General features: G+C 49.8%; 109 protein-coding genes, 2 pseudogenes and 1 riboswitch (2 of these 112 only partly in view). Of the genes and pseudogenes, 75 read left to right on the forward strand and 36 right to left on the reverse strand.

Annotated elements, in window-relative coordinates:
- Window positions 1-1,332 carry the 3' portion of an ABC transporter ATP-binding protein gene (locus tag NYE29_RS11070; protein ID WP_076113566.1) on the forward strand. 375 nt of this gene lie to the left of the window's left edge, so 1,332 of the gene's 1,707 nt are visible here — the last part of the coding sequence; its start codon lies beyond the left edge, outside the window; its stop codon occupies window positions 1,330-1,332.
- Window positions 1,333-1,427: 95 nt separating this feature from the next.
- On the opposite strand, the gene NYE29_RS11075 is transcribed toward NYE29_RS11070, so the two are convergent.
- Both NYE29_RS11075 and NYE29_RS11080 read right to left on the reverse strand, forming a co-directional pair.
- Window positions 1,428-1,784: a DUF5823 family protein gene (locus NYE29_RS11075; protein WP_340895977.1), complete on the reverse strand. Its 357-nt coding sequence runs from the start codon at window positions 1,782-1,784 to the stop codon at window positions 1,428-1,430.
- Window positions 1,774-2,661: a helix-turn-helix transcriptional regulator gene (locus NYE29_RS11080; protein WP_256718234.1), complete on the reverse strand. Its 888-nt coding sequence runs from the start codon at window positions 2,659-2,661 to the stop codon at window positions 1,774-1,776. The genes NYE29_RS11075 and NYE29_RS11080 overlap by 11 nt, the downstream gene beginning before the upstream one ends.
- Window positions 2,662-2,851: 190 nt before the next feature.
- Here NYE29_RS11080 and NYE29_RS11085 point away from each other — a divergent pair, with 190 nt between their 5' ends.
- Window positions 2,852-3,721 carry an SMI1/KNR4 family protein gene (locus NYE29_RS11085; protein ID WP_340895980.1) on the forward strand — a complete coding sequence of 290 codons (870 nt, stop codon included), beginning with the start codon at window positions 2,852-2,854 and terminating at the stop codon, window positions 3,719-3,721.
- A gap of 435 nt (window positions 3,722-4,156) precedes the next feature.
- Window positions 4,157-5,284, forward strand: a complete 1,128-nt coding sequence (locus tag NYE29_RS11090) for a nucleotidyltransferase domain-containing protein (RefSeq protein WP_340895982.1) — start codon at window positions 4,157-4,159, stop codon at window positions 5,282-5,284.
- Between the two features lie 127 nt (window positions 5,285-5,411).
- Here NYE29_RS11090 and NYE29_RS11095 read toward each other — a convergent pair whose 3' ends face one another.
- Both NYE29_RS11095 and NYE29_RS11100 read right to left on the reverse strand, forming a co-directional pair.
- Entirely contained in the window at window positions 5,412-6,275 is an 864-nt protein-coding gene (locus NYE29_RS11095) for a type II CAAX endopeptidase family protein (protein WP_340895983.1), read from the reverse strand.
- Window positions 6,276-6,477: 202 nt separating this feature from the next.
- On the reverse strand, window positions 6,478-7,668 hold the full coding sequence (locus tag NYE29_RS11100) for an MFS transporter (protein WP_340899685.1): 1,191 nt from the start codon (window positions 7,666-7,668) through the stop codon (window positions 6,478-6,480).
- A gap of 274 nt (window positions 7,669-7,942) precedes the next feature.
- On the opposite strand from NYE29_RS11100, the gene NYE29_RS11105 reads away from it, so the two are divergent.
- Both NYE29_RS11105 and NYE29_RS11110 read left to right on the forward strand, forming a co-directional pair.
- Complete coding sequence (locus tag NYE29_RS11105; protein ID WP_076113560.1) at window positions 7,943-8,524, forward strand: TetR/AcrR family transcriptional regulator; 582 nt, start codon at window positions 7,943-7,945, stop codon at window positions 8,522-8,524.
- An 83-nt stretch (window positions 8,525-8,607) separates the two neighbouring features.
- Window positions 8,608-9,318: a DUF421 domain-containing protein gene (locus NYE29_RS11110; RefSeq protein ID WP_076113559.1), complete on the forward strand. Its 711-nt coding sequence runs from the start codon at window positions 8,608-8,610 to the stop codon at window positions 9,316-9,318.
- 153 nt (window positions 9,319-9,471) lie between these two features.
- Here the strand turns inward: NYE29_RS11110 and NYE29_RS11115 are convergent, their stop codons facing one another.
- A complete protein-coding gene (locus NYE29_RS11115) occupies window positions 9,472-9,822 on the reverse strand; it encodes a helix-turn-helix domain-containing protein (protein ID WP_076113558.1) in 351 nt (116 codons plus the stop codon).
- A gap of 153 nt (window positions 9,823-9,975) precedes the next feature.
- Between NYE29_RS11115 and NYE29_RS11120 the strand changes: the two genes are divergently transcribed.
- The 3 genes from NYE29_RS11120 (at window position 9,976) to NYE29_RS11130 (ending at window position 12,443) form a co-directional block, all read left to right on the forward strand.
- Entirely contained in the window at window positions 9,976-10,797 is an 822-nt protein-coding gene (locus NYE29_RS11120) for a DNA-binding protein (protein WP_340895987.1), read from the forward strand.
- Window positions 10,798-11,102: 305 nt separating this feature from the next.
- Complete coding sequence (locus tag NYE29_RS11125; protein WP_340895989.1) at window positions 11,103-11,600, forward strand: hypothetical protein; 498 nt, start codon at window positions 11,103-11,105, stop codon at window positions 11,598-11,600.
- An 87-nt stretch (window positions 11,601-11,687) separates the two neighbouring features.
- A complete protein-coding gene (locus NYE29_RS11130) occupies window positions 11,688-12,443 on the forward strand; it encodes a sugar phosphate nucleotidyltransferase (RefSeq protein ID WP_340895990.1) in 756 nt (251 codons plus the stop codon).
- Window positions 12,444-12,548: 105 nt separating this feature from the next.
- Here NYE29_RS11130 and infC read toward each other — a convergent pair whose 3' ends face one another.
- Window positions 12,549-13,064, reverse strand: coding sequence for a translation initiation factor IF-3 (gene infC, locus NYE29_RS11135; protein WP_340895991.1), 516 nt, complete (start codon window positions 13,062-13,064; stop codon window positions 12,549-12,551).
- A gap of 139 nt (window positions 13,065-13,203) precedes the next feature.
- Here infC and NYE29_RS11140 point away from each other — a divergent pair, with 139 nt between their 5' ends.
- From NYE29_RS11140 to NYE29_RS11200, 13 genes are all read left to right on the forward strand, one after another.
- Entirely contained in the window at window positions 13,204-13,662 is a 459-nt protein-coding gene (locus NYE29_RS11140; RefSeq protein ID WP_340895992.1) for a RidA family protein, read from the forward strand.
- Window positions 13,663-13,678: 16 nt separating this feature from the next.
- A complete protein-coding gene (locus NYE29_RS11145; protein WP_340895994.1) occupies window positions 13,679-15,004 on the forward strand; it encodes an Imm51 family immunity protein in 1,326 nt (441 codons plus the stop codon).
- Between the two features lie 231 nt (window positions 15,005-15,235).
- The gene (tnpA, locus tag NYE29_RS11150) at window positions 15,236-15,670 is read left to right on the forward strand and encodes an IS200/IS605 family transposase (RefSeq protein WP_340899572.1); all 435 of its coding nucleotides are present in this window, start codon (window positions 15,236-15,238) and stop codon (window positions 15,668-15,670) included.
- A 1,096-nt stretch (window positions 15,671-16,766) separates the two neighbouring features.
- Window positions 16,767-19,223, forward strand: a complete 2,457-nt coding sequence (locus tag NYE29_RS11155; RefSeq protein WP_340895995.1) for a hypothetical protein — start codon at window positions 16,767-16,769, stop codon at window positions 19,221-19,223.
- 182 nt (window positions 19,224-19,405) lie between these two features.
- The gene (locus NYE29_RS11160) at window positions 19,406-20,302 is read left to right on the forward strand and encodes an ABC transporter ATP-binding protein (RefSeq protein ID WP_076113550.1); all 897 of its coding nucleotides are present in this window, start codon (window positions 19,406-19,408) and stop codon (window positions 20,300-20,302) included.
- The gene (locus NYE29_RS11165; protein ID WP_340895997.1) at window positions 20,299-21,534 is read left to right on the forward strand and encodes an ABC transporter permease; all 1,236 of its coding nucleotides are present in this window, start codon (window positions 20,299-20,301) and stop codon (window positions 21,532-21,534) included. The genes NYE29_RS11160 and NYE29_RS11165 overlap by 4 nt, the downstream gene beginning before the upstream one ends.
- Window positions 21,535-21,547: 13 nt before the next feature.
- Window positions 21,548-22,390, forward strand: a complete 843-nt coding sequence (locus NYE29_RS11170) for an SDR family NAD(P)-dependent oxidoreductase (protein ID WP_083675879.1) — start codon at window positions 21,548-21,550, stop codon at window positions 22,388-22,390.
- Window positions 22,391-22,486: 96 nt separating this feature from the next.
- On the forward strand, window positions 22,487-23,224 hold the full coding sequence (locus NYE29_RS11175) for a hypothetical protein (RefSeq protein ID WP_340895998.1): 738 nt from the start codon (window positions 22,487-22,489) through the stop codon (window positions 23,222-23,224).
- Window positions 23,225-23,425 carry a DUF4177 domain-containing protein gene (locus NYE29_RS11180; RefSeq protein WP_038597970.1) on the forward strand — a complete coding sequence of 67 codons (201 nt, stop codon included), beginning with the start codon at window positions 23,225-23,227 and terminating at the stop codon, window positions 23,423-23,425.
- A gap of 248 nt (window positions 23,426-23,673) precedes the next feature.
- Window positions 23,674-24,591: a polyprenyl synthetase family protein gene (locus NYE29_RS11185; RefSeq protein WP_340896000.1), complete on the forward strand. Its 918-nt coding sequence runs from the start codon at window positions 23,674-23,676 to the stop codon at window positions 24,589-24,591.
- Window positions 24,592-24,769: 178 nt separating this feature from the next.
- The gene (gene comX / locus NYE29_RS11190; protein WP_340896002.1) at window positions 24,770-24,943 is read left to right on the forward strand and encodes a competence pheromone ComX; all 174 of its coding nucleotides are present in this window, start codon (window positions 24,770-24,772) and stop codon (window positions 24,941-24,943) included.
- A gap of 26 nt (window positions 24,944-24,969) precedes the next feature.
- The gene (locus tag NYE29_RS11195) at window positions 24,970-27,345 is read left to right on the forward strand and encodes a sensor histidine kinase (RefSeq protein WP_340896003.1); all 2,376 of its coding nucleotides are present in this window, start codon (window positions 24,970-24,972) and stop codon (window positions 27,343-27,345) included.
- Complete coding sequence (locus tag NYE29_RS11200) at window positions 27,323-27,982, forward strand: response regulator transcription factor (protein WP_076113545.1); 660 nt, start codon at window positions 27,323-27,325, stop codon at window positions 27,980-27,982. The genes NYE29_RS11195 and NYE29_RS11200 overlap by 23 nt, the downstream gene beginning before the upstream one ends.
- A 5-nt stretch (window positions 27,983-27,987) precedes the next feature.
- On the opposite strand, the gene NYE29_RS11205 is transcribed toward NYE29_RS11200, so the two are convergent.
- A complete protein-coding gene (locus NYE29_RS11205) occupies window positions 27,988-28,443 on the reverse strand; it encodes a VOC family protein (protein WP_076113544.1) in 456 nt (151 codons plus the stop codon).
- Window positions 28,444-28,716: 273 nt separating this feature from the next.
- Here NYE29_RS11205 and NYE29_RS11210 point away from each other — a divergent pair, with 273 nt between their 5' ends.
- The 3 genes from NYE29_RS11210 to NYE29_RS11220 all read left to right on the forward strand — a co-directional run bounded on the left by NYE29_RS11210 (window position 28,717) and on the right by NYE29_RS11220 (window position 30,866).
- Window positions 28,717-29,229: a GrpB family protein gene (locus NYE29_RS11210; protein WP_340896004.1), complete on the forward strand. Its 513-nt coding sequence runs from the start codon at window positions 28,717-28,719 to the stop codon at window positions 29,227-29,229.
- Window positions 29,230-29,335: 106 nt separating this feature from the next.
- On the forward strand, window positions 29,336-29,770 hold the full coding sequence (locus tag NYE29_RS11215) for an Lrp/AsnC family transcriptional regulator (protein WP_076113542.1): 435 nt from the start codon (window positions 29,336-29,338) through the stop codon (window positions 29,768-29,770).
- Between the two features lie 724 nt (window positions 29,771-30,494).
- A complete protein-coding gene (locus NYE29_RS11220; protein ID WP_340896005.1) occupies window positions 30,495-30,866 on the forward strand; it encodes a RidA family protein in 372 nt (123 codons plus the stop codon).
- A 66-nt stretch (window positions 30,867-30,932) separates the two neighbouring features.
- Here the strand turns inward: NYE29_RS11220 and tlp are convergent, their stop codons facing one another.
- From tlp to NYE29_RS11235, 3 genes are all read right to left on the reverse strand, one after another.
- Entirely contained in the window at window positions 30,933-31,157 is a 225-nt protein-coding gene (gene tlp / locus NYE29_RS11225; RefSeq protein ID WP_038597959.1) for a small acid-soluble spore protein Tlp, read from the reverse strand.
- 138 nt (window positions 31,158-31,295) lie between these two features.
- The gene (locus NYE29_RS11230; RefSeq protein WP_340896006.1) at window positions 31,296-32,588 is read right to left on the reverse strand and encodes a sensor histidine kinase; all 1,293 of its coding nucleotides are present in this window, start codon (window positions 32,586-32,588) and stop codon (window positions 31,296-31,298) included.
- Window positions 32,588-33,265 carry a response regulator transcription factor gene (locus tag NYE29_RS11235; protein ID WP_076113538.1) on the reverse strand — a complete coding sequence of 226 codons (678 nt, stop codon included), beginning with the start codon at window positions 33,263-33,265 and terminating at the stop codon, window positions 32,588-32,590. The genes NYE29_RS11230 and NYE29_RS11235 overlap by 1 nt, the downstream gene beginning before the upstream one ends.
- Before the next feature lie 254 nt (window positions 33,266-33,519).
- Here NYE29_RS11235 and NYE29_RS11240 point away from each other — a divergent pair, with 254 nt between their 5' ends.
- The 3 genes from NYE29_RS11240 to NYE29_RS11250 are packed head-to-tail and all read left to right on the forward strand — an operon-like array spanning window position 33,520 to window position 37,127.
- The gene (locus NYE29_RS11240; RefSeq protein WP_076113537.1) at window positions 33,520-34,263 is read left to right on the forward strand and encodes a polyphosphate polymerase domain-containing protein; all 744 of its coding nucleotides are present in this window, start codon (window positions 33,520-33,522) and stop codon (window positions 34,261-34,263) included.
- Window positions 34,256-34,939 carry a DUF4956 domain-containing protein gene (locus tag NYE29_RS11245; protein WP_076113536.1) on the forward strand — a complete coding sequence of 228 codons (684 nt, stop codon included), beginning with the start codon at window positions 34,256-34,258 and terminating at the stop codon, window positions 34,937-34,939. Before NYE29_RS11240 ends, NYE29_RS11245 begins: the two co-directional genes overlap by 8 nt.
- Before the next feature lie 4 nt (window positions 34,940-34,943).
- The gene (locus tag NYE29_RS11250; protein WP_340896009.1) at window positions 34,944-37,127 is read left to right on the forward strand and encodes a carbohydrate-binding domain-containing protein; all 2,184 of its coding nucleotides are present in this window, start codon (window positions 34,944-34,946) and stop codon (window positions 37,125-37,127) included.
- Window positions 37,128-37,195: 68 nt separating this feature from the next.
- On the opposite strand, the gene NYE29_RS11255 is transcribed toward NYE29_RS11250, so the two are convergent.
- Window positions 37,196-38,110 carry a phosphatidate cytidylyltransferase gene (locus tag NYE29_RS11255; protein WP_038601130.1) on the reverse strand — a complete coding sequence of 305 codons (915 nt, stop codon included), beginning with the start codon at window positions 38,108-38,110 and terminating at the stop codon, window positions 37,196-37,198.
- A gap of 96 nt (window positions 38,111-38,206) precedes the next feature.
- Between NYE29_RS11255 and NYE29_RS11260 the strand changes: the two genes are divergently transcribed.
- The gene (locus tag NYE29_RS11260) at window positions 38,207-38,749 is read left to right on the forward strand and encodes a hypothetical protein (RefSeq protein WP_076113534.1); all 543 of its coding nucleotides are present in this window, start codon (window positions 38,207-38,209) and stop codon (window positions 38,747-38,749) included.
- 35 nt (window positions 38,750-38,784) lie between these two features.
- Here the strand turns inward: NYE29_RS11260 and NYE29_RS11265 are convergent, their stop codons facing one another.
- Window positions 38,785-39,681: a diacylglycerol/lipid kinase family protein gene (locus tag NYE29_RS11265; protein ID WP_076113533.1), complete on the reverse strand. Its 897-nt coding sequence runs from the start codon at window positions 39,679-39,681 to the stop codon at window positions 38,785-38,787.
- A 101-nt stretch (window positions 39,682-39,782) separates the two neighbouring features.
- Entirely contained in the window at window positions 39,783-40,643 is an 861-nt protein-coding gene (locus NYE29_RS11270; RefSeq protein WP_076113532.1) for an alpha/beta fold hydrolase, read from the reverse strand.
- Between the two features lie 225 nt (window positions 40,644-40,868).
- On the opposite strand from NYE29_RS11270, the gene NYE29_RS11275 reads away from it, so the two are divergent.
- Window positions 40,869-41,627, forward strand: a complete 759-nt coding sequence (locus tag NYE29_RS11275; protein WP_076113531.1) for a MerR family transcriptional regulator — start codon at window positions 40,869-40,871, stop codon at window positions 41,625-41,627.
- A gap of 75 nt (window positions 41,628-41,702) precedes the next feature.
- Here NYE29_RS11275 and NYE29_RS11280 read toward each other — a convergent pair whose 3' ends face one another.
- Complete coding sequence (locus NYE29_RS11280; RefSeq protein WP_179091845.1) at window positions 41,703-41,867, reverse strand: hypothetical protein; 165 nt, start codon at window positions 41,865-41,867, stop codon at window positions 41,703-41,705.
- 254 nt (window positions 41,868-42,121) lie between these two features.
- On the opposite strand from NYE29_RS11280, the gene NYE29_RS11285 reads away from it, so the two are divergent.
- Complete coding sequence (locus tag NYE29_RS11285) at window positions 42,122-42,940, forward strand: methyl-accepting chemotaxis protein (RefSeq protein ID WP_340896011.1); 819 nt, start codon at window positions 42,122-42,124, stop codon at window positions 42,938-42,940.
- A 19-nt stretch (window positions 42,941-42,959) separates the two neighbouring features.
- Here the strand turns inward: NYE29_RS11285 and nudK are convergent, their stop codons facing one another.
- The 4 genes from nudK to NYE29_RS11305 all read right to left on the reverse strand — a co-directional run bounded on the left by nudK (window position 42,960) and on the right by NYE29_RS11305 (window position 47,337).
- Window positions 42,960-43,922 (reverse strand): GDP-mannose pyrophosphatase NudK, encoded by a 963-nt coding sequence (gene nudK, locus NYE29_RS11290; protein ID WP_340896012.1) that lies wholly within the window; start codon window positions 43,920-43,922, stop codon window positions 42,960-42,962.
- A gap of 39 nt (window positions 43,923-43,961) precedes the next feature.
- Window positions 43,962-45,170: a MerR family transcriptional regulator gene (locus NYE29_RS11295; RefSeq protein ID WP_340896013.1), complete on the reverse strand. Its 1,209-nt coding sequence runs from the start codon at window positions 45,168-45,170 to the stop codon at window positions 43,962-43,964.
- A gap of 596 nt (window positions 45,171-45,766) precedes the next feature.
- Window positions 45,767-46,813 (reverse strand): stalk domain-containing protein, encoded by a 1,047-nt coding sequence (locus NYE29_RS11300; protein WP_340896015.1) that lies wholly within the window; start codon window positions 46,811-46,813, stop codon window positions 45,767-45,769.
- A 95-nt stretch (window positions 46,814-46,908) separates the two neighbouring features.
- Window positions 46,909-47,337, reverse strand: coding sequence for a MarR family winged helix-turn-helix transcriptional regulator (locus NYE29_RS11305; RefSeq protein WP_076113526.1), 429 nt, complete (start codon window positions 47,335-47,337; stop codon window positions 46,909-46,911).
- A gap of 120 nt (window positions 47,338-47,457) precedes the next feature.
- Between NYE29_RS11305 and NYE29_RS11310 the strand changes: the two genes are divergently transcribed.
- Entirely contained in the window at window positions 47,458-48,045 is a 588-nt protein-coding gene (locus tag NYE29_RS11310; RefSeq protein WP_340896016.1) for an NAD(P)H-dependent oxidoreductase, read from the forward strand.
- 69 nt (window positions 48,046-48,114) lie between these two features.
- On the opposite strand, the gene NYE29_RS11315 is transcribed toward NYE29_RS11310, so the two are convergent.
- Window positions 48,115-48,663 carry a hypothetical protein gene (locus tag NYE29_RS11315; protein ID WP_340896017.1) on the reverse strand — a complete coding sequence of 183 codons (549 nt, stop codon included), beginning with the start codon at window positions 48,661-48,663 and terminating at the stop codon, window positions 48,115-48,117.
- A gap of 271 nt (window positions 48,664-48,934) precedes the next feature.
- Between NYE29_RS11315 and NYE29_RS11320 the strand changes: the two genes are divergently transcribed.
- Window positions 48,935-49,801, forward strand: a complete 867-nt coding sequence (locus tag NYE29_RS11320; protein WP_340896018.1) for an SDR family oxidoreductase — start codon at window positions 48,935-48,937, stop codon at window positions 49,799-49,801.
- A 160-nt stretch (window positions 49,802-49,961) separates the two neighbouring features.
- Here NYE29_RS11320 and NYE29_RS11325 read toward each other — a convergent pair whose 3' ends face one another.
- From NYE29_RS11325 to NYE29_RS11335, 3 genes are all read right to left on the reverse strand, one after another.
- Window positions 49,962-50,633, reverse strand: a complete 672-nt coding sequence (locus NYE29_RS11325) for a hypothetical protein (protein WP_340896019.1) — start codon at window positions 50,631-50,633, stop codon at window positions 49,962-49,964.
- Window positions 50,634-50,724: 91 nt separating this feature from the next.
- Complete coding sequence (locus tag NYE29_RS11330; RefSeq protein WP_340896020.1) at window positions 50,725-51,315, reverse strand: hypothetical protein; 591 nt, start codon at window positions 51,313-51,315, stop codon at window positions 50,725-50,727.
- A 112-nt stretch (window positions 51,316-51,427) separates the two neighbouring features.
- Window positions 51,428-52,516: a UvrB/UvrC motif-containing protein gene (locus NYE29_RS11335; RefSeq protein ID WP_340896021.1), complete on the reverse strand. Its 1,089-nt coding sequence runs from the start codon at window positions 52,514-52,516 to the stop codon at window positions 51,428-51,430.
- Between the two features lie 204 nt (window positions 52,517-52,720).
- Between NYE29_RS11335 and NYE29_RS11340 the strand changes: the two genes are divergently transcribed.
- From NYE29_RS11340 to NYE29_RS11365, 6 genes are all read left to right on the forward strand, one after another.
- Window positions 52,721-53,527: a MerR family transcriptional regulator gene (locus NYE29_RS11340; protein WP_340896022.1), complete on the forward strand. Its 807-nt coding sequence runs from the start codon at window positions 52,721-52,723 to the stop codon at window positions 53,525-53,527.
- 202 nt (window positions 53,528-53,729) lie between these two features.
- Window positions 53,730-55,718 (forward strand): FAD-binding protein, encoded by a 1,989-nt coding sequence (locus tag NYE29_RS11345; protein ID WP_340896023.1) that lies wholly within the window; start codon window positions 53,730-53,732, stop codon window positions 55,716-55,718.
- Between the two features lie 199 nt (window positions 55,719-55,917).
- On the forward strand, window positions 55,918-56,610 hold the full coding sequence (locus NYE29_RS11350) for a DUF6033 family protein (protein ID WP_340896025.1): 693 nt from the start codon (window positions 55,918-55,920) through the stop codon (window positions 56,608-56,610).
- A 74-nt stretch (window positions 56,611-56,684) separates the two neighbouring features.
- Window positions 56,685-58,097, forward strand: a complete 1,413-nt coding sequence (locus NYE29_RS11355) for a hypothetical protein (protein WP_340899687.1) — start codon at window positions 56,685-56,687, stop codon at window positions 58,095-58,097.
- A 79-nt stretch (window positions 58,098-58,176) separates the two neighbouring features.
- Complete coding sequence (locus NYE29_RS11360) at window positions 58,177-58,458, forward strand: hypothetical protein (RefSeq protein ID WP_340896026.1); 282 nt, start codon at window positions 58,177-58,179, stop codon at window positions 58,456-58,458.
- Window positions 58,459-58,832: 374 nt separating this feature from the next.
- Window positions 58,833-59,669 (forward strand): EcsC family protein, encoded by an 837-nt coding sequence (locus NYE29_RS11365; protein ID WP_340896027.1) that lies wholly within the window; start codon window positions 58,833-58,835, stop codon window positions 59,667-59,669.
- A gap of 122 nt (window positions 59,670-59,791) precedes the next feature.
- On the opposite strand, the gene NYE29_RS11370 is transcribed toward NYE29_RS11365, so the two are convergent.
- Window positions 59,792-60,103: a putative quinol monooxygenase gene (locus NYE29_RS11370; RefSeq protein ID WP_340896028.1), complete on the reverse strand. Its 312-nt coding sequence runs from the start codon at window positions 60,101-60,103 to the stop codon at window positions 59,792-59,794.
- A 30-nt stretch (window positions 60,104-60,133) separates the two neighbouring features.
- A complete protein-coding gene (locus NYE29_RS11375) occupies window positions 60,134-60,403 on the reverse strand; it encodes a SunI/YnzG family protein (RefSeq protein WP_340896030.1) in 270 nt (89 codons plus the stop codon).
- 301 nt (window positions 60,404-60,704) lie between these two features.
- Here NYE29_RS11375 and NYE29_RS11380 point away from each other — a divergent pair.
- Window positions 60,705-61,817 (forward strand): annotated as a pseudogene (locus tag NYE29_RS11380) (nitric oxide synthase oxygenase); the annotation flags it as partial.
- 421 nt (window positions 61,818-62,238) lie between these two features.
- Here the strand turns inward: NYE29_RS11380 and NYE29_RS11385 are convergent.
- Window positions 62,239-62,391 (reverse strand): hypothetical protein, encoded by a 153-nt coding sequence (locus NYE29_RS11385; RefSeq protein ID WP_340896034.1) that lies wholly within the window; start codon window positions 62,389-62,391, stop codon window positions 62,239-62,241.
- Between the two features lie 320 nt (window positions 62,392-62,711).
- Between NYE29_RS11385 and NYE29_RS11390 the strand changes: the two genes are divergently transcribed.
- The 7 genes from NYE29_RS11390 to NYE29_RS11420 all read left to right on the forward strand — a co-directional run bounded on the left by NYE29_RS11390 (window position 62,712) and on the right by NYE29_RS11420 (window position 70,110).
- Window positions 62,712-63,260, forward strand: a complete 549-nt coding sequence (locus tag NYE29_RS11390; protein ID WP_076110922.1) for a TetR/AcrR family transcriptional regulator — start codon at window positions 62,712-62,714, stop codon at window positions 63,258-63,260.
- 1,305 nt (window positions 63,261-64,565) lie between these two features.
- The gene (locus NYE29_RS11395; RefSeq protein ID WP_340896037.1) at window positions 64,566-65,540 is read left to right on the forward strand and encodes an NAD-dependent epimerase/dehydratase family protein; all 975 of its coding nucleotides are present in this window, start codon (window positions 64,566-64,568) and stop codon (window positions 65,538-65,540) included.
- Between the two features lie 102 nt (window positions 65,541-65,642).
- The gene (locus NYE29_RS11400; RefSeq protein ID WP_038597878.1) at window positions 65,643-65,999 is read left to right on the forward strand and encodes a nucleotide excision repair endonuclease; all 357 of its coding nucleotides are present in this window, start codon (window positions 65,643-65,645) and stop codon (window positions 65,997-65,999) included.
- Between the two features lie 237 nt (window positions 66,000-66,236).
- On the forward strand, window positions 66,237-66,959 hold the full coding sequence (locus NYE29_RS11405; RefSeq protein WP_038597876.1) for a hypothetical protein: 723 nt from the start codon (window positions 66,237-66,239) through the stop codon (window positions 66,957-66,959).
- 5 nt (window positions 66,960-66,964) lie between these two features.
- Window positions 66,965-68,266 carry a polysaccharide deacetylase family protein gene (locus NYE29_RS11410; RefSeq protein WP_340896039.1) on the forward strand — a complete coding sequence of 434 codons (1,302 nt, stop codon included), beginning with the start codon at window positions 66,965-66,967 and terminating at the stop codon, window positions 68,264-68,266.
- 335 nt (window positions 68,267-68,601) lie between these two features.
- Complete coding sequence (gene rlmN, locus NYE29_RS11415) at window positions 68,602-69,699, forward strand: 23S rRNA (adenine(2503)-C(2))-methyltransferase RlmN (RefSeq protein ID WP_076110928.1); 1,098 nt, start codon at window positions 68,602-68,604, stop codon at window positions 69,697-69,699.
- A gap of 123 nt (window positions 69,700-69,822) precedes the next feature.
- Window positions 69,823-70,110, forward strand: coding sequence for a DUF6509 family protein (locus NYE29_RS11420; RefSeq protein ID WP_038597869.1), 288 nt, complete (start codon window positions 69,823-69,825; stop codon window positions 70,108-70,110).
- A 110-nt stretch (window positions 70,111-70,220) separates the two neighbouring features.
- On the opposite strand, the gene NYE29_RS11425 is transcribed toward NYE29_RS11420, so the two are convergent.
- Both NYE29_RS11425 and NYE29_RS11430 read right to left on the reverse strand, forming a co-directional pair.
- Window positions 70,221-70,970, reverse strand: a complete 750-nt coding sequence (locus NYE29_RS11425; protein WP_340896040.1) for an esterase family protein — start codon at window positions 70,968-70,970, stop codon at window positions 70,221-70,223.
- A 13-nt stretch (window positions 70,971-70,983) separates the two neighbouring features.
- Window positions 70,984-72,153, reverse strand: a complete 1,170-nt coding sequence (locus NYE29_RS11430) for an ATP-grasp domain-containing protein (protein WP_340896041.1) — start codon at window positions 72,151-72,153, stop codon at window positions 70,984-70,986.
- Between the two features lie 250 nt (window positions 72,154-72,403).
- On the opposite strand from NYE29_RS11430, the gene greA reads away from it, so the two are divergent.
- Entirely contained in the window at window positions 72,404-72,889 is a 486-nt protein-coding gene (greA, locus tag NYE29_RS11435; RefSeq protein WP_038597863.1) for a transcription elongation factor GreA, read from the forward strand.
- A 146-nt stretch (window positions 72,890-73,035) separates the two neighbouring features.
- On the opposite strand, the gene NYE29_RS11440 is transcribed toward greA, so the two are convergent.
- Together NYE29_RS11440 and NYE29_RS11445 are read right to left on the reverse strand one after the other, a co-directional pair.
- Window positions 73,036-73,755 carry an SDR family oxidoreductase gene (locus tag NYE29_RS11440; protein WP_076110931.1) on the reverse strand — a complete coding sequence of 240 codons (720 nt, stop codon included), beginning with the start codon at window positions 73,753-73,755 and terminating at the stop codon, window positions 73,036-73,038.
- Window positions 73,756-73,961: 206 nt separating this feature from the next.
- On the reverse strand, window positions 73,962-74,300 hold the full coding sequence (locus NYE29_RS11445) for a winged helix-turn-helix transcriptional regulator (RefSeq protein ID WP_340896042.1): 339 nt from the start codon (window positions 74,298-74,300) through the stop codon (window positions 73,962-73,964).
- Between the two features lie 179 nt (window positions 74,301-74,479).
- Between NYE29_RS11445 and NYE29_RS11450 the strand changes: the two genes are divergently transcribed.
- The 7 genes from NYE29_RS11450 to NYE29_RS11480 all read left to right on the forward strand — a co-directional run bounded on the left by NYE29_RS11450 (window position 74,480) and on the right by NYE29_RS11480 (window position 81,540).
- Entirely contained in the window at window positions 74,480-75,409 is a 930-nt protein-coding gene (locus NYE29_RS11450; protein ID WP_340896043.1) for an AEC family transporter, read from the forward strand.
- Between the two features lie 213 nt (window positions 75,410-75,622).
- Window positions 75,623-76,459, forward strand: coding sequence for a hypothetical protein (locus NYE29_RS11455; RefSeq protein WP_340896044.1), 837 nt, complete (start codon window positions 75,623-75,625; stop codon window positions 76,457-76,459).
- Between the two features lie 129 nt (window positions 76,460-76,588).
- On the forward strand, window positions 76,589-77,470 hold the full coding sequence (locus NYE29_RS11460; RefSeq protein ID WP_076110935.1) for an AraC family transcriptional regulator: 882 nt from the start codon (window positions 76,589-76,591) through the stop codon (window positions 77,468-77,470).
- Between the two features lie 292 nt (window positions 77,471-77,762).
- The gene (locus NYE29_RS11465) at window positions 77,763-77,903 is read left to right on the forward strand and encodes a hypothetical protein (RefSeq protein WP_340896045.1); all 141 of its coding nucleotides are present in this window, start codon (window positions 77,763-77,765) and stop codon (window positions 77,901-77,903) included.
- A 238-nt stretch (window positions 77,904-78,141) separates the two neighbouring features.
- Window positions 78,142-79,476 (forward strand): SMI1/KNR4 family protein, encoded by a 1,335-nt coding sequence (locus tag NYE29_RS11470; protein ID WP_340896046.1) that lies wholly within the window; start codon window positions 78,142-78,144, stop codon window positions 79,474-79,476.
- A gap of 556 nt (window positions 79,477-80,032) precedes the next feature.
- A complete protein-coding gene (locus tag NYE29_RS11475; protein ID WP_340896047.1) occupies window positions 80,033-80,590 on the forward strand; it encodes an RNA polymerase sigma factor in 558 nt (185 codons plus the stop codon).
- A complete protein-coding gene (locus tag NYE29_RS11480; RefSeq protein WP_340896048.1) occupies window positions 80,587-81,540 on the forward strand; it encodes a hypothetical protein in 954 nt (317 codons plus the stop codon). The genes NYE29_RS11475 and NYE29_RS11480 overlap by 4 nt, the downstream gene beginning before the upstream one ends.
- A 74-nt stretch (window positions 81,541-81,614) precedes the next feature.
- On the opposite strand, the gene NYE29_RS11485 is transcribed toward NYE29_RS11480, so the two are convergent.
- The gene (locus tag NYE29_RS11485; RefSeq protein WP_340896049.1) at window positions 81,615-82,496 is read right to left on the reverse strand and encodes a GNAT family N-acetyltransferase; all 882 of its coding nucleotides are present in this window, start codon (window positions 82,494-82,496) and stop codon (window positions 81,615-81,617) included.
- 109 nt (window positions 82,497-82,605) lie between these two features.
- On the opposite strand from NYE29_RS11485, the gene NYE29_RS11490 reads away from it, so the two are divergent.
- The gene (locus NYE29_RS11490) at window positions 82,606-83,361 is read left to right on the forward strand and encodes a YwqG family protein (protein ID WP_340896050.1); all 756 of its coding nucleotides are present in this window, start codon (window positions 82,606-82,608) and stop codon (window positions 83,359-83,361) included.
- 65 nt (window positions 83,362-83,426) lie between these two features.
- On the opposite strand, the gene NYE29_RS11495 is transcribed toward NYE29_RS11490, so the two are convergent.
- The 3 genes from NYE29_RS11495 to NYE29_RS11505 form a co-directional block, all read right to left on the reverse strand.
- Window positions 83,427-83,795: a DUF1304 domain-containing protein gene (locus NYE29_RS11495; protein WP_340896051.1), complete on the reverse strand. Its 369-nt coding sequence runs from the start codon at window positions 83,793-83,795 to the stop codon at window positions 83,427-83,429.
- Between the two features lie 354 nt (window positions 83,796-84,149).
- On the reverse strand, window positions 84,150-84,992 hold the full coding sequence (locus NYE29_RS11500; RefSeq protein ID WP_340896052.1) for an aldo/keto reductase: 843 nt from the start codon (window positions 84,990-84,992) through the stop codon (window positions 84,150-84,152).
- A 97-nt stretch (window positions 84,993-85,089) separates the two neighbouring features.
- The gene (locus NYE29_RS11505) at window positions 85,090-86,295 is read right to left on the reverse strand and encodes an MFS transporter (protein ID WP_076110945.1); all 1,206 of its coding nucleotides are present in this window, start codon (window positions 86,293-86,295) and stop codon (window positions 85,090-85,092) included.
- Between the two features lie 162 nt (window positions 86,296-86,457).
- Here NYE29_RS11505 and NYE29_RS11510 point away from each other — a divergent pair, with 162 nt between their 5' ends.
- Window positions 86,458-86,829 (forward strand): winged helix-turn-helix transcriptional regulator, encoded by a 372-nt coding sequence (locus NYE29_RS11510; protein ID WP_038597842.1) that lies wholly within the window; start codon window positions 86,458-86,460, stop codon window positions 86,827-86,829.
- 151 nt (window positions 86,830-86,980) lie between these two features.
- Window positions 86,981-87,661, forward strand: a complete 681-nt coding sequence (locus NYE29_RS11515) for an S-layer homology domain-containing protein (protein WP_340896054.1) — start codon at window positions 86,981-86,983, stop codon at window positions 87,659-87,661.
- 126 nt (window positions 87,662-87,787) lie between these two features.
- On the opposite strand, the gene NYE29_RS11520 is transcribed toward NYE29_RS11515, so the two are convergent.
- From NYE29_RS11520 to NYE29_RS11530, 3 genes are all read right to left on the reverse strand, one after another.
- Window positions 87,788-88,963 carry an ATP-binding response regulator gene (locus tag NYE29_RS11520; protein WP_340896055.1) on the reverse strand — a complete coding sequence of 392 codons (1,176 nt, stop codon included), beginning with the start codon at window positions 88,961-88,963 and terminating at the stop codon, window positions 87,788-87,790.
- A 51-nt stretch (window positions 88,964-89,014) separates the two neighbouring features.
- Window positions 89,015-92,452: a response regulator gene (locus NYE29_RS11525; protein WP_340896056.1), complete on the reverse strand. Its 3,438-nt coding sequence runs from the start codon at window positions 92,450-92,452 to the stop codon at window positions 89,015-89,017.
- A 163-nt stretch (window positions 92,453-92,615) separates the two neighbouring features.
- Window positions 92,616-93,158: a hypothetical protein gene (locus NYE29_RS11530; protein WP_340896057.1), complete on the reverse strand. Its 543-nt coding sequence runs from the start codon at window positions 93,156-93,158 to the stop codon at window positions 92,616-92,618.
- A 219-nt stretch (window positions 93,159-93,377) separates the two neighbouring features.
- Window positions 93,378-93,481, forward strand: a riboswitch (purine riboswitch).
- A 224-nt stretch (window positions 93,482-93,705) separates the two neighbouring features.
- On the opposite strand from NYE29_RS11530, the gene NYE29_RS11535 reads away from it, so the two are divergent.
- The 18 genes and pseudogenes from NYE29_RS11535 to NYE29_RS11620 form a co-directional block, all read left to right on the forward strand.
- The gene (locus NYE29_RS11535; RefSeq protein WP_340896058.1) at window positions 93,706-94,323 is read left to right on the forward strand and encodes a xanthine phosphoribosyltransferase; all 618 of its coding nucleotides are present in this window, start codon (window positions 93,706-93,708) and stop codon (window positions 94,321-94,323) included.
- Window positions 94,317-95,612, forward strand: coding sequence for a nucleobase:cation symporter-2 family protein (locus tag NYE29_RS11540; protein WP_076110951.1), 1,296 nt, complete (start codon window positions 94,317-94,319; stop codon window positions 95,610-95,612). The genes NYE29_RS11535 and NYE29_RS11540 overlap by 7 nt, the downstream gene beginning before the upstream one ends.
- Before the next feature lie 81 nt (window positions 95,613-95,693).
- Window positions 95,694-98,792, forward strand: a complete 3,099-nt coding sequence (locus NYE29_RS11545; protein WP_340896059.1) for an ATP-binding protein — start codon at window positions 95,694-95,696, stop codon at window positions 98,790-98,792.
- Between the two features lie 230 nt (window positions 98,793-99,022).
- Entirely contained in the window at window positions 99,023-99,229 is a 207-nt protein-coding gene (locus NYE29_RS11550; RefSeq protein ID WP_038601107.1) for a hypothetical protein, read from the forward strand.
- Window positions 99,230-99,251: 22 nt separating this feature from the next.
- Window positions 99,252-99,944 carry a hypothetical protein gene (locus tag NYE29_RS11555; RefSeq protein WP_076110953.1) on the forward strand — a complete coding sequence of 231 codons (693 nt, stop codon included), beginning with the start codon at window positions 99,252-99,254 and terminating at the stop codon, window positions 99,942-99,944.
- Window positions 99,941-101,158 carry a glutathionylspermidine synthase family protein gene (locus NYE29_RS11560; protein ID WP_340896060.1) on the forward strand — a complete coding sequence of 406 codons (1,218 nt, stop codon included), beginning with the start codon at window positions 99,941-99,943 and terminating at the stop codon, window positions 101,156-101,158. The genes NYE29_RS11555 and NYE29_RS11560 overlap by 4 nt, the downstream gene beginning before the upstream one ends.
- Window positions 101,151-101,813: a signal peptide protein gene (locus tag NYE29_RS11565; RefSeq protein ID WP_340896061.1), complete on the forward strand. Its 663-nt coding sequence runs from the start codon at window positions 101,151-101,153 to the stop codon at window positions 101,811-101,813. Before NYE29_RS11560 ends, NYE29_RS11565 begins: the two co-directional genes overlap by 8 nt.
- Window positions 101,810-102,202: a DUF350 domain-containing protein gene (locus NYE29_RS11570; protein ID WP_038597825.1), complete on the forward strand. Its 393-nt coding sequence runs from the start codon at window positions 101,810-101,812 to the stop codon at window positions 102,200-102,202. Before NYE29_RS11565 ends, NYE29_RS11570 begins: the two co-directional genes overlap by 4 nt.
- 128 nt (window positions 102,203-102,330) lie before the next feature.
- Entirely contained in the window at window positions 102,331-103,311 is a 981-nt protein-coding gene (locus tag NYE29_RS11575) for an ion channel (RefSeq protein ID WP_340896062.1), read from the forward strand.
- 387 nt (window positions 103,312-103,698) lie between these two features.
- Complete coding sequence (locus NYE29_RS11580) at window positions 103,699-104,667, forward strand: hypothetical protein (protein WP_256718117.1); 969 nt, start codon at window positions 103,699-103,701, stop codon at window positions 104,665-104,667.
- A 46-nt stretch (window positions 104,668-104,713) separates the two neighbouring features.
- Window positions 104,714-106,255, forward strand: coding sequence for a glycan biosynthesis hexose transferase WsfD (gene wsfD, locus NYE29_RS11585; protein ID WP_256718118.1), 1,542 nt, complete (start codon window positions 104,714-104,716; stop codon window positions 106,253-106,255).
- Window positions 106,252-107,793 (forward strand): hypothetical protein, encoded by a 1,542-nt coding sequence (locus NYE29_RS11590; protein WP_076110959.1) that lies wholly within the window; start codon window positions 106,252-106,254, stop codon window positions 107,791-107,793. Before wsfD ends, NYE29_RS11590 begins: the two co-directional genes overlap by 4 nt.
- Before the next feature lie 29 nt (window positions 107,794-107,822).
- Window positions 107,823-109,073, forward strand: coding sequence for a glycosyltransferase family 2 protein (locus NYE29_RS11595; protein ID WP_076110961.1), 1,251 nt, complete (start codon window positions 107,823-107,825; stop codon window positions 109,071-109,073).
- Window positions 109,074-109,116: 43 nt separating this feature from the next.
- Window positions 109,117-111,213 (forward strand): cellulose biosynthesis cyclic di-GMP-binding regulatory protein BcsB, encoded by a 2,097-nt coding sequence (locus tag NYE29_RS11600; protein WP_340896064.1) that lies wholly within the window; start codon window positions 109,117-109,119, stop codon window positions 111,211-111,213.
- Window positions 111,203-112,057, forward strand: coding sequence for a diguanylate cyclase domain-containing protein (locus NYE29_RS11605; protein WP_076110964.1), 855 nt, complete (start codon window positions 111,203-111,205; stop codon window positions 112,055-112,057). Before NYE29_RS11600 ends, NYE29_RS11605 begins: the two co-directional genes overlap by 11 nt.
- Window positions 112,058-112,170: 113 nt before the next feature.
- A pseudogene (locus NYE29_RS11610) lies at window positions 112,171-112,958 on the forward strand (SDR family oxidoreductase).
- A 225-nt stretch (window positions 112,959-113,183) separates the two neighbouring features.
- Entirely contained in the window at window positions 113,184-113,432 is a 249-nt protein-coding gene (locus NYE29_RS11615) for a type B 50S ribosomal protein L31 (RefSeq protein ID WP_038597814.1), read from the forward strand.
- Window positions 113,433-113,923: 491 nt separating this feature from the next.
- A protein-coding gene (locus NYE29_RS11620) for a sensor domain-containing diguanylate cyclase (protein ID WP_340896065.1) crosses the window boundary here: on the forward strand, window positions 113,924-115,343 show its 5' portion. It continues 155 nt past the right edge of the window; 1,420 of the gene's 1,575 nt are visible here — the first part of the coding sequence; the start codon lies at window positions 113,924-113,926; its stop codon lies off the right edge, out of view.

A 115,343-nucleotide genomic window follows, 5' to 3' on the forward strand; every position in this document is an offset into this window, starting at 1 on the left:
TACTCCTTTTTCCTCAAAACCCTGCATGAGCTGCTGCCCACGATTATCTTCAGCCTGATCTTCATCAGCTTCTACGATATGCGGATCATGCTGGTGATTGCTGCCGGCTATGTCGTGATCTTCCTGATCACAAACGTATTGCTCAAAGTTTTGTACCGGATCAAGTCGACCATACTTCAAGAGCAAGAAGCGATGTCCAGATATTCCATTCGTGGATTTATGGAGCTGGTCGTCTTCCGGACGAACAGAAAGTATGAGCAGGAAATCCGCAAAATAAGTGATACCGCAAGAAATATCATTCATAAAAGCGCTCAGCTGCAGATGATTCATGAGTCCTTTTTTGCAATCTTCGAACTGTTTATTACCGTCATCAAAGTGATTGTACTGATCTACGGGGTGAGGAACGTGGTATCAGGTCAGGCTTCCCTTGGGGTGATGGTCGCATTGTTTATGTTTATTGATAAAATTTATACGCCGATTGCCATTTTCAATGTGCTGTTCGTGAATTATCGGCTGAATAAGGTAACCTACCAGCGGTTTGAGCAGTTCATCAACGCGCCGGAGGACCGGAATCTGGAGGCCGGAACAGCAATTACGGAGCTGCGGGGTGCTTTTGAATTCAGAGATGTGTCTTTTGGATATGGAGAGGTTCCGGTTCTGCGGCAATTATCCTTTTCGATTGCGCCCGGAACATCGGTTGCTCTGGTGGGACTGAGCGGAAGCGGGAAATCGACGATCATCAAATTAATGGCCGGACTGTTGAAAAAGAGCGGAGGCCAGCTGCTGCTCGACGGCATGGAGTTGGATCAAGTTTGCCTGAACAGCTATTACGAACATATCTCCTATCTCTCCCAGGACAGTCCGATTTTTGACGATTCGATCCGGGGGAATATGGTGTTCGAGCAGAGCCTTCCGGATGAAGAGCTGTATGCTGTACTGGACAAAGTTCATTTGAAGGAGAAGGTGCTGCAGCTGCCGGAGAAGCTGGACACCCTGGTAGGGGAGAAAGGCCTCAAATTGTCGGGAGGCGAAAGACAGCGGTTAGCCTTTGCCCGGGCTATTTTGCAGAAGAGAAATGTTGTCATTCTGGATGAACCGGTATCAGCCCTCGATAATATTACGGAGAAAAGCATCATGGAAACGGTCTTCCGCGAATTTCAGCACAAAACGGTGATCATTATAGCCCATAGGCTGAATTTTATTAAAGAGGTCGACAAGATTCTTGTGATGGAGAACGGCTGTCTTGCGGGCGAAGGAGATTTCGAGTCCTTAATGGAACAGTGCGCTCCCTTCAGGGCCTTGTGGAATAATGGCAGGGGAATTGTGGAGTAAAAGGATCGAAGAAACGGCTACCGTTCTTATTAGAACAGTAGCCGTTTCTCTCTAATAACACTGGATTCTTCCGCCAGCATGATGCTGCCGGGTATCTAACCAAACTCTTCCCTTTGCGAGATCTTGAACAGTGCAGCAAAAATGGCGGTGGCAATGGATAAGGTGATCAGATAGGGCTGTGACATCGTCAACTCCGCAAACCAATACTCTCTTTTGATGTTCAATTTCCGGGTAATCAGTGACAAAACTACGGACAGATCATACGCGATCACCATAAGCATACCGGCAGTATAGTAGGTGCGGTCCTCCATCGGAGCAACCCCTTGGTCAATAATACCTGCAAAAAACTTTGCGATAAGCATGGCCACGATCCAGGCGATCAGATGGGAAGCTGTCTCTATAAGAACATTTTTTGAATAACTTCCTGCAGTGACTAAAAAACTATTGGTCAAATTTCAGATTTTGCGGTTCCGGCGGAAAGACTTCTGCATCCACCAGACCATCCGTTACCGGGATATCCTTGCCTACTTCTTCAAATTCACAATCTCCCAGCCATACCTTCCCGGGGCCTGTCAACAGGATTCCGATATTGATACATACGGCTTCGGGAGGTACATCCAGCACACAAGCGTAATGGTTCCATTCCGTGGTCCCCCGAATGCTTCTGTGCTGCATGTTGTCGAAGGCTAACAGGTTCTGCAGCTTATCATCAATCCGCATCCATAAACCGCACCAGTCGGTGACACTCTCCGTACTGACAAAGCCGGAAAACCGCATCCGCTTTCCCGCATACGGCTGGGCTTGGAATTGCTGCATCACCGTACCGAAATCATTGAACTCAAATGTTTCTCCGGCCGTAGACTGCAGACAGACAGAGGGGGTGGTCTTATAGTGGATTCGGGTATCCAGCGTCACCTTATACTTCTCCGGAGTCGTTCCGGTAACTTTCCAGCCTTTAATTTCTGACATTGTGTAGACCTCTCTTTCCTGAATCAGCAGTTTCATCTGCGCTCTATATTGGGCAGGCGGTAAAGCATAGATTTCTTTAAAAGCTCTGGTAAAGGCTTCCTGGCTCTCAAATCCATATTGCAGTGCGATGTCAAGAATGCGTTCCTCCGAATAAAGCAGGAGATTTGCCGCACAGCTTAGCCTGCGGGTGCGGATATGATCATACACACTTTTGCCGACATATTTACGAAAAATCCGGTGGAAGTGATACTTGGAGAACCCCGCTTCTTGTGCAATCCGTTCCAGGCTGAGCTCCTCTTCGAGATGCTGTTCAATATACTCAATGCTCGTATGGATCAAATGGTAGTACAGTGTGTTCACCCCTTCCGGCAAGTAATACTATATAACATACATCTGAACCGATTTTGATAAATCTTGCTATGATTTAAACATCATCTTGTGCGTCTTCCGGTGCAGCATAAAGTTCCACTTCGTCCTTGGTTGGCTGGAATCAGGCTGGAAATGGTATAATTCCTATAGGTAGTAGTTATCGAACTGGGAGGCATAAATAATGAGTGAAAATCTGTTGGAACAACTGGAATTGTGGCATGAAGAAGATGAGATTCAGGAGATCGTCGATGCGATTGAAGAGATTGATCCGGAGGAACGGGATTATGTGCTGAATAGCCACTTGGGCAGAGCGCTGAATAATCTCGGACGTTATGAAGAGGCACTGGAGCTTTTTGAGGAAATCGCCGAAGAGGGTGAAGAGGATCCGCTGTGGCATTTCCGCGTAGGCTTCTGCCATTACTATCTGAAGCAATATGATGAAGCCATCAGAGAGTTTGAAATCGCTGACAAGCTGGACCCTGAAGATGAAGATACCCTGGAGTTTCTGACACTCAGCCGCCGTAAAGCCGCTAAGAAGAAGTCCACTGTCAAGAAGCCTGTACAGAAATTCGACTTCTCGAACTTTTGGGATGACAGCGAGTATGCACTCGATACCTACGTATCAGAGCCGCCTTCGGATGAGCTGATTGCTTCCGTAGAGGAAGAATTGGTCTTCAAACTGCCGGCGTTTTATACTTCCATGATGAAATTACATAACGGAGGAATTCCACACAACACTCGTGTTCCTTTAGGACAAGAGGATCTCGAAATTTCCGGGTTTCTGGGCATTGGACGGGATAAGAGTCAATCGCTGTGCGGAGCTGCGGGCAGCCGGGCTAGGATTGAAGAGGGCGGATACCCTGAGATTGGCGTAGTCATTTGCGACACCCCTGCCGCAGAGCATGAAGTAGTAATGCTGGATTACCGCTCATCCGGCAATGACGGCGAACCGGAGGTTGTTCATGTGGACAAGGACAATAACTACAAGATCACGAAGCTGGCCAATAACTTTGAGGTCTTTATTCGCGGACTGGTGAGTGCGGAGAACTGAGTTACCGCGGATAGAATCGTGCAGTTCAGTGTAATGACGTCATGCTGAATAGTTGTAGTGCAAAGGCTCTCTATAAGGAGGGCCTTTTTGCAACTGATAAGAAGGGACATATATAGATTGAACTTGGAAAATAAAAAAAGGTGGAAGTGACGGAGGGGAAGTTTGGAACTGTAGGAGCGATAGCGTCCGCCTTTGTCTGTGGATTTCAACCGCTTAGAGCGGAATAAAACCAAGAAATCTGCAGACAACAGCGGCCGGAAGTCCAAACATTCACCGCAGTTACGATAATAACCCAAAATAAAAGATCTAAAGTTCAAACTATATAGCCGGTTCTTCTGGACAGTAGACAAAAATTATAGCTGAACTCTGCCTAAACGGGTGGATTAAACTTTGATATGATGACGGGGCAAGGCTTACACAACGGGAGGAAATAAAATGTTGAATGTGTTTGATGTTGCCAAGACGCTTGTACATCAAATTGAAAAAGTTTATTCCGAAGATATCGCGCTGGTTGCTTATTACGGGTCATATGCTCAAGGGACGGCTACTAAACGCTCGGACCTGGACTTCTTTTTCATTCCGGCTACGCCTGAAGGTTACGGGGCAAGCATTCAGTTTATTATTGATGACATCAGTTTCGACTTTTGGCCAATCAGTTGGGAACGTGCGGCAAGCATGGCCTCATTTGAGGAATTCAAAACTTCGATTATCGCTGACTGCAAGCTGCTGTACGTGCGCTCAGAGGAAGACCGGGAAAGATTCATGAAGCTGCGTGAACCTATTTCCAGCATGCAATCCCCGGAAAATAGACGCAACAGGGTCGGAAAAGCAGAAGCCGAGTTCTGCAATGTATACACACATCTGTATAACCTTTGCCGCACCGGTGCATCCGAGAATATAGCGTATTACAGAACAGAAGCGTACGGCTTATTAACGAGGGGGCTGCAAAGCCTGGCGTTGCTGAATGGAACATACTATAAAAGCGGCTTCGGCAAAAACCGGGAGCAAGTTCTCAGTCTTCCGTTACAACCGCCCCGCCTGGAGCCGCTGATGGAAACCATTATGCGCAGCAGCGTAACAAGCGAGATTGTAGAAGCTTGTGAGGAACTGGTAGCGGGTATATTTGCTATTCTGTCAGCGGAGCAGGAAATGGGTTATGACGCACCTTCTTACCCCGACCGGATGAAGGGTTGCTATGAAGAGGTGAAGGGCGTTCTGGACAAAATCATTACCGCTTGCGAAAGGAATGATTATGATACGGCATTCTTTTCCGCCATACAGGCACAGGAGGAGATCGCCAGTTTTTTATTTCTTGCCGAGACGGGAATCTGGCCCAGCGATTTGATGCTTCATTCGGCTTATGAGAACGTATACCGGCGGTTGGGATTCCCGGAGCTGGCTGGATTGCTGAACCCGGATGACCTATCACCGTTACAAACCGCTGTGGAACGGTTAAACGCTGATTTGGAAGGGCTTTTCCGCTCCAAGGGAGTGGAGATCAACCGCTTCGCGGATATTGAAGAATTTGAAGCATTTCTAAAGGGGAAATACGCAACAGCATAATTTATTCTGCGGGAGCAAAGCACTCATCCTTAAAGGGATGGGTGCTTTTTGTGTCTTTTTAAAGTCATAATCTATTTCGCTGTATAGAAAATATGGTAATTCTGCGATTTAATCCGCATTTCCATCTTCACAGTCTTTTTACATTCATCGGTATGCGTGAAAGGGTCAATGCCGCTACCAGCAGGGCAAGAGCCACGAATACGCCGGACTCGCCCGTCCATAATAGCGCTTGATCCCCTTCAGAGAAGGTATCAAAGACATTTTGGATCACTGCATTCCAAGAAGCATGCAGGAAGATTGCAGGCCAGACGCTGCCGGTAGTGAGGCGCAGACGTCCAATGATATATCCGAATGAGGTTACCGTAACCATAAATAATATGATGGAGAGAGCGAGATAGGGGCCGGAATAATAGAGTCCAGCAATTATTAAGGGAAGATGCCATAGTCCCCAGATGATCCCGCTCGTCAATATCGGGTAAGGAACACGCGCGTCGATCAGCCGTGTCAGCATATAACCCCGCCAGCCCAATTCCTCGCCGATGCTGCCGATCAGCCCCATTGCGGTACCGGCGACCATTTGCACCAGAAGAAGTGCCGTGAAGACTACAGCAGGGGGAGCCTTAATATAGGTTTCAGGCGTAACATATTGCACCAGTCCAGTGATCCAGGCAATACCGTAGGCCACCAGGCCAATGAAGACGGGAAACAGAAGTACAAAAGGTAGTCTCTTTAACGATCGGCGTCCGCCTACTCTTAAGGAGATATCAGCGATCCCTTCGCGCAGGATCAAACGGGCGAAGATTGAGGCAAGGCCCGGTGCCCACATCAGAAGCAGTATAAAAGTGGGGTTTTTCATGCCCAGAATATAACCAATGACAGAGATGGGAATGAGCAGGGTTAAAAAAAGGAGAAGTCCCCGACGGGCAAATCGCATTCGTTCTTCCTGTCCGCCCGAAGCGGAGACAGGTGTGCTGGCCAGTTTGCTTTTCATGAATAACCCCTCTTTTTCCAATGTATGTATATCCATGGAATAGTATAGCAATCCCTCCACCCTGAGCTGAACCAACCTCCGCCCAGTCTTTCGACTGGTCTGAGGCCCAGTAGAAATCGGGGTAAGAGTCTAGGCAGGCATGCTAATGTTGGTGTTGGAGAGCTTCTGCGAGCTATAGAGGGGTTAATTTGTGATGTTGGAATCAGTACAATCGGCGGGTCAATGCCCAGAAGAGCAGGGCCAATGCACTGACAACTGCGCCCAGCAAGCATACTCCGTTCCAGCCCATGTGCTCATAGATCGTGGTCGATGCAATGGACCCGGTGGCGCTGCCGATGGAATAAAAAATCATGTAACCGGCGGTAAGCCGGCTTCGCGCTTCAGGCCGCACAGAGAGAATCATGCTCTGGTTGGTGACATGTACCGCTTGCACTGCCAGATCAAGCAGGAGGATACCAGCGATTAAGGCCCAAAGCGAATGTTCGGTATAACTGATAGGCAGCCATGACACAAGCAGCAGAATCAGTGCCGCGCCGGTGGTCCGCTGTCCTAATCCCCGATCCGCAAGCCGCCCTGCCCGCGCTGCCGCTAACGCACCGGCAGCTCCAGCTAGGCCAAACGCTCCAATTGCAGTGTGTGAAAGAGAAAGCGGCGGAGCACTAAGCGGCAGCACAAGCGAGGTCCATAGGATACTGAAAGCAGTGAAAATCATCAGGGCGAGGGCAGCACGAATGCGCAGGACTCGTTCCTGCAAGAACAAGGTGAGTGTAGAGCGCAGCAGCTGTAGATAGGATAATGACTCTCTTTCGTGCTCATCATGAGGCAGTACCCGGAACAATACGCCAGCCATAAACAGCGATAGTCCGGCAGAGACTATGTAAACAGAGCGCCAGCCGGCTAAATCCGTCAATAGGCCGGCAAACGTCCGTGCAAGCAGAATGCCGATGACGATTCCACTGGTTACGAGACCGACGACACGTCCGCGCTCGGCTGGCGCCGCAAGGGTTGCCGCGAACGCAACGAGCGTCTGCGTCACTACGGCGAGCAGGCCAACCGTGGCCATTCCTATGAACAACACGATGCTGGAAGAGGCAGTCCCCACCAGAATCAAAGCCAGGACGGATAAAAGCATCTGTCCGGCGATCAGCGCGCGCCGGTTCAGAAGATCACCGAGCGGCACCAGCAGCAGCAGTCCCAGGGCGTAACATGCTTGTGTGATTGTAATAACGATTCCGGCGGATGAATGAGGGATGCGGAACTCATCCGCAATAGCGTCAAGCAAAGGCTGTGCGTAATAAATATTGGCGACAGCGAGTCCACAGGCGATGGCAAACAAGAGCGGCACATAACGGGGGATTGCAGAGCGGGGTGCTTCTGCTTGAGTTGGCTCCAATCCGGTGCCTGTATCCTCTACTGCAATGAACTTCGTTTCTGCATCAAGCTTCTTCAAAGCTAATACCTCCATGAATTTAGTATTGAGTAATTTGATAATAACATACTGATTGGTACATAATTAGTCTTAGAAAATATACTGCTATAAAATGCTGTCTGTCAAGGAGTTGAGTCAAAATTATGTGGGAATTGAGCTAAAAAATGTGGATTTTTGATAAGCGATCTGTGGTATTATAAATGAATAACATACCGTTCGATACGTAAAGGGGTGCATTATGGCTAGGCTTCGCGAATTTAATGAGGAAAAGGCACTGGATGCAGCTATGCAGCTATTTTGGGAAAAGGGGTTCGAAGCGACCTCATTAAGCGATTTAACATCGGCTATGGGCATTCAGCGGCCAAGCATCTATTCGGCCTTTGGAGATAAAAAAGGACTATTTGAGGCAGCTTTGCGGAAATACACAAGTGCCCACGCTTCTGATGTTCGTGCCAGCCTTCAAAAGAATGTAACGGTTAGAGAGGCATTCCGTGATTTTTTTGATGCTCTGGTGGCAAAAGAATATGGAAACGGCGCGAATTGGGGATGTTTTTGCATCAATTCAATGGTGGAGCTTGCACCTCATGATGAGAAGTTTGAAATCCTGACGAGGGAGCACCAGATGTATCTCTCGGTAATATTTCAGGAAACGATTGAACGAGGGGTGCGTTCAGGCGAGCTGGATGTCTCTATTAACGCCAAAAGTTTGGCACAGACACTGGTCGTTTCACTGATAGGACTCACGGTAATGCTGAAATCCCGTCCTGAACGGTCATTCGTCGATAATTTTGTGAAAGAGATCCTTACATTGCTTAAATAATCAACCAGGTCCCACTGCGCATTCTCAAGCCCTGCTGTTTCTTTTGAACCCGTTTGGAAATAATGGGGGGAGGAGGCTTGAAGATGAACTATGTAGAAATTCTAATGCGGACCATTCTCGCAGTGGGACTGCTGCTGCTCATTCCCCGAATCTTAGGCAAGCAGACCCTTTCGAGCATGACATCGAACGATTTCGTGACCAGCATTACGCTGGGCTCCCTGGCGGCCAACCTGGCCTTTAATATTAGCCTAAAATCCTCATATCTTGTCCTGTCTCTGGTTGTGATTACAGCCATCTCGTTCCTGCTCTCCTTCATTGCGCTCAAAAGCCGCAGCCTGCGCAGCTGGATCTCCGGCTCCCCCACCGTACTGATCGAGGACGGCAAAATCATGGAGGCCAACATGCGTAAGATCCACTATACGCTGGATTCGCTGGACCAGGCGCTGAGAGAGAAGGATATTTTTAATATCGAAGAGGTCGAATATGCGGTGCTTGAGGATAACGGACAGGTCTCTGTTCTGAAGAAGGAAGCGTATCAGTTCGTCACGAAGCAGGATCTGGGGCTGCAGCTGCAATCGCAGGTTTTTCCCGTGGAGCTGATTATGGATGGCGTGCTGGTGGAGGACAATCTGAAGCGGAACGGGCTGACCCGGGAGTGGCTGGAGAATGAGCTGAGGCAGAAGCAGAAAGGGAAGTCGCTGGCCGATGTGTTCTATGCGGTAAGAGGCACGCGGCAGCAGGTGGTGTTCGATTTCTATGAGGACGGGATACAGCAGCCGCTGGATCAGGAGTAGGGTCACACAATTAGAAAGTTATAACCTTGAGGTTCTTTGGAAACTGGTAATACTCGGGTGACCGAGACACATATATTTTTTTCATGTAAGACCTCGAGTGCAAAGAGACCCTAACTGCCAAGTAAGGGTCTTTTTACTGTGTATGAGTCCTTTTTATTTGACCTCAAAAGCTCCCTTAACCTCTCTAACTATCCTTTTCATCGTATCAATCTGCCTAACACTCAACTCACTAACAGTAACCGCATATTCATCAATTGCTCTACGCTGTGCGGCCTCTATCTCACTCAAATCATCATGATTTTGAAATAACTCTGTAGGTTGAATTTTTAGTGCTGTAACTATCTTCTCCAATGTATCAATTGAAAAATTCCGTTCGCCACGCTCTACTGCCCCTATGTATGCATCATCCAGGTTGGATAGTTCCGCTAACTGTTGTTGTGTTAATCCCTTTGCTTTTCTTATAGCCCGAATTCTATCTCCGACTGTATTCCGTAAGTCTGTCATGGTAATCACCTCTCCTAAAGGTTAGGAGAGTATGGGCACAAATAGCAGGGTTATAAAGGCGGTAAAATATATTGATAATACTACTTTATAGTAGTATATTTGATTTATTGTACTACTTCTTGGCCAATATATAAAGAAAAAAGGAGGCATACCGTGTACCCTTCCATTCTGAAATCACTGAAGCCGGATATTATTGTTGAGATGCTGGAATTGGCTTATCACTTCGAGGATTGGGACAAGATGCTGAATACGACGGGTATTCTGTACAGCTATGCACAGTCTATCTATGAGGAGCGGCAGTATTGCAAGGCTAAGAAGCTTCCGGTACAGATTCTGGATACGGAGCGCCCTCTGGTATATTATTTCGGGTTCAGTCATCTGATGCGGGGCATCGTGTGTCAGAAGCAGGGGAAGTATGAGGAGGCTAGAAATTCCATATTCTGTTATGCCGAGCTTGGCTGGATGGAGGACCTTGGTGAGGACGGAATTGAAATAGCCGAGGAGTTCAGATACCTAGCCCGTGCCAACCTGTATATCGTGGAGATTCTGTCTGGCAAGACAGAATTACTGGAGGGGTATGCCCGTTTCTTGCAGGAGAATCCCGAAGAGCTGCTGCCAGGATTAGATACAATATTACAGGCTGCGATACAGTACGGGCTTGATGTAGATGGTTTGCTGCACACGTTCGCGGAACAGAGTGCCGGATTTGGGGACTATGAGGATGCAGACAATATCTCGCATTATTACAGCTATTGTTATCACTTGGCGTTATATCATAAGCGGGAAGACAGAGTACCGGAGGCGCTTGACTGGACTATGAATTGCCTGGAATTGTTTCACCGTTCAGGCCATGATAGAAACTTCAAAAAATGTCTGGCACTGTTCGAGTTGCTGCGAGTTGCAGCGACGGATGAGCAGATTCAGCGTTATCAGAATATTATGATGCAATTCTTACCTTTTTCTCCTGTTCACTAGCGCCTTGGCTGGACATGACCTGCAAAGCATTTCACAGCATCTAAAGTCTTGTGCGGTATATGATGTTCTCAACATAGAGACCCACTTTCAAATGAGTAACAGAAAGCCCTTCTTCACCCTGTTGCTGATTCTGAGTTGTCTGATTTGTATAATACGATTACGGGTCAGGTCCCCTCGTGGCATTCCACAGATGGCGTCGCCGGACATGGGGCATCGGAAATCGCTTGGGAATTCCGGTATTAGAGGTATTTGTTCTTGGGCAGTCTTTCTTTGCGAACTTTGGACAAGTTCTTCATCTCGTGTCTATGCTTAGTGTCGTCCCGTTTATGCTATTATGGCGCAAAGATATTGAGTCCACCCTGCTGCATCTTCTGGAACGCAAAGAGCTCAATTCTGTGCCTTTCTTCAAAAAAATCCCTACCGTCCTGCTGCTTTTATTGCTGCTAATGAACGTCTGCGGTACCTTCAAAGCGATCATGTTAACCCATACATATGCGGGGCCGATTATCGAGCGAATTGATCCGCCTCTGGGAACAGCGATTACACAAATTCCTGATCATATTCGCATCACCTTCCGAGCGGTTCCGGTACAACACTCAGAACAATTGATAACCACCTCCATAAACTACGAAACCAAAGAACCTCCCACCATTAGCGCGAACTGGCTGGATGAACGGACGATGGAGATTTCCTTGTCCAGACCGTTTCAGGAAAAAGAAACCTTGAAGCTTGAGTATTTACTTAAATTTGTCATAGAGGATAGACTCTGGTTCAATGAGGTGGCGGGCGTAGAGTATAAATGAATCCATTTCTACTAGGCTCGCTTGGCTGTCCGTCGCCGGTGGTATATAGTAGAGGGACATTTTCCAAGGTAGAGGAGCGAACAGGGAATGATTGCATTAATCTTGGCTGCGGGGTATGCGACCCGTCTCTATCCGTTAACCAGGGATACGCCGAAGCCGCTGCTTCCGGTTCAAGGAAACCGTACGATTCTGGATCTGCTGGTTGACCGACTGGAGGTACTGGAGGAGATTACGGAGATTCTGATTGTGACGAATGACCGCTTTTTTCATGCTTTTGAGCAGTGGCATCAGCAGTACAACGGGCCGAAGCCGATTCGTATTCTGAATGACGGAACCTCTTCCCCAGAGGGGCGGTTAGGAGCGATTGGCGATATCCAGTTTGTCATCGGACGGGAACAGCTGCAGGATGATTTGCTAGTGCTGGCGGGCGACAACGTGCTCGGCTTTGGCCTTGAGGGGTATCTGAATTATTTTCATAAAGTGGGTACAGACTGCATTCTGGTCCGGACAGTGGACGATATTGAGGAACTGCAGAGTGTTGGCGTGGCGGAGCTGGATGCACAGAGGCGTGTCCTTTCTTTAGAAGAAAAGCCGCAGTCACCCAAGACGAACATTGGCGTATTTGCACTCTATATCTACAAGCGCTCTACGTTGCCGTTATTCTCCCGTTATCTTGCCGAAGGGGGCAATCCGGATGCGCCGAGTTATTTTCCCGAGTGGCTGCATTCCCGCCAAGAGATGCGGGCCTACTATACGGAGGGTACGATTGATGATGTGGGCACCCCGGAAGCTTATGCCCAGATGCGGGCTAGACTGGGGAACGCCCAAGAGGAGCAAGGTTAATCTTCAAGCTGTAAGCAGTTCATCCTGTAGGGGATGGACTGCTTTTTTTGTACGCCCAGCATGGGCGTCAGCTCTAGGGGGTAAGCCCCGAACGGGGCTTACCGCTTATCGCGGATTTACTTTTACCTGTGAGCCTTTGCCGCTGGTTTGGATGCCGCTTTCCTTCAATCCGGCTTCCTTCAAATCGCCCAGCAGCCGCTCCAGCACTGCCTTGGCTGCTGCCGCCTCCTTCGCTCCGTTCGCCTTCACGACCAGCTGCACCGGCTTGCCGGAGCGCAGATGCTTGTCTGCCTGGCGCAGCTTGGTATCGTAGTCATGTTCTTCGATGTAAGCAGTGAAGCGAAGCTCCTTGACCTTCCCGCTGCCGCTCTGGCTTCCGGCATGTCCAGCGCCCGCTTTGCGGGACGCGACTTCCTTCTGCGCGGCAGCTTTTCCCTTGCCCTTAGCGATCAGGCTGCAGGGAGGGGGGCTGCTCATCAGCGAGGTGCAGACGAGGTCTGCACCGGCAGAGCGGGCCATCGCCAGCGCTTCCGCTCGCGATAACGTGCCGAGCTTCTCCCCCTTGAGGCCGGTCAGCACCACCTCGGATGCTTTGATTTGCTCGTTGATGAATACGGCCATGGAAATGGGCCCTCCTTTGTAAACAATGTTAAACCTATTTTATACGAAATGAGGCTGCGGTTCACCTATACGCTAAGGTTGATTTTATTATCTAAACGGTTAGAGTAGAATTAAACACTTCTATGCGGGAGGAAAAGCCATGTCCGAACAAACTGTAGCCCAGAGATTAGAGTTATTGGGGATCGTGTTGCCTAATGTCAGTGAGCCGGCCGCTAAATACGCAAACTATGTCAAAGTGAATAATCTGTTGTTTGTGTCAGGGAAGGGCCCTGCCGGGAACCCCAAGGGTAAACTTGGCGATACCTTTACTACCGTGGAAGGCTATCAATTCGCCAGGCAGGCCGGGCTTGAGGTTCTGGCCGTGCTGTCGTCGGCTTTGGAATCCCTGGAGCTTGTGCGAAGAGTGGTCAAGATTCAGGGGTTCGTCAATGCCACACCGGAGTTCGAAGAGCATCATAAGGTTCTGAATGGCTGCTCTGATTTAATGCTTGAGGTCTTCGGTGACCGGGGAATGCATGCACGATCAGTATTTGGTGCGGTATCCGTGAGAGAGAATCTACCGATTATCATTGATTCCATTTTTGAAATAGCAGAATAATCCGGGAGGCTAAACTATGGACAATCATTGGATGAACCAACTAACGCTTTGGCATGAGGCGGATGAATATCAACAAATCGTCGACAGCATTATGGAGATTCCTGCACAAGACAGAGATTATGCGGTCATCGGCCAATTGGCGAGAGCGCTGAATAATCTGGAGCGATACGAAGAGGCGCTGGAACAGCTTTCGGCTATTGCCGGGCAGGGAGCCAATGATCCGATATGGCATTTTCGTGCGGGATATTCCTACTACTATTTAAAACAATATGAGGAAGCTGCCAGAGCTTTTAAAAAGGCCGACGAACTGGACCCCGGAGACCAGGATACGCTAATGCTATTCAATTGGAGTGTGCGCGGCGCCGAGAAGCAGAAAAGGGAGCAGAAGCGTTTTGCGGCTGCACAAATGGCCAAGGAACAGAGCGGTGATAGCTCCTTTGAGCCAGCGGATTTCTCGGATTTTTGGGAGAACAGCGATTATGCTATAAAAGAATATGTATCCAAGCCGCCGACGGAGGAGATGATTGCCTCAGTGGAGCAGGAGCTGGGTTACAAGCTGCCGGCCTCCTATATCGAACTGATGAAGCTGCAGAATGGGGGAATCCCGCAAAACACCTGTTTTCCTACCGGGGAAGCGACTTCATGGGCGGAAGACCATATTGCCATTTCAAGTATTATGGGAATCGGGCGGGAGAAAAGCTACTCACTGTGCGGAGATTTGGGCAGCCGCTTTATGATTGAAGATTGGGGGTATCCGGATATTGGGGTGGTGATTTGCGACTGCCCGTCTGCAGGCCATGATGTAGTGATGCTGGATTACCGTTTATGCGGCAGGGAAGGCGAGCCTGCGGTTATTCATGTCGATCAGGAGGGCGATTATGAAATTACGTTTCTGGCCGGCAGCTTTGATGCCTTTATCCGCGGATTGGTGAATGAGGAGGATTATGATTATGATATGTCTGAGGATGACAGGAATGATGGGCTTACTCAGGAGGCAATTGAAGGAGGAGAGCAGTTGAAACCCTTTATTCTGGTAGAGCAGGACAACGGCGGCATGTCAGTCATCTTAAACGCAGGCTCTTATAAAGCAGAGCTATTTCAGATACGGGAAGACGAGGGCTTCGAAGGGAGCGGCTATGACTGGGCTTCCCTAGCCTCTGTCTTTCTGGAAGAGAAGATGCCCGAGCTCGCGGACAGCATCCATTTTGACCCCGAAGCGAATATGTTCTGCGCGTATTCCAGCAATAGAGAAGCTGTGCAGAGCTTTGCGGCGGGCTTCAAAGCAGCTTGTGAGGACGACGCTCTTATCCGTGACTTATTCTCCCGTGCAGAACTCGATTAGCTAAACTACTATTAAGAAGGAATGAGAGCCGCTGCCAAGCGGCTTTTTTATTATGGCTTTAGCCAGTTGAGTACGCGAAGCGTGCGAAACAAAAAACCACCTGCTATGCGGGTGGTGTAGTGATGCTTATAGCAAAAAACCACCTGATGCGAGCGTTATAATAGGAGTGTTCAAGCTACTATGTATAACGAAAGGAGAAGGTGGTTTTTTGTGGCACAAGCCAGAGAAGGCATGGCACACACCAAATGGATGTGCAAATACCATATCGTATTCACCCCAAAGTATAGACGAAAGGTGATCTACAATCAATACAAGGAAAGTATCCGTGATATCCTAAAGCAACTCTGTGGCTATAAAGGGGTAGAGATTATCGAGGGACACCTCATGCCAGATCATATCCACATGCTGGTCAGTATCCCACCGAAAATGAGTGTATCTAGTTTTATGGGATACCTAAAAGGGAAAAGTGCGCTGATGATCTTCGATAAGCATGCAAATTTAAAGTATAAGTATGGAAATCGTCATTTTTGGGCGGAAGGCTATTACGTAAGCACCGTAGGACTCAACGAGGCAACAATTAAGAAATACATCCAAGAGCAGGAAAGTCACGATATTGCGCTGGATAAGCTGAGTGTGAAAGAGTACGAAAACCCCTTTAAGGGGTAGCCGGTAGTCCAAGCACCCCTTCAGGGGTAGGCAAAAGAGGCAAAGGCATAGTAGCTTGAACGAAGTGAAAGCCAGCGCCTTTAGACGCTAGCCGGCACCAGAGGCTTATAGCCTCAGAGCAAACCACCCGTTTGACGGGTGGTTTTGATTTATATCAGTTGAACTAGAGCATGTCTTCAAACTGGAAGAGCTCTGGAGAAGCAGGGATTTAGTATTGAAAGCAGGGTCCCTAAAAGCCTGCAGCGGGTTCGTTTACTCGGACTCAGGAGGCGCTATGGAGAGTAAAACCCCTGTTTATTCTCTTTTGCGGACCCAGGCGACCTTATCTGCTCTGCATTCTATCTAAAAATGGCCAGCAGGGAGAAATAACTGCGCTGGAGTCCGTTTTCCTCCTGTAACAGGCTAAAATCCCCAAATAAGTGCAACTCGGTCCGTCCATGCTCAGAGCCAGGAATACACTTTCCGGACGCATACACGCCTTCGGAAGAAGAGCGAAGTCTCAAAAACACCGAGACGTAAACCTCCACCGAAAAAACTACCTAGTGGCGAAATGCCTTTCTCCGCATGTGATCAGAAAATGCTACTGTACCTATCATTCCTTAAGGCATACAGCAGCAGGTTTTGGCGGGTGAAGCGGTTTGAAGACACGCCCTAAAGAACTACCTATGTAGATTCAACTTGAAAAATTGAGATAAGGAAAGGGAGGAACGGAGGGGGAACTGGAGGAGCGGTAGAGTCCGCCTGAAAGCTTTCCGTAGGAAAGCTCGCATCGGAAGCATAACCAGTCTACGGATTTCAACCACTAAGAGCGGTATTCATCAAGAAATCTGTAGACAACAGCGGCCGGAAGTCCAAACATTTACCGCAGTTGCATACTATGCCGGATCGGTAAGTCTAAAGTTCGACTTATCTAGTTAAGAATTCTATACCTGCTTGGTTTTGCCAGCTGTTGCGCTTTTTGCTGCTGCATTCCGCAAGATGTTTGTGGGATGACGAAGGGTGCTTTTCGGTGTAAAACCTAAAAATATGAATTATGATTAGTCCATAAGAAAAATAATACGGCCCAAAAGTTACATAAGACGGCGAGGAGAGATGAATGGTGCTTGGACTATCCTTCGGGAACGGGATCACGCTGATACACTTCGAACAGCAGAAACCCAGGTTGTTCACTGCCGGTGATCATCTGGATTGCAGGTATATCAGAGCCTTCTTCAAAAGACAAGGCATGACGGCGACTCAATATATCGAACCTAATCTATCTAACATATATGATACAACTGCAGATATTGCTGCAATGGGGAATGAAATTATTGCACTTCATGTAACACCGTCAAATTACCGGTTATGTAAGCGGTTGACCTCCACCCTTAAGGAGCAGGAGGGGCGGAACCGGGTCATCTGGTTTGGTAATCTGGCAGCGGTTCTCGGTGAGGAAGTGTTCGGGGAAACAGAAGTGGACGGTTTGGTAAGGTGGAGCCCTGAGCGGACGCTCTCCCGGCTGGTGAATACAGAGGTAGAGGGCTGGTCTGCTGTGAATGGATTTACATCCCGGACCATGCTTGGCAGAAAGCCTGGTGGAGATTCGCTGGCCCTTCCCGCGGAGGAGGAAGCCGCGGCTGCAGCAGGCCTCATGGAGTTGGATGAGCTGACCGGGGTATGGGAGGACACGTCAGACCGGAGGCAGGCGGCGATGCTGTCAGTGAAATGTGCGGATCAGCTCGGCAATCCTCAGCATGTTGCCCAAGGGATACGGAGGCATTCTCCGGAGCGGCTGCAGCGTGATCTGGAGCTTGCGGTTCGGACATCCAGACAGATGGCGCCCGTCTTTACTATTGAGGGATTCGACCTGATCCGGGATGAGGCGCAGAGAGAGCAGATTCTGGAGGTTCTGGAAGAAGCGGAGTTCAAGGCTGGCTATAAGCTGACTGTTCCGCTGGAAGCCTGCACATATTCAATGCTGGAGCGATTTAAACAGTGCGGCGTAGAACAACTTCAGATCAAGGTTCCGCTGGGTATCACGCCGGATGCCTTCCCGAAAGAAGAAGCAATTAATTATATGATATGGCAAAGGCAAACCAGTCAGCCGATGACCTTCTCCGTTACGCTTACCGATGACGGAAACCGGGAAGAAGACCCCAGCCTTACGGCGGAGCTGCTGCACAGATGGATCACTGAAGGAGTGATTGAGGCGGTATCTGTACGGGCAGAACCGATGGACCGGGCCAAAGCCATTCACCCCGTCATTCTCCCGGAAGCCTTAGCCGCTGTAATGCTTGAGCATCTTACCACAGAGCAGCCTCGGGCCTTATTAAACGAATATACCGCCTATATGACCGGATATTATCCGCAGCAGGCGATCGGTGGTGGGGTCAAGCATATCGGGCTCACAGAACCGCTAGAGGAAGAAGTGCCAAGTAATTATTTTGGGGAGTACACAGTCCTCAATAGCGCACTCATATACGAATATAACCAAGTATACAGGGAAGACAAACCAAGCTATATCTATTATGATTCCGATGGGGTATGGAAGCGCAGCAACCGGAGATTTGAGGAATTGTCGGAGGCTGCTGACAAAGAAGAATACTATTTATCCAATGCTCACCAGGTGGTGCAGACGGAAGGAACTGAATATATTCTGCAGCTGAATGATTTTCTTCAGGTGGAGCCGATCCACATCCGGCAAATGGGCTATTCAGAAGCGGCAACCAGGGAACAGGATAAGAACAACTTGGAGTTCCAGATGTTAAGGATAACAACCATAGAAGATCTGGAGGCCTATCTGGAGGATGTGGACCATTTCAGCCGAACAGGGACCTTCCGGCACGGATATGAAATCCAGTCGTATCTGGTGGATAGCTGCCGCTGGTCAGGAGCCCAGACTTGCACAGTGAAGCAGCTTCCGCGGCTGTTTGTAGACGGCAATCAGGCGGTATCCGGGTGCAGAGGCTGCGGCGCTATCGGCACTCTGGATGATTCTATGGATAGGTTGCTGCTGCAGACTGCGGTGGTCTCGGATCGGGAGCAGCTATTAAGAGGCTGCGCGACTTGTGAAATTAACGCTTCCTGCACCAAATGCAGTTTCCTGCCCGCCTACATGAACCGCCAGCAATATTGTAATATCCGCAAAAAACATAACACAATGCACTTATATATGCAGACCATTGAATTGCTCAAAGGGCTTAACAAATACTCGCAGGCTTTAGATGGTCTTAGTGTGGACAATTTTCGGGTGTCGCTGCCAACCTGTACACACAAATACCCCTATGAGCGAAGAGGAAATGTCCACTCGGCAGTCGCAGATACCGTATTTCTGTTCTTCATCGGGGAAACTCCGACGGTCTACCAGACTGCCAGCCAGAAGTTACTGAAGCTGAGCGAGCCTATGGCACTGCTGCTGGAAGGAATGATGGCGGGCGCCAATCGCTTTGAATTGAAGCAGGCCCTTAGGGACCGCTACCAAGTCGAAGAAGAACAAGCCGACCATATCATATCCCAGGCTACAGATTTATTTATGCGGGAGGGATGCCTGAAACATCCTGTCGCAGTTTCGTGAACGTATCTTGCCACCTCACCTGCCTACAGCCCTATGGCTGTAGGCTTTCATAAATCCGAAAATAACAGTTTCTTAGTTATACATATATGGACTAACAAATATAGAGACGGGCCTGCCGGAAATCGGATATGTTCTGCTCTGCCACTTAACCCGAATTAAATTGATGTAATGGAGGAAACAGCATGGGACTACAGATTAATGGATTAATGAAGCAATATGGGAACAACCGGGTCATTCACGATATTACCCTTGAGGCACCTACCGGCAAGGCTTTCGGACTTCTGGGAGGGAACGGGGCAGGTAAAACAACGACCATCCGTTCCATCCTCGGATTAGTGGATTATAATGCGGGAAGCATTCTGTGGGAAGGGAAACCGATCCTGGAGAACCGTCCGAGCATTGGATATTTGCCGGAGGAACGGGGCCTCTATCCTAAGGAAAAGGTTAGTGAACAGCTGGTTTATTTCGCCAGACTGGAGGGCATGTCACGGCTGGCGGCTATAAAGGCCATGAAGCATTGGCTGGAGCGGCTCGGGGTCACAGAACATGAACATAGACGCGTAGAGCAGCTGTCCAAAGGGAACCAGCAGAAGGTGCAGATTATCTCTGCCCTTCTGCATGACCCCGAGCTGATCATTCTCGATGAACCATTCAGCGGCCTCGATCCCATTAACTCGGATATGCTTGCGACGATCGTGAAGGAGCAGTTGTCGCTGGGAAAGACCATGATTTTCTCCAGCCATCAGATGGGGCATGTAGAACAGTTCTGCGAGGATATATGCATTCTTAAGCGTGGAAGAATGATAGTATCGGGCAGCATAGCAGACATTAAACGCTCCTATGAGCGCTGCAACGTGCTGCTGCGAAGTGATGAAGATCTCAGCCGGCATCTGGTGGCAACACATCTTCAGCCGCTTACCGCAGATGCAAAGGAATGGCAGATGAAGGTGCGGGATGAGGATGAGGCCAATGAGCTATTGCTGCGCTTGACCCAGATGGGCATCCGGCTGCTGAAATTCGAGATTAAAGAGCCAACACTGCATGAGATATTCGTAGAAAAGGTAGGTGAAGTGTCATGAGGAATTTTGGTCTGGTATTTGCTTACTCCTTCAAGGAACGCTTACGTTCCAAGGCCTTTACCTATTTGACACTGATTATGATTGTGGCCATGGCTGCACTTGTACTGGTTCCAAAATTAACTCAGGATGACGGGAATTCCGCGAAGGGCGAAATTGATGTGCTGGATAGGACAGGTGCCATCCCGAACGCAGATAGTTTCAAGGAGAACGTATCAGCTTCCTATGACTGGCGGATGATCACCGAGAATGAAAGGGCTAGTGAGCTGAAGCGTCTGGAGGAGAAGGAATCACTTCTTGGGATTGTTCAGATTGAGAATCAAGGCAGCCAGCCGGTTCTTTCCTTAACCGTAAACAAGGCGGATGATGCTCCTTATATCCGCGAACTGAACAGCTACGTTCAGAATCAGTATACGATGTTTCAAATTCACCAACTGGGCCTGGGACAGGAGCAGCAGGAGCAGCTGACCTCAGCGGTTCAGATGCAAGTACAGGAGATGGAGGCCGGAAGCAAATCCTTAACTACCACGTATTGGCCGGTCTATATGGTGACGTTCATGCTGTATCTTCTAATTTACATGTTCGGAAGCAATGTAGCAGTATCTGTATCCGTAGAGAAGGGCTCCCGGGTCAAGGAGATCCTGATTACGAAGGTTAAGCCGGTACAGCTTCTTTTCGGCAAGGTGTTTGGCGTCGGCCTGGCAGGGATTCTGCAGTTTGCCATTATTGTTGGTGCGGTTTACCTGATCCTGACGGTGTCGGGTACAGGCGGGGTGCTGGAGCTGTTCGGCATGCCAGTGGATTTCTCCATTCTGGGCGGAACCACAATTATGCTGTTAACTCTCTTTTTCATTCTCGGTTATTTCTTCTTTGCTGCCTTGTTCGCGGCAACTGGATCGATGGTTAGCCGCAGCGAGGAAATCAACCAGGTGACGCTGCCCATCTCGATTTTGCTTATGGCAGGACTCATTGTTGCTATGCTAGCTATGCTGAACCCTGACGGTACACTGGCGGTGGTAGGCTCATACATTCCTTTTTTTACCCCGTTCGTTATGTTCGCAAGAATTGGCGCCTCAGATCTGACAGTCTTGGAGATTGTAATTCCGACGCTGATCCTGTTCGTATCTACTCTGGCTGCTTGCTGGCTGTCGGCGAAGATTTATCAGGTGGGTGTCCTCCTGTATGGACAGAAGCTGAATCCTAAACTGCTCTACAAAGCTATAAAGGCCTTATAGAGGGGGGGATGAGATGATGGGAAATGCAATGAAACCGGAGAAGCTGAAACCCGGCAAGGCACAGTGGAAAGAACGTCCGATCCGTGCCGTTGAAGGCAAGAAGCTGCTTGGACAATGGGCAATGGTGACCGGTGCCGGAAGCGGGATAGGAGCGGAAATCGCTGAGCATTTTGCAGAGTCCGGCGCTTCTATAGTGCTCACGGAGCTGCCCGAATCTCTGGAGAATGCCGAGATTGAGGCTGAACGGCTCCAGCGGTTGTACGGTGTTGAGGTGCTGTGCAAGCCCCTTGACCTGCGCAGCGTGGAGGACATCGAGCGGTGTGTGCGTTCTATCGAAGAACAGGTGGAGAGCATCGATATTCTGATCAACAATGCAGGCGTGAACCTGCTGTCGCCTGCGCTGAGTCTGAGCGAAGAGCAATGGGATTTCGTCGTAGATATTAATCTCAAGGGCACGTTCTTCCTGACCAGAGAGGTCGCGAAGACGATGGTCCGCCATAAGCGGGGCTCCATCATCATGATTGCTTCCCATGACGGCGTAGTAGGCAGTGAGAACCATGCGCCCTACAGCGCCAGCAAGGCAGGCCTGATTCATCTAACACGTTCCCTGGCTGCTGAATGGGCGAAACACGGGATTAGAGTCAATGCGGTATCCCCAACCTTTGTCATTACCGATGCCAATGAGCAGGTGATGGATGATCCTCAGTTCCGGCGTACGAACCTGCCGCGTATTCCGCTTCGCAAGTTTGCGGTACCGGAGGATATTGCGAATTCAGTACTGTTTCTCGCCACAGATTCCGCAAGTATGATCACCGGGCACAATCTGGTGGTCGATGGCGGTTGGACCGTAGTTTAATCTGTGGTTATCCTGGACGCTCGTCAGCGCCTGATCTCTACTCCATCCTTTTCAATCAGACTCCAGGACCAAATCTATTACAAGGATGTGTTAAGAATGCAGGTTAAATCTATGGATTGGCGGTCGGAGCATGAACTTGAGGAAGAGCAGATGGCGCTGAAGTATCATTCCAATTCCAATGTGAATCCGCAGCTTGAGGTGTTGACCCGCTCGCGGATGAAAATGCTGAATCAACTGTTTGCCCAGAGGAATGTTGAGGTGAAGCCCGCAAAATGTTATTTCTCTTCCCCTTCCTTCGGACTGCGGAAGAGTGAGCTGGCAGAGCATCCGTTCATGATGAAGTTGCTTGTCCATCTGCAGGAGCTTCAGGTCCAGTCCAGACCGTTTCTGGATTATGAACCCTTAAGGGAGCTGGGCGGGGCCAAGCTGGACGGTCCGGAGCTGTATATCTTTTCGAGAAGCCCGGTATCCGGCAGGCATGAGCTGTTCTACTGCAATCCGGCAAAAATGGTGGTTCAGCGAGTGAAGGAGACAGACCCCGGCATTTGGAACCAGCTGTTCCATTCCGATCTGATCCAGGGAACGGCGGAGGCAGCCGTATTTGTAACGGCCAACATCCAAAGCTCTATGAAGTTGTTCGGAGAACGGGGGTACCGGCTCAGCTTGCTGGAAGGCGGGCGGCTAACAGAGCGTTTATCACAGTGCACCCATAAATTCGGATGGAAGTTCCAGCCGGTTGCCACTTTTTATGACCGGGCCGTTCAGGAGCTGCTGGAAATAGACGGGCATTCTGAAGTGGTGCTTTCCTGTATGATTCTAGAGGAGGTGCAATAGATGTACCAATACAAATTTGTCAAAGTCGATTTAAAGGGAATCCTGCAAAGCAAGCCTGAGGAGGATTATCACGAACTTATTCATGAGCATGCCCGTGAGGGGTGGAGGCTGTTTCAAATTTTTGCTCCGAACACCTATGGCTTTGGAACTGCCGCCTTTTTGGAATTGATTTTTGAACGTTCGATCACTGACTATCACTGAAGCTTTGAGGTATATTCCTGAACCGGTAATCCGGTTTACGGGCTTGCCGATAATGGCTGGTTCTTATTGTTCGACAGCGGAATTAGAGCGATGTTGACAAGAATACCCCATGTTATACCACTCAGAAGAAGGAAATACTAAGAGAATATAGAATACCCTTCTATTAGAGGAATCTGCTTGACGCGCGGCAACTTTGGCGTACCCCGTGATGCGTTTAGGAGACCGAAATTGATTGGGGGCTTCTGAGGATGGATGGCTGTGCAGAAATGATAGAGCTGGAAATCAGAGCGGGATTGCGGTCGTTTTTTACCGTGCCGCATTTATTGGAGCAAGGAACAGCCTGTGTAGAAGAGAAACTGCGGGAATCACTGCTGTTCAGCAGAATGACAGTGCTTCATTACCGGGCGTTTGGCGGAAGCGGTAAGGCGATTTACCGGGCCGCCGCCGCTGTAGAGCTGATGATCCTGAGCCTGGATATCATTGATGATCTGCAGGACAAGGATAACAAAGAAACGGTATGGAGCCGGATGAGTCCGGAAATCGCCCTGAATATTGCCCTTGGGCTGTTGACGCTTTCCCAGCAGATGCTGTTGACCAGCGATTTCCCGGAGGAGCGGGCAAGCGGTGCCGCGCGGCTGATGAATGAGCAGGTGCTCTCTGCCATTAATGGCCAAACAACAGATCTGCTGAACGATATTGAGAGCGAAGAGGAATACATAGAGATGGTAAGGCAGAAATCTGCCGGTCTGCTTGTGGCCGCCTGTATGATTGGAACACTGCTGGCAACCGGCGAAATCCATGAAGAGGTAAGGAAGTATGCGGAGGAGCTCGGAATAGCAGCTCAAATGAAAAATGATATCCGTGACCTGCTGAACTGGGACAACAAAAATGATTTCTGGAACCGCAAAAAGACACTGCCGACACTGTATCTGCTTCAGTCCATCCCGGAGGGGGAGGGCTGGATCACCGATTATTTTGAGGCACGCCTGGAATTGGAGGAGGTGGCCCACCGCAAAGAAGAGATTGAGCGTATTATCGAGCAATCGGGAACGTTCCTGTATTCTTCTATCCGAATGAGAACTCACTATTATAATTATCTGGATTTAGTAGGCAAGCTTGGGCTTGCCCCCGTCTGGCAGGAACAGATGCTTGCGATGGCAGACTGAGCCAGAGGGTACCGTAAAGCCCGCTACAAACCGCCACAAACCACCGCAAAAGCCCGCAATCACCCCGCAATTACATTTGCGGAAAGTACTAGTGTGGTTGTCGTTTCCAGTTGGGACAACACCTGATATATTGAATTCAAGAGGAAGATCTCTTATAAACCGATTGGGGGAATGTTAAATGTTGAAGGAAATGGTTCAAAAGTTGATGGCAGATCCAAGTGCTTGGACCCGTGTACAGACTGGACAACTTCAATTGGCGGGAATGAGTGAAACTGAACATAGAGCATTTATTGACGTGCTGAGCAGCAAAGAGGGCAAAGCTGAACCCCGCATGGCATTTTATTGGAGCTAATCTAGCCTTATTTGGAGGAAACCGGATTGTCGAGAAGAATGAACGTTGCCGCTTTCTCAGTCATTGTCATTATCCTTGCCGTCTATCTATCTCAGAGCATACTACAGCAGAGAATGATTGGGACCGATATCGAAAAGGATGGTCAGGGACGTTACGTGGCAGTAGATACAACTGCTGGTTACTGGGGATATGGAAAGATTCTTCCAGGCGATATTATAGAAGAGATAGATGGAAGCTCCGCCTCTTCATTTCATTCAGTTAAGCGATTTGATGTAATAGAAGGGGCTTCCACCATCACTCTGAACCGGAATCAGCCTAATGGCGTTCAGGAGAGAATCACGCTTGTAGTAGCGAAAGGAATTGGATCTGAGAATCTGCTGCTGGAATTTATTTTGCCGTTATGCTCCTTGCTGTTATTCGCCGGATTCTCACTGTTTGTTTACAAGCGCAAGAAAGAAGACAAGGCAGCTATATATCTGATCCTGTTTTTCTTATCGACGGGTTTTGCCTATTTCAGCGCGGCTTCTTCGGGGAGAACTGACAGCTTGGGCAACATAATCTTTACTGCCTCCTTCTCGTTGGTCCCGGTATTTTTCCTGCAATTTCTCAACCGGTATTTGAAACAGTATCAGGAGCCTTTGGTTCCCAAAAGCGTATTTATTGGCTTTTATTGTATTACAGGTGCGATTATCCTTGTGCAGATCATCACAATATTAACGGGATATAACTTGCTTTTCTTCTTAGTAGCACGGCCTTCGTTACCTTTTTTTATCCTTACAAATCTCTACACTATTTATAAATTGATTCAGAAATTTGTGGTACACCGCCGGGATTCGCTGCGAAATTTATTTAAGCTGACCTTGCTGGGTCATTTGCTTGGATTTATGCCGTTTATCCTGTTATTTGGCGTGCCGAGATTATTTGGTATAACCCTGCTTACTCCGCAGGTGGCCTCGATTTTTCTATTGGCAATTCCCGTAGTGTACTTGTATATGTTCACTACAAGACAGCTGTTTGATATTGACTTTGTTCTGAGCCGTTTTCTTTACCATATTATTATTGCGTTTATCCCAACTTCGCTAATTACCACCTTCGGGATTCTGATTACCCAGCAGCACAATTATACGTGGGTTCGATGGGTACAGTTATTTCTGATGGTGTATTTTATTGTTACGATCCTGTTATTCAGCAAGGAGTATGCCGATTTTCGGTTCAGACCAAGTTTTAACAAGAACCTGTACAGCTTCCAGGGAAGCCTGGACCGGTTCTCTACCCGTATCTCACGGGTGATGAAGCGGGCCGACCTGGAGCGGTTGCTGGTACAGGAGGTCCTCTCCATATTACTGGTCAAGAAAGTGGCCTTTCTGGAGGTGAACCGGGAATCGGGTCCCCGGGGAAGCTCGAAGCCAGATTCAGGTGAGGTGCCTATCTCCGTAATTTCTGCCCTCCGGGATGCTGCTCATAAACTGGCCGTTGGAGAGACTGTGGCCGTTCCTTCAGGATTATGCGTTGTTATGGGGCAGAAAGGCTCTACCTTTCACGTCCTCTGGCTGGCGGATAAGGAGAACCGCACCAAATATAATCTGGATGAATTGAGCTGGCTGAAAACCTTGGCTAATTACAGTGCCATCGTGTACGAGAATCTATATCTGATCGAAAATTTGATTGAAGATCTTGAACAGGAATTTCAGAAGCAAAAGGGAGCTTCACCGTGGGTGATGCGTCTGATCTTTAATCTCTCGGAGACGGAACGGCGCAGGCTGGCTTCCGACCTGCATGATTCGGCGCTGCAGGATCAGCTGATCTGGTACCGCAAGCTGGAAACGGTCATGCTCGACCATCAGATGCCGGAGGATATCTATCACGAGCTTGAGACTGTACGGGAAGGTCTGCTGGATGTTATCCACCAGATTCGCGAGACCTGCAATGAGATGAGACCGCCGCTGCTTAAGGAAATGGGGATTGTCGAAGCACTCGGGCAATTGTTCGAGCAGGCTCAGATCCGTTCGAATTATGTGATCAATTTCCAGGTGACGGATCATATAACAGAATTAAGCGATGAACAGACATTGGCGCTGTTCCGCATCGTTCAGGAACTGCTGCGCAACGCCAATAAGCATGCCAAAGCTACAGTGGTTGAGATCGGAATTGAGCAACGGGATTCGATCCGGCTGATGTATAAAGATAACGGGGTTGGAATGGAATTGGGTGAATTGAATGATTCCTACCAGCATATGGGTCTGTCAGGCATTAAGGAGAGAGTGCGCAGTCTGGAGGGCGAAATCTTCTTCCAATCGGTAGTGGGTGAAGGACTTGAGGTCTGCATCACGCTGCCGCTGGAGTCAGCAAGTATGACAAGAGAGGGTGGGGACGATTTAGATGATAAAAATCTTGCTGGTTGATGACCATCCTTCCGTGGGTGAAGGAACCAAAAATATGATTGAGCAGGATCCGGAGATGAAAGTCACGGTGATTCTCTCAGCGATGGAGGCACTGGAGCTGGTCAAGTCGGAGAGCTTCGATGTCATGCTGTTTGATCTGAATATGCCGGTGATCAGCGGTCTTGAGCTGACCAAGCGGATGATGAGCGTCCAGCCCGAGAGCCGGGTGTTAATCTATACAGGGTATGAGATCAGCCCCAACTTCAACTTGCTGATTGACTCCGGCGTATCCGGCTTCGTGAGCAAGACGGTTACCCGCGAGCAGCTCCTTAACGCGATCCGCTGCGTTCTCCGGGATGAAGCAATCATCCCGGTCTCCCTGCTGCGGCAGCTGCGGCGCAGGGATATCCGTCTTAATGAGTCCAAGGAAGAGAAAATGCTGGAGGAAGTATCCATCAATGAACGGGAGCAGGAGATACTGCAGGAAGTGTCCAACGGGAACAGCAACAAGGATATCGCTTCCAAGATGCTGATGAGCCAGCGGACGGTAGAATATAACCTGACGCGTATCTTTGAGAAGCTGGGCGTCCGTTCCCGCGCCGAGGCGGTAGTAGAGGCCCGGCGGCTGAAGCTGATCAATTTTAATGATTTTATGTAAGGAGATCATCCCTCAGCGGAACGAGTCCAATCCACCTCTTCAATGAATTCGATGATCTCCCCGTTTGGGCTGTGAACGAGCGCGTTTCGCACAATGAGCGGCGGTTCACCGAGCGACAATTGGTCGGGCTCTATACAGGCCTTTGCTCCATGAGCAAGGGCTTTTTGATATGTTTCCCGGGCATTGTCGACATAGAAGGCCAGATGCAGCAGCGCACCGTGAGCAACATCCTCTTCACGCTTCGCTTTTTTTCCTTGAGCCGCAATCACTGCTTCATCGTCAAAAAGCTCAATGCAGGTTCTTTGATCCGGTGAGAGCAGCATGCAAGCCTCGTTGATCTTGAAAGCAGGCAGACTCCAATGATGCGCCACCTTGAATTCTAACACTTCTGTATAAAAAGCAAGTGTTGCCTGATAATCCTTGGCTTGGATTGCCACATGGGCAAGGCCTTTAATACTCACGTCTAATCCCCCCCTAACTAAGATGTAATTAATTATAGGGAAAAGAAACATTGAATTACATACGAATAATAAGGGGTTTATAGTAAAATGATTATTTATTATAAGGTTTTTCAGCTGGAAAGCGTTACTTTGTTTGCAAATTTCCATTCAACTCGGTATATACGTATCCACTGCTTTCATACGGTTATTTAAGACTGGCTAATGGATGTTTAGAAAAGTTGTTTTCAAATGATTTGTGCTACAATATACCAAAAAAAGCGGGTGAAATATTGGATGGGAATTGATGAAATTATAAGTGTGCTTCCATACGATGAAAAGTGGAATGAATTATTTCAAAACGAAAAGGCGAATCTTTTGAAGGCCTTCGGAGATGATGTTATTGATATACAGCACTTCGGCAGCACCTCTGTACAAGGAATGATTGCAAAACCGATTATTGATATCTTAATTGGCGTAAACACGCTTAAGTTGAATAGTTCTGTTACTAACAATTTAATAGAACAGGGTTATGAAGGATTCGGAGAAATTGGTGTGGGGAGATTATACTTTCGGAAACGGCAAGAATATGCCTTTAATCTTGCAGTCGTTATTTGGAACGGTGAGCAATGGGTAAATAATCTTCTCATAAGAAATTATTTAAGGGATAATCCAGATGTAGCCAAACATTACTCAGAAAAAAAGCTCAAATCTATAAATAATGGATACACTACATTACTCTCTTATTCGGATGAAAAAGCCGATTTCGTATACAATTTACTCGAACAAGCAAAGAAAAGCTTTGGATAGGACAGACAGAATCGCTTATACTGCGGCGGTTCTGTATTCGTTATTAATAGCAACAATATTTACGGAAACAGCCTATTTTATTAAAACTTGCTCAGGAGGTGCCTATATGGAGTATCCAATGGATGAAACTGATAAACAGATTATGCAGTTGCTGCAGCGCAACGCGCGAATGCCCGTGTCCCAGATCAGTAAAGAAATTTCCATGTCCCAACCCTCCGTAAAAGAAAGGATCATCAAGCTGGAAGAGCGGAACATCATTTCCGGGTATACTGCGGCATTAAATTTAAATAAGCTGAACCGGGGCACGACTACATTCATCCTGCTCAAAACAGAATATTGCCAGGAACTCGTTGATTTTTGCGAACAAGCCTGGGAGGTGACGGACTTGTTCCGCATCAGCGGAGAATACAACTACCTTATCAAAGTGCAGACGGCATCCATCGGCGAACTGGCGGAATTCCAGGACTCCCTGATGAAGCTTGGACCCTCCAAGTCGCATATCAGCCTGAAAAATATTTTGGAAAACCGGATTCTGCTCTAGATCATGTCTTCAAACTGGAAGTGCTCTGGGGAAGCAGGGATTTATAGTATTGAAAGTAGGGTCCCTAAAAGCCCGCAGCGGGTTTGTTTACTCGTAACGGATTCAGGAGGCGCTATAGAGAGTAAAACACCTGTTTATTCTCTTATGCGGACCCAGGTGACCTTATCTGCTCTGCATTCTATCTAAAAACGGCCAGCAGGGAGAAATAACTGCGCTGGAGTCCGGTGTTGTACTGTAACAGGCTAAAATCCCCAAATAAGTGCAACTCGGTCCGTTCGTGCTCAGAGCCAGGAATACACTTTCCGGACGCACACACGCCTTCGGAAAAAGAGCGAAGTCTTTATAACACCGAGACGTAAGCCTCCACCGAAAAAACTACCTAGTGGCGAGACGCCCTAGATCAGCCTCTGAGTAAATATTTCTTTGCTATACAGAATGAACTTGGAAAATAAAAAAAAGGGTGGAAGTGACGGAGGGGAAGTTTGGATACTTACGGAGCGATAGCGTCCGCCTTTGTCTGTGGATTTCAACCGCAAACAGCGGAATAAAATCAAGAAATCTGCAGACAACAGCGGCCGGAAGTCCAAACATTCTCCGCAGTTACGACAATAACCCAAACCAGAAAGATATTAAGTTCAAACTATATAGTTGCGATCTGCGACAATCTGTTGTCCGATATCACCCTATATAATCGGTGTATCTTGTATAGGGAGATGGTAATTAGATGAGCGAAATCGTTAGACTTGATGTAAATGAAGAGTATGCCTATTCGGGCATTGTTGAGGCGGGGGATTTTATCTTTCTCAGCTTCTGTGTCGGCAATGTGGGCGGTTCGCCAGCGGAGCAGGTTGAAGGGGCACTGAATGATATGAGCCGGAGATTGCAGCAGGTGAATTTGCAACTGGATGCTGTCGTAAAGGTGGATATCCTGCTTAGAGATGTATGGGATATTCCGGTCATGGAAGAGGTGTTCAAACGCAGGTTCAAAGGTAAATACCCGGCCAGAAAAACCATTTCCACCGAGTTTGCCCATGTGGGGGGTCCGGATGGACTCAAGGTGCAGATAGACGCAGTGGCCTATAACCCCCGCAAATAGTAAAATATCGACGTACAAACGGCGGTCCAGCCCGGGGTAAACCGGGTGGGCCGCCGTTGCGGTCAACTACTCCTGGGAATGAGCTGCCTCGTCCTTAACTTCCGCGCGGAAGCCCCGGATGCTTTCCTTGCGCCGTTCATTCTTTTCTTCAATCTGGTTCCGTTCTTCACTGCTGATTTCCGAAGCAAACTCGTTTAAGTAGCCTTCGGCTTCTTCAAGGTTCTGCTCTGTATTCTGAATGCTCTGCTGTAAATGCTCTACATTGTCTGCACGGTTATCCGGTTTTGCCATAGGTTGATCGCCTCCTGTTATTAACGCGCCCCATAGGAACGCTAACCAGTAGGTTGACCTTTACCGGATGATTTCATGCATGGGAAGCTGAAAAATCGGACCACCGACATAAAGGGATAATCGTAGTCTATGTTTCTTCTAAGACAGCTGGACATAAAATGTAGTGGATTCTCCCATCACACTTCGGGCGTAAATTTTGCCCTTATGCTGCTGCTCGACAATGGATTTGGCAATGGCCAGACCAAGCCCGTAGCCGCCTTGTTTGCGCGCCCGGGAAGTATCGGTGCGGTAGAACCGGTCGAAGATCCGCGGGAGATGCTCCGGGGCGATGCCCTCGCCGGTATTGGTAACGGCCAGCACCACATCATTATGCTGTTTGCGCAAGGATAGGCTCACCTCACCTTTCGGGCCGGTATATTTCACAGCGTTGTCCAGCAGAATCATGACCACTTGCTTGATCTGCTCACTGTTGCCCTGAACGGTCAGATGAGGCTCAATATCATACTCCAGAGCAACGTTCTTCTCGAAGATTACAGCTTCCATCGTCAGAATGATATTCTCGACCGCTTCGCTGATATCAAAAGGGGTATGGATCATGCCCGTCCGCGAATCATCTATTTCCGTTAAATAGAGCAAGTCATTCGTCAGCTTGGCCATCCGCTCTGTCTCCGACTTGATATAGTGCAGCCACTTCGACTGCTGGTCAATCGTGTCCTCCCCATTAGAGAGCAGCACATCGGTATTGGTACTAATGATGGCAAGCGGTGTCTTCAGCTCATGGGAGGCATCGGCGATGAACTGTTTCTGCTTATCAAAGGCTTCTTTGACCGGCTGGATTGAGCGGTTGGCAAAATACCGGCTGGTGAAATAGAGAATAATCAGCATGACCACGCCTACGATAGTAAAGGTATAGTTGAGATTGGTCAGAATCTCCTGCCGGGCGGTGATGTCGAGGAAGACCAGCATATGCCCGTTAGTGGTTGGCTGTATCTCAAAAGTCCAGTCGCTGCCGTCGAGGGTGAAGCGCCCGGTATTTTTGCCTGTGGATACCGCTTCCTGCAGCGCCTGCTGATAGAACTCGTCTTCCATGGTGAATTGTGATTTTGGCGTCCCTGTTTGGTTCCACTGATCATCCGTTTCAATCATGAAGGACACGGAACGTTCCGGCGGGGGATTTCCGCCGCCCATGCTGCCCATGTCCCCGCCATCCGGCAGCGGCATTCCGGTGACAGTCCCGTTATCCCGCGGCCCGTCAGAATTGTTGCCCTTCCGTTTCTGGTACAACTCTACACTCCGGTGCAGCTCCATTTCATTCTTAGCCTGCACATCCAGGTAGGAAATGATGTAGATGGCGGCGAAGGCGGCAAGCATCATCACGGAGATAGTGACCAGATTGACGATCAGGAACCGGTTTCTGAGCTTTTTGAACATCAGGTATTCACCTCTAATACATAGCCGACGTTCCGGATTGTGCTGATGCGTATAGCGGAACCCAGGAACGTGAGCTTTTTGCGCAGAAAAGAGATATAGACCTCCACATTGTTATGCTCCGCCTCGGAATCGAATCCCCACAGCTTCTCAATAATCTGCTCCTTGGAGGTTACGGATTGTTTCCGTATGATCAGCAGCTCCAGCAGCTCGCTTTCCTTAAGGTTCAGCTTCATTTCCTTGCCGTTCACCGTAAGCCGCAGATTGGTCGTATTCAGCTCCAAATCTCCGAACTTCAGCGCATCATCCGGCAGAACCTCGCCTTTGCGCCGCAGCACCGCCCGTATCCGGGCCAGCAATTCCTCTGATGAAAAAGGTTTGGCGATATAGTCATCAGCCCCATAATCGAGCCCAGTTACCATATCCGTAATTTCGCCTTTGGCAGTCAGAAAAATGACAGGTGTAGCCACTTCCTTATTCCGGAGCGCCCTCAGCACGCTGATTCCATCCATCTCCGGCATCATGATGTCGAGCAGCAGCAAATCATAGATCCCGCTTAACGCGTAATCAAGTCCCGATCTGCCGTCATGCACGGCGTCTACCGAATAATTATGTTTCTTCAAGATTTGCGTGACGGCCTCCGCCAGATGCACCTCGTCTTCTACTATTAATATTCTCATAGGGTTAAACATCCTCTGCATAAATTGTGTGCTTGCTGCTTACGCCATTATAACAAGATTACCTTTAGCGAACCTTAATGGAATCTCTTTCTTCATATATAGCAAACGCCGCTATGTACCCTTTTGTTAAGCCTGTGTAAAAAAATCAAACCTGTGTAAAACCATTTAAGCTTCACTAAAGGTTCGGGGACTAAGATACATTCATAAGCAAGCGGGACACACGAAATACTCGAATAAGAAAGGATCTGACCCCCATGGCGATCGAAGTTTTCAACCGATATGAGAACAAGTATTTGTTCGACAATGAAGCCTACCTCCACCTTTACAATGAATTGCTTCAATATATGGAGCCTGACGATTACAACAAGCAGCATGAATATTACTCCATCACCAATCTGTATTATGACACGGCGCACCATACGCTGATCCGCAACAGCCTGGCTAAACCGAAATACAAGGAAAAGCTTAGGTTAAGAGCTTACGGGATACCAAGTGGAGAGACGAAGGTGTATCTGGAGATTAAGAAAAAGGTGTTCGGCCTGGTCAACAAAAGAAGAACTTCGCTGACACTGCACGAGGCATATGATTTTGTCCGCACAGGAGTCGAACCGGAATACAAGGATTACATGAACAAGCAGGTTATTGAGGAAATCAAATACTTCCTGACACGATATGATCTGCAGCCCATGGTGTATCTGTCCTATGACCGCAAAGCGATGTTCTGCAAAAATAACCGCGATCTCCGCATCACGTTCGACACGAATATCCGCAGCCGGCGTTACGATCTCAAGATGGAGCATGGCACTCACGGCGAACCGCTGATGGAACCGGGCCAATGGCTGATGGAAGTGAAGGCGGAAAAAACGATCCCGGTCTGGCTCTCCAAAATGCTCTCTGAGCACCAAATGTACCGCACGAGCTTCTCCAAATACGGCAATGAATATAAAAAAATGCTGAGAAACAGTAAAACAGAAAGTGAGAGTGTCCTGTATGCTTGATAACCTCTTTTCGGCGGCTCTGACGAGTACAGAATTAACGTTCACAAACGCCATTTTAACCATCCTGACCGCTATCGCCCTAGGCGCGATTATTAGTCTGACCTATATGAAAACAAGCCCGACGGGATATTCGCAAAGCTTCACGCTCACGATGGTGCTGTTGCCGGTCATTGTGGCTATCATCATCCTGCTGATCGGCAGCAATGTCGCCAGAGCCTTCAGCTTGGCCGGGGCGTTCTCGATCATCCGCTTCCGAAGCGCGCCAGGTGATCCTAAGGATATCACCTTTGTCCTGTTCACCATGGCCTCCGGCCTTGCCTGCGGCGTAGGCGCATTCGGTTACGCTGCACTATTTACCATTATTCTCTGCATTATTATGTCTATCCTGAACCGCACAGGTTTTGGTGTTAGAAAAACAATGCAAAAAACGCTGAAAGTGACCATTCCCGAGAACCTGGGTTACGAGGAAGCTTTCGCAGAGGTTTTTGCCAAATTCAATGTCGCTTATGAACTGAAAAAGATCCGTACCACTGAGCTTGGCAGCTTATATGAACTGGTCTACGCCGTGACGATTGATGAGCACACGAGCCAGAAGGAACTGCTGGATGCAATCCGCTGCCGCAACGGCAACCTGGATCTGTCACTGACGATGAGCCCGACTCTCACAGAATACTAAAAGAATGAAGGGATTGATTGATATGAATAAATTTATCATGGGAAGTAAAGTAGGGCTGGTGCTGTTGCTCGCTGCTGTAATGTCCGCTTGCGGCACAACCAGTTCCGCAACACAATCGGCCTCGACCCCTGCAACATCAGCAGCCGTAACGACGGCATCCGCGCAGAGCACAACGGCTTCCAGTGTACAGCTGGCAAGTGTCAAGGCAGCGGATCAGGTTACCTTTGACGAAGAAGATACCGCTATAGCATGGAGCGCGGACAGCTCCACCGCGATAGCGCTGAATGGAACGGGCGCAACCGTTAGCGGTTCAGGCGCAGCAGCCTCCGGGGGAATAGTGACCATTACAGCGGCAGGTACTTATGTTGTCAGCGGAACGCTGAATGAAGGGCAAATCATTATTGATGTTCAGGATAAAGGAAGTGTTCATCTGGTGCTGAACGGCGTTACGCTTCACAACAGCAGCAGCGCACCGGTCTACATTAAGGAAGCAGGCAAGGTCATTATGACCCTGCAGGACGGTACGGATAACAAGATTACCGACGGCACGACCTATATCTTGGCTGATGACACTACCGACGAGCCAAGTGCGGCTATCTTCAGCAAGGCAGATCTGACGATTAACGGAACAGGCAAGCTGTCGGTTACCGCCAGCTACAAGGACGGAATCACCAGCAAGGATGACCTGAAGATTGTGTCGGGCACGATTGAAGTGCAGGCAGCCGATGACGGAATTGTCGGCAAAGATCTGATCGCCATTCAAGACGGCACGATTACTATTAATGCCGAGGGTGACGGGATCAAATCCACTAACGATGAGGATGCCGACAAAGGATTCATTGCCATTACGGCCGGAACGTTTGATATTGTGGCCGGCAACGACGGAATCCAGGCCGAGACAACGCTGGTTGCTGATGGAGGGACATTTAACCTTCTGACGGGCGGCGGCAATGCTAACGCCGAAGTGAAGACAGGAGACCAAGGAGGAGGCATGGGAATGGGCGGCGGCCGTGGCGGTATGAGAGGTACTCAGGCTCCCGCAGCCGGTACGGGTTCGGGTCAGGCACCGGCAGATCAGGCAACGGAACCTGCTGCAACCGCTAGAACCGCTGCGACTACTGCAACGACTGCAACGAGTGACACGTCAGCGGCATCCGCTGATACGGCAGCTGCAACAGAAACCGAATCCACGAGCGCTAAAGGGCTGAAAGCCGGAGGAGATCTTACGGTGAACGGCGGAAGCTTCACGATTGATTCCGCCGATGATGCGGTGCACAGTAACAGCAATGTCTCCATCACAGATGGAGAACTCCAGATTGCTGCAGGAGATGACGGTATTCATGCGGACAGCCTGACAAGCCTGTCGGGTGGAACCGTTAATATTACAAAGAGCTATGAAGGAATTGAAGGTGCGAATATCACCATTTCAGGCGGTGAGATTGATGTGACTGCGTCCGATGACGGTGTGAATGTTGCCGGAGGCAATGACGATAATTCTGCGGAAGGAACACAGAGACAGGATCAGTTCACCAGCTCCGGCAACAACCTGCTCACGATTAGCGGAGGCACACTAACCGTTGATGCTGCAGGGGACGGATTGGATTCGAACGGATCGGTCGTGATGACAGGAGGTACTGTGATCACCAATGGTCCAACTGCTGATGGCAATGGCTCTTTGGATTATGACGGAACCTTCGAGATCACCGGCGGTTATCTGGTAGTAGCGGGAAGTGCGGGTATGCTTCAGGCTCCAAGTGATGCATCCAGCCAATACTCGATCGCCATGACGTTCACGGATTCGCAGGAGGCTAGCCAACTGGTTCATCTGCAGGACAGCGACGGCAATACGATTGCTACGTTCGCTCCATCGAAGAGCTACAGATCAGTAGTCATCAGCTCGCCGGATCTTAAAGAAGGCGGGTCGTATACCCTCTCCACCGGCGGAAGCTCGACAGGTACGGCAGTCGATGGCCTGTACACTGACGGCACTTATAGCGGAGGTACCGAAGTGGTATCCTTCGACATCTCCAGCAGCGTAACCTGGTTGAATGAATCCGGAGTAACCACTGCCACGAGCGGTATGGGCGGCGGCATGGGTGGCGGCCGAGGCGGCGGAACGAGACCTGAAGGCGGATTTGGCGGAGGAGGTACTCCACCGGCCGGAGCTGAGGGCGAAGTTCAGCAGTAAAAGCAGGTAGTACAATGCAGCAAGCAGCACGTCTCCGGTCAGCGGAGGCGTGCTGCTTGCTGTTCCCCCTACATGAAATCGAAGAAATATCGGATGACATGGAAGAAGACCGGCGAGGTGTAAGTCAGGCTGTCGACCCGGCTTAAATAGCTTTTTTTGAGCGCATCGAACTTGTCATCATCTCCGATCAGCAAATCCCGTTTCAGCACAGAAACCGTTAAGCTGCCGAAGTAACCGCTGAGACTGATCAGCATGCCGGACAAAAGTCCGAAGGTCGGGTTAAGCGGCGTCAGGTAGGGATAGATCAGATAGGATACCCCTGTTGTTACCACAAATGCGCAGATGAACCCTTCCCAGGTCAGGTTGGGGTTGGCGGTCGGAACCACCTTGTGTTTGCCGAAATAGATCGAGGCCAGATAATGTATGACATCATTAAGCTGGGTTAATACGACCAGGAACAGGACGAGTCCGGCTCCGTATTCCGGGGTGGCAAATTGAAAGTAGGCCAGATGGCTAAGTCCGAACACCATCAGCATAAGTCCCCATTGGGTAGAACTGACGCTGCGCAGAAAGCCGAGCGTGCCTTTGTTGATCAGCCGCGGGAGCGGCAGGAGCAGAAATACATACACGGGAATGAAGACGATAAACATCCCGTACCACTCAATATAAATCCAATAGAACTGCAAAGGAATCGCCAGGTATGCCCAGAGGAACAGCCGGCGGTCGGCTTTTCGGGTCCGGATCATCGAGAAATATTCCTTTAGGGCGAAGAAAGTGAGCGCCATCAGCGACAGCAGCGAGACGACCGGATTGAACAAGGTGGCCAGGCAGAAGATAAGGAGCATGCCCCACCAGGTTTTGATGCGGAAGCCGATGCCGGTATAGTCCTTGTTCTTCTGGAGTCTGCTCACTACAACATAAATTAAATGGATGGCCGAAAGGGCAGCGAAAATAAGCACTAATGTTAATAAGGAGCGGTCTATAGCTATCACCAACTTGTCGCAGGGTAGGATTCCATTAAAGGAATCATATGTTATTATGAAGGAAACTTCCAAACTTGATAAGGGGAAATTTTGTAAATGACAGGTAATCAATCGGTCTTTATCCTGCTTACGAATACCGGCACGTTATTTACGAAGCTCATTCAAGGCTACACGAAAGCGCCGTATAATCACGCCTCGATTGCTTTTGACCGCGGGCTTTCGGAAATGTACAGCTTCGGGAGAAAACATCCAAGCAATCCCCTGAACGGCGGATTTGTGAAGGAGGATATTCAGACAGGCACATTCAGCAAATATCCGAATACAACATGCGTCATCTACGAGCTTCAGGTCACGGACCGCGAGGTGGAGAAAATGAAACGCGTGCTGCACATCTTTATCCGCAGCCAGCAGAAGTATCTATATAATATCCTCGGTGTTATCGGTATTGCGCTGAAGGAGCCGGTCGAATTCAGCAACTCCTACTTTTGCTCACAATTTGTTGCGGAAATTCTGGACCGTTCCGGCATCAAGCTATGGAACAAGCTTCCAGCGCTCGTTACGCCCGATGATTTTCGGCAGAGCGACCGGCTGCAGTTGATTTACGAAGGGAAATTAAACCAGTATAAGCCTGGAGTATGAGGAGGGGGAGAGGGTATTTCCCCTGGGAGTGTCCGCTACTCCTCTTCAGGCACGATTACCTGAACATAACGGGGAAGAGTGCTTAACCGGATCGGCAGAGCCGGGCCCTCTTCGCCATCCACATTGGTCCGGACGGGGGCGGGCGAGCTTACGGTGACATGGCTGGCCGTGAAATAAATGACATCCTTATGATCCTTCAGGTTGCCCAGCAGCAAAGAGATGCTGACTGTAAGCGTATTGAAGATATTGAGGTCTTTGATGATAAAGCAGTGAAGCAGGCCATCGTCAACTTGAGCACCCGGCGCCAGCTTTTCGAATCCGCCTACGGAGTTGGTAAGTGCGGCGACGAACAGCGGAGATTCGCCTTCCCATATCCCGCCATCATACTGGATGGTCAAGGAATGAGCCGGGTTGCCGCTTCCGGCAAGCTCTTTGAAGCCTTCCTTGAAATAGGCAAAGGCTCCCAGCCTTGATTTGTCATCTGACGATACGCCTGACAGCGTTTCGGCGAGTGAACCGGCGGCGACGACGTTTCCGAATAACCGGTCATTTAGGCGGCCGGCATCGACTGGTTGAATCCTGGAGGATGTGAGTGCAGCGATGGCCTGTCCGGGATCCAGGGGAACCTGCAAGGCGCGGGCAAAATCATTGACCGTTCCAAGCGGAACTATACCCAGCCGCGGGCGGTGCTCCTGATCAATCATACCGTTAATGACTTCATGGAGCGTGCCGTCGCCGCCGATGGAAACGACCAGCTCATAACCTTCCCGGCATGCAGTAATGCAGAAGCGTGTAGCGTCGCCTTCTTTTGCCGTCTCATTGACCGTAACCATGTATCCGTTATTCTGTAGAATTTCTTCTGCCTGACTAATATATTCGAGCGCGTCCTCCTTGCCGGAGGAGGGATTAATGATAATCATAGCCTGCTGCATGCACAACATCCTTTCTGTCCAGCTGATATAGGATTCGTTGCATACCTTTACCCGAAAATACCGGCTTTGATCCTACGCTCAAATCATTTATTTCCGCATGGCTACAGCAGCTTGGAGTTAAGCCAGGGAAGCAGGATGGACAGGACGTGTGACGCCTGCATGGCCCCGGTATGGTCGAGCTCCGGCAGCACCGATACCTTCCAGCCCAGCGCTTCGAGTTCTTCACGCTCCCGGAGAAAAGGCCCGGCGATGTCGACCCTCACACCTCCCCAGCGTTCATCATAATCAATAGTATCGGCAGCACCCGCAAAGCACATCCGGGGACAGCTGAGCGCGATTTGCGCGGCACGGTCATCGAATGGCTGCAGTGCCTTATACAACGTGACGAATTGCCGCGTCTGGGCTTCGGTCAGGGTGACTTCCACCGTGGACCAGTCGAAGTCATCCCAGGTTTCGCTCTGGCTCTCCGGCGAAGGGGCCGGATGCTGATGTGAGGCTTGAGACAGCTCATGCGTAGCCTTCGTTACCCGTAGCATCTCCTTGTAGGGTCCGCCGATGGGAGGGAACCCTCCCATGACAAGCGCGGTGATGCGGTCTGTACGAAGAGCCAGCTGCAGTCCGCTAAGCGCCAGCCAAGAGTAGCCGTAATAGGCGAAATGCGGCGCTTGCGCAGCATCGGCAATGGACAGAAAGTCCTTGGCAATGTTGGCGGGTGTCAGCGTATCCGGCTTCGGCTTGCTCTGGACATGCCCTTCATAGTCAAAGGCAATAACCCGGTATTTACCGCTGCTGAGCGCGTCGATCAGTGAACGTCCCAATGCCGGATCGGCCCCCCATTTGAGCATTTTCGCTGCCTGGGGACCTACAACAGGATACGGATTAACCGGCAGCAGCAGGTTCGGTCCTTCACCCGTAATTACGACCTCAATTTCACTTCCATCATGCAATTTTGCTGTAAGCATGATCAGCCCTCCATTTCAGCTATTTGTTACTGCATAATCTATTACACCAACCAATATACAACATTGATGCAAGAGAGAAGCTTTAGCAGAAGGCCCCTTGCCCCCATAGGTTAAATTATTCCCGAAGGCTATCAGAACACTTTAAGGTTATGATTGAAGGTTTGCCATCACAGGAGTGTTTTGCTACTGTTACAATTATCAGGTATGCAGAGAGGTGAACGGCAGATGGTTATTTACAAACCGGCTGAAATTGCCAAGGCGCTTGGCATCAGCACCAGTGCATTAAGACATTACGAGGCTTGGGGCGTGGTTCCGCCACCGGAACGGGCTCCGAACGGCTACCGGTTGTACACCGGGCTGCATATGGCGTATTTCCGTTGTCTTCGGTCCATGGTTCCCGGCTTTGGCTACCCGCTGACCTATGAGGTGCTTCGCCATATTCAGAAAGGGGAGCTGGACACTGCCTTATGGCTGGTAAGCGCCGAGCAGGCCCGGTTGCAGGAAGAGAAAGTCACCGCGGGCAGAACGCTTGCTTTGCTGCAGGATCCCGGACTCCATCCGGTTATGGGCAAAGGAATGAAGCATAAGATGAGCATCGGAGAAGTGGCGGCTATCACGAATGTGCAGACCTCCGCCATCCGGCATTGGGAGAAGGAAGGTCTGCTGTCCCCGGAGAGAAATCCGGAGAACGGCTACCGCCTGTACACTCCGGTACACGCAAGGCAAATCATGCTGATTCGAACGCTTAGAACCACGGTGTATTATTTGGATAAGATGAAAGAGCTGGTGCAAGCCCTGGAGCAGAACAGTGTGGAGAAGCTGAAGGAGGTTACAGTGGAAGCAATGGTCAAAATTGACCGGCGCAACCGTCAGCAATATAACGGAGTGCATAAACTGGTGGAGTTATGTGTAGAGGCCGGATTCATGGACGGGAGCGAGGTTTCGCTCACGCTGACCAGGCCAACTTACAATAAAGATCATTAAGGAATAAATAGAAGCGCCGAAGCCCCAAAGGGTGTCTCTGACGCTTCTTTGTGCTTTGTTGTAGAGGGCACAGATTTATAATTCCCTGCTGCGTCTCTGAAGGGAATCAGCATAGGCGGTGCGGCGGTAACCGGGATGGACGCCGGACAGATCCTCGATGGCATTTACCGCTTGCGCAGCAAGGCCGGACGGGTGTAACTCATTATCAGGAAGAGCACCTGATGAATTCGTCTCTTTCATGTTCGTAGTCCCTCCTCGTATCATTTCACGGTCTAATCAGCCTCTCAATTATTACCACATTATTTTTTTTCTTAAACCCGGAGCAGCTTATCAAGCATGATGTCTTTCATTCTTGTACACATGATTGGGATCGGTAGAGCTTAATAATTAAAAAAAAACTAATGAAAATTCGATATATTAAAAGTAAGGATGAATAAAGCTTGGGAGCAGTATTTGTATTGAGCCCGGGTCTAGCAATTAGGGGGATATAGAAAATGAATAAGGTGGATTCACTTGAGAATATTGTAGCGTTAATTCCGGTGCTCAAAGCGGCCGTTCCGGCGGACCTGTCTATCGCAATATGCGATCTGGAGAAATTCATTGCTTATTGGCCGGGGGAGGATATTAATCTGAATATTAAAGTAGGGCAATCTTTGCATCCGGAAGAGCCGCTGACTGGGGTTATTCAGAGCAATATCCCGCTGAGAGCCGAGGTGCCTGCGGAGTTTTACGGGTTTGAGTTCACGGGGACGGCTACGCCGCTTCATGACCGGGAGGGACAGGTCATCGGGGGGATAGCCGTGCAGCTGAGGCGTCAGAGTGAGCTGAGGAAGATATCGGATCAAATCTCAAGCTCGCTCACCCAGGCCGCCGCAAGGCTTGGTGAGGTAGCGGAAAGTTCCAATGAGCTGGCGGGTTTCACCCAACAGCTGCTGGAGCTTGCACTCCGCACCGGGGAGCAGGTGAACGAGACTGATCAGGTGGTCTCCATTATCAAGAATGTTGCCAGCCAGACGAACCTGCTCGGCATTAATGCGGCTATCGAAGCCGCCCATGCCGGAGATAAAGGCAGAGGATTCGGTGTTGTCGCGGGTGAAATTCGCAAGCTGTCGAATGAAACCGTGAATTCTACCAAACGGATTCAAGGCACATTGCTGTCGTTCAAAGAGGCAACGTCGCAAATGGGAACTTCCATTGAACGAATTGCCTCAATTATTCAGGAGCAGGCGGAGTCCTCCGAGCAGATGTCCGCGTTCATTGATGAGATTCAGGGAATGTCCGAGAAGCTGAATGAGTTCGCCAAGAAACTGTAGGCTTTAGGGGGACAGCATCTTACATATGGCTTAAGGAAGTGATCGCATTCTCTAACCCATACAGGATTCTTTTCCCGCTCTCCTTGGCAATCAGCACCATTTCATCAGCGCCTTGGGAAGGCCCGCCAATCCGCAGGACGGCATCGCAATGGCCGAGCAGCCGCACGGAGGAGGGGTGGAACATCTCATTGAACACCTCGTCGCCGATGGCTGTTGAGCCTGCCGCCTCCATCAGCGGCAATGCATACCACTCGCCCAGCACCGGCAGATGGCCGAGCCTGTACACCAGCAAGGCAGCTTCATTCATGGCTTGCAGATTAGCTGCAATTAATGCCGGATCGTCTCCGGTTCCCGAGCGATAGGGACCGGCAATGAGGATGTGCAGTGGTTTCGGCTCCTCCGGTTCGACCAGCCGGTGAAGCTTCGCATGCTGCAGCAAAAGAATGGTCTTGGCATCCCTGATCTCACCGCTCTCCACCAGCTCCATCGCTTTGGCAAACGGAAGCTCCAACACTTCGATGTTCTCCTGTTCCTCATCCAGTCCGCCGCCCCGTCCCGTCTTCATCTCGTCGGAATATTCCGCGACGAATAAATGCAGCATTTCCGTTACCGAGCCCGGCGACATATACACTCCGCCGATGCCGTGCACCTCCGACAGGCGGTATCCGGTTTCCTCCTCGGCTTCGCGCTGGATGCATTCTTCCGGGCTGTCCTGATCCAGCAGTCCGGCGCAGGCTTCGATCAGCATGCCGGATGCATTGCCGTTAATATAGGTAGGAAGACGGAATTGCCGGGTCAGGACAACCGTCTGCTTCTTGCGGTTGTAGAGCAGAATGGCCGCGCCGTTGCCGCGGTCATAAGCCTCGCGCTGCTGCTCTTCCCAGGTCCCGTCGCCGCTCCGGTAATCCAGGGTGTATTTCTTCAATGTATACCAGTTGTCTGATAGCAGGTCAATTTGCTTGATCCGCACGTTAGGGTTCATAGATGAAGCCTCCTTTTTTTGTTGGATCCAGCCGCTCCGTCATAGTTTGCGGCATGTAAACACGCCCATATCCTTGGCAATGACCAGGCTTCCCTGGTCCGCCATCTTACGCTCTACAAAAGCCATAAATTGTTCCAGCGTCTCACCCTTCAGCACCTTGCCCGCATTCATGGGTGTAGAGGTCATATAGCTAATCAGCGGACCGGTTTCCGTCACAACAAGAGAATCAGGATAACGTTCAACCCGTGCAGCCGGGAACCAGGGCTGAAGCAGCTCTGCGCCATTATCCAGGTTGAATTGTTCCAGTGTGTCATCCAGTACCCGGAGGGCTGGATCGAATTCGCGGGCGAGTTCTTCCATCTCCCGTAAGTGCCGGCTGCTCATCGTGGAGGCGAAGAAGCTTCCCCGGGGGCTAAGCACTCTGGAGATTTCCGCGAATGCCGGCGTCAATTGCTCCACATGGTACAGCATGTGATTGGCAATCACGATCTGAAATTCGTTATCCGCAAAAGGCATGGCCATAACATCGGCTTGGCGGAACTGAAATCTTCCGGTCCCTGCCCCAAGTGCGCTGCGCGCAGCTTCCAGCATCCCCGGGGAGGCATCAGCAAGCGTGATCTCCATGCGGGGCGGAATCCGCTCCCGGTTTCGAACCCAAAGAGCCGCATCGCCGCAGCCGATATCCAGCACCCGCAAAGGAAGGGTAGAGGATGAACGCAGTTCCTGTGTTGCCTCCAGCATGTATTCAAAGAACCAGCTGTGCCACCCTTGCGGATTCGTACTGAACTGATCATACAGCCGGGTTCGCGCCTGCAGCCGGGCGGCATTCTGATACTGCCTGCCCCAATCCCTTTCCGTGCGGATCATGTGGATGATCCGGGCCAGCTCTTCCCAGTCCGCTGCCTGCTCCTGTTGCTCCATATAGTCCATGGAGGCGTCGATGGCCTGGACCACGCTCTCCATATGATCTATTTTCTGGCGGATAAGCTGCTTCTGAAGCTGTAGAGCGCTGCGCAGATCACTCCCGCTGCCGATCTCCATCACGATGCTCATTTCTTCCAGGGAAAGCCCAATGAATTTAAGCACCGAGAGCTTCTGGAGCCTGGCGATATCCTCCTCGTTATACAGGCGGGTATCTCCTTCGAAATGGGAGGGCTTCAGCAGTCCGATCCGGTCATAATACCGCAGCGCCCTGACGGTCACCCCGGTTATCCGCGAGATTTGTCCGGTGGTTAAGCCTTTGTGCATCCTGTCCATCACCTCAACTTTGCGGCAGAATAACAATCATTACTTCAAGTATAACGGGTGACGCAACGTCACCTGCAAGAGATAAATTCATTTGGAATGAAGAAAATGGCTGGAATGGTGCCACCCACAGTCTTGATTTAGCAGCTGTAAAGCTTCTGTAAAGGCGCTTTTTGTTGTATAAATTGTGCACGCTGAAAGGTTGTAGATAAACTTGGTGATACGTAGGCGCGTTGTCTTTCTGCTCGCGTTATGGTGAACACTGTGAGGAATATTGCACGAAAAGCAACCTTACATCCGCTGCAAGTTGCTAAAGCGGAATGAAGGGTAAAGATGCGTTTGAATTGGCCTTATGCGGGCCAGATGGCGGAATGAGAGGTAAAGATGCACTTGAGTTCACCATATGCGGGCTAGAGGATAATAAGTGGTTGAATGATAATAGAGGTCCCGTTGGCGTGATCTCAAGTGAACGTGAACCAGCTTATTCGCCACTTAGGGGGCTTTGTTCGCTTAGTGCTGCCAACGGCGAAAAGACAACACCCCCTCAAAGGGCGCAGTAAGGATCTAATTCATGCGCCTTGGAGGGGTTGTTAATTGTTCTATAGAATTCTGCGGGCAGTCACAAACCGTTTTCTCCACTGGCCGTCAAAGGCTTCAACGTGAACATTCAGGTCTTTGGAATAGGTATGCAAAATCTGATTGTTTCCGGCATAGATGGCCACATGGCCGATATCGAGACCGCGTGCGCTGAAGAACAGCAAATCACCTTTACGCAAGGAGTCGATGCCGACTTTCTTGCCCTCTTTGGCCTGGTCGTAGGATACGCGCGGAAGCTCAATGGACAGGGTGTCCCGGAATAATCGCTTCACAAACGAAGAGCAGTCAAAGGTTTTCGTCTGATCCGGAGAAGCCCCGAATTCATACGGGGTGCCTAGATAGGTCTTTCCGTAAGATATCAGCGCATCGGCCTGCTTATCCAGCAGAGAAGCACTGGTATAATCGCTGTATTTCGGTTTCGCCGATATGTACCCTCTTTGGTTGTCTCCGGTCCGCACTTCCAGCCATAAAGCGTTAACCTCACGGATCACATGAACCTTCGCACCGCTGGGCAGCATTTCTGACTGGACGGAGCCGCTTTGGGCGTCCGGGGCACTCCGCAAGTTGACACCCCAGAGGATGGAGGTCTCATAGGTTATTGGAGAAAAGATCCGCACTGACTGGGTAACCGGCTCCCATGTTACGCTGCTTCCGAGGGCTTCGCTGACGAAGCGCAGTGGAATCAAAGTGTAGCCATCTGTAATTTGACCGGGAACATCCAGCTGGAGCGATTGCCCGTTCAACTGGGCGGTGGTATCCCCGATGCGGTAGGTTAGCTTCTTGTCACCCTTGGTGGCAGTAACGATCTTTGCCGTGTTATTCCAATTGAGCTTGGCCCCTTGTTCTTCGAACAGTCCGCGCATTGGAACCAGCACAGCGCCACGTAGGCTTACCGGCGGAACCTCGGCTTGGAGCTGCCTGTCATCCAAATAGATGGAGATCTTCTTCGGCGTGATTTGCGTCTGGGTCACCGTGTCTGCATGAGCAGAAGCCGAGTAGAAGAGAGACAGGCCCAATAAAGAGAATAGTACAGTTTTGCTTTTTGTCATGTATTCATCACCTTACTGATAGATTTGATTCTATACAGTTGGACGATGACAAGCCGAAATGGTTTTGTGTTAAATGTTGGTAACGAAACTTCCGCTCAATAAAATACTTTCTCCTGCAGCAGATCGAGCGCGTGCTCGATCTCTTTGCGTTCCTCTGCTGTAACATGTGCGAGGCGGTCAGCAAACCGGACGGCGATGTGCAGGAAGGCCTCGTTCATCATGGTTTCGCCTTCAGGAGAGAGGGTGATGCCCTGCTTGCGCCGGTCGGCGGGATCGGTGATTTTGTGACATAGATGTTTTTCGCTTAATTTCTTCAGCTCACGGCTCGTGTTGGGCATGGACATATGCATGCATTCGCTGATTTCGCTGAGCGTGACGGGCTGGCTGACGGCAATGTATTCAAGAATTTTATACTGAACAGGCGTTAGCGCCTCGGATTTCACGTCTTTGGAAATATCGCTTGTTATTTGATGGACAGCGGTGGTGAAAGTCACAAATTTCTGGAATAAATTATTCTGGTCCATAGGATCACCTCTACATGACACCATAGCAAAATAATTATCAAAATACAATTATCATTTGACAACTAAAATTGGGATGTGTTACTCTTTTGTTATCAAATGATAAGTAAAGGGGCAACGTATATGAACACACTGGTTATCTATACACATCCGAATCACAAGAGTCTCAGCTATGCTTTTTTGCAGGAAGTGATCCAGGGGAGCAAGGAGAATGGCAAGATCAAGGAAATTAAGGTGCTGGATTTATATGAGGAGGGTTTTGACCCGGTGCTGGTCTTTAATGAGCACAAACGCAGGAGGGATATGCACAGTGATCCGGCATTGGCAAAGTATAGGGAACAGCTGATCTGGGCGGACCAAATCGTGCTGGTCTACCCGATCTGGTGGGGACGGCCTCCCGCAATGCTCATGGGCTATATTGATCAGATGTTTGCTTCGGGATTTGCGTACAAGGATAAGGGCGGGCTTCTGCCGGAAGGGCTGCTGAAGGGGAAATCGGTGGTATGTGTATCCAGCATGAAAGGTCCGGCGCATTATCCGCTGCTGTGGCTGAATAATTCGCACAAAGCCCTGATGCGTAAAGCGCTGTTTAACTACGTGGGTATCCGCAAGGTGAAATTCTTCGAGTTCGGCAGCATGGAGAGCCCGCGGGGCAAGCACGCGAAGAAGCTTCAGCAGGTGTACCGCTATTTCAAAACGGTCAGTGCATAATCCGCTCTCCGTTCTAAAAGATCACTCCCCGTGCCCGCCGGTCATTTGGCGGGCACGGGAGCCGGGCGATTAATCAATCGCCCGCAAACTCCAGTGATTGTCCGCGTCCTTCATGAAATAGTAGAACGAATTAGGCTCTTTTATTTCACCGCTGTCTTTAACTTTCCCTCTAATTTCTACGATTACTCTTCCTTCTTTATCTTGCTCAACGGTACCTATGGTATCAAAGTAATAATCTCTCCCGAACAAATACATAAATGCATCCGCGGACTGACTGTCTTTGAACACGCTGCGGAAGGCCTCCTCCTTTTTATTAGCCAAGGCTTCCAATGTTGTATTCAATAGATTCTTAATCTCCTTGTTAAATAAGGGATCTTCGATCGTATCTAAATCTACAAACACACCTGTAGTAAAAGTCCCCTGACTGGGCTGAGGGGTAGTTGCGGGCTGATCAGTCGCTTGTGCGGTTGGTTGAGCCGTTGCCTGAGGGGATGCCGAAATCTCAGTTTCAGCATTCACCGCTGGCGATGCAGCATTTGTGCCGGATTTATCTCCACAAGATGCCATAATTCCAATTGTTAAGATTCCAGCCAACGAATAAACAATCAGCTTGTTCATGAATAACCTCCTATAAGTTTTGTGAGCATAACATCCTTGAATCGGCTTTGTACAAAACTCACTTCGAAAGCATTAGTCTTCGGTATTTATTTATACAGACGCTATAAAAGCGGAGTAGTTCCCTTTTTTTTGCAAATAATAAAGGCTGGAAACAATATATTTGACATTTTGTCTACATGTAACTACAATAGTTACAGGATCAATAAAACTTCAACACAGCATGAAATACAGTATGGCATTCAAATAAATATATCCAAATGGAGGAATTGACATGACAATCGCATTAACAGGAGCAACAGGACAATTTGGTTCGATCGTGGCAGAAACCTTGCTGAAATCCGTACCGGCTGAGAAGATTGTAGCCAGTGTAAGAAACCCGGAGAAGGCTGAGAGCCTGCGCGCTCATGGAGTCGACGTCCGTCATGGTGATTTCGACCAGCCCGAGACGCTGGATGCGGCGTTTGCCGGTGTGGACCGTCTGCTGATCGTATCAGCAGACGGCGACAATGATACCCGGATCCGCCAGCACAAGGCAGCAGTTGATGCCGCTGTGCGGGCAGGTGTAGGTTACATCGTGTACACCAGCGTTGGCCATGCCGACAATAGTACCCTGTTCCTCGCTCCGGTGCACCGTGCAACGGAACAATTCATTATTGAGTCAGGCATTCCTTATGCCTTCCTGCGCAACAACTGGTATCTGGAGAATGAGATCGGCTCCATTCAAGCCGTTCAAGCCGGAGCCCCTTGGCTGACCTCGGCCGGCGAAGGCAAGGTTGGCTGGGCTACCCGCCGCGACTATGCAGAGGCAGCAGCCGTTGTTTTGGCTGGCGAAGGTACAGAGAACGCCGTGTACGAATTGTCCGGCAAGCCGGCAACCCAGGCAGAGCTGGCTGCAACAGTCGGCAGCGTGCTGGGCAAGGACGTTGCTGTGCAGCAGGTGGATGATGCCACCTACTCCAGTGTTATGGCCGGAGCGGGCGTGCCGGAAGCAGCGCTCCCGATTGTGGTCGCGATTCAAGCCGCGATCCGCGAAGGTGCTTTGGACATCGAGAGCGACGATTTCGGGAAGCTGCTGCAGCGTCCGCTCACGACGCTTAGCGAAGGCGTAAGTGAAATGTTGAACGGTGCGAAGGCGTAAACACTGGCCTGAACCGCACAAAGCCAGCCTGTCAATGATCAGGCTGGCTGAATATAAGAAGAGTCTGCCCTCGCCGGTCATAACCGGAGGGCAGACTCTTTTTTGAATACAGGGCTGCAATGCCATGCCGTATACCTGCATAGTTAGTTAACTCAACAGTTCATCGAAATCTGGCCAAATAAGCTACCCTTCTTTTAGCAGGCTTGATTTGGATAATATGTGGCGGATTTGCAATTCTGCGAATGACGATTACAAGTGCAATGAACAAGGCAATCCCGGTAAAAACCATTACCCAGACGGGGTTAATCAGGCCCAGTAAATAATAAAGAACACGAACCCTAGCTTTCAAAATGCGACCTTCCTCAATAGGTTCAGTTTGAGCATTGATTGAAAGTTGAGTCATAACAGCCCCTACCCCCAGAATTATTAGCACATAAAATAAGGGCTTTAAGGAAGCTGTGACGCTTGTTAGCTGCTTTTTGTTAAATTTATATTCACTACCCATATGTATGTGTAATAACCTGATGAAATCTTCGCGAATGTCGGGATCCGTAATTACGATAAAGTCAGTCTCTGTTTTTCCGAAACTAGATCTAGTTACAATATTCGTAAACATTCCCTTTTTGTTCGAGGACACGGATTCAATATCCCCGATTGAAAATATTTTTCCATGACGGACTTCTGCCGGAAAATCCTCTCCTCTCGCAAGTGCTTGGACGACAAGTGCTTCATGCTCTTTCCCAATCTCTGAATAGATGTACTCTGGTGTCAAAATATGAAATTCTTCCGCATTGCTCTCGAACAGCTTAAAATCCTGGAAAAAATCGCTCATACCAACCTCCTAAATAATGTAATACATTATTTAATCGGAAGTTATTATAATAATTGTTAGTTTCTGTATCTGTGTATTCCTTCTCAAGGAACTATTTCATAGTAGTGGCTGCCTGCATATCCATCAGTATGATTATCGTGGCCTTTCCTTCCTCATCATAGACTGTTGAAATCATATGTATGCCTCTGAGCGCTTCCCCCGAGAGCGAATTCAACTCCTGTACAGAACTTTTCACAAGTTGACGTGTTTCTGTATCGTAGTAATAATCCATATAATTCTCAGCATTCTCTATCGCGTATTTCTCTCCATATAACTTTTTAATACCCGCATGGCTCATGCCGGCTTCAGCTCCCCGGGCAGTTCTATATACCCCTTGAGATTCTTTCCGCAGCGCTATGGATACGACCTTATCATCCCTGTAGATCACGCTCACTCCAGGATCATATGTATACGAATTCGGAATCCCTTTATTTCCGGTCCCCAGCACCTTCTCCGCATTCTTGCGGCTCATGCCGTAGCTGACGCGTTCCTTGCTGTTAACCGCCTTGTAGATGGCCATGTCCTGCTTGGAGAAAGTATCCGGCTCCATAGTGACGGGTTCGGCATTGCCGCTGCTGCATCCTGCCAGTAGAAGAAGTAGAAGAGTTGCTGCTAGTAAGGTATAAGTTCTTTTGAGATTCAATTGTTTTCCTCCTATAGATTGAATTTAAGATTTCCCATTTTGGCGAGGACGTAACTGCTGAAATCGTACGAATCTCGATATGCACTCCGACGATTACATTCAGCCGTTTTTGTTACAGCCCGAAATAATTCTCCAGCAGCTCACGCACTGCCCCGCGAAGAGACGATTGATGCTCTGGATGAAGCAACTCCTGGGGAAGAAGGATGTAGCTGCCGGAATTGCTTTTTAAATAGCTGTAGATGATTTGAGCTTCGTCAATTTTATGGCGGTTGACCGCTTCCGGCGGTTCCGGTGTCAACTGGGTGAAGGTCTCGGCAATAGCGGATTGGATGCCGGCCTGCAGCTGCGCCATATCCGGATGTCCGGTTTCCAGCTTGGCCCGGAAGAGAATGCGGCTGCCTTTAATCAGAATAAGCTTTAGAAGTTGTTCGTTTACCGGTTCCAGAACGACGATGTTCTGATTCTCTGACGTGAAGCGGGTAACCTTCTCCTTCTGCAGCAGGGACTGGACAGCTCCGACATAGTCGCGATATTTGGCCGCCGTCTCGAAATCATATCTCTCGGCCGCCTCATCCATTCGCCGCTCCAGATCCTCAAGGATAGCCGTGTCCTCTCCATTCAGCAGGGCGATGATCCGGTCGATAATGCCATTGTATTTCTCCAGCGCTTCTCCGCCTCCACACATCCCGATACATAGGCCCAGAGAATGGTTGAGACAGAGCGTTCGTTTGGCATGCGGACTGCTGCAGAGGATCTTCTGACATTCCTTAATGCCTTGCACCGCCCGTTCCACCGTGCTTCTGCTGGTAAAGGGACCAAAGGATAGGCTGTTCTCAGCCTCTCCTGGATCATAGCCCACTTCGAGCTGCCGGTAGGCGGTATCATTGCGAATGGTGATATAGGTGTAGGCGAGCGGATTTTTCATTTTTTTATTGTACATCGGCTTAATTTCCTTAATGAGCTGGCACTCCAGCATAAAGGCTTCAAATTCCGTATCGGTCACCCTATATTCAAGATCCCTGATGTTGCTGACCAGCCGGTTTACCTTGGGCGAATGCCCCTTGGAATTGTAGAAGTAGGACTGCACCCTTTTCCTCAACTGCTTGGCTTTGCCGACATAGATGATATGGCCGAGGCTGTCCTTCATCAGATAGACTCCGGGCGATAAAGGGAGGGCTGCCACCTTTTCTGTTAGATTCATAGGCATGAAATCTCCTCCGCTGATTGCGTTCTCTAGTAGATTCTAGTATAAACGATGCTATTGGCGGCGGCGACTGGAAAAGTCCGATGTTCCGCTCTGCGTGTGAGAAATATGGCGATGTGATATAACCCACAAAGGCTCCCGTCAAAACCCCTTATCATTAAGGATATAAAATATAAATTTCGACAAAACTGGGGGGATTTCATGAAATATTCAATCGGGGAGTTCGCATCCATTCTGGGGATAACGGCTGATACGCTGCGGCTGTATGAGAAGCATGATATTGTCAGACCAATGAAGGATCATCATAACAACTACCGTTATTTCGATGATTTGGATGCCCGGAATCTGTTGTCCAGCCGGTGGTACCGCAGTATGCAGATTCCGCTTCAGGATGTCGCCGAGCTGATTAATGATGCGCCTTCGGAGCAGGTAGTGGAGTCGATCGCCGCCGCGCAGCTGCAATTGGAGGCGGAAATCAGGCGCAGCACGATGCTGCTGAACAAGATCAATGAGATCCATAAGGAACTGAAGGTGATCGGCCATTCTTTCTATAAGTGCCGGATCAAGCATCTTCCGGGAATATACAGAATCCAACAGACGAACAAAAATCATTTGCTGCAGAAGGATTGCCTGAAAAGAACGGTCCAAGCCTGGATGGAGCTGCTGCCCTTTACGTTCTATTCCTTCCGGATTGAAAATACGGAGAATATCTACGGGAGCGCGGAGCTGGATTACAGCTGGGGCTTGGCTTTGCTGGAGGACGATCAGGAGAAGCTTGAGGTCGGCCTGAATGAAAGTGTTGAATATCTTCAGCCGGCGACCTGCATATCTTCGGTGATTGCTACCTCTTGTGAAGAGTACATCGAGCGGAGTGCTTTTCAATTCATGCTGGATTATGCCGAAGAGCACCGCTATGCTATCACGGGTGATATTATCGGAAAAATTCTGTTTACGGAACGAAGGAGCGGAACGAACAAAACCTATCTGGAGATTAATATTCCTATCTAAACCTGCCCATTGGATGACAACCTGACTGCTGCGTCAAAAAGCAGAGGGTTGCCCGTTCTATCCCCCCACTTTGAGAAAAGTTTCACATATAATTCATTGACCTTGGTGCTGCACCAAGGTTTACACTCTGGACATACGCATGGGCGGTCCGAGAAGAGAGAAATAAGGACGGCCACTAAACTATACTGGGGGCAAATAAGCAATGCGCAAGTTATCCATCACCAAAATGTTCATGTTATCGCTGTGCCTGGTTATGATCCTGTCGATTATCGGAGGCTGCAGCGGCAATTCGAGTGAGCCGGCCGCTTCGGAGCAGCCGTCTGCATCACCTGAAGCGACGCAGCCAACAGCCGATTCGAATGAAATCCCGGCTTCTTTCAAAGCGGGAACGTACAAGGCGGAAGCTGATGGCAAAGACGGCAAGGTTCAGGTGGAAGTTACACTGGACGCAGCTCAAAAGATTACGGACATTCAGGTCGTAAGCCAGAATGAGACGGCAGGCATCGGCGTTGAAGCTATCAATAAAGTGAAGGAAGAAATCATAGCCGGCCAAACCTTGGCCATTGATGCCGTCAGCGGCGCTTCCGAATCCAGCACAGCGATTCTGACCGCTGTTGAGGATGCGCTGAAGCAGGCAGGCGGAAATGTGGAAGCCTTCAAATCCAGAACTGTGGCCAAAGCCGGCGAAGGCAAAACAGAACAGCTGGCCGCCGATGTTGTCGTTGTGGGCGCGGGAGCCTCTGGCGTGTCTGCGGCGGTATCCGCAGCGGATAAAGGTGCAAAGGTCATTATTATCGAGAAGACGGCAACGATCGGCGGAGCGAGCAATTTATCCTGGGCGGGTAAATTTTACAATTCTTCGGCTGCCGTCAGCAGCGGGCTTAAGATCAGTGTGGAGAAAGAAATTTCCGACTGGATCGTCAATAACCATTGGCGTGTGGACGCGGCGGCCATCCGCCAGTATGTGACGAAGTCCGGGGATACCTATGATTGGCTGAATCAAAAAGGCTACAAAACCACCTTTATCAATTTCGCAGGTGAACAGCTGCATATGCTTCCGGCCTACGAGACCCGCCAGGACCTGCTCCGGGCTATGCTCGCAGAATCGGTGGAGAAAAAAGGCGGACAGGTGATCACAGAAACTACGGCCAAGAAGCTGATTACAGGCAGTAATGGAGAAGTGACCGGTGTAGTAGCCGAGAAGGCAGACGGTACAACGCTGGAGATTACCGGAAAAAGCATTGTGATGGCCACCGGCGGTTATGCCGCCAACAAGGAAATGGTTAAGGAAGCCTTCGGGTTTGAGGGCGTAAACGGCGGACTCGGCCAGAATATCGGCGAAGGCCTGGAAATGTCCTGGGCTGCCGGGGCCAAGGTTCCTGATAACTTCGGCGGACAAATGCTGCACCAGACGCTGGCCAGAGCAACAGAGAAGCTGAAGACACAATATGAGCCGTTTGAGGCCAGCTATCCGCTGATGCTCTCCTACCTGCCGAACTTCATGAATGTAGGCTCGTCCGGGGCGAGATTCAGAGACGAAGCGGCTACGCTTACCGCAGTGGCAGCTGCCAATACGAGTGCATTTAACGGCGCTTATCATTATGTGATTGTCTCCAAGTCACAGATCGACGCTTTGAAGGCTAAAGGGATGAATGGTGTAAAAGCACCTAGTCTGCCGGGAATGCCGCCGGAATTCTACGCAACATTTGCGAAGCAGTTCACGCTGGAGAACCCTTGGAAGGATGCGGACAAAGTCTTTGACTCCATGGTAGAGAATGGAGATGGCTATAAAGGCAGCACTATTGAAGAGTTGGCTAAAAATTCCGGAATGGACGCGGCTGTATTCGCAGATGCCTTCAGCAAATACCAGGAAGCGACCAAGACAGGCGTGGATACTGAATTCGGCAAAGCGAAGGACTATCTGCTTCCTATGGGAGAAAGCGGTCCGTACTATGCCGTTATTGCCGAGATCAACAACTTGGGCTCTGTCGGCGGATTGCTCGTCAATACCCAATTCCAGGTGTTGAACGACAAACGTGTGCCTGTTAAAGGTCTGTACGCTGTCGGACTGGAGTCGGAAGGCGTGTTGTTCAACGATACCTATGTGGGTAACGGTGTCGGCATCGGCTATTCATTCACTTCCGGCCGTCTTGGCGGTGAAGATGCTGCCAGCAGCGCCTTGGGGAAATGAGTTTCCACAATACTTTTCTGAATTAACCATTTCGGCTAACCGCCGGGGTGGTTTTTTTTTGCGGATTCAGCGCAGTTACGACTGGACTGTTGGGGATTCTTTTAGATTTTGCGCGGAGCTTGCACGGTTTAATAACTCTTTCTTATGCGCCGATAAATAGGGTATAGTGCATTGTTTATGCAGGAAGGAGGAATGCTGAATGAACATTTCAATATCCAGAGTTCAGCGAAGCTCAATAAAAAGACCGCCGCAGTCCAAGATCAGGGATACCGCAGCAGCGCCCTCCCTTGGCTTCTCTGAAACCTTGGCTTCAGTTACGGCTATGACTGAGGAACAGGCGCAGAAGATTAGGGATATTTACGACTTTACAGTCAGTATCGAAACCATTCCGGCAGATGATAAGGACATTACCAAGCGAGGTACAAGCGGCAGCCTGCAGGAAGTGGTGGTGGCACCGAACATTCTGCATCTAATGAGCAAGGACCCTTCCATAAAGAAAAGGGTTTACGGTTATATTGATAGCTATATCCATGAAGATTTGAAGAGTCTGGCCCAGATGGAAGAGATGCATGGGGTCACGGTGACAGGGCACAGTCTGATTATACACAAAGATGGTACATATACGGTTTGGTCTGCATCAGTAGCTTCTCCCGGGGAAGTGGAGAAAGGCAGACGAATCGAGGCAGATAAGCTGAAGGAAAAAGCGGAGCAGGCACATATTGCTGCAGTAGCGCGGAATGAAACCGAATTGGTCATGGCGGAGGGTTGCGGGAAGCAGCCTGTTACCCAGCCAGGGGAGCCGGCGCTTCCTGCTGCCATCAGAGCTTTGTCCTCCAGGGATTTGCTAAAGCTAAGATTGCTGATCAGAAACAGCAAGTCAGACAAGGTGTAGTAGAACAATAGCCCAATCCTCCGCATAGCATATAGCACCATCTTGCTTGAGGAGGAAAGGGGGCGCCAAAGATGATGAGCATTCAGTTATCCGCGGTTCACTGGGTGTATCTGGTCTTTATTGTGTTTATTATGACGCTGCTGATCAGGCGGCGCGATACAACGATGATTTGTGTGACCGGAATTTTTGCCCTGGGGCTGCTTGCAACAAGTACGCTCAGCGGTTCGGTGTCAGGAATCTTCAATTCATTTGTCTATGCGACCAAAGAGCTGATGAGCACAATTATGATCATCTCCATTATTGTGGCCATGAGCCGGATTCTGATGGTTACAGGCATTAATGAAACGATGGTGGCTCCGCTTACCCGGTTCCTGCGCACGCCAGCCATGGCCTACTGGGGGATCGGGCTGATTATGATGGTTACCTCGCTTTTCTTCTGGCCTTCACCTGCGGTGGCGCTGGTCGGGGCGGTACTGCTCCCGGTGGCTGTCCGGGTGGGTCTGCCCGCGCTTGGCGCAGCGATGGCGATGAATCTGTTCGGCCACGGGATTGCCTTGTCCGGTGATTATATAATTCAGGGGGCACCGAAGCTGACCGCAGATGCCGCAGGCCTTCCGGTGTCCAGTGTTATGGAGGCGAGCCTGCCGCTTGTTATAGTGATGGGACTGGTCACTACGGTCACGGCGTTCTGGATGATGCGCAGAGATCAGAGAAATGGAACCTGGAGAGACGGGCTGGTGTCGGTCAAAGGTTCTTCAGGTCCGTTGTCAGCAGGAGCGGAGGATACAGCTCCGGTATTGATGAGCCACGGTCTGAAAAAAGGGCTGGCTATCGCCATCCCCCTGCTGTTCCTGCTCGATGTAGTGGCGATGTTTATCCTTGACCTGCAGGGTGGAGATGCTACGGCCCTGGTTGGCGGAACCGCCGTGCTGATCCTGATTACGATCACTTTGCTGGCCCATCATAACCAGGGGCTGGAGAAAATCACCTCTTATCTGATCGAGGGATTTGTCTTTGGTTTTAAAGTATTTGGCCCGGTCATCCCCATCGCGGCCTTCTTTTATCTCGGTGATTCGGCCTTCACCGAGCTGTTTGGGAACACGCTGCCCGGCGGCTCGCACGGCATCGTGAATGATCTTGGCGTCGCCCTTGCAGATCACGTTCCGCTGAATGGCGCGGTAGGAGCCGTAACATTAACGGCGATCGGCGCGATCACCGGCCTTGACGGCTCCGGCTTTTCCGGCATCTCGCTGGTCGGCCCGATTGCCCAGATGTTTGCCGCCGCGATCCATTCCGGCGCGGCGACCTTGACCGCCCTTGGACAGGTGGCCGCCATCTGGGTCGGCGGCGGCACGCTGATTCCGTGGGCGCTCATTCCGGCAGCCGCCATCTGCGGCGTCAGCCCATTCGAGCTGGCCCGGCGGAACCTGAAGCCGGTGCTGCTGGGCCTCTCGGCGACGACGATTGTCGCCATGTTCCTGATGTAGATATTGTGCATAAGAAAACCTCCCCTTATCCATGCTAAAGAGGATCGGAAAGCGTGACAGAAGGGGGAGTATTCAACTTATGAGGCACTATGAATCCAGTTTGCGGACGAACAGCACGGTGGACCAGGCACAAGATTCTGTGACCAAGCTGCATAACTCAGCAACGCAGGCTTTAAGCCATCCGAATGAACAGACTCTTGCCCAGGCCGAGAATAGCCTGGAGCATGCCGAAAATGCAGTCCGGCATGCCCCGGAGGGCTCGGTGGGCGGCCATGGTGTTGATCTAACTGAGGAAAGACTAAAGGATGAGAAGGAAAGGCTAGCCGCTCTGGAAGAGCAGCAGAGCCGGATTAAGGATTAGGAGCCCAGCTCAATGATGGTGTTTCCCAGGCAGTATGTGCAGCCGCAGGCATTTCCGGTGACTCTCCGGAAATGCCTGTTTGGCATGACCCGGGAAACGAATAGTAGGATGAGGGCAATCAATAGCCGTAAATTCGGTTATAAAGTTAAGAGGCGGTCTGTCACACTCAGACTTGCTCGGTCCTATGCGAAACCGACAGCTCTCCTGGGCCGTAGAACTTCCAAAGTGAATAATTTTAAATTAAGGCGTAACTATACCCAATGTATAAACCAGTGAAGAAACGCTCACAAAACTAAGCGTATGCTTTCGAAGCAAGCTTTGTACGAAGTGAACTCAGTGAAGAAACGCTCACAAAACTTTTAGGAGGTTACCCTATGCCGGAAATTGCTGAAGGCTTGCCGCGCTTTGAAACGGCTGCGGAGCTGCAGGCCGCGCTTGCCATAATTGTGAAATGGGAAAAAGAGCAGAACAAGCTGATGATTTGGGACCGGATCACCCGCTTGCCGTTCAAGCTATTGGACAAAATCACACCAAAGGTGATACACGAGAAGCTGGGCAAGCTGCTGGATGAACTGGGCAGTTATATCCAGAACGGGGGCAACTATCTGGTGGCTGGACGTAAGGTGGGCTCGCTCCTGGAGTCGTCCAGCCGGGCTGCCGGGGGAAGCGAGAAGGGACCGTTTCCGCTCGCTGTTATGGATGAAGCCGCACTGAAGCTGAGTCAGAGCAGCCGGAATGTAGCAACGGCACAAGGGGCTACAACCGGGTTCGGGGGTTTCTTCACGCTTGCTGCCGATATTCCCGCTATTTTGGGCCTGTCGCTGAAGGTCATTCAGGAAATCGGTCTATGCTATGGCTATAATCCTACGGACAAGGCAGAACGGATCTTTACGGTGAAGGTGATGCAGTTCGCGTCTTCGGATATTGTGGGGAAACGGACAATTTTGCAGGAGCTGAATCTGCAGGCCGGAGGCAACGGCGATATCACCCCCGGAACGAATGCTGCCGTCTCCAAGATCCAAGGCTGGAAGGAAGTTATTACGGTATACCGCGATAACTGGGGCTGGAAAAAGATGCTGCAGGCCGTTCCCGTCGCCGGGATGTTTTTTGGCGCATATCTTAACCGGAAGGCGCTGGAGGATGTGGCTGAGGCCGCGCGGATGCTGTACCGCAAGCGTAGAATTATCGCCAGGCTGGCTGAAATGGAATAGATCAATGGCTATAGATATTTTTTGAATAGCTGAGTCGGGATAACGCTAAAAAGGCAATGAATGCGGCCGCTGCAGGCTACGCTTATTGCCTTTTATATTCTTCACTAAAGGTTCGTCTGCGTTTAATTAAACGACAGCCCTTTGCCGCCTACAGGCTTGAGCTTTGTGGACTCCACACCGGCAATCAGCGGCATAGCGCGCTGGATAGCCGCTTTGGTAGCTTCCAGGCTGAGCGAGGCTGCATGCGCCTCCGGATTGCTCCATACCTCGGTAACCCAGAGAATATCCGGTTCGGTCTCCGAGAAATTGATGATGTAAAGCTCACACTCCTCGACAGTCTCAGCCGCCGCCGCGCTTTCCAGCAAGATTTCTGCCAAAGCATCGCGTTTGCCGGGTTGTGCAGTGAATTTAGCATACATCCCATATTTGCTCATATGTATCACTCCAGATTCCTTTTTTAACCACTAGTTGTAAAAATTACCTATATCTTCTATCTTTTTTATAATTGCCGCTGCATCCGAGGTGAATAAAATATAAATGTTGGACTGTGTTTTAATGACAACCCTGTCCGTTGTGCCGTAAGGAGTGCCGATTCGAATGGCATTTTTTTCGGAACCGCCATAAGTATCGTCTTGTGTAACCTCCACAATCTCTGAAAGAGGTATTTCAAACTTTGACAGCTGCCACTTGATCACGAGGTTTTCATCCGATTGTGTAACATTAATTCCTAACATATAGCTTGCTCCCCTCTCCTGAAATCTACATAATGCTAACTGAAGGTTCCATACTATAATATACAAAATTAGGTTTTTTTTCAGTTTATATTTTTATGGGCTGACTGGTCTCCGGCATATAAGCATTCAAAGGATCGCCTGAGTCTCCTTGTCCACAGCCTGTCCGATTCTTGCTTATTCCCGCAGGAGTTACTATGATTATGCTATTAACTTCAGGGACACAGGAATACAAATTCATCCCGCTTTGAGAAAAATATCACGAACATCCGGCAGAACCGGATCAAGCAAGGGAGTGGACGGTATGGGGAATAATGACTGCGGAGTTTTGCGCGAAGACTTAATAGATCAGGCCGAATCGTTCATCCGGTTATGCTACGGGGAGCTGGAGAAATCCGAGCCTGAGATCCTTGAACGGGTGTCGGCCATACGTGAAGAAGTGCTGCAAAGCGGTACCTATAGGCATACCGAAGAAGAGCTGACACATGGAGCAAGGATGGCGTGGCGGCATAACAGCCGCTGCATCGGGCGTCTGTTCTGGCATTCGCTCGAGGTGATTGACGCACGCGGGAAGGAAACTGCAGAGGAGGTGGCCGAAGCGCTGCTGGCCCACATGGAGCGGGCCAATAACGGAGGACGTATCCGTCCGGTGATGACCGTGTTCCGCAGCGGTGAAGATCCTGCGAAAGTGATCCGTATCTGGAATCATCAACTGATCCGTTATGCCGGGTATCCCGGGAATGCAGAAGATCCGCGCGCTGGCGACCCAGCGTCTGATCCCTTTACCTCGCTCTGCCTGAAGCTAGGCTGGCAAGGGACCGGCGGCGACTTCGATGTGCTGCCGCTCGTAATCAGTATCGGCGATGAACAGCCGTGCCTGTTCCCTATTCCTAAGGGAATCGTGCAGGAGGTTCCGCTAACCCATCCGGAAATCGAACGTTTCCCGGAGCTTGGACTGCGCTGGTATTCGGTGCCGATCGTTTCGGACATGCAGCTGGAAATTGGCGGGATCCGGTATACAGCAGCTCCTTTTAACGGCTGGTATATGGAAACAGAGATCGGTTCCCGCAATCTTGGTGATACCGGTCGCTATAACCGGCTGCCGGCTGTAGCGGATCTGCTTGGACTGGACCGTTCGACCAATACGTCACTGTGGAAGGATAGGGCGCTGCTGGAGCTTAACCGTGCCGTATTGCATTCCTACAAGCTGGCCGGAGTAAGCATAGTGGATCATCATACCGCTGCCGATCAGTTCGTCCGCTTTCAGGAGCAGGAGAAGCAGCGGGGGCGGGAAGTATCCGGCAAATGGCATTGGCTGATCCCGCCGATGTCACCCTCGGCTGCGCCAATCTGGAATGACAACAAGCTGAAAGAGCTTAACCTCAGTCCGCGCCTGGTCTACCAAAGTTCTGCTTATGCAGGGTGGCTGGAGGAAGCGGATGTTATGCAAAAAGGTATGCTGGAAGATGTGCAGGAGGGCACGCAGGGAGTAGCGCTGGAAGGTACGCGAGAAGGTACCCAAGGAGGTACGTATGAGGGGGCACTGGAAGGTGCGCGAGAAAGTGCTCAGGAGGGTATGCAAGAAGGTGCGCAGGAAGGTAGGCGAGATGGCGCAGGGCATACCAGTTCTGCCGCTGCGGCGGGCTTGGACATCACGGAGCATCAGCGCGAAGAAACTCCTGCTGAACCTGGACATGCAGCGGCGGAGATGGCCTGCCCTTTTCACCACCAGCAATAATTCCGACGGGCTATCAGTTTCCTGGTTACTTTAACTGCATTTCATACACCTAAAAATCAGCATTTTGGAGCAGTATAGGAGATAGCTGTATTCTGTACAATTATTTAGGCGTGATTTGGGCAAAACGTTGCTTTTCGCCAATTTTAGTTGTAAGAAATACATCTATCTCTAAAATAGCTTTATTGTATCCCTGGATAGTTGCAGTAAATACATTTATTTTGAAAGGGGCACCATAAGCTGATTCAGCGTTCATTCGCAAGTGTGGTATCGGACAGAATGCTCAGGGGAAATCCCAAGCGTAACAATAATTCGAAGAAGACTTGCGGACAATATCCTAAACGGCACTCTGGCTGCAAGTGATACGGACGTTTCCATCCAGTCCTGCATCCCTGCTGAGGACGACAGCCACGTGATTGTAAAGGTGGAACAGTCGGCTAGGCGTTTAAAATACGGGCTTGATTATTTAAGAAGTGGAGTATATACTTCTAACCAAGAAAGTGATTGATCAATAACCAACTGTTGAGGCGTGAATTACTTTATCTACTTCATCTGAAAAGGAGGCATAAGGCCATCATGAACAAACAATCCAGTACGGTCCGGTCTAAGACAGATGAAGCGACCTCCGTTAACCGGCGGGAGCAGATTTTGGAGGCGGCGGTTGTGGTTTTTGCCGAACTTGGTTACTACCGGGCGACCACTGCACAGGTAGCGGAGAGAGTGGGTATCTCCCAGCCGTATATTTTCAAGCTGTTCAAGAACAAGGAGGAACTGTTTGTAGCCGCACTGGACCGTGCCTTTGAGCGGATTATCCGCACCTTTAAGAGTGTTGAGGCTCCTGTAGATCAGCTGCTTGCGGAAACAATCCGGGTATATGAGCAATTGATGGAGACCCATCCTAATGAGATTCTTCTGCAAGTGCAGGCATTGGGCATACGTGATGAAATGATCCTCCGTGCGATGCAGAAGGGAATGCTTGAAGTCACCAGTCTGGTTAAGGGGAAATTTGTGGCTGCCGGAATGGAGCATCCGGAGGTTGAGGTCAGCACCTTTATGGCCAACGGCATGCTTTGCAATATCTCAATGGCGCTGGGAATGCCGGAATTAAAGCCAAAGCATCTGTAAGCACCAGCGAGTACTAGGGGGAGTTTGGCTAGTGAGCAGGATCTAAGGGCGGAGTCCCTTAGATATTAATGAGTTTTAGTTAGTGATTAGCCAATAACAAAAGTGCCCTGTTAGAAACTAAAGTACTAAGGAGCAACGGTATCTTGAGCAGCTCATCAACTGGTTAAATAGTCAATCGCCAAGCAATAGTGTCCATCGGTATGCCGTATAGCCATATGGTTAAGTACCCAATCGCCGTAAGGCCAATTTGATAGCCTATCGCTAATCCGAATCGCCGTAACGCCGATCTCATAGCCTATCGCTAATCCGAATCGCCGCCGTAACGCCAATTTGATAGCCTACTACTAATCCGAATCGCCCTAACGCCGACTCATAGCCTATCGCTAATCCGAATCGCCGTAACGCCAATTTGATAGCCTACTACTAATCCGAATCGCCCTAACGCCAATCTAATAGTCTATCGCTAATCCGAATCGCCGTAACGCCGATCTCATAGCCTATCGCTAATCCGAATCGCCGTAACGCCAATTTGATAGCCTACTGCTAATCCGTTTCGTCCTAACGCCTATCTGACAGCCTATCGCTAATCCGAATCGCCGTAACGCCGATCTCATAGCCTATTGCTAAAGCCGATTCGCTATATCGCTAATCCATATCACCTTAAAGCCAATCCGATTTCCTGATGGTTAATCCGTATCTCGTTCCGGACACCAGAGCTCTTATTTCGGAGAAATTGCCTGTTTGCGGCTGTGAACGGACCTCAGTGCAGCTATTGTTCACAATCGTACTCAATTTGTTGATTTTCACACTCAATAAGTGCATCTGGGTCCGAATGGAAGTCAAATAGACTCCGATCAGCAAGATAACGTCTCTCCAGTCCGTGACAGTCAGAAACGCGAAATTGTTTAGTTAGTGATCAATCACTATTGTATCTGGCGAAACCCAAAGCCAAAATCGCAAAGCTGAAGGCCAAGAGCCAAGAGCCAAGAGCCAAGAGCCAAGAGCCAAGAGCCAAGAGCCAAGAGCCAAGAGCCAAGAGCCAAGAGCCAAGAGCCAAGAGCCAAGAGCCAAAAGCCAAAAGCCAAAAGCCAAGAGCCAAGAGCCAAGAGCCAAGAGCCAAAAGCCAAGAGCTAAAAGCCAAGAGCCAAAAGCCAAGAGCTAAAAGCTAAAAGCCAAGAGCCAAGAGCCAAAAGCCAAGAGCCAAGAGCCAAAAGCCAAGAGCCAAGAGCCAAGAGCCAAGAGCCAAGAGCCAAGAGCTAGGGGCCCAAACCCAAACCCAAACCCACTAATCAGGAGGAAATTAAAATGTTAAACAAAGCTGTCGTGTTAGGTGCAACCGGAGGAACAGGAATGGTCATTATTGCCGAGCTGCTGAAAAGAGGGGTGGAAACGGTTGCCTTTGGGCGATCCCTGCCAAAGCTGGAGCAGCTTGCAGCGAAGCTGGGGAATCCAACAGGACTCCGCTTGAAGACCGGCGACGTATTTAAGGCGGGCGATGTACTGGAGGCCGCGCAGGGGGGGGATGTTATTTTCCACTGTGCTTCGGTGCCTTATCACGAGATGAGCACCAAGCTGCTGCCGATGGGGGAAGCGGTCTTGGAGGCGGCAAGCAAGCTAGGGACCCGGGTTGTTGCGGTGGACGGCATTTATCCATACGGCAAAAGACGGAATGAGCAGCCGATCAGCGAGGATTATCCGAAGAATCCGCATACCCAAAAGGGAAAGGTCAAGCTTGAATTTGAGCGGATGTTCTTCAGCCCGCGCTGGAATCGGGCCAAAAGAATGATCGTCCGCTTGCCCGATTATTACGGTCCTACCGCCAATGAGGCATCGTATCTGGGCTCTACGCTGGAGGCGATTGCCACCGGGAAACCGGCGATGTTCATCGGAAATATGAGCGTTCCGCGTGAATACGTTTATCTCCCGGATGCCGCAGTGATGATGGTGGAGCTGGCGGGCAGGGAGGAAGCGTACGGACAGAATTGGAACATTCCAGGTGCGGGCATCATCTCGGGTAAAGAGATCGTCCGGATAGCCCGGGCGGCTAGCGGATCATCAAAACCGGTTATACCCGTCGGTGCCGCCGCCTTGTCGCTGCTGGGACTGTTCGTCCCGGTCATGAAGGAGATTGTCGAGATGCTCTATTTAACGAAGGAGCCCCTTATTTTAAGCGGCAGCAAATATGAACGTACCGTTGGGCCGATTCCGGCCACACCGTTTGAACAGGGAATTACGGAAACGATCCGCGTGCTTAAGGCCCGGCAGGATAAATCTTTGTGAACACGCTTATAAAATACATCAAAGCCGCAGAAGATAGAAATAGTCAGGCCACTTGATCTGTGATACTATTTATTTCTATATACAAGAGGGAAGTGAGCACGAATGATCAGCATTACCATCCCGGCACCGGATGTTACGATTACCAAGCAGGAGAATCCTGTGCTGAGCCATATTTACGGATTTACGGATTTCCACCTGATTACGCGTGAAGCCGGCGGCATCTTTATGTTCTATAACGACAACGACGAGCTGTTGTTTGTAGGCAAGGCCAGAAAGCTGAGACCCAGAATCAAAAAGCATTTTGAAGATAACGTATCCGTAATGAAGCCCCATCGCGACGAAGTCACCAAGATTGAGGTATGCCTCGTTGAGGATCCGGTCGACAGAGAGATTTACGAAACCTACATTGTGAACAAGCTGAAAGCCAAGTACAATGTGGAGAAAGTCCTGTATAAATAGTGAATTTAGTGCAAAAGGCGTGGTCCAATGGGGCCGCGTTTTTTTTTGCGAAAAGTTCGGAAACCGCGGAAATCCGGCCTATCGGCGTGGTTAATCCTTTCTGGGACAGCAAACTGGGTCTTTAGATGTATTTAGGAAAGTTAGATATTAAGGCTCACTTACATCCAGGACAAATCATCTATAATAAACTCGTATATGCTCGACATTTTTTGACATTTATAATGAGGTGATATATAGATGGCTGCTCCTTTTTTTAAGAAAAGAGACGCGGTGGACAAGACGCCGAAGCCGGGCATGGTTCAAAAGGTACAATTGGCGGAAAGTCCTCCTGAAGATTCGGAAAGCTATGAAAAGAGTGACAGCCAGAACAGCCTGATTTCGACGGGCAAAGCACAGCTGGACAAGAAATCACTGGATTTAATTTTTGCGGTTGAACAGATGATTCAGGACCGGACGCATGCCGAGACGAATAACCGTGAGCTTCAGGACCGGCTTGCGCATTCCAGCGGACATGTGGAGCGGTTGAATAAGGATCTCAAGAACCTCAATAAGGTGATTGAAGACCGGGAGAAGAACATTATGGAGCTGGAGCAGAAGCTGGTAGAGCGTAATCTGAAGGTGGATCAGGTGCTGGAGGATTACCGCGAGCTTCATATCACTTTTTCTGCAGAAATGGACGAACTCAAGAGCACCATTGACCTGGAGCAGCAAAAATACGTTAACCTTGTGCAGAAGCACAATGAGGTCCACGCGGAGAAGCTCAAGAAAATGAATGAGCTGGAAGAGAAGATCGGACGCCTGGAGACGGAAAATGGCCATCTTCGACAGAAATACGAAACGGTCCGGCAGGAGAAAGCCTACCTCTCCAGCATGATCAGCGATTTCACCAACCGGATGACAGCACCTTTTGGCGGCAGCAGCCTGCCTGCAGAGCGCAGTGATGAGAATGGGGATACATAATATTTATGCCAGTTGAGGAAAAAAGCGCCGCTCTGATGATAGAGTTGCTGTCGCTTGAGCACGGGCAGGACGGTTATCGGATGGAGGTAGGTCTAACCCGCAGCGGTGCCTTTACCAGACAAATGGTCCACATAGATGAGCTTACATATCTGCAAATGAACGCACTCCCCCCTTTTGAAGGACAGCGGATTCGGCTGTCACTGTACGCGAAGTGGGATCCCTTCCGCCAGACACATTTCAGCTCACTTATCAAAATGAACCGGACTTTCAGCGAAACGCTGTATTTCGCCTGCTCCGAAGAATATATCTCCTTACTTCATCGCTTGAAGCAGCCGGAATGGGTGGGTGCTGAACAGGTAAAGGAGAAGGAGAAGGAAGAGGCCGCGGTGATTCCCTCCCCGGCGGTAGCGGCAGTACCGAAACCGGTTAAGCGCAGCAGTTCCAGGGCTGGAGCCCGGTCGATTGCCCTGCGGGGACTTGTGTTGAGCCTTCTGCTGATCGTATTCTTGCTGCGTATGGACGATGGACTGTTCTCGGACAGTGCCGAAGCGAAGGTGGAAGTCACCCAGTCTGAGGCTGGTGCTCATAGTTCCGAGCAAGATGACACCTTGTCCGCTCCCTATACCCCTGTGGTGCGGCTGACTTCACTTGAGAGCAGTATAGCCGAGGCAGCCACGGTGCCAGTAGAGGATGAGAAAGAAGTGCAGAAGCTGCTGTACGAGGAGCTTGAGCTTGGCGGAGACAGCTATGAATACGCCTTGCCCAAGGGATATGTGGCGCTCTCCTTCGATGATGGCCCCTCGAAGTATACCAAGGAGATAGTGGATATTCTGCAGGCGGAAGGCATTGCGGCCAATTTTTTATTTATTGGACAGAATGTGCTCCACTACCCTGAGGCAGTAATCTATGCCGATGCGCAGGGCATGGCGGTCGGCAATCATTCGTGGGATCACAGCGTCATGACCAGGAACAGCGGTGAAGAGAACCGGAACAATCTAAGTCAAGTTAACCATGCGCTGGCACAGCTCATCCAGTCTCCGGTAACGGTCTTCCGTCCTCCGTATGGAGCGGTAAATGAAGAGCTGGCGGCTGAAGTCGGCAGACAGCATATGAAGGTGCTGCTCTGGAACCGTGACCCTGAGGATTGGAAGGCGGACAGCCCGGAGGAGATTCTTCATTATTTCCGCGCAACCGATCCGTCGGGCGGCATCTATCTTTTGCATGAAAAAAGCATAACCGTAAAGATCCTCCCTGAAATCATCCAATATCTTAAGAGCAAAGGCTTGAAATTCGCCATCTTTAAATAATTTGCAGGGTTAGAGCGTATCCATCGTAAATGGATACGCTTTTTATATGCCCTATAGCTAACTTCATATGTTGTTAGGAGAATTAATGAGATTCGCTGTTTTAGACTCCGGGAAATTACCGAAGGTAATGACCGCCAAGGCTGTCTGGATATAATGTGCATAGCCGGCTGCATACTGCTCCAGCTGAGTCTCGGTAACTTCACGGATACGTGGCAGCAGGCAGGGATTTCCCTTGTTTTAATATACGAAATTTGAGACAATAAGTAGATGTTGTTGGAAGAGTCCTGTCAAGGTAGAATAGATTGAACTTTAAAGTTTTGAAAAGAGGATATGAAATGAATAAAGAATCCATTTATGGATTAACATTGGATCAACTGGCGTCATGGCTATCGGAGCGCGGCCACAAAAAGTCCCGTGCAGCCCGGGTCTGGGACTGGATTTACCGCAAGCGGATTACGGATTTCACGGAGATGTCCGATCTGAATAAGGATTGTGTGCAGCTGCTGTCCGAGCATTATGTATTTCAAACGATGGATGAGCATGTGAAGCAGGAATCGGCTGACGGTACGATCAAGTTCCTGTTCCGACTAAAGGACGGCAATCTGATCGAAACGGTACTGATGCGGCAGAAATACGGCTTGTCCGTCTGCGTCACCACTCAGGTCGGATGCAATATCGGCTGCAGCTTCTGTGCGAGCGGACTGCTGGCGAAGAGCCGTGATCTGTCCAGCGGCGAGATTGTGGAGCAGATTATGAAGGTGCAGCAGCATCTCGATCAGGCCGGACTGGGACAGAGGGTCAGCCATGTAGTAGTGATGGGGATCGGCGAGCCGTTCGATAACTTTGAACATCTGCTGAATTTCCTGACAATCATCAAGGACCACAAAGGGCTGGCGATTGCCGGCAAGGGCATTACCGTCTCGACAAGCGGTCTGGCTGACAAGATCAGAGAATTTGCCGATGCCAATATGCAGGTCAACCTGGCGATTTCTTTACATGCGCCGAATAATGAGCTGCGGACACAGATTATGAAGATCAACCGAGCCATTCCTATAGAGAAATTAATGCCGGCGATTGATTACTATCTGGATAAGACGAACCGGAGAATTACGCTGGAGTACATTCTGCTGAAGGACATCAATGACCGCGAGGAGCATGCGCTGGAGCTGGCAGAACTGATCGGCGACCGGCGTCAGCTGGCCAACGTCAACCTGATCCCGTACAACCCGGTGGATGAACACAGTCAGTACCAGCGGAGCGAGCGGGAGTCGGTACGGGCCTTTTTTGACACGCTGAAGAAGCAGGGAGTCAGCGTCAGCACCCGGCTGGAGCATGGCACGGACATTGATGCCGCCTGCGGCCAGCTGCGCAGCAAGCAGATTAAGAAGACCAAAGACAGCAGCGCGGATAAGAACGGGGTAGTTGCCGGGTAAGGCTGGAGACCATTTCAGCGGTTTGCCGACGGCCTGGTTAGCAGGACGTAACCCCTTCCATCACCTGCTAAGGATTTTTGTGATACAATAGCTTGGCAGTGATTAGGAAAGAAGGTATGCGTTGTGCTGACATTTACAAGCTACACCGTGGAAAATTTAAGAGACCCATTCGGTATTTTAAGCGGCAAGCGATATGAGTTCATGATTAACCTGGATGTGCCGGAAGAAGATGAACTGTACGAAGAGAACGGGGTATCGGCCCGCGTGATTTTCAAAGTTGAGGAAGAGAAGAGCGCCATCGTCAGTTACGATCTGCTGGAAACGACAACAGGCCGCGTTTTGGATTTCGATATGGAAGAGGACGAGGAAGCAGCACTGGCCTTGTTCTGTACAGAACATCTGCCGGAGTAAGGAAGTATGCACGAGAACCCCGGTGGTTATGTGAGGCAGTAAGACGGGTTCTGCATAGGAAAGGGGAGCTGCCAGCTATGGCAGCTCCCCTTTTTGCAACATTATAACGACTATAGGCAGCCGCTGACATAATAATGAATCTGTTTGTTCCACCAAGGCCAGTCATGGTTCACATCGTGGCCCCAATAGTCAAACCGGGCAGGGATCTTCTTGCGCTGCAGCAGTTCCTGCAACAGGCGGGTTTCATGAAGCATTTCGTCCTCATAATCGCCCTGGCCGACACAAATGATGATGTTGCTGTCACGGTATTGCTGCAGATAATAATCATCCTGAAGTCCCGGCAAATAGTGGAGCGGAGAGTTGAGATAGACGTTGTCGCTCATATAGTCGCCAAAGAAATAATAGGTGGAATAGACGCCGCTCAGGGCGATCAAGGTATCGAAATATTGCGGATAACGGAAAAAGAAGCTGGCACTGTAGTAAGCGCCCATGGAGCAGCCGGAGATGAGAATGCGCTGGTCACTGCCGCCATTGTTCCATTTGCTCTGGTGGAGAATGCCGGGGATCAGCTCCTGCGTGATGTATTTGTCATACTGCTCATGCCGTTGCACTTTGTCCTCGTGATTCCAGTGGGCAGAGAAGAAGGTCTCCTCATCAATGCTGTCGCAGGCCCAAATCTGCAGCTTGCCGGCCTCAATGAATTCCGAGAGCGTCTGGATCATGCCCGAATCCTCGTATTGATAGAATCTGCCGAGTGACGTAGGGAAGACCAGCATCGGTTTGCCGGCGTGGCCGTATATTTTATACTCCATTTCCCTGTGCAAGTTATGGCTGTACTCCTTATGGTAGCTTGTCCTCATCCGTTAACACATCCTATCCCTCTTCTTGTTGAATATAGTTCACGATGTCTCTGACATCCTCTAATGCGGCGGAACGGAATTGATAGGCGCTGTTCCCCATGGCTCTGCTGAATACCTCTTCGATCTCGGCATAATTCACGATCTTGTCGCCATAGGTGCGGTAGATGTCTTCATGGCTGTGGGTGTAATGCTTATGCTTCTTGCGGCTGGCATAGCCGGTATAATATTTGCCTTCATAGGGTCCGCCAACCTCGTTATGCGCGATCATGCTGGCCCATTCCTTATAGATGTCCACGTCGTATGAGAAGTTTATGGCATCAGTCATCCAGGCGCCGGGCGGACGCATATTTACTTCTAGAGCGATAATCCGGCCATCTTTATTCGACTTGAACAGCTCGATGTGGAAGAAACGCTCTTTGATGTCAAAAGCCTTCAGAATGCTTCTGCCCGCCGCCTCAACCTCCGGACTAATCTCCCGCAGACAGAAATAATACAGATGGTTATCGGTGTTGACGACCTCCATCACGCTGTTCTCGAACAGATGGCTTACGGCAAAGCGCACTTCACCATGGATATCGACCAGTCCGTCATAGGTCAGAATGACCCCGTCAATGAACTCTTCGATAATAAAGGGGACCTCAGCGGGTTTGGTGTCAAAAAATTGCTGCAGCTCATCCTCGTTATTGATCTTGTAAGTCATGCTGGCCCCGGAGCCGAGATCGGGCTTCACAACAAGCGGAAAGCCGGCTTCACGGATGAACGCATCGACGCTCTCCCGGGTGGTTCCGGTGGAGAACTGCACGGTGTTGACGCCGCTTTTGCGGAAAAATTCCTTCATCTTGGACTTCTGCTTCAGATTGTAGACGAAATCGGTCTTGGTGCCGTAAATGTTGAAGTCACTGCGGATGGCGGCATCCTGCTCCAGCCAATATTCGTTCAGTGACTCGAACCGGTCAATCTTGCCGTATTTATGTGTGAAATAGCCTACCGCCCGCAAGATCTCCTCGTAATTTTCCAGATCATTCACTTTGTAATACTCCGTCAGCGCGAGCTGCAGCTTGTCCTCCAAGTGTGCATATTCGGCATCACCAATCCCGAGCACCAGCACACCCTGACACTGCAGCTGAGTACAGAAATCGGCGCTGTTCCTCGGGAAATGAGGGGAAAAGAAAATAAAGTTCACGGCGATCAACCCCTTTGGCTGGAATATAATTCCGAGTTAAATTGTATGATTAATTTAATTTAATTTATCAGGTCCATCCCTATCCGTCAATGTTTTTGGAGAGTTAAGAGGGATTCACACTTCTTCGGCTTTGGCATCTTCGCATTTGTGCCGGGTAAAGGAGGAGGAGGTAATTTTCTTTTCTTCTTCGCATGTTTACGCAATATGGGGTAAAATACAATAAAGCAGGCAAAAATAGGAGTTGTAGAACATGTCTAAGTCCAATGAAGAAGTATTCTTGACTAAAGAAGGATTGGCTAAGTTAGAGGAAGAGCTTAGGGATCTGAAGACAGTAAAACGCAAGGAACTGGCAGCCCGCCTTAAGCTGGCGATCAGCTACGGGGACTTGAAGGAGAACAGTGAGTACCACTCGGCCAAGGAAGATCAATCGTTCATGGAAACCCGGATTATGATCCTGGAGAAAATGCTGACGAAAGCCCAGATCGTTGATTCGAGCAAAATGGATCTGAGTGCAGTCAGTGTAGGTTGCATCGTGATCCTGAATGATGTGGAATACTCCGAAAAAATCGAATATAGAGTGGTGGGCCCGGCTGAGGCTGATGTGCTCGACAACAAGATTTCTTATGAAAGTCCGCTGGGCAAAGAGCTGATCGGCAAAAAAGTGGGCGACATCATCAGCGTCAATGCCCCGATGGGCATCATAAAATATGAGCTGCTTGAAATCAAAATGCTGTAACAAACAAAATCCTCATCCCCTTGTCATTTCGCTGGGGATGAGGATTTTTGTTGTAGACAGGTGAGCGCATCTCCGGAATAACGGCATTACGGCGTAACGGCGGCCCGGGGGAATGACGGAACGCAGCTTCCGGGTCTGCGGCTCTTTCAGATCAGGCTATGGCCGCCGTCGATATGAAGTACCGTGCCTGTGGTGAATCCGTTATGGATCAGGTAAAGCACGCCCTCAGCCACGTCCGCCGCGGTGCCTACACGCTGTACCGGCAGCTTGGCAGCTGTGCTGCTGTAAAAGGAATTCCGGGACTCCTCCGCCATCCCTGCCCGGGAAGGCGTGTCAATAATGCCCGGAGAGACGACGTTCACCCGCAGAGGGGCCAGCTCCAGGGCCAAGGTTCGGCCAAGATTTGCGACAGCAGCATTCACTGCGCCCAGCATGGAGGAGCCGATCATGGATTTGAACGCTACAACCCCCGAGAAGAGGGTAATGGAGCCATTGGGGGTCAGCATCGGAGCCGCATATTTGGCGGCATAATATTGGCCCCAGAATTTATTCTCGAACAGTGAGCGGGCAGTGCTTGTCGGCGTTGCCAGGAAAGGCCCGCCGCTTGTTTCGGCCGCACTGACAACCAGATGATCAAAAGTCCCGGTCTGCTCGAAGAACAGCCGCATCTGCTCCTCATCTGTCACATCCAGTATGTGTGAAGTTACTTTCGCCCCTGTACCGATGGCAGACTTGGCCTGTTCCAGCTTATGCCGGGAACGGCTGGCAATTACAATCTCCGCACCTTCCGCGGCGGCCCGTCTGGCCGTTTCTAAACCGATTCCCGAGCTCCCGCCGACAATAACTACTTTTTGTCCTGTTAACATCTCTTTTCCTCCTCAAAGGGTTTATGGAGCATTACTTTCAGACATCCGCCGCAATAAAACTCGCTTCGGAAGCATCGCTAAGCATGTTGTGCTCTGTGAGGAGAGTATATGTCTATAACTTCCGTTTGGGAAGTAGTTACCTTATTGTTATACAGTTTCCAAAAGTATAGTTTTGTGCGGTGGAAGGGTTGCCGGATTAAAGTTTTTTAGAGCGTGAGTCCGTATCGTTTAAGCTCGATAAAAATTCCTTCCAGCTGTTCCCCCTTCGTGGTCAGGGTATATTCTACACGCGGCGGCACCTCCGGATATACTGTACGTTCCAGAATCCCATGGTTCTCCAGCTCACGGAGCCGCAGCGAGAGTGTCTTCGGGCTGATTCCCTCCAGGGATTTCAGCAGATCGCTGAAGCGCATCGTGCCTTCGATCAGCAGATCTCGGATAATGAGAAAGGTCCATTTGGTTCCAATAATATCGAGTGTTTTGGCAATGGGACAGGGCTCGCCGGGAGTGCCCTTGGTTATAATGACAGGCTCTGAATGGTCCATATTCAACTAGCCTCCTGAGTGAATGCCGATTTTTCTTAATCATATCACAATACTATCTTTTGGGAAGTTATGCACAGCCATAGGCGGTTTCTATTAAGCATATTGTTTCCATATCTTAGACGGGCCTTGCTTCAGCAGGTATAGTAGGGAATAACTATAGAACAGAGGAGTCCTGGCCCGTGATTGAGAATGTGTTGTCGACGTTATTTAAGGTCATAGTGCCGCTGTCCATTCCGGTTCTCGCCGGAGCGCTGCTGGGCCGGTTCAAGAACCTCGATACGAAACCGCTGTTAACGCTATATTTGTACTTTTTGAGTCCGGCGATCATTCTCGATACGCTGGCTACCGCAGAAATTTCCTTCGACGACGTCTATAAGACACTGTCGTTCTCCTTGCTGAATTTGTTTCTCCTATGGGGTCTGGCCAATGTGCTCGGGCGAATTCTGAAGCTGGCTCCGGCGGAAGCCGCCGGACTGACACTGGTCTCCACGTTTACGAACAGCGTCAATTACGGGCTTCCGCTGGTGCTGCTGGCCTTCGGCCAGCTTGGCCTCGATAAAGCATCGGTCTATGTCATTGGCCAGATGGTAATCGTCAATACCATCGGCGTTTATTTCGCTGCGAGATCACAGTTCTCGGTGCGCAGCGCCGTTAAATCCGTGTTCTCGCTGCCGGCCATCTATGCGGCAATTCTGGCCTTGATGCTGCGGGCGCTCGGCCTGCATATGCCGGATGAACTGGCATCCGGGGTCTCGATGGTGGCCGGGGCGTATTCGCCCGTGGTGCTTGCGATTCTGGGCGCACAGATGGTGAAGGTCAAAGCGGCCCAGACAGAGCGCAATGTGCAGCTTGCCTTCTGGACCGGGATCACGGTCCGCCTTCTGCTGGCTCCGCTGCTTGCCGCACTCGTTTTGCTCCTGCTGAATATTACCGGCACCTTATTTTCGGTGCTGCTCATTCTGGCGTCCATGCCTGTCGCCGTGAATTCCGTCGTGCTGGCCGAACGGTTCAGCAGTTCTCCCTCCCTGGTATCCCGCTGCATTGTATGGACAACGCTAGCTTCTTTCCTGGTGCTGCCGGTGCTTATTGTGGTGGTCGGCGGCGTGTAACGAGCCTGCGCTTCTGCCGCTCCTTTGCTACATTGATTTGTATATATTTAGCTAGATAAGGTACATGAAAGCCGATTCTATAATTGGAGTAACTATGGATTCCCAAAAAACTTTATTTTAACCTATATATCTTTAATAATTCCGATTGTTGGAAAATCCATTAATAAATATAATAGTAGCAAATATAGTTATAGCCAGGAAGGGGAAGCTTAAATGATTCCATTAGATGACGTAGACAAATGCTACCCATTAATAAATGAGCGGGCACAACGTTTTTTGAGTGAGCAAGAACTGAAACAATATCTCTCCCTCCCGCAAAACGAGGTGGAACACCAGCTTAAACTGTTGCTGGAAAGTCCGATTGCCCAATTTACCGTTGTAAATGAAGTCTACTTCAGAGCACGTTGGGCGGAGGTTTTTGAAGCACTGCAGTTGGGCGATGAACTGACATTATTGGAGGTGGCTTCCGGCGATGCAGATATGGTTCCCCAGGTCATGGCACGAACCCATCCGAACAGTACATACATAACGGCCAATATGAATAAAAGCCTCACCACCAGTTTGCTTCAGAAAACGCTGGGCCTTCCCCTGCATATGAAAGTCATAGAGGACGATGCAGCTTATCTCGAACAACATCTGTCTTCCGGGTCAGTGGATCTTATCGTTTTTCAGCATGCGGTCAATGATATCATCCAGGCGATATTGTGTGGACAGGCTGGAATCGACACCATACATACAGATTGGATGGAAACTCTGCCGGCCATGATCAAACTTCTTCAGCAGGAGGTTGCCTCAGGTACACTCGAAGTTCATGCCATGCAGCCTTTTATCACCTTGATCCACACTTTATTGATTTTTTTGCGAACAGATGGCATTATCGCTATGAATCATTATATGTTCCAATTAGACCTTGACTGGGGCTACCCGTTAGATTTGTTTGAGAATATCATCCCCCTGACCAGACGCTGGCTGAACGGGATTCAGGGTTGCGAAGAGATTTTTATTCCCGGTTTTGACCGGCAATGGTGGATCTTTTTGCAAAAAAGATAAGGATGTTTCACAATCGCGGTGGACCGTATCACAAGTAGGGGCAAGTTTTTCAGACAAAACGAAGCACTTTCGAACAGGAATTCTTTCAGCCGCTCTTCTAGACTGAATAATGAAAGGAGATGAGAGCGAGTGGAAACGCTTCGGTTGCTTCGGCAGGCGATTGATTACGTAGAAGAGAATTTGCAATCGAATATTGAGATCGACGATATCGCAAGGTCCGCGATGTCTTCGAAGTACCATTTTCAGCGGATATTCCATGCTTTGACGGGCTTTACGGTGACCGAGTATATGCGTAACCGAAGGCTCACGCTTGCGGCGGAAGATCTGGCAGGATCGGATAGTAAGGTCATTGATATTGCGCTGAAATATGGTTACGAGAGTCCTGAAGCATTTGCCAAAGCATTTCAACGGATGCATGGCGTAACACCACTTGCGGCAAAGAAAAAGAATGTGAAGCTCAAAGCGTTTTCTCGAATCTCCTTTCAAATTCAGATTAAAGGAGAAACAGAAATGAACTATCGTATTGTCGAGGAAAAGGCTTCAACAGCAATCGGCAAGGTCGTCATCATCAAGAAAGACCCTTTCACGGAGATACCGGCTTTCGTAGAGGTAATTTGGAAGAATGGCACGCATGACCAGATTAACGAGACTGTTGGCAGGCCTGCAGGTTCTCTGTTAAACGGTTATTACTTTGATTTCAGCGAGGATGGTACTAAGAGCTATATGACGGGTGTCGAGTTGCCAGAAGGAAGAGGAGTACCGGATGGGCTGAACATCCTTCAGATTCCTAATCAAAGCTACGCGGTGTTCGATAGTCGAGAATCGATTCCAGACGACATGGAGATCGGGTTAGAAATCCTAAACGTCTGGAAACGAATTTATTCGGAGTGGTTCCCATCCTCGAATTTTGAACAAGTTGAAGGACCATGTATGGAGAAGTACTATTGGGCAAATGATGATCACACCGAATCGATTTGCGAAGTATGGATCCCGGTTAGAAGAAAGTCGTAATTTAAGTTTAGGCCGCCATTATGGCGGTCTTCATTATATAAAAGATACTTGCCGTTACAGACAGCGCGGTGAACTGTATCACAAGTAGGGGCAAGTTTTTTGAAGAAAAGCTTGCAGGAGCCAGTGTTAGCATCATGCGGACCAAAGGAGCAGGGTAGATAACATTCTGGTTGGAACGGTGCTAAACAGACTTCTGAGAGTTTTATTTGTGCTACAGAGTAATGGCTGGTATCCGTTATAGTAAAGCGTAACTCCGTTTGAAAGAAAATGAAAGCGGTTACTATTCTCCGCGATGATCCTGGCAGTTGAATTGGCCAGGCATGCAGAAAGAGTAATCAAGGGTACCACCAAAAGGCACTGTAACCATCACGGCAGCGGGCGGCAGAATGCGATCGGGACCATTTTGGGAGATGAGCGGTATTATCCGGTGTAAAAGTTGAAGTGAAAGATTGTTGCCCTTATCGTATAAACGTATAATTATGAGTGATTAAATGAGCACCCGTCAGGCGGAAGCTTGATCTACAAAAGAAAGGGTCATCCTGTGAAGGGTGGCCCTTTTCAAAACTGCCTTGCATACAGGAACTGTTGTAACTTACGGATATAAATTATATACATACTATCGTAATGGAAAACAAAGAAAACCTGGATATAGTCAACAGGAGGGTTCAAATATGTGGTTTGGGAAGAAAGAAACGCAACTGGATCGAATAAAAAACAAATTGAATCAAGCCATGCGCAAAGACACGGCTTTCTCGGAGTTTGGATCATCCTCACATCAATACAGGGTTAATGGGAAGCTTACAGCAAAAGAGCTGGCGGACTGGCAAGCACACAATCAGGTCACACTTCCTGAGCCTTTCGCGCAGTTTTTAACGAAAATCGGCAACGGAGGCGCCGGACCCTATTATGGAATTTATTCGATCGAAAAGGCAGCTTCCTATACCGAGCGCCAGGCACTCCTTGCAGAAGCTGTTCTGCATCCCGGGATGACCAAAGAGGAATGGAACCATCTGACGGAGCCCTTGACCAACGACGAGGACATCCCCGATGAGGAATACGACGACGCCCGTAATAAGGTGCTGGGTGGCATGTTGTGCATAGGCACCCAAGGCTGCGAATACGATATGTATCTCGTGCTTGAAGGGAAACACAGGGGGAGAATTGTGTACACCTCTGATTTTCATCCCGATCATCCCTTTTTCTTTGTCTATGAAGACAACTTTCTGGACTGGTATGAGCGCTGGCTGGATGAAATTATTCTGGATTATGATAACGGGTGGTTTGGCAGTCGAATGCCGGGTGATGAGAATGCGCTGATCCAGATTTATCAGAGCGCTCCAACCGAAGAAATCCAGGCAAAAGCGCTGGATGGAATGTTCAAGTTTAAGAAAATCTCTCAGCCAACCCTTGGTTTTTTGAAAAATATTGCGGAGCAAAGCCCAAAAAATCGGACCACAGCAATTTGGCTAATCTGCAAAACTTCTTTTGATGCGGGTAGAAAATATCTTCTGGAGCTGTTGCAATCGGATAGGCATGAGGGTTTTCTGCAAGCTTTAGAGATTCTGCATGCTTCCAGTAAAACTGTGGATTTAACGGAATTTATTCCAGTGATCTTGCAAAGGTTTGACAGGATTCACGACCCGGAAACGTTGCGTTATGCAGGGTATATCCTGGAAGATTACGATGCGATTACTCTCCGGAACTTTGCGCCTTTCTTGTGTCACACCGACCCGAAGATGCAAACCACTGCCATCTATGCCGCGCGCAGTTGCGAGAACAAGCAGGGAAGCTGGCAGATCATTGAACAGATGTTGATGGGGGGCGGCCCGCAGGTTCTGAATAACTCGATTTTATACTGGGGCATTATTCCACATGAGAAGCTGCTGCCTTACTATAAGGCGGTATGGCCGGAGTATAAAAGCAATCCGAATTTCAGAGAGAAATTTATCGGTTGTTTGCGGGAACTGCATTTGCCAGATGATTATTTCGACAAAAACGAATCGTGAGAATCGTAATCCATATCGAAATCGAGAGGCTTGGCGCGAAGAGAACATTGGTTCAATCTCTCAAGGAAAAGGTCGTCCTGAAAGGGAGGGGCCTTTCTTGCTGTTTGGACGAGAATAAGGAATGATAAAAAAACATTTTTGAACAAGGGCGTGTGCGTCCGGAAAGTGTATTCCTGGCTCTGAGCACAAACGGACCGAATTGCACCTATTTGGGGCTTTTAGCCTGTTACAGTAAGGAAACGGACTCCAGCGCAGTTATTTCTCCCTGAAGACCGTTTTTTGATAGAATCCAGAGCAGATAAGTGCATCTGGGTCCGCAAAAGAGAATAAACAGGGGTTTTACTCTCGATAGCGTCTCCTGAGTCCGAGTGAACGAATCCGCTGTGTGCTTTTAGGGACCCTATCTTCATTCAATACTAAACCCTGCTTCCCCAGAGCTCATCCAGTTTGAGGACACGCTCTAATTAATAGGAAAGAGTCGAGAAAAGTGCAACCAATCCTACGAACTTTCTACTATATAGATAAGAGGGATAAGATTTGTAAAGGAGAATACCGGATGGAAGATCAGGGAATAGTTCGCCTGTACTTACAGCGTTCGCAGCAAGCCATTATAGAGACTAAGAATAAATATGGGGCATACTGCAGAGTGATTGCAAGAAACACACTTTCCAGTTATTCGGATATTGAAGAGTGTGAGAACGATACATACTTAGGAGCATGGAATGCAATACCCCCTAATATGCCTAGAAAGTTCCCTGTATTTCTAGGGAGGATCACACGTAATATTGCGCTTGATAAACATGGTTATAATACAGCGAAAAAGCGTAATCGTGAGTTTGAAGTTATTTTAACTGAATTAGAAGAATGTTTAGCTTCCCCTGATACTGTAGAAACAGAGTATGAAGCAGGTGAGATAGCCAATTTAATCAATCAATTTTTATATGCCTTAGATGAGCAGGCAAGAAATTTATTTATTGGGAGGTACTGGTACTCCTATTCAATAAAAGATCTTTCTAAGAGATTTAATATGAGTAGTAGTAAAGTAAAGTCCATTTTATTTAGGCTAAGAAATAAACTTAAAGTTCACCTGGAGAAAGAGGGGGTTAACCTATGAAAAGAGAAGAGTTATATAGAGAAATCGGATTAATTGATGAGAACTTAATTGAAGCGGCCGGGCACAGTGGAACAGAGAAAAGGAAAAAAAGTATTTCTAAAAAGTGGGTTGTTTTGGTTGCCTGCCTTATCCTTTATAGTTCAACCGCTTCAGCTTTATTAGCAACAGAATATTATAAAAATCAAAATTCAGAGCCTTATATACGTTATTTAAGAGCTGAAGACATGGAGTTAGCACCTGTTACTCAATATGATGCGGAAAAATTTCTGCACGCTTTAAAAAGTGATAATGAGGAACATGTATATATTGCTATTAATAGGCTAGTAGAATGCTTTAATGATCAAAAGCTGAGAGAGAAAGCGTTAAAGGAACTCCAGCCATTTTTAGAAAATGATAATCAAAAAATTGCCGATTCGGCTGCTTTCGCTATAGATATTCTGTCAAAAAGTTACCGGAGCCCTTATATTTTTAAGTTGGCAGACGGAAGTATATTGTTTACGTTATTTAATAATTATTCGGATTATGGAAGTCAAAATGTCCTCTGGAGAATAAAAGACAATGTGCTTAAAGAATATTCAAGTTTTTCTCCACCATCTATGTATATTACAGATATTATTCCTTCACCCAATAAGAAGTTAGTTGCGATAGTGACATGCTCTAATAAAAGTGAATTCGTTCAAATTATTAATATTGAAGAGGGAATGACAAGTCCAGAGTTAGTAGAATCTGCAAGAGTCAAATATGGTGCACAAAAAGAATTAGATACATGGATTCGCACGGATTATGAGAATTATAGCTATGCAGATAAAATAGTGTGGAAAGACAATGATACTTTAGAGTTTGAGGGTTCTCTTGCCTATCAGGATACTGCGATTATAGAAAATGTTACTGTAGCGTATCAGTTTAGTAAAAAGGTAATAGAAGTAAAAGGAATTAGTGAGTCTAGATGAGAAGGTAACGGTTAAATTCCGGCAGACAGAAGCGGGAATAGGTCAGATAATATCCGCTTCTGTCTGCCGTTCGGCTACCATGCTTTTGACCACATTTCCCGGTGGCAGGCGGTTTCAAAACCAATTTTGGGATAAAAGTCGGGGGCACCTCCGAAACAATATGTAGCCCCCAGTTGTTCAGTGCGTTTCATTAGCTCGGTTACTGCTACAGTTGCAAGCCCTAAACTGCGATATCGCGGAGCTGTAGCAAGTGGTTCAAGATAGGCAAAATCGTTCACACCATCAACCCACATTCCGGCGAAACAGGCGTACTCTCCATTGGGGGCTTTTATTATTGCGGTAAGTTCCTTTCTGAAATGTGGACCACTCTGCATGAGCAATCTGGAATCAAGGTCATCGTCAGGCTCGTCTCCGTGGTTGAATCCCCGCCACAATACATCGTTAATTTTACGCAGGTCATTTTCATTTTCTAAAGTTATGAAAGTGAATCCCTCAGGTAATGTGCGCGTGGAAAAACCCGAAACGTAATTGTAAACTCGGATTGGCTCACTGTATACCTTGTGATATCCTTTTTGGACAAGCAAGTTTATAAGGTGTTCTTCATAATCGTATACCCTAACATCGAGGCTGTATTGGTCAGCTGATCTCTTAGACAGCTCTTTCTCCGCATATTCAACCATTTCTTGTTTTAAAAAATCATATCCTTCTTTGGTTGAAAAGTAGCACTCGCCAACGTCCATTTCATAGCAAGCCACACCTACAATTTCTTCGTTCTCCTCCCAAATACCAAATCGATGTGTTAGAGAATGGTTGAAATAAGGATGTGTATGCGCATACTCCCAAAAAGGCTGCGGGACATTACCGCCCAACTGATACTTCTTGAAGTTTAATCGCATGAACTGAGAGACTCTTTCGAAATCGGAAAGTAATCTATACCTTCTTAACGTGATCTTCATGTTATGACCTCCTCCGCCGTTATATGAAATAAGGTATCATGAGATTTTTTTATAATCTATGCAGAGAACATATTAAACAAAACTTGCCGCTTGAAATCTTGAAGTTTTCATGGAGAAGGAGAAACAAATGAATAACAACGACTTTTTAGAGACGATAGAACAGTCAGAGATAGCACGCCATAAAGAGTATCTGCTCCAAGTTGTGAGACCAGCAATTGATATAGTTAAGAATAACGATGTTGAACCACGATTGGGCTGTAGCCGTTTTGGAGGAGCGCCTGATTTACCAGTTGGCAGCGAATGGCCTACATATGAAGGCAATCCATATCGTTTCCTGGGCCAAATCAATTTTGCGGAAATCTCATTAACTGGAGCAGACTTGCCATCGACAGGACTCCTAAGTCTTTTTGTAGCGGATGATCCCGAGGGTGAGGGTTGCCTGGAGGTTTTTGAGGACGGATATGTTCATGCTATATATATTCCTGAATCCATAGATTTGGAGAAGATATCGCCGCCCAATCCCGATAATGGCAAGACCACTGTGCTTGAATTTATCCCGGCGATGGACATTCCTTATGACGAGTACCAGGTGAAGGATTGGCCTTTCGGGGAAGAAGAGAATGACATATACACTGAAATACGAGATTCTTTGCATAAAAGCTCAGACTACCTTCTAGGCTATCCTTCTCATTGTACACTGGCATATGATCCATCGCCTGGAGCAGGGTGGATCTCTCTGTTAACTATTGCTTCCGATGATGACCTTGAATGGTGTTGGCATGATGGCGACAATTTGATGATATTTATTGAAACAGAACGGCTTAAGAATTTGGACTTTAGTGCGCTTAAGTCTGATGCCGGTTAATGTTCTGGAGAACAGAGGACAAAAAGAGCCATCCGCAAAGGATGGCTCACTATGGGGAAATTGACCTACAGATTCGCTACAAGAACAGCCAGAATAGCCACAAAGGCCGGGAAGCCCTGAACCCATAAAATTGACTTCTTGGCAGTGACGCTGCCATAAATCGCTGCAACACCGACACAGATCAGAAAAAATAGCTGAAGCTGAAATCCCGTCGTTTCATTCGGATGGAACAATCCCCATAATAAACCAGCGGCCAGGAAGCCATTATACAGTCCTTGGTTAGCGGCTAGTGACTTTGTATCCTGCGCAAACTGCTTGCTGGTTCCAAACGCTTTCTGCGCTCTTGGAGTAGTCCACATAAACATTTCCAAAACCAAAATATATACATGCTCAAGCGCAACCAGTGCTACGAGTATCGTACTCAAAATCATCATTACAATCTCCTCCATTCCATCCTAAATTAGTAGTCATCTAAATTATATTTTGCAAAATATAATATTACGAAATTAAATATATCTAATATCCGAATTTTTGTCAATTGTTTATGAAAGTGAAATTCCTCCAGTGAAACCCTGCCGATGAATACCTCATGACCCAGGTTTTTTGATTCCAGTTGCCTGAAAAGACGGGTAAATGCTTCATGGTCCGCCCCCATTCGTCAGGCATTATTTGGCGGATTATTCCCGGCATCCGAAGGAGAAATATAAAACGACGGCAGTCTAGGACTTTATTCTTGTCCATGGCTGCCGTCGTTTCTTTTATTGTAGTGATTCTAGCGTGGTGTCTGCTTAGAAATCAAAGTTATCGGGATCCGGACCGACCCGCTCATCGCGGTTCAGCCCGTCAATCCGGCTCATGTCTTCATCGCTGAGCTGGAAGTCGAACAAAGCGGCATTCTCGATAATCCGCTGTTCCTTCGTTGACTTCGGAATCGTGATAATGCCATGCTGCAGATCCCAGCGCAGGATAACCTGTGCTACGGATTTGCCGTATGCGGCGGCGATTTCCTGCAGTACAGGCTGCTCCAGCAGCTGTCCCTGCATGAGTGGCGACCAGGCTTCGATCTGGATGCCCTGCTCCTTGCTGAAGGTTCTCAGGGGCTGCTGGGACAAGTATGGATGCAGCTCCACCTGATTGACCATCGGTTTGATTCCGGCATCCTGCATGACATCCTCCAGATGATGAATCTGGAAGTTGCTGACACCGATCGCTTTGACCCGGCCCGCTGTGTACAACGTTTCCAGCGCCCGCCACGATTCTTTGTATTTGCCCTCTACCGGCCAATGGATGAGATACAAATCCAGATATTCCAGGCCCAGCTTCTCCAGACTGGCCTCATAGGCGGCAAGTGTTGCATCGTAGCCGAGATCAGCGTTCCAGACCTTGGAGGTGATGAACAGATCTTCACGGTTCAGTCCGTTATCCTTCATAGCCTCGGCTATCGCCTGGCCAACGCCCCGTTCGTTCTGATAAGCAGCAGCGGTATCAATGCTGCGGTAGCCGTGGGCAATGGCCTGTTTCACCGACAGTACCAGTTCCTCCCCGTCGGCGACCTTAAAGACTCCCAATCCTAGCCAAGGCATCTTCACGCCGTTCTGCAGTGTAGTTGTATCCTGTAAATGCTGTGCCATCATATAATAACCTCCAGAATGTAATGTGATTAGTGATTAGTGATTTGCAGTTTGTACTTTGTGTATTTGAAACAGGATTGAATGGAGCGACAGGTGATCAGGCGGCTTCAGTCTGAGGTGTAAGCTCGTCTTTTCGTTCCAGCGCACGGCTCCAGGCGGTAAGGATTACTGCCCCAAATACCATGATTGATCCTACCCATGTGGTATGAATCAAGCCCATATGATCGGTGACAAGCCCTCCAAGGTATGCTCCGATGGCAATGCCGGCGTTAAAGGCAGCAATATTGACAGCAGAGGCGATATCTCTGGCGCTTGGCGCATACCGGTCGGCGAGCATTACGACAAAAACCTGCAGGCCCGGTACGTTCATGAATGCGAGCAGCCCCATGAAAAAGATGGTGACCAGTGCTGCGGCCTTAAAGGGTGCCGTGAAGGCCAAGACCAGCAGAACGACGGCCTGCAGGGCGAACATATAGAACAAGGCATTCATCGGCTTGCGGTTGGCTGCCTTGCCGCCAATCACATTGCCGATGGCGATGGCGATGCCGTACACCAGCAGAATGACGGCAACCGTCTTTTCCTTGAAGCCGCTGATATCATGCAGCAGAGGCGATAAATAGGTGAAGACGACAAAGGTGCCGCCGTATCCCAAAGCTGTAATTGCAAAAGCGAGCAGCAAGCGGCCATTCGTCACCAGCTTGACCTGGTCGCGCAAAGGCGTCTTCGTGCCTTTGCGCAGACCGGAGGGAACGAGAACCAGGTTCCCGATCAGCGCGGCGATGCCGGTAATGACTATGGCGATAAAGGCAGCCCGCCAGCCAAGCTGCTGCCCGAGGAACGTACCGAGCGGCACTCCGGTTACGGTAGCAACCGTAAGTCCGGTGAACATCACCGAAATGGCGCTGGCCCTGCGGTCCTCGGGCACGAGATCGGCAGCAATGGTTGAGGCAATGGACATAAACAGGCCATGGGAGAGGGCCGAAATGACCCGTGCAGTCAGCAGCATGGCAATTCCGTCAGCGGCAGCGGCCAGACTGTTGCCGGCGATGAACAGAACCATCAGCGCCAGCAGCAGGGTTTTGCGCGAGACCGCCGTGGTCAGCGACGTTAACACAGGTGCGCCAAAGGTAACACCCAGCGCATATAGAGTGACAGTCAATCCCGCTGTAGTTACGGATATATGCAGGTCATCAGCAATGAGCGGCAGCAGGCCGACACTGACAAACTCGGTTGTTCCTATCGCAAAGGCGCTGATCGCCAAAGCCAGCAGCGCCAGGGTACTTCTTCTTTTATCTAAGGACATGTTTTCCACTCCTACAGTATGGTAATCACCGGCCGGTAAGTGCTATTATGGATTACCAGGACGTTAAAGGATAGTACGTACTTTTTAGTGCTATAGGTACTAAAAAGTACCCGCAGATGTGTTTGAAGACAAAGCCCACCAAACTTTTCAGGAGGAATCCTCATGGCTAAAAAATATAATATATCCGTGGAAGCGACGCTGGAGGTGATCGGCGGCAAATGGAAATGCGTCATCCTCTGCCACCTGACCCACGGCAAGATGCGGACAAGTGATTTGAAGCGCCATATGCCGAATATTACGCAGAAAATGCTTACCCAGCAGCTCCGGGAGCTGGAGCAGGACGGCATCGTCAACCGGATCAGCTACAACCAGGTGCCGCCTAAAGTGGAATATGAGCTCAGCGAATACGGCTTGTCGCTGCGGTCGATTCTGGATTCCCTCTGCGCTTGGGGGGAGCGGCATATCATCAGGGAATATGGCGATAAATTTGCCGTTCTGGAGGACAATGTGCTGAACCACAAAAAGGCAGACTGAACAGCCCCGGCTCTGTGCGGAAATGACGCATTGAGCCGGGGCTGTCCTACGTTCCAATAGCAGCAGATGAACTGCAACTTTTTATAATCGGCTCCGTCTGGTAGAAAGAAGGCACAATCAAGCAAGTAAAACTACCGCGAGGTGAGTAGACATGAATAATCATAGATTCAAACAGCTTGTGCTGTCCGCAGCGGCAGTGCTGACATTGACTTTTGCCGGGCAGAGCTTTGCAGCCGCTGCTTCTTTTCAAGATCTGGTCGATATCCCGGCTAAAGTAAAAATTGAAGAGCTGCAGCAGAAGGGGATCATTCACGGGGTCACTGACAGTAAATTCCTGCCGAATGCTCCAGTTACTGCTGCCCAAGGCATTCAACTAATCGTCAACGCCCTGGATCTGAATATCGACATGGTTCGCTTCATCAAGGCCCCGCAGGCGACGGACTATTTCCCGAATGCCAGCAATACAGCCTGGTATGCCGATGCGCTGATTATCGCTGCCAATAACAATATTGGCCTGCCGGCAGATTTGGACCCTGCGGAGAACTGGACGCGGGAAGAATTCACCCATCAGCTGATGCTGGCGATTGAGAAGCACAGCAACCTTCCGATGATCAAGCTCATGCCGGTGGATATTGCCGACGAAGCTGATTTTACAAGCGGTTACGACGGCTCCATTCAGCGGGCGCTTGCCCTTGGAATCGCCAGTCTGGACACCGCGGGCAAATTCCATCCGGTCAAGGAGATTACCCGCGCAGAAGCAGCGGAACTGATCTACAATGCCCTGGAATATATCGCTGCCCATCCGGCTCCTGCCGGTGGATACGGTGAATAAGTAAGCGGAGGATAACGGGATCGCACTCTCTTTTACAACCATAGTGCCTGCCAGACTGACAGAAAAAACCGCAAGCCTCCAAGGAATTGGAGCGATTGCGGTTTTTTCTGTGTTCCCATAAGCGGACTAATCCGGCTGGCCTTCGGTAACCTGAATGGTGAAAATGAATACGGCGCCCTGTTCGATGCCCGGTTTGGCATAGATAGTGCCGCCCATGAGTTCAACCAGCATTTTGCAGATGGACAGCCCGAGGCCGGTGCCGCCGAACTTGCGGTTGATGGTCGCGCCGATCTGTGTGAAGGGCTGAAATAAATAACCCATTTTATCCGCCGGAATGCCGATGCCCGTATCTTCAACCACAAACTCCAGCTGCAGGACCCCATCCAGCGATTGTCTGAGACGGGTATGTACCTTCACACCGCCGCTAGCAGTGAACTTGATGGCATTGCCAATCAGATTGTTCAGGACCTGTCTAAGACGGTTCGGATCGCCAACCAGCAGCGCGGGAATCGCCGGGTCGATATCCATTTCCATACTTAGGTTGCGTTCTTTGGCGAGCGCCCTGAACAGATCCATCGTTTCTTTCAGGCAGGCATGCAGGTTGAACAGCTCGTAGTCCAGCTCCATTTTGCCCGATTCAATCTTTGTGAAATCGAGAATGTGATTAATTACGGATAGAAGTGCGTGACCGCTGGTATGAATAATTTCTGCCATTTCCAGATCGTCTGTCTCCAGCTCTGAAGTTCTGAGCACATCTGACATGGCGATAATTCCATTCAAGGGGGTGCGGATTTCATGGCTCATCATGGCCAGAAACCCGCTCTTGATCCTCAGGGCAACTTCGGCAGTTTCCTTCAATTCAGTAAGGACGACATTTGCCGCTTCCAGCTCCTGCGATTTGATCTGCAGTTCCTTATGGGTCTGATACAGGCGGACGAAGCCGTCTATTTTGCTTTTCAGGACAATCGGATGGAAGGGCTTGGTCAGAAAATCAATCGCTCCCGCCGTGTACGCCATCATGTAATTCTCCAGCTCGGAGGTTAGTGCGGTTAGAAATATAATGGGGATATCCCGCGATTTCTGGCGCATTTTAATCCGCTTCGCCGTTTCGAAACCATCCATATCCGGCATCAGCACATCCATAATTATCAGGGCGAATTCCTGCTCCAGCAGGCATTTCAAGGCATCCATACCGGAGCTGGCGCCAATCAGACGATAAGGAGTGTCTGCAAGCAGCGCCTGAACGGACAGAAATTCATCCGGACGGTCATCAACAAGTAAAATATTTACAGGATAATCCATATTTCCTCCCACAGCGGTTGAAATTTCTAAAATGTGAAGTCTGTCTGGTAATTATTGAATTAACCACACCTTCAGTACAGTAACCAGCTGGGTGGTATTAATCGGTTTGGAGATATAATCGGAAGCGCCGGCCTGCAGACATTTAAGCCTGTCTTCTTCCAGAGCCCGGGCGGTCAGGGCAATAATCACAAGCTGGTCATACTCCGGCATGGCACGGATATGCTTCATCGTCTCGTACCCGTCCATCTCCGGCATCATAATATCCATAAATACAAGCTGGGTCTCGGGATGCTGCTCCAGATGCTGTAACGCCTCTTTGCCGTTCTGCGCAAAACTGATATCCATATTATAACCTTCCAGGACACTTGATAACGCAAAGATATTGCGCATATCATCATCCACGAGCAGGATGCTCTTCCCGGCAAAAGCCGCTTCCGGATTATGCAGCTTCTCGATCAGGCGCTGCTTGTCCGGCGGCAGATCGGCATGCTTGCGGTGCAGGTACAGCGCGGTTTCGTCGTACAGCCGCTCCATGGATCGCACGTTCTTAATGACAATGCTCTCGGCATAATGCTTCAGACGTTGTTCATCGCCCTTGCTGAGGTCCTTGCCCGTATAGATGATGACCGGCAGGGTTTGCAGTTTGCGGTTGGTTTTGACCTGCTCCAGCAAATCGAAGCCGCTGATATCCGACAGGCCCAGATCAAGGACCATGCAGTCAAAATGATGGCTCACCAGCTGCTCCAATGCTTCCCGTCCTGTCCCCACTGCGACAATACGTACATCGGGATGCCCGATGAACTCTACAAGGCTGCTGCGCAGATCCTTGTTGTCCTCAACAATTAGCAGGCTTTTTACCGGCCTTCTGATATAGGTTTCAATCTGCAGGAAGGCAGCCTCCAGCTCGGTCTGATCGCTGGGCTTCTTCCAGAAGGAGAGTGCGCCCATGGCCAGGCTCTGCTGATTCTCTTCCGCGGTCGAGATCACATGCACCGGAATATGACGCAGCTCCGGCCGGCTCTTCAGGCGGCTGATGATTGACCAGCCGTCAAGGACGGGAAGATGCAGGTCGAGCAGGATGGCATCCGGCTTGTAGGCATGTGCCAGAGCCAGACCTTGATCGCCCTGAAAGGCGACGATCGCCTTGAAGCCTCTGCTGCGAGCGAGCTGCAGCAGAATGGCCGCGAACTCGGCATCTTCTTCAATGATCAGGAGCAGCGTGTCATCGCTGAGCAGATTCCCCCGGTCATCCTCCATTTCAGCGAACTGCAGCAGCTTCGGATTGGATATGGAAATATCGGGTACGAAGGATTCCCGGAAGGCAGTATTCTCCCGGCTGCTGGTGTTCGGATTGAGAAGCTCACTGCTGGCGGCAGCTGCGAACGTCGCAGCTGCCTGCGCAAGAGCGTCACCCTCCGGCTCAACAGCGGGAATAGTCAGGGAGAAGGTACTGCCTTTGCCTACTGTGGATTCAACTACAATTCTTCCACCCAGCATAGTGGAGAGCTCGCGGCAGATGGTCAGGCCAAGACCGGTTCCCCCATATTTGCGGCTGGTTGTGCCGTCCGCCTGCTGAAAGGCCTCAAAGATGCTCTCCAGCTTGGATTCGGGAATCCCGATACCGGTGTCGCTGACGGAGAAGACCGCCTCATTTCCGCTCATGCGCATAGATAAAGAGACGGAGCCCTGCTCCGGAGTGAATTTAACGGCATTCGATAACAGGTTGTTGATGATTTGCTGCAGCCTGTGGCCGTCGGTCATAAGATGGTCAGGCAGCCTGCTGTCACAATGGACATCAAAGCGGATATTCTTTTTCTTGGCCTGCTGCTCAAAGTGGCGGAACAGGTGGTTGCTTAGATCATGCAAGGAGACCGGTTCAAGGACAGCGGTCATCTTGCCTACCTCAAGCTTGGCTAAATCGAGAATCTCGTCGATCAGCTGCAGCAGATCTTTGCCTGCGGAGAAAATGGTATGCACATATTCAAGCTGCTTAGGGCCAAGATTGCCTTCTTTGTTCTCGGCAAGAATCTGCGACAGAATCAGCAGGCTGTTCAGCGGAGTGCGCAGCTCATGCGATACATTGGCCAGAAATTCTGATTTGTACTGGGCGGCCATGAAGATTTCTTCCGCCTGGGTTTTGATCTCCTCTTTTTGCTGCTCGGTAAGTTCGATTTGCTGCTGCAGGTGAATATTTGCGGCCGAGATCTCTTCTGTCTGCGCCTGAAGCTCTTCCGTCTGCGCTTGAAGTTCTTCGGTTTGTGCCAGCAGCTCGTCGGCTTGTGCCTGTATTTCTTCCTTTTGCCGTCCGGAAATCTCCATCTGCTTCTGTAAATCCTGGTTAGAGGCAAAAAGTTCTTCCGTCTGCAGCTTTAATTCATCGGCTTGGGCTTCAATTTCGGCTTTTTGCTCTTCCGTCAATTCCATCTGCAGCTGCAGCTGCTCATTCGAGGTCAGCAGGCTGTCTGCCTGCATCTGCAGTTCTTCTCCCTGCGCCTGCAATTGCCCGGTCTGTGAACGCAGCTCATCGGTCTGTGCCAGCAGCTCTTCGGTTTGCGCTTCGAGCTCCTGCGTCTGGGCCTGCAGCTCCTCCGTCTGGGCTTCCAGCTCTTCCTTCTGCAGCTGGGTTTCACCCAGCAACTCTTCGATTCTGGCCACGTCTGCCAAAGTATTGATTAGCACGCCCATGTTCTGGCCGGTCCGTTTAATCAATTCGTACTCTTTGTCAGCCAATGTGTTCAGGGTAGCCAGCTCGACCACGGCGACAACATCCTGCTCATAAATGACAGGAACCAGGATGAGCGTAGTGGGGGCAGCTTCACCCAGTCCGGAATGCACGCGGATGTAATGCTCCGGCAGATCATGCAGCACGACCATCTTCTGATCGAGTGCGCATTGTCCAACCAGTCCGCTGCCAAGTGCAAAGGGTTCGCGGCGGCCAGCTGCTTCATCGAAGGCATAACCGGCGGTGAAGTGCAGCTTGTCCACTTGTTTCAGATAGACCGCTCCGTAGGTTCCGCCGACAGCGGCGCTCAGCTTGCCGATAAAAACCCGGGCTGCGGTCTCTAAATGTACCGATCCCTGAAGCATCAGGGCCATTTCTGTAACTTGGGTATTGATCCAGGCCTGCTCTTCGGCTTGGAGCCGCAGGCTGCGTTCTTCTGTGGTCTTGTGCTCCAGATTAACGGCTAAAGCGTGAAAGGAATGTGCCAACTGCCCGAAATCATCTCCAGCTTCGGGGCTGATTGCGGAGGAATCGAGGGTGCCTTGCGCAATATCTACGGATATCTTCATAATCCTATCCAGACCCCGGCGGATGTTCCGCTGGATACTCATCATGAGTCCACTTCCAAGAATAATTCCGGCTGCACCGAATGCTAAAGACAGGAGTAAAGGAACCCCTTCAAGATAAATTATAGATACAGCAATCATGCTGCTGAGAAAAAGGATAAAGGCAGATGATGCTAACCAAACCCGTTGTTTTATTGTCATGCTCGCCCGTCCTTTGTCTAGTTAGTATCACGAATCACCTTTAATTATACTTTTAATAGAGAGGAGGCGATAGGGGAAGGCGAGAGAAAACGCCGGCAAATCCGCAAAAAAACAGGATTTACTGGCGTTATTCTCAGATTACTCTATGAATTGCGGACGAAAGTTAACGGGACCGTCTTTTTCCCTGGCGGCGCTTGGCTGAACCTTTGTTCAGGGCATGGCCTCCTGCGCCCCCGCCGACCGCCTGCTGCTGGCGTGTATAGGGGCTGTCGATGGCAGAGTTAGTTCCGCCTGTACTGTATGTTCCGCCGCCGCTGCCTACCTGTGTCGCCGATGAACTCATGCTGCCTTTAGGGAGCTTGACCGTCTGGTTGTTGATGACAACGACGATCTCCTTGCCGCGCGGACAAATCAAAGGGAGAGGATGTTTGCCGCCGTTTCGTCCTTTGCTCCCCAGGTTAGCGGCATCTCCTCCTGCGCCGACGCTCTGCTGCTGGCGTGTATAAGGGGAAGCAATGGCCGCATTGCTGCCGGCTGCGCTGCTTCGTCCCGCACCGCTGGCAATTTGGGTGGTATTGGCTGCGTTGGTGTATTGATTATTGATGACAAATACGAGCCGGTCTACTCCCGCCAGCGGCGTCCGTGTAACAATCCGCCGTTTTCCTTTTTGAATAATAACGACAATCCGGTCCTTTTGTTTGGCCACCCGTATCGTTCCTCTCTGAGTAGTTTTCCTTATCATAAATGCATGGGGGCGGAAATCGTGAGCAATACGGGCGGAGTGTGCTTAGAAACAAACGCTTGCCTAATAGGCCGATTGAAAACATATGTATTTCATGAAAATATGTCATAAATGGATGAAATAATGCTTAAAATTTTGCTTGTAAGGTTCGGACAGAGCGTGTAAGATATACAAGGTATTTACTACGACTTTTCATAAACAACTCATATAATCTTGGGAATATGGCCCATAAGTTTCTACCGGATAACCACTGTAATTATCCGACTATGAGTGAAATAGCGCATCTAGGGTTCCGTTTTTTATGCCGCGGCATAAGAAGGGCTGGTCCAAGCGATGCGGACACTGCTTATGTGTTACACCACTTAGGGACAAAAACCCAGAGGGACAGATTCACTTGAGAAACACTCAAGGGGATCTGTCTTTTTTATTTAAAGATAAGAATTTATCGTTTCCACTTGTCACGATTCAAAGAATTCATCAGATCATATCAAAGGAGCGATCACCCGCAGTAATGAAAATATTAGAGGAACGAATCAGAGAAGAGGGCTTGATTCTGTCGGATACGGTGCTGAAAGTAGACTCGTTTCTGAACCATCAGGTGGATACGGAGCTTGCGCTGCAGATCGGGCAGGAATTCAAGACAATCTTCGGGCATCTCCCGGTTACGAAGGTGTTGACGGTTGAGGCCAGCGGAATTCAGTTTGCGATGGCGGCAGGCATTGCCTTAAAGGTGCCATTCATCTATGCCAAGAAGAAGAAAGCTATCACGCAGTCGGAGGACGTCTATTCGGCCCCGGTACATTCCTTTACCCGTCAAGAGCATTACCGGATCAGCATCTCGCAGAAATATCTGGGCCCGGGCGACAAAGTGCTGATCGTCGATGATTTCCTGGCTACGGGCGCTGCTTTGGTGGGACTGGCTGATATCGTGGAGGAATCCGGTGCAGAGCTGCTCGGCGTGGGCTGCGTGATCGAGAAGAGCTTTCAGGAAGGACGCAGTCTGCTGGAGAAAAGAGGAATCCCCGTGCATGCCTTGGCACGAATCGCTTCCATGGCGCCGGGAGAAATTCATTTCATAGACAATACTGCTGATATTGAAGAAATGATCAAGGAGAGTGCAGGATGTTAAGCAAACAAAAAGTCTTCGCATTAGGACTCCAGCATGTGCTGGCCATGTATGCCGGCGCGGTCATTGTGCCGCTTGTTGTCGGAGGGGCGCTGAACCTGAATGGAACACAGATGGCCTACCTCATTGCTGCGGATTTGTTCACTTGCGGACTGGCCACGCTGCTGCAGGTCATGGGCAGCAAATATTTCGGCAGCGGCCTGCCGGTGGTGCTGGGCTGCACCTTCACTGCGGTCAGTCCCATTATTGCCATCGCCTTGGATTCCAATCTGGCAACAGCCTATGGTGCGATTATTATATCGGGATTGTTCGTTGTGTTTGCCGCCCCGGTCTATGGGAAGCTGCTGAAGTTCTTCCCGACCGTGGTAACCGGTTCTGTGGTGACCATTATCGGGCTGTCGCTCATTCCGGTTGCTATGAATAATGTGGCCGGCGGGCAGGGACAACCTGATTTCGGAGAACCCCGCAATTTGCTGCTGGCCTTGATTACACTGCTGGTGATTCTCGCTGTGAACCGGCTGACAACCGGGTTCCTGCGTTCCGTTTCTGTACTGGTAGGTCTGGTTGTCGGGACGGCTATCGGCTATTTTATGGGCATTGTACATTTCTCCACTGTCGGTTCTGCCTCTTGGATCAGCGTGGCCCAGCCGTTCTACTTTGGCTGGCCCGAGTTTAATATTACGGCCATTTTCACGATGATTATCGTAAATATCGTATCCATGGTGGAATCGACCGGCGTTTACTTTGCCGTAGGCAAGGCTACAGACCAGAAGGTCGAGCAGAAGCAGATTGTCAACGGCCTCCGCTCTGAAGGTCTCGCCATAATGCTTGGAGGGCTGTTTAATGCCTTCCCGTATACCGCATTCTCCCAGAACGTCGGACTGCTGTCACTGACCCGTGTCAAGACGCGGAATGTGATTTTTGCCGCCGGCGGTATCATGGTTGTGCTGGGACTGTTGCCTAAATTGGCTGCGTTAACCACAATCGTGCCGAATGCGGTACTCGGCGGGGCAATGATCGTAATGTTCGGTTCGGTCGCGGCTTCCGGAATGTCGATCCTCTCCGAGGTCGATCTGCGCAAGGATGGCAACCTGCTGATTACCGCCTGCAGCATCGCTGTCGGCCTGGGCTCGGCGGTATTGCCCTCCATGTTCGACCAACTGCCGGAGTTTGCCAGAATGCTGCTGCAGAATGGTATTGTTTCCGGGTCGCTCACTGCGATCATTCTGAATCTGTTCTTATCCAAAACACAGGATAATACAGCTCCTGCCGCCGTGCAGGATGCACAGTAATTCCAATATGCACCTCTAATAAGAATTACCGCCGGTTCCGAAATAAATGGAATCGGCTTTTTTTAGAAAGGGGGAGGAAATATGCTGAAATATTGGCAGCGTATTCTCGGGAGTCTGCTGCTGGTATCCCTATTGCCGCTGCTTTCGGTCCTTCATCTTTTTACGGGCCAGCAAGATATGCCGGTCTCACGCCAAGGGGTCATGGATCTTCGGGCTTGGGATTTCCGCCATGACGGCGTGGTGAAGCTGAACGGGGAATGGGAATTATACCGCGATGCGCTACTGACGCCGGGGAATTTCAGCCAAGCTGATCCGGGCGGGGAGGGAGTGACGGCTTCTACCATAATCGAGGTGCCGGAGAAATGGAACCGTTATCTGTCGGATACCGGCAGCCCAGAAGCCAGAGGTTATGCCACCTATCGGCTGCAGGCCATGATTCCCTATGGAGAGGATGTTATTTACGGCCTTCGGACGGCCAACATCCGCACGGCAAGCAAGGTGTTTGTGAACGGACAGGAGATCGGCAGCAGTGGAAGTCCGTCTGCCTCCTCTTCTGAGGGGCGGCAAGAAAACTACCCCTACATGGGATTCGCAGCCGTATCCGGCGACAAGCTGGAGATTATTGTCCAGGTGGCCAATTACAGCTACTCTTCCGGCGGAATTGTTCTGCCGGTCGTGATTGGCTATCAGGCCGACATTTTGAAGCACCGTGAATTCGCTCTTTTTGTGGACGGTGCAACGCTGTTTGGTTTTTTTGCCCTCTCCTTATTTCTGCTGATGTTCTCCAGAGTAAAGGAAAGCCGGGGCATTACTTTAAATCTGGGATTATTTTGCACAGCGGCCTTTGTCTATGTACTGACCCACGGGGAGAAGCTGATTTCCTTCGCGCTTCCGGGCCTGCCTTATGAAATTGTACTCAAGCTGCAGCTGGCTTCATCCACGCTGGTTTATTTTTATCTGCTCAGATATGTTGCCCACTCGGTAAACTATCCAATGCCTCCGGCGGTCATCAAGAGCTCTAAGGTGATCACTGTCGTCCTGCTGCTTATCGCTATATTTGTGCCTGCTTACTGGTTCAGCTATCTTGAGGGGCTGCTCTTGACCTGGGGCTCCATAAGTTTGAGCTTTGTCCTCTATTCCATGGTTAAAGGTACGAAACAAAACACGCAAAACATGTTCTTCATGATGGTCAGTATTGAGAGCTTAAGCATCGTCATTTTATGTTACCTGCTTACGTTTACCGGCCTTGCCCTCAGCTATGTTATTACCTCCTACGAGATCATTCTGTTCGGATTCTTTCAAGCTGCGCTAATGACCCGCAAATACGCTGCCTCCTTCCTGGAAGTGGAGCAGCTGTCACGCAGGCTGCTGACGCTTGACGGACTGAAGGACGACTTTATGGCAGATACCTCGCAGGAGCTGCGGAAGCCGCTGCAGGGCATTGTAAACATTGCACAGACGCTGGCCGAGGGTGCAGCCGGGGCTTTAACTCCTGAGCAAACCGGTCAATTGTCCATGATAGTCTCTACCGGCAGGCGGCTGTCTGCATTAATTAATGATATGTCGGATTTCGCCAGGCTGAATCACGGGGATTTCTTTCTGCGGCGGCAGGCGGTGGACCTGCGGAGGGTAGCTTCTTCCGTAATGGAGGTTACCCGCCATGTATCGGGCAATTCCCGTCTGGTCTTCAAGCTGAACCTGCCGGAGTCTCTCCCGCTGCTAGAAACAGATGAGCAGCGGCTGTCGCAAATCTTATTCAACCTGTTGTCAAATGCTGTGAATAATACCCCTCAGGGTGTGATAACCCTGTCTGCCGAGGTTAAAGAAGAGTATGTTGCTATCTTTGTAGCGGATACTGGCTTAGGGGTCGCTCCAGAGCGCTTGCGTACCATTTTTGACGCGTACGATCCGCAAGGGGCGGCCGCCCAAAAAACCTACAGGGAAAACGGCCTTGGCCTCAGCATCACCCAAAAGCTGGTAGAGTTGAACGGGGGGAGAATCGAAGCCGAGTCTGAACCGGGTCAAGGCTCGGTATTCCGCTTCACGATGCCGATACTGCAGAAACGAACAGCGTTTCTGGATCAGGACTATCTGGAGATTACCGGTTGGGAGTCGGCAGCGGCTTTGGAGTCTCCAGGAGAAGAGCCTGCGCTTCCCCTTGAAGGGGAATGCTGCTACATCCTTGTTGTCGACAATGATCCGGTCAATCTCCAGGTGCTGGCCAATGCGCTGCAGCTGGAGCAGCATAAAGTGATTACCGCAGGCAGCGGGCCTGATGCGATTATACAAATGCAGAATCATCCCGAACTGGACTTGATCATTATGGATTGGGTAATGCCTGAAATGCCGGGGCTGGTGTTATGCAAGGCGATTCGCGAGCGGTTTGTTTTATCCGAACTGCCGATCCTAGTACTGACAGGCAGCAGCCGCCCGGAAGATATTCAGGCTGTTTTTGAGGCGGGGGCCAATGATTACTTAAGCAAGCCGGTAGAGCTGCGGGAATTCAGGGCACGCGTGAAGACGCTGCTGGATATGCGCAAGTCCATCCGTACGTCGGTACAGACGGAAATTGCCTTCCTGCAGGCCCAGATTAAACCTCATTTTCTGTATAATGCGCTTAATGCCATTATCTCGGTTTGTCCCGATGATCCGGATAAGGCGACCGATCTGCTGCTTGATCTCAGCCAATACTTGCGCAGCAGCTTTGATTTCCAGAACCGCGGGCAGACGGTGCCGATCGGAAAGGAACTGGAGCTGGTGAGGTCCTATCTTGCGCTGGAGAAGGCGAGATTCGATGAGCGGCTGAATATCGAGTTTGATGTGCCGGAAGGTCTGCGCGAACTGGTCCCTCCGCTCAGCATCCAGCCGCTGGTGGAGAACGCGATCAACCACGGACTGATGCGGAAAATGGCCGGAGGGACCGTCAATCTGTCCGTTAAGCTGCTGGCCGGGCAGCTCGTTGTTGCGGTATCTGACAATGGGGTGGGCATCACTCCGGAGCGGATTGAACAAGTGTTGTCCGACGCGCACTCCGAAGGAGGCATCGGCCTGAGGAATATCCAGAGGCGGCTGCTCAAAATATACGGAACCGGTCTGATGATTGTGAGTACGCCGGGCAGGGGAACTACGATCTCTTACACCATCCCCAGAGGGAATCCATCCATAGACAGAGCAAAATAGGCATCCATCCGGACTGCCAATGAATAGCCGGGTTCGGAACATATTGTGAACAGACTTCCTTTCACGTATTTCCGATTGCCAATATTATTCCAATACCCTAGAATTTACTTGGACCCTAACAGATAAAATAGATAGGGATGGACTGCGGGCTCATGAAACGAAATTGTGCTTACAGCGTATCAGAAGCATAAACAGTTATCAGGAAAGAAGGGTAATAAGTGGATAATGGAATGAAGGTCATCCTGTTTGAAAAAATGCCGGAAGGCGATCTGCGTGTCATCGAGGAACGTACCTGGAGCATGAATATGATTACTGCCCTGGAACATGTCAATTATATTGTAGTGGGCAGCCGGGAGTATGAGGCAGTGGAAGGACGGCTGAACGTGGACGAGGGGAAGCTGGAGCTTTTGCTGGTTCCGATGCGTGCTGAAGGATAAATTGTCAGGAAAGGAGGGGCCCATGTTGGGAAAAGATGAAAATACTAAAGAACCCGCCGTGTCCAAATTGTTCAATGCGGAAGGCAAGCCGCTGCGGGTATTGTCCACCTCGCTAGGGATTGCACTGCTGGCCAATGCACTGTTTGTACCGGGCGGGGCTGGTGCCAGCGGCAGCTCGGGCGAAGAGCCGAAGCTTGTCTCCTGGTCCACCGAAGAGGTCAAAGCCTATTTTGATAAAAATGTAGACTGGAATATTCCGTACCCGGAAGAGAATGTGGAAGAGACCGTGCAGGAGGGCAGCGGGGTAGTAACCTCCGGCGGGACAACCGTCATTAACAATTACGGCGGCTACAGCTCGGGTTTCGGCTGGGATGATATGCTGCTGTACCACATGCTGTTTAACAGCGGCTCGTTCTACTCCTCCAGAGGCTGGTACAATGACCGGCCGACCTATTACGGAGGAACCCGGACTACCTACAAGCCGCCGACCTACAGCAGCGGCAGCTTCCAGAACAAAAAGGTAGCCGGATCTGTGGCAAAACCGAAAACCTCTACTTCCTCTACCGGCTCCATCACGAGAAGAGGGACATCCTCGAAGAAAGGCGGCATTGGGGGCACATCCAGCGGTTTAGGCTCCGGCAGTAAATCAAGCTCCTCATCGTCAAAATCAAGCGCTGGCAAAAGCTCCAGCAGCAAGAGCGGTTTCGGCGGATGAGTTCTGCAGAGAGTGTCTTTCAATTTGTGGATCAATCGGGCTTGGAACGGGCACCAAGGGTGGAGAAGCTGCATGAGCTTGGCTTCACCTGGGCAGACCTGGAGGATGAAGAATACTGGCTTGATGCCGTTGCGGTGATGCGCGGCGAGACTTACCAGGAACTTGAAGAAGCCTCGGTCAAGCTGTGGGCTATACTGGACAAAACAGTCCGCTATGTCCACCGTAGACATGATCTATATGATTTGCTCGGCATTCCCCCCGTCCTGTGGCAGATGCTTGATGAATGCCCGCTGCCGGAGCCGGGCCGCATCAGCCTCTATGCCCGGTTCGATTTCGCCGTGGCGGACAACGGGGCGATTAAGCTGCTGGAATTGAATGCCGATACGCCTACCGGTTATGTGGAGGCCTCCATCGCTACGCCCTGGATCTGCGAGCAGGCTGGCATCGCCAGCCCCAATGGAGCGATGAAGGGACTTCTTGCGGCGGCTTGGGGCACAGAACGGCCGGACACGGCAGCTTGTGTCGCCTACGGTTCCCAACAGGAAGACTCCGGCACGATTGAGGCGCTTGTGAAGCACAGCGGCCTGGATATCAAGTGCGTGGATTGTCTTGAACTATGGATTGATGAAGGGACTGTACGGGATGGAGAGGACCGGGTTATTCAGCGGATGTTCGCCCTCTATCCCAAGGAATGGATGGCGGTAGACGAAGGCGGCGATGCGCTCGCCTACGCCGTAGAGAGTGGACAGCTGGAGTTATTCAACGGACCGCACAGCATCCTGCTGCAGTCCAAGGGATTGATTGCGGCGGTATGGGGGATGTATGAGCTGGGACTGCTGTTTAGTGAGGAAGAGCGCGAGGCGATCTCCCGCTATATTTTGCCGACCTACAATAAGCCGGTATTCTCCGGGAGCTTTGTCTCGAAGTCTGTATTCGGCCGTGAAGGCGGTTCTGTACGTCTCTTCGATGACAACGGCACACTTGAGCTGCAGGACGAGGAAGGTTTTGACAGCAGTACACTATTCCCCACCGTCTATCAGAAAAGAGCCGAATTGGCCCGGATTCAGACAGCGGAAGGGGAGTTTCATCTGCTCACCGGCATGTTCGTCATTAACGGGAAACCTTGTGGCCTGCTCGGGCGGGCAGGCGGACCGATTACAGGCAATGCCAGTCATTTTATCGCGCTAGGAGTGAGGGAACTTGGAGATGAGTAAGAGTAGAAGGGTGCGGACCGGGCGCTTCGGGGTAATTCGGTTGGGCGCGATCCTTGGAATACTGCTGTTGTCGGTGCTGCTGAGCGCATGCTCAAGCAATGAGGACAGTGTGTTTCATACAGGTACTCCTGCAGCGGAAACAACGGACAGTGTATCCCGTGTGCCGTGGGATTACAGGGTAGTGGAGAGCACAGTGGGTGATTTGATCGGCAGCGACATGACGGTTCTGCCGGATAACGAGCTGCTCCCGAACGATGGCAACTATGCCACCGGGGATAAGATCTGGACATTGCAGTTCATGGATGCCGAGCTGGTTACGGATGCTGACCAGAAGAATGAGATCCGCCTGTCCGCCTGGTCCACGCTTAAATCGTATGGAGACCAGAAGACGGCTGCAGAGGATCTGAAGAATCTAAAGGTATCTATTACCACCGATGTGGATCTTGTCGGAGTCTATAAGACCAAGTTCAAGGAGAAGACAAGAAACTTCGCCGTGCTTGAGCTGCCTTCCGGCAACCGGATCAAGCAGCCGATTGACGACAAGCGTTATACGGCGCTGGAGAAAGAAAAGACAGCCTCCGTGGTGCTGGAGGAAGTGCATGATTTTGCCGATTATGATTCGGCTTATGCGAAATTTCGGGGGTGGGCCAATTGACGATTGTTATTAATTTGATAGTCAGCGTTCTGACTATTATTCTGCTTCAGGTGCTTGGCATGGTTGTATTCGGCTTGATGACTCCGTTCAAGGATATGGAGGAATTGAAGAAAGGCAATGTAGCGGTAGCTTTGGCGCTGGGAGGAAAATTTCTGGCCACAGCGATCGTACTGGGCGTAGCGGCATATACGAATACTTCTATCTGGCACATGATGTTATGGTTTGCGGTAGGTTACGTCTGCCTGATCGCCGCTTACTGGATCTTTGAACTGTTTACCCCCAATTTCAGGATTTCCGAACAGCTGGAGCAAGGGAATGTGGCCGTAGGCACAATGCTCTGCCTGGTATTCATCGGAACTGCCTTTGCCGTCAGCAGTCTGATCATTTAATTCAGCGGGCTCCCTCCAGGGGCCGGCAGACTAAGGCTGCGCGTGCCGGGCCACGGTGCGGCAGCCCTATTTAACATCGGAAGCGGGGCGGAAGGGTGCATTTTTTACTCAGAATATCCGGAAAGCTGATGCGTCTAAAGAAGAAGTCGATTGGGCTGATAATCCTTTTTTTTATTGTTCTGAGCGCAACCATCGCGTTTGTTCTGGAGCCGGGTACGTTTCATAACTGGTTCAACGCCTTCTATTGGGTCATGACTACGATGGCCACCGTTGGATACGGTGACTTTTTTGCGACTTCGGTAATGGGGAAGCTGTTCACCATATTTTTGTACGTGTTCGGCATCGGCCTGCTCAGCTTGGTCATCGGAAAGATTGTTGAGGCCATGGGAGAGGTGCAGAGAAGGAGAGGAGCGGGAACCTTGAGCTTTCACGCCGCAGATCATATTGTATTGATTAATTGGAGCCGCAAAACGCAGGCAGCCGTCGAAGAGATTCTATGCTACACACCGAAATGCAAGATCGTCATTATTGACGAATCAGGGCGTCATCCGCTGGAGCATATGGAACAGGTTCATTTTATCAGCGGCGATGCATCCAGTGATGAAATTCTGCAGAAGGCCAACATTCATGAAGCAAGGGCAGCCATTGTGTTCGGTGACAACCGGATCGACGAAGCTTCGCTGATTGACGGCAAGTCGCTGCTGATCGCTTCGAGCATTGAGCGGATCGCCCCGCAGGTACATACTACTGTAGAGATTATGCAGGAGAAGAATATTCAGAATTTCCGGCATGTCCAGGTGAATGAGTTCGTGCTGTCACATGATGCCATCTCCAGATTGGCTGTGCGTTCCGCCCTGCAGGAGGGGAATTCGGAAGTGATCACCCAGCTGCTCAGCCGCCAGCATGGCGACGACATTTATGAGATCCCGCGGAATCCCGCTTGGCAAACCTACGGAGATGCCTTTCAGGATCTGCTCTCGCGGGGGGCAACCCTGTTGTCCGACCACAGCGACCTGAGCATCAACCGCAAGCTTAATCAGCCCATTCCGCAAAATGCCAGATTATATATTGTGTCGGATGAGGAGACGTACCGGAGAATTAAAGGATAGAGCCATTATATGCATAAAAATGAAGCTGCCCGGGCCGGTAAATGCCCTGTAGGGCGGCTTTTGTCTATTCGGCGCATAAAATGTAAATATTTAGATATTTTTTATTGATTTGACACATAATGATCAACATTAATCTACATTTAGTGACTTATATTACCGTTATAATAGTATCGAAACCTTAATGCTATCTCTAAAGGAAGTGATAGATTGGGAAATAAAAGCGTTCAAGCCGCGGCTATTATGCTGTCTCTATGTTTATTGGCCTCCTGCAAGAGCAATGGGGAGCAGCCGATATCTTCCCCGGAGACCAGCACGGGTTCTTTGCCTTCATCCCCTACTCCCTTGAAGAGCCAACCAGCCGTCCATATAGATAAAGAGGAACAAGAGTTGTACACATTCATTGCAAAACAGCTTTCAGGTCCTTATGGCGTCTATACAAATATGCAGGACACTGACCAGTCGGCAGAAGCAGCCACTGGCCACGAAGTACTAAGCGAGTCTGCTTCACTCATGATGAGGATCGCCGTACTGAGCGGCAATAAGGAGCTGTTCTCCTCAGAATGGGCAAAGGCGAAGCAAACGTTCAGTACAGAGGGCGGTTTCAGCTATCGTTATAGTCCGAAACTCCAAAAACAATACCCCCTTAATGCCGCCGTTGATGATTTACGCTTGATCGGCGCGCTATATGCAGCAGGAGACACCTTTGCCAACAAGGAATACACGAACGAAGCAGCCGAATATTCTAAGACTTTTTACCGCAATAATGTAAAAGATGGATATATGTACGATTTCTATGACAATGATTTCCGGGTAACCAATGACTTTGTTACTTTATGTTATATTAATCTGAATGTCTTGCAAAATTTGTCGATAAATGACGAAATTTGCGGAATTTTATTACACAACATGAACGCAATTCTCGAGGATGGGTATTTGTCAGATGAGTTCCCGTTCTATGAAACGAGATTTAATTATAAGACAGGAAACTATAGCTCGGAAAAGATCAATACGGTGGAATCACTGCTGAGTATTCTGAATTTGGCTGAGGTGGACCGGCAGAAACCACAGAGTGTCCGCTATATCAAGGAGCAGGTAGAGGCGGGAACGCTGTACGGGCAATACACCAGGGACGGCCAGCCGGCCAATGATATCCGCTCCACGGCAATTTATGCCCTTACGGCAATGATTGGCGCAGAGATCGGCGACGACTCTCTTTATAGCAGAAGTATAGAAAGAATGAACGAATTTAGAGTTACGGATACAGGGAGTGTCCTATACGGCGGGTTCGGAAATCCTGAGACGGGACAAGCCTATTCTTTTGACAATCTTATGGCCTTACTCGCTTATTCCTACTAATTTAATCTAATAGTAACGAAGGTGAACCCGCATGGATGACAATACAATGAAAATACCTTTGCGCAGAGGTTTAATCTCTGTTAATTTAACGGTAACCCCTGCTCTGACAGCGGCCATTGGCGTACTGATCATTACAGTCTTCGCCCTGTTTACGGCTCCCTATGTGGGGATGGCCGATAACGGCGACTTTTTCCGCATTATTTATAGCAACGGCCTCTACTTCAACTTGCCGGATTATGACAGCCAGTATTTTGGCTATTTTGTTAAACAGTTCGGCATCTATCAATATTATAATGAGAACAGCTCCATGCTGGTCTCCTCCCAATCCCTCTTTATTAAGCTGGCGATTGGCGTCAATAAGCTGTTCTTCAGCAAAGAGGTCTTTGATATCCGTTTTCAGGCAGCCATTTATCTGATTCTTTATGTCGCAGCTGTTTATCTGTTAATAGAGGCTGTTACTTGCCGTATGTCCCGCAGACGGGGGATGGTCACCGCGGTCATTGCGATTGTTATCTTCGGAGATACCGGCTATACGGCGTATTTCAATTCCTTCTTTGGCGAGAGCATTGTGATGATTACTATGCTGTTCATGTTCGCCTCATGGCTGCTTCTCTACCGCGGAAGATACAATGATTATGCCATGCTGGCGGTGTTTCTGATCAGTACGCTGATCCTGACGACCTCCAAGCAGCAGAATGCTCCGGTGGGCATGGTGATTTCCCTGTTCGCGCTTTCGCTTATCTGGATTCGGAAGGAACGTCTCTTCCGCTGGCTTACTATTGCTGCTGCGGCGCTGATGATGATCACGGGTGTTGCAACCTATTTGAACATCTCCAAGGAGTTCGTGAATATTAACCAATATCATGCCATGACCCGCGGTGTGATGATGCAATCCGACAATCCGGAAACGGCCCTGAAGTCCTTTGGTATCAACGAGCAATACGCGATTCTAAGGGAAAATACGTATTACGACCAATACGGCACAGTTGATGTGAAATCGGACATTCTGGAGAAGGACTTCTACAGCCAGTACGGCTTTGTCTCGGTCCTGAAATATTATCTGGCCAATCCTGCCCAGATGGGCTCTATACTGGATACTGCCGCGAAAAGCGCCTATACCATCAAGCCTGCGGCGATGGGCAACTACGAGAAAGCAGTAGGTAAGGAATTTCGTGCGCAAAGCCATTTCTTCACCCTTTACAGTATGCTTAAAGAAAAGCTGGCCCCGCGAACCTTCGCCTTTATTCTCTTATGGATGGCGGTTATTATAGGGATTTTTACGCCGTCCTTTGTGACGGCAGCGAAAGCCGGGAATTTCAGAGGCCTGCAGAGACTGCTGCTGATTATAGCGACGATGCTGGTGGGGCTGTCCGGTATCTTTGTATCTATTATCGGAGCGGGCGATGCCGACATTGCCAAGCATGAATTCCTGTTTACGTTGTCGTTTGACTTGGTGACCTTCTTTACCGTATCAAGTGTCATTGGACGGGGGCTCTTCTTGAAAAAGAAAATCTCAACCGCGACTCCCGCGAGCCCTGCCGCCCCTGCAGGCGAATATCCCGTAGCCGAAAAGGGTGTGAGTGCTTGAACCGCAAGAGGATCATAGGCTTGCTGCTGGTTATATTCGCACTGCTGCTTCCGGCTCCGGTTCCCGTACATTCCGCTCCCGCTCCGCAGCAGACCCTGCTGCTATACGACAGCTTGGCGAAAGGAACGCCCCGGGATGGCAATATCACGGAGCTTCAGCGGCTGCTGGCCGCCTACAGCACCAAAGTTACACTACTGAGTCTGGATGAATACAAGCAAGGCACACTGGCATCGTACTCCAGCGTGATAACAGTCATAAACAGTGAAGATCTTGCCATTACGAATAAGGCGTATTTAGAAGATGTGGATAATTATCCGGGGAAGGTTCTGCATGTTGGTTACAACATCCCAGTCAAGATGAAGCAGACGCTGCAGCTATCCACGGCTGTATTTCACGGGCAATATGCCAGCCTTTCTATAGAAGAGTTCTCCGGAGTCAGCCTGAATGTGTCAGACATGCCCTATATTGCGGCGAGCAAGGCAACGCATGCCTACGGCAGTTTTTCATTTCAGGGCGGCAGTCTGCAGGCGCCTTATGCCGTGAGCCGGGGACAATATACTTATGTACCCTATTTGGAGAAAGGCAATTTCAGTACTATCGCAATGGCTTATGTACTGAAGGATTGGCTTCCGTCTTCTGCGGTACCTCAAACCTATCTGGTGCTGAAGGAGATTTATCCGTTCTCGGATTTTGAGCTGCTGGAGAAGACAGCAGACCGGCTCTATCAGAACGGAATTCCGTTCATTGCCAGTGTCCGGCCGGTGTTTGGAAACACCGGCTTCCCGGCGATGGAGCGTTATTTGGAGGCGCTGAGAATTGTGCAATCCCGCAACGGCAGTATTGTGGTGAATGCCCCTGCGGTAAGACCGCCTATCAGCTTGAGCGACCGCTCACTGAAGGGCAAGATGAACGGGTTCATCAATGTGCTGGTGGCGGGCGGTATAGCACCGCTGGGTATTGGAGCGGAAGGATACTGGACCTACGACAAAGAGTATGCGGGGGCAGGAATGGGCTTTTTCGACTCAGCTGTGCTGTATCCGGATGAAGAAGCCCGGTATATGGAGCAGACCGACACTTCGGCGGTTTTTGCCTCCAGCCTGTACAGTGTGACGCCGGAGTTCCTCCTGAGTTTGCGGCATACCGGAAAGGCCTTGCCCCAGTTACCGCTGGATACCGCGGTTGTTGTCGATCTTCCGGAGGACGACGAAGGACTGGAATCCATGCTGCGCACGGTGGAGCAGAGCTGGATCTCTTTTGCCGATTATAAGCAGGGAGCCCATAAGGTAGTTACCGATACGAACACTATTGCCTCCGTAGACGGGGTCATCAGAATGGGCGGCAAGGCACTTAATGTCGGGTATGCCCCGGAAGTGGTGGACAGCGATTACCAGTATCAGAAGGAGCAGGTCAAAAGCTTCACCCGGCTGTTCAGTGCGCAAAATCAGTTTTTTATTGTGGTCATCATCATCTCTCTGCTCGTGTTCGGCAGCCTGTTGGTTGTCGGTTACAGGATGTACCGGAGAAAATATTTGAAATAAAGAAAATTTATCAATAGTAGGAGAACAATATGACGATATCGGATGTGCTGATGGTGATCGCGGTGATCTGCATCTGGTCGCTGCTGCTTGTGAATGTGGCTTTAATCATCGCGGGATATTTATATTACATCACAACGGAAAATGAAGATGTCCCCGAGATTAAGGGCGAGTATCCCTTTGTCAGCATCATGGTTCCCGCACACAATGAGGGAGTGGTCATCAGCAAGACCGTAGAGTCGCTCCTGGCCCTCGATTACCCGCATGACCGTTATGAGATTATTGTCATTAATGATAACTCCTCGGATAATAGTGCATTGCTGCTGGGGAGCATTCAGAAAAGACATCCGCAGCGCAATCTGATGATCATTAACACGGATGCGGTCACGGGCGGCAAAGGCAAATCCAATGCGCTAAATATAGGTTTTGCCCGCAGCAAGGGCGAATTGATCGCCATTTATGATGCTGACAATACACCGGAAAGAACGGCGCTGCGCTATCTGGTGGCGGAGATTATTAACGACTCCACACTTGGCGCGGTAATCGGAAAATTCAGAACCCGCAACCGTGATGCGAGCCTGCTCACCCGGTTTATTAATATTGAGACGTTGTCTTTTCAGTGGATGGCCCAGGCGGGACGGTGGAAGCTGTTCAAGCTTTGCACCATTCCCGGCACCAACTTTATTATGCGCAGGTCTATTGTAGAGAGTATCGGCGGCTGGGATGTCAAAGCAATCGCTGAGGACACCGAGATCAGCTTCCGGATTTACATGATGGGCTACCGGATCAAGTTCCAGCCGAAATCGGTGACCTGGGAGCAGGAGCCGCAGACGGTGAAGGTCTGGTTCAAGCAGCGGACACGCTGGGCGAAAGGCAACATCTATGTAATCGTCAAGAACATTCCGCTGCTCTTCAATAAGTCGGCTGCCAAAATACGCTTCGATATCCTGTATTACTTGTCGATCTATTTCCTGCTCCTGATCTCGCTTGTGACATCGGATATCTTGCTGGTTCTCCATGCGATGGGTTATGTTCATACTACGATTGCCGGACTCAGCAGCTTCTTGTGGCTGCTTGCAATCATCCTATTCGTGGTTGGAATCTTCGTCACGCTGACGACGGAGAAGGGCGAGATGAGCCTGTCTAATCTATGGATCATTCTGCTGATGTATGTTTCGTATTGCCAGCTCTGGATGGTTGTCGCCGCTTACGGTTTATACAACTATCTTAAGGACGTCATTTTCAAACGGGAAGCCAAATGGTACAAAACCGAACGCTATTAAAGCGCCGGGGCAAGAGAAATAAGATGCACAGGAGATACGGAATATGATAAAAAAACAGATGTTGTTATGGGTGCTCTGCTTCTCCCTGCTCCTGATTCAGCTCCCTGCGGCTTCTGCCGCGCCGGCACTTCCCGGAGATGGCAGGCTGACTTATGAGACATCCTTTACCGCAACGGATACTGCCTTTTCGGGAACCAGCTCCATGCAGCAGAATTTCACAATAATGGATTATTGGAATGTAGATGAGCTTAAGATCAATCTGCATTTTCAAGTTTCGCAAATTACAGCGGAGCAGATTTCGAGTGTCACCCTGTCGCTTAACGGCAGTCCATTCTACTCGTTCAGGCCGTCACTGCAGAATAACGGGGAGCAGAGATTAAGCCTTAGTGCACCTAAAGGGTTCCTGAGAGAGGGCAGCAACGTACTGAGCATTCAAGGGAATCTGCGGACTACGACAGCAGATGACCAAATATGCTATGTGGACAACAAGCAGGGCAGCTGGCTGCATCTGTTCAACACCTCCAGTATTGCAGTGGTGTACACCCCGAAAGCACTAACCGGAGGCATCAGTGACTTCACGGAAAGATTCTCCGGGATTGATACGTTAAACAGCAATAAGAGTCTTATTGCTTTACCGGAGAATGCCAGCGGCTCCGAGTTGGAGTCTGCCACCTATGCTCTGTCGGGATTGGTAAAGGGGAACACGCTGGAAGACCGGACGATTCCGCTGCTGCCCTACCGGGAGGATACGATCAAGGACAAGGGTTTCGTGGTCGTGGTGGCGATGTACGACCATGTTCCCGCCGGACTGAAGAAGCTCCTAAGCTCCACTGAGGATCTCAGCACCCATGCCCTCATTCAGCTGGTCCAGAAGGATACCCGCCCAACGCTGGTGGTAACCTCGAAGGACGAAAGCCTGCTGATCAAAGCCGGACGGCTGCTCGCAAGCCAGGAGCTGCTCAGCCAGATCAGCAGTGATGTGAAGGCGGTTGATGATGCCACCGAAGTTGCCGATCCGGCCTATTCCATCAGTTCGAATGTAACCTTTGCCGAAGCGGGGGACAAGCTGACCGGACCCAATCATCAGGAACGGACTTATTTTGTTTCCTTGCCCTCTAACCGTTCCATTGCCGATTCCGGTAAAATCAGTCTGGATTTCCGCTATGCCCAGAATCTTGATTTTGAGCGGTCCCTGGTTACAGTGAGTATTAACAATACGCCAATTGGCAGCAAGAAGCTGACGAAGGAGCTGGCTAATGGTGATACCCTGAATGTATCGGTGCCGCAAAGCCTGAATATTTCCGGAAACTTCTCTGTCACGGTCGCTTTTGATCTGGAAATGGCAAGTGCCGTCTGCACGCCGAATACAGAGCAAATGCCTTGGGCCTATATAGGCAAGGAATCAGCGATGCATTTGAATACAAAGGACCGCACGGAACTGCTGTTCAATAACTATCCGTATCCATTCCTGCGCGATGAAATTTATAACCATGTTGCCGTTGTGCTGCCTGCTGAGATGGATGATTACTCCTATCAAAGTCTGGGCAATGTCTTCAATCTGCTTGGTCGGTATGCCGGCGGCAATACTGGAGATATCCACTACTATACGGATGATGTAAGTGCCGATAATCTGAAGAATAACAATATCATTGCCATAGGTTCCTACAAGAATAATAAGGTAATCCGGGACAATAACGACAAGCTCTATTTCCGTTACAATACGGACGGTTCAACGCTCCTCTCGAATGAGAAGATGAGTATTGAAGAGAAGTATGGTGCAGAAATCGGAACCTTGCAGCTTGTCGATTCCCCGTATGAGAATGGGCGCGGGCTGCTGGCAGTAACCGGGGTCAACTCGGAGGATTATTACGTGGCCTCCAAGCTGATTTCTACCGAGAAGGATAAGTGGAAGGTGTACGGCGACGGGGTCATCCTTGATAAAGACGGCAACGTCGGCGCTTACCGCTTCAAGACGATTACCGGTGCGGCCAAGGATTCGGTGTTGAAGCAAATTACAGCCCGCAGCGATGTGCTGGGCTTTGTGGTGGCAGTCGTGCTTGTGGTCACATTGGTGCTTGTGGCGCTGCTTCTGCTGCTTCGCAAACATTTCAAGAAACGTGGTGATCAGCGTGAGACGTAACCGCAGCGGACTGATATCCGACCTGGGCTTTCTGGCCTTCCTGGTGCTGATATTCATATGTATCGTATTTATCTCCGGTTCGCCGGATCACTATATCCAGAATATCATCATTCTGAATCTTGCGTTTCTGCTGGCGCTGGTCACCTATTTCACCACGGTAACCGCCGGGCTCACGCTGAATCTCGCCTTCATCTTCGGCTATGGTTTCTTTATCGTCTACCAGACGGTATCGCAGGGGGAAACGATCGGTGTAGACACCTATTTCTGGCTGATCATGACACCGCTGCTTACCGTAGTGTTATGGGTCTTCACTACAAGCAGCCGCGAGCTGCAGGCAGAGAACGAGCGGCTGATGAAGAAATCCGCCAATTTGGCCACGGTTGACGAGAATACCGATTTGCGGAACAGCGTGTCTTTCCAGAAGGATGCCAGCCTCTTTACAGGCATCTCCACCCGTTACAAGATCCCGCTTACGCTGCTTGTGATTAAGGTGAAATATTGGAGCGAGATCCGCCGGCTGATTCCGGATGACCAACTGTCCGAGGCTATCTATGATGTATCCCAGCTCAGCCAGTCCAGCATCCGTACCAATGATGCGCTGTATCTACTGGATAAGGACGATGCTACCTGGGGGCTGCTGCTGTTTACCGACCGGGAAGGCGCTAAGATTGTCATTGAACGGATCAAATTTAAGCTTCAGGAATTAAACGATACGGAGTTCTCCACCAAATACAAGGTAAATCTGGGACTGAAGATTGGTGCTGTGGAATATGAGGCCGAAACCATCGAGAATCCGTTTGATTTCATTGTTCAGGCCAAGAAGCAGCTCGAATATGACGTTTAATTTAATATGAAAATCCAGGACAAGCTAATAATAGTCCAAATATTCACCGTAGTTACGTCCTCGCCCAAATGGGTTAATCTTAAATTCAATCTACATAGCAGGGAGGAAGAAGCATGGATTTGGGTCTGAACGGAAAATCGGTATTTGTGGCGGCGGCGAGCAAGGGACTGGGACTGGCAACTGCTCTGGAATTTGCGCGAGAGGGAGCAAAGGTGACCATTTCCAGCCGAAACCGCCAGCAGCTTCTTGCGGCCCGGGACAAAATTGAGGAGGCGACCGGTCAGCAGGTTGCCATACTGGAAATGGATGTGACGAGCCCGGAGGATATCCGGCGGGCGGTTCAGGCTGCGGCTGAGGAGGCTGGGGGCCTTGATGTGCTGGTCACCAATGCCGGGGGACCGCCAGGTGGAGGGTTTGCCGATATGGCGGATGCCGACTGGAACAGCGGCTTTGAGCTTACGCTGATGAGTACGGTGCGCTGATTCGGGAAGCACTGCCGTATTTGCGCGCAGCGGGTGGCGGACGTATCGTTGGCATAAGTTCCGTTTCAATTAAACAACCGATCCAGGGGCTGATTTTGTCCAATGTGTTCAGGGCCGGTGTGAACGCACTGACCAAAAGCCTGGCGACCGAGCTTGCCCCGGAGGGAATTCTGATTAACTCAGTTGCACCTGGGCGCATCGGAACAGACCGGATTATGCAGCTTGACGGCAAACGCGCCGAAGCCCGGGCTGTCCCGCTGGAGCAAGTTCAGCAGGAGGCCCTTAGCCAGATTCCGCTTGGGAGAACAGGCACTCCGGAGGAGTTCGCAAAGGCCGCCGTATTCATGGGGTCCTTCGCGAATACCTACATAACCGGACAATGTCTTCTGGTTGACGGCGGCATGGTAAAGTCGCTATAGAATCCGTAGAAACTGAAGGAATAGTATGCCATTTACCGCAAGAGAATAGGAATAAAAATGGGACAAAGGATTGACTCCGGGGGCGGGATCGCGTATGATGGAGTGGCGTAATTTGATCGTTTAAATTACGCATTTCCCTTCGTCTAAGTATCTTTGCTTAAATAGACCTAGAGATGGCTTCATGTTACCATAGAGCATTATTTACCCGGGAAGGAGGTTATTGCAATGAGAGAAGGCATACACCCGAAATACAACCAGGTTATCTTTCTGGATGCCAGCGTAGGCTTTAAATTCCTGAGCGCTTCTACCAAGTCATCCGGTGAAACAATGGAATGGGAAGATGGCAACACGTATCCGGTGATTCGTGTGGACGCAAGTTCCGCATCGCACCCGTTCTATACAGGTAAACAAAGAGATGCAGAAACTGGCGGCCGCGTGGACAAGTTCAAACAGCGTCTGGCACAGAAGAAATAACATTCTTCAGACAAACAGGGAGATTACGGAAGTCATGCAGATGGCGGACCGGGATCTCTTTTTTTTTGTCATTTATTGTTTTGCCGCCGCTGGGAGCGGGTAATAATAAGCAGGTGGGAAGTGGAAGGTGTCAATTAACGGATGGAACGGCATGTGAATGTGTATTCCGAAAGGTAGTTGATTAACCCATGTACTATCTGAAAGGGAAGACCAAATCGAGATTGCGTCGATTGTTTTCTGGAACAGCACCCTAGCAATTGGAAACTGGCATAATTAAAAATTCGCTTCTCACCTTTTGAAGACTCTACGGGCTGCCCGTAGGGTCTTCCTGTATGTTGGCCTGCCCTCTGCAGTAACCGGCACACTTGCCGATTGGACATTCAGTTTCCACAATCCCGAAAAGAAAGTAATTTTTTCAAGGAGTGATTCATTTGTGCGAAATAGTAGGATATAATAAGGCAAAGCTATCTCAAAATTAGGAGAAATATGACATGCCATGGATGCAGGGTTATCCGTATTATTTACTAATGGGCAGTGTTCTAAGTCTCTACATGGGCGTCAGTTCATACAAGCACCGTAACACACCTGGAAGACGCTATTTATGGATTTTAATGTTGCTTGTCAGCGCAATCTTCGCGGCTACTGCCGGAGAAATCCTCTCCCTTTCTTTTCAGGCCAAGCTATTTTGGAAAAATGCTCAGCAGGCTCCGCTGTTTTTGAGCACGATATTTACTTACGCGGCGATTAAAGAGTATGTGTCGCGTTCTTCGGAAGGGCTTGACCGGCGGCTTGCCTTCTTTTGCGTTCCGGTTGTGCTGGATGTTGTGCTGATTTTCACGGACTCCGCTCATCACCTGATGCGCAGTGAAGTTGGCATAACCACTGTAGCGGGGATAAGCGGAATAATGGTTGAACCGACGGTTCTGAGTATGATCCTCATAGCCTACGACCAGCTCTTTGGTTTATATGCCGTCTATCTGCTGGCCCTATCTCTGCTGAATGCACCTAAGTATTTTTTTAAAAGGAATCTGCTCTTGCTGGCCGGACTTATAATTCCGGTAATTTCTGTTTTCTTCCTCCCGCTCCTCAAAATTTCGGTTACAGGCTTTACAGCATTTACATATCTGCCTCCGGTACTGGCGGCGTACCTGTCCTTGTTCCGCGATCCTCGGCTTTCCCTATATCCGCTGGCCAAGAATAAGATCTTTGAGAATATGAAGGATGGCATCGTGCTGACGGACCGTTATGACTGCATTATCGACGTCAATAAAGTCGCGGAGACCATGTTATCGGCTTTGATTGGAGAGCAGGCAAGCAGCTGGGAAGGCCGGAGCATCCATCATTTGCTGGAGCATTACGGTGACATCGCCAGTTATTACAGACAACGGGTTGAAGGGCAGTTCGAAGTCGAGGCCCCCGGCACCATGGACGTCTGTTACGGGGTGTCGCTAATTGCTTCAGGGCGCAGAGAGACGGGGCCTTCCGGCATGCTTATTGTGGTCAGCGATCTCAGTGAGAAGAAACGGTACGAGCGGGAGCTGCTCTATCAGGCAACGGTTGATGATCTGACCGGGCTGTACAACCGCAGGCATTTCATGCGGCTGGTGCAGAAGTACACGATTCGCGAAGGGGCAGGGATGGCCCTGTTGCTGTTCGACATAGATGATTTCAAATTAATCAATGATACATACGGGCACATAGCGGGTGATCAGGCTCTGGTCGATCTCTCCGGTAAAATACTTGCGGTGTACAAGGATAACGGCATTGCCGGCAGAGTGGGCGGTGAGGAGTTTGCTGTATGCTTTTTTACCGGCAGTGAGAGGGCAGCGCTGGCGGAAGCTGAGAACTTCCGCGCCATAATGAGCGAGCATATTGTCCAGCTGGACGGCGGACACAGTATCCAGCTCACCG

It is taken from the genome of Paenibacillus sp. FSL M7-1046 (assembly GCF_038007405.1).
GTDB lineage: Bacteria > Bacillota > Bacilli > Paenibacillales > Paenibacillaceae > Paenibacillus_AQ.

Coding starts and splice junctions, on each gene's coding strand:
- NYE29_RS11520 (WP_340896055.1), bottom strand. CDS start 88,963: ATGGATTATCCTGTAAATATTTTACTTGTTGATGACCGTCCGGATGAA.
- NYE29_RS11465 (WP_340896045.1), top strand. CDS start 77,763: ATGATCCTGGCAGTTGAATTGGCCAGGCATGCAGAAAGAGTAATCAAG.
- NYE29_RS11485 (WP_340896049.1), bottom strand. CDS start 82,496: ATGAAGATCACGTTAAGAAGGTATAGATTACTTTCCGATTTCGAAAGA.
- NYE29_RS11500 (WP_340896052.1), bottom strand. CDS start 84,992: ATGGCACAGCATTTACAGGATACAACTACACTGCAGAACGGCGTGAAG.
- NYE29_RS11560 (WP_340896060.1), top strand. CDS start 99,941: ATGAGTTCTGCAGAGAGTGTCTTTCAATTTGTGGATCAATCGGGCTTG.
- NYE29_RS11510 (WP_038597842.1), top strand. CDS start 86,458: ATGGCTAAAAAATATAATATATCCGTGGAAGCGACGCTGGAGGTGATC.
- NYE29_RS11170 (WP_083675879.1), top strand. CDS start 21,548: ATGATGGGAAATGCAATGAAACCGGAGAAGCTGAAACCCGGCAAGGCA.
- NYE29_RS11235 (WP_076113538.1), bottom strand. CDS start 33,265: ATGAGAATATTAATAGTAGAAGACGAGGTGCATCTGGCGGAGGCCGTC.
- NYE29_RS11405 (WP_038597876.1), top strand. CDS start 66,237: ATGGCTGCTCCTTTTTTTAAGAAAAGAGACGCGGTGGACAAGACGCCG.
- NYE29_RS11545 (WP_340896059.1), top strand. CDS start 95,694: ATGCTGAAATATTGGCAGCGTATTCTCGGGAGTCTGCTGCTGGTATCC.
- NYE29_RS11315 (WP_340896017.1), bottom strand. CDS start 48,663: ATGAACAAGCTGATTGTTTATTCGTTGGCTGGAATCTTAACAATTGGA.
- greA (WP_038597863.1), top strand. CDS start 72,404: ATGTCTAAGTCCAATGAAGAAGTATTCTTGACTAAAGAAGGATTGGCT.
- NYE29_RS11540 (WP_076110951.1), top strand. CDS start 94,317: ATGTTAAGCAAACAAAAAGTCTTCGCATTAGGACTCCAGCATGTGCTG.
- NYE29_RS11300 (WP_340896015.1), bottom strand. CDS start 46,813: ATGACAAAAAGCAAAACTGTACTATTCTCTTTATTGGGCCTGTCTCTC.
- NYE29_RS11495 (WP_340896051.1), bottom strand. CDS start 83,795: ATGATGATTTTGAGTACGATACTCGTAGCACTGGTTGCGCTTGAGCAT.
- NYE29_RS11475 (WP_340896047.1), top strand. CDS start 80,033: ATGGAAGATCAGGGAATAGTTCGCCTGTACTTACAGCGTTCGCAGCAA.
- NYE29_RS11365 (WP_340896027.1), top strand. CDS start 58,833: ATGCCGGAAATTGCTGAAGGCTTGCCGCGCTTTGAAACGGCTGCGGAG.
- NYE29_RS11230 (WP_340896006.1), bottom strand. CDS start 32,588: ATGTTCAAAAAGCTCAGAAACCGGTTCCTGATCGTCAATCTGGTCACT.
- rlmN (WP_076110928.1), top strand. CDS start 68,602: ATGAATAAAGAATCCATTTATGGATTAACATTGGATCAACTGGCGTCA.
- NYE29_RS11105 (WP_076113560.1), top strand. CDS start 7,943: ATGGCTAGGCTTCGCGAATTTAATGAGGAAAAGGCACTGGATGCAGCT.
- NYE29_RS11345 (WP_340896023.1), top strand. CDS start 53,730: ATGCGCAAGTTATCCATCACCAAAATGTTCATGTTATCGCTGTGCCTG.
- NYE29_RS11310 (WP_340896016.1), top strand. CDS start 47,458: ATGAACACACTGGTTATCTATACACATCCGAATCACAAGAGTCTCAGC.
- nudK (WP_340896012.1), bottom strand. CDS start 43,922: ATGAACCCTAACGTGCGGATCAAGCAAATTGACCTGCTATCAGACAAC.
- NYE29_RS11555 (WP_076110953.1), top strand. CDS start 99,252: ATGTTGGGAAAAGATGAAAATACTAAAGAACCCGCCGTGTCCAAATTG.
- NYE29_RS11320 (WP_340896018.1), top strand. CDS start 48,935: ATGACAATCGCATTAACAGGAGCAACAGGACAATTTGGTTCGATCGTG.
- NYE29_RS11090 (WP_340895982.1), top strand. CDS start 4,157: ATGTTGAATGTGTTTGATGTTGCCAAGACGCTTGTACATCAAATTGAA.
- NYE29_RS11490 (WP_340896050.1), top strand. CDS start 82,606: ATGGAGAAGGAGAAACAAATGAATAACAACGACTTTTTAGAGACGATA.
- NYE29_RS11535 (WP_340896058.1), top strand. CDS start 93,706: ATGAAAATATTAGAGGAACGAATCAGAGAAGAGGGCTTGATTCTGTCG.
- NYE29_RS11340 (WP_340896022.1), top strand. CDS start 52,721: ATGAAATATTCAATCGGGGAGTTCGCATCCATTCTGGGGATAACGGCT.
- NYE29_RS11575 (WP_340896062.1), top strand. CDS start 102,331: ATGCGTCTAAAGAAGAAGTCGATTGGGCTGATAATCCTTTTTTTTATT.
- NYE29_RS11125 (WP_340895989.1), top strand. CDS start 11,103: ATGCTTAGTGTCGTCCCGTTTATGCTATTATGGCGCAAAGATATTGAG.
- NYE29_RS11425 (WP_340896040.1), bottom strand. CDS start 70,970: ATGAGGACAAGCTACCATAAGGAGTACAGCCATAACTTGCACAGGGAA.
- NYE29_RS11515 (WP_340896054.1), top strand. CDS start 86,981: ATGAATAATCATAGATTCAAACAGCTTGTGCTGTCCGCAGCGGCAGTG.
- NYE29_RS11220 (WP_340896005.1), top strand. CDS start 30,495: ATGAGCGAAATCGTTAGACTTGATGTAAATGAAGAGTATGCCTATTCG.
- NYE29_RS11355 (WP_340899687.1), top strand. CDS start 56,685: ATGAGCATTCAGTTATCCGCGGTTCACTGGGTGTATCTGGTCTTTATT.
- NYE29_RS11245 (WP_076113536.1), top strand. CDS start 34,256: ATGCTTGATAACCTCTTTTCGGCGGCTCTGACGAGTACAGAATTAACG.
- NYE29_RS11480 (WP_340896048.1), top strand. CDS start 80,587: ATGAAAAGAGAAGAGTTATATAGAGAAATCGGATTAATTGATGAGAAC.
- NYE29_RS11455 (WP_340896044.1), top strand. CDS start 75,623: ATGATTCCATTAGATGACGTAGACAAATGCTACCCATTAATAAATGAG.
- NYE29_RS11265 (WP_076113533.1), bottom strand. CDS start 39,681: ATGCAGCAGGCTATGATTATCATTAATCCCTCCTCCGGCAAGGAGGAC.
- NYE29_RS11160 (WP_076113550.1), top strand. CDS start 19,406: ATGGGACTACAGATTAATGGATTAATGAAGCAATATGGGAACAACCGG.
- NYE29_RS11280 (WP_179091845.1), bottom strand. CDS start 41,867: ATGAAAGAGACGAATTCATCAGGTGCTCTTCCTGATAATGAGTTACAC.
- NYE29_RS11180 (WP_038597970.1), top strand. CDS start 23,225: ATGTACCAATACAAATTTGTCAAAGTCGATTTAAAGGGAATCCTGCAA.
- NYE29_RS11360 (WP_340896026.1), top strand. CDS start 58,177: ATGAGGCACTATGAATCCAGTTTGCGGACGAACAGCACGGTGGACCAG.
- NYE29_RS11370 (WP_340896028.1), bottom strand. CDS start 60,103: ATGAGCAAATATGGGATGTATGCTAAATTCACTGCACAACCCGGCAAA.
- NYE29_RS11410 (WP_340896039.1), top strand. CDS start 66,965: ATGCCAGTTGAGGAAAAAAGCGCCGCTCTGATGATAGAGTTGCTGTCG.
- NYE29_RS11215 (WP_076113542.1), top strand. CDS start 29,336: ATGGAGTATCCAATGGATGAAACTGATAAACAGATTATGCAGTTGCTG.
- NYE29_RS11115 (WP_076113558.1), bottom strand. CDS start 9,822: ATGACAGACTTACGGAATACAGTCGGAGATAGAATTCGGGCTATAAGA.
- NYE29_RS11095 (WP_340895983.1), bottom strand. CDS start 6,275: ATGAAAAGCAAACTGGCCAGCACACCTGTCTCCGCTTCGGGCGGACAG.
- NYE29_RS11615 (WP_038597814.1), top strand. CDS start 113,184: ATGAGAGAAGGCATACACCCGAAATACAACCAGGTTATCTTTCTGGAT.
- NYE29_RS11390 (WP_076110922.1), top strand. CDS start 62,712: ATGAACAAACAATCCAGTACGGTCCGGTCTAAGACAGATGAAGCGACC.
- NYE29_RS11375 (WP_340896030.1), bottom strand. CDS start 60,403: ATGTTAGGAATTAATGTTACACAATCGGATGAAAACCTCGTGATCAAG.
- NYE29_RS11275 (WP_076113531.1), top strand. CDS start 40,869: ATGGTTATTTACAAACCGGCTGAAATTGCCAAGGCGCTTGGCATCAGC.
- tnpA (WP_340899572.1), top strand. CDS start 15,236: ATGGCACACACCAAATGGATGTGCAAATACCATATCGTATTCACCCCA.
- NYE29_RS11165 (WP_340895997.1), top strand. CDS start 20,299: ATGAGGAATTTTGGTCTGGTATTTGCTTACTCCTTCAAGGAACGCTTA.
- NYE29_RS11600 (WP_340896064.1), top strand. CDS start 109,117: ATGATAAAAAAACAGATGTTGTTATGGGTGCTCTGCTTCTCCCTGCTC.
- NYE29_RS11145 (WP_340895994.1), top strand. CDS start 13,679: ATGGACAATCATTGGATGAACCAACTAACGCTTTGGCATGAGGCGGAT.
- NYE29_RS11440 (WP_076110931.1), bottom strand. CDS start 73,755: ATGTTAACAGGACAAAAAGTAGTTATTGTCGGCGGGAGCTCGGGAATC.
- infC (WP_340895991.1), bottom strand. CDS start 13,064: ATGGCCGTATTCATCAACGAGCAAATCAAAGCATCCGAGGTGGTGCTG.
- NYE29_RS11335 (WP_340896021.1), bottom strand. CDS start 52,516: ATGAATCTAACAGAAAAGGTGGCAGCCCTCCCTTTATCGCCCGGAGTC.
- NYE29_RS11185 (WP_340896000.1), top strand. CDS start 23,674: ATGGATGGCTGTGCAGAAATGATAGAGCTGGAAATCAGAGCGGGATTG.
- NYE29_RS11395 (WP_340896037.1), top strand. CDS start 64,566: ATGTTAAACAAAGCTGTCGTGTTAGGTGCAACCGGAGGAACAGGAATG.
- NYE29_RS11085 (WP_340895980.1), top strand. CDS start 2,852: ATGAGTGAAAATCTGTTGGAACAACTGGAATTGTGGCATGAAGAAGAT.
- NYE29_RS11155 (WP_340895995.1), top strand. CDS start 16,767: ATGGTGCTTGGACTATCCTTCGGGAACGGGATCACGCTGATACACTTC.
- NYE29_RS11400 (WP_038597878.1), top strand. CDS start 65,643: ATGATCAGCATTACCATCCCGGCACCGGATGTTACGATTACCAAGCAG.
- tlp (WP_038597959.1), bottom strand. CDS start 31,157: ATGGCAAAACCGGATAACCGTGCAGACAATGTAGAGCATTTACAGCAG.
- NYE29_RS11350 (WP_340896025.1), top strand. CDS start 55,918: ATGAACATTTCAATATCCAGAGTTCAGCGAAGCTCAATAAAAAGACCG.
- NYE29_RS11200 (WP_076113545.1), top strand. CDS start 27,323: ATGATAAAAATCTTGCTGGTTGATGACCATCCTTCCGTGGGTGAAGGA.
- NYE29_RS11210 (WP_340896004.1), top strand. CDS start 28,717: ATGGGAATTGATGAAATTATAAGTGTGCTTCCATACGATGAAAAGTGG.
- NYE29_RS11285 (WP_340896011.1), top strand. CDS start 42,122: ATGAATAAGGTGGATTCACTTGAGAATATTGTAGCGTTAATTCCGGTG.
- NYE29_RS11470 (WP_340896046.1), top strand. CDS start 78,142: ATGTGGTTTGGGAAGAAAGAAACGCAACTGGATCGAATAAAAAACAAA.
- NYE29_RS11270 (WP_076113532.1), bottom strand. CDS start 40,643: ATGCTTACAGCAAAATTGCATGATGGAAGTGAAATTGAGGTCGTAATT.
- NYE29_RS11130 (WP_340895990.1), top strand. CDS start 11,688: ATGATTGCATTAATCTTGGCTGCGGGGTATGCGACCCGTCTCTATCCG.
- NYE29_RS11175 (WP_340895998.1), top strand. CDS start 22,487: ATGCAGGTTAAATCTATGGATTGGCGGTCGGAGCATGAACTTGAGGAA.
- NYE29_RS11240 (WP_076113537.1), top strand. CDS start 33,520: ATGGCGATCGAAGTTTTCAACCGATATGAGAACAAGTATTTGTTCGAC.
- NYE29_RS11140 (WP_340895992.1), top strand. CDS start 13,204: ATGTCCGAACAAACTGTAGCCCAGAGATTAGAGTTATTGGGGATCGTG.
- NYE29_RS11110 (WP_076113559.1), top strand. CDS start 8,608: ATGAACTATGTAGAAATTCTAATGCGGACCATTCTCGCAGTGGGACTG.
- NYE29_RS11295 (WP_340896013.1), bottom strand. CDS start 45,170: ATGCACAAAGGCTTAACCACCGGACAAATCTCGCGGATAACCGGGGTG.
- NYE29_RS11565 (WP_340896061.1), top strand. CDS start 101,151: ATGAGTAAGAGTAGAAGGGTGCGGACCGGGCGCTTCGGGGTAATTCGG.
- NYE29_RS11505 (WP_076110945.1), bottom strand. CDS start 86,295: ATGTCCTTAGATAAAAGAAGAAGTACCCTGGCGCTGCTGGCTTTGGCG.
- NYE29_RS11250 (WP_340896009.1), top strand. CDS start 34,944: ATGAAGGGATTGATTGATATGAATAAATTTATCATGGGAAGTAAAGTA.
- NYE29_RS11260 (WP_076113534.1), top strand. CDS start 38,207: ATGACAGGTAATCAATCGGTCTTTATCCTGCTTACGAATACCGGCACG.
- NYE29_RS11325 (WP_340896019.1), bottom strand. CDS start 50,633: ATGAGCGATTTTTTCCAGGATTTTAAGCTGTTCGAGAGCAATGCGGAA.
- NYE29_RS11550 (WP_038601107.1), top strand. CDS start 99,023: ATGAAGGTCATCCTGTTTGAAAAAATGCCGGAAGGCGATCTGCGTGTC.
- comX (WP_340896002.1), top strand. CDS start 24,770: ATGTTGAAGGAAATGGTTCAAAAGTTGATGGCAGATCCAAGTGCTTGG.
- NYE29_RS11595 (WP_076110961.1), top strand. CDS start 107,823: ATGACGATATCGGATGTGCTGATGGTGATCGCGGTGATCTGCATCTGG.
- wsfD (WP_256718118.1), top strand. CDS start 104,714: ATGAAAATACCTTTGCGCAGAGGTTTAATCTCTGTTAATTTAACGGTA.
- NYE29_RS11305 (WP_076113526.1), bottom strand. CDS start 47,337: ATGGACCAGAATAATTTATTCCAGAAATTTGTGACTTTCACCACCGCT.
- NYE29_RS11525 (WP_340896056.1), bottom strand. CDS start 92,452: ATGACAATAAAACAACGGGTTTGGTTAGCATCATCTGCCTTTATCCTT.
- NYE29_RS11445 (WP_340896042.1), bottom strand. CDS start 74,300: ATGGACCATTCAGAGCCTGTCATTATAACCAAGGGCACTCCCGGCGAG.
- NYE29_RS11385 (WP_340896034.1), bottom strand. CDS start 62,391: ATGAACGCTGAATCAGCTTATGGTGCCCCTTTCAAAATAAATGTATTT.